This window comes from Lutibacter flavus, assembly GCF_900188355.1.
In the GTDB taxonomy this organism is placed as follows: Bacteria; Bacteroidota; Bacteroidia; order Flavobacteriales; family Flavobacteriaceae; genus Lutibacter; species Lutibacter flavus.
Genome location: NZ_FZNX01000007.1, coordinates 57,672 through 173,014, shown reverse-complemented (window position 1 = coordinate 173,014; position 115,343 = coordinate 57,672). Strand labels below are relative to the sequence as shown.

General features: G+C 29.8%; 109 protein-coding genes, 1 tRNA gene and 4 pseudogenes (2 of these 114 cut by a window edge). 83 read left to right on the top strand and 31 right to left on the bottom strand.

Going from position 1 to position 115,343, the window contains the following annotated elements; genetic code table 11:
• The 3 genes from CHB63_RS16970 to CHB63_RS16960 all read right to left on the bottom strand — a co-directional run.
• Positions 1 to 1,229, bottom strand: the 5' portion of a protein-coding gene (locus CHB63_RS16970; RefSeq protein ID WP_089379678.1) for an ABC-F family ATP-binding cassette domain-containing protein. The gene continues 406 nt to the left of window position 1, outside the view; 1,229 of the gene's 1,635 nt are visible here — the first part of the coding sequence; it begins with the start codon at positions 1,227 to 1,229; its stop codon lies off the left edge, out of view.
• Between the two features lie 130 nt (positions 1,230 to 1,359).
• Positions 1,360 to 2,436, bottom strand: coding sequence for a peptide chain release factor 1 (gene prfA, locus CHB63_RS16965; protein WP_089379677.1), 1,077 nt, complete (start codon positions 2,434 to 2,436; stop codon positions 1,360 to 1,362).
• Between the two features lie 122 nt (positions 2,437 to 2,558).
• On the bottom strand, positions 2,559 to 3,737 hold the full coding sequence (locus CHB63_RS16960) for an AIR synthase related protein (protein ID WP_089379676.1): 1,179 nt from the start codon (positions 3,735 to 3,737) through the stop codon (positions 2,559 to 2,561).
• A gap of 102 nt (positions 3,738 to 3,839) precedes the next feature.
• Between CHB63_RS16960 and CHB63_RS16955 the strand changes: the two genes are divergently transcribed.
• A complete protein-coding gene (locus CHB63_RS16955; RefSeq protein WP_089379675.1) occupies positions 3,840 to 4,706 on the top strand; it encodes a hypothetical protein in 867 nt (288 codons plus the stop codon).
• Positions 4,707 to 4,756: 50 nt separating this feature from the next.
• Here the strand turns inward: CHB63_RS16955 and CHB63_RS16950 are convergent, their stop codons facing one another.
• From CHB63_RS16950 to CHB63_RS16895, 12 genes are all read right to left on the bottom strand, one after another.
• A complete protein-coding gene (locus CHB63_RS16950; protein ID WP_089379674.1) occupies positions 4,757 to 6,274 on the bottom strand; it encodes a carboxypeptidase regulatory-like domain-containing protein in 1,518 nt (505 codons plus the stop codon).
• An 11-nt stretch (positions 6,275 to 6,285) separates the two neighbouring features.
• Positions 6,286 to 7,680: a CsgG/HfaB family protein gene (locus CHB63_RS16945; protein WP_089379673.1), complete on the bottom strand. Its 1,395-nt coding sequence runs from the start codon at positions 7,678 to 7,680 to the stop codon at positions 6,286 to 6,288.
• A 20-nt stretch (positions 7,681 to 7,700) separates the two neighbouring features.
• On the bottom strand, positions 7,701 to 8,111 hold the full coding sequence (locus tag CHB63_RS16940) for a curli production assembly/transport component CsgF (protein WP_089379672.1): 411 nt from the start codon (positions 8,109 to 8,111) through the stop codon (positions 7,701 to 7,703).
• A 21-nt stretch (positions 8,112 to 8,132) separates the two neighbouring features.
• A complete protein-coding gene (locus CHB63_RS16935; protein WP_089379671.1) occupies positions 8,133 to 8,855 on the bottom strand; it encodes a CsgE family curli-type amyloid fiber assembly protein in 723 nt (240 codons plus the stop codon).
• Positions 8,856 to 8,858: 3 nt separating this feature from the next.
• Positions 8,859 to 9,314: a hypothetical protein gene (locus tag CHB63_RS16930; protein ID WP_089379670.1), complete on the bottom strand. Its 456-nt coding sequence runs from the start codon at positions 9,312 to 9,314 to the stop codon at positions 8,859 to 8,861.
• 97 nt (positions 9,315 to 9,411) lie between these two features.
• Positions 9,412 to 10,380, bottom strand: a complete 969-nt coding sequence (locus tag CHB63_RS16925) for a hypothetical protein (protein ID WP_089379669.1) — start codon at positions 10,378 to 10,380, stop codon at positions 9,412 to 9,414.
• 406 nt (positions 10,381 to 10,786) lie between these two features.
• Positions 10,787 to 11,245, bottom strand: coding sequence for a hypothetical protein (locus tag CHB63_RS16920; protein WP_089379668.1), 459 nt, complete (start codon positions 11,243 to 11,245; stop codon positions 10,787 to 10,789).
• A gap of 64 nt (positions 11,246 to 11,309) precedes the next feature.
• Positions 11,310 to 12,173: a hypothetical protein gene (locus CHB63_RS16915; protein WP_089379667.1), complete on the bottom strand. Its 864-nt coding sequence runs from the start codon at positions 12,171 to 12,173 to the stop codon at positions 11,310 to 11,312.
• 748 nt (positions 12,174 to 12,921) lie between these two features.
• Positions 12,922 to 14,262, bottom strand: coding sequence for a hypothetical protein (locus CHB63_RS16910; protein WP_089379666.1), 1,341 nt, complete (start codon positions 14,260 to 14,262; stop codon positions 12,922 to 12,924).
• Positions 14,263 to 14,851: 589 nt separating this feature from the next.
• Positions 14,852 to 15,292 (bottom strand): hypothetical protein, encoded by a 441-nt coding sequence (locus CHB63_RS16905; RefSeq protein WP_089379665.1) that lies wholly within the window; start codon positions 15,290 to 15,292, stop codon positions 14,852 to 14,854.
• A 123-nt stretch (positions 15,293 to 15,415) separates the two neighbouring features.
• The gene (locus tag CHB63_RS16900) at positions 15,416 to 16,771 is read right to left on the bottom strand and encodes a hypothetical protein (RefSeq protein WP_089379664.1); all 1,356 of its coding nucleotides are present in this window, start codon (positions 16,769 to 16,771) and stop codon (positions 15,416 to 15,418) included.
• A gap of 390 nt (positions 16,772 to 17,161) precedes the next feature.
• Complete coding sequence (locus CHB63_RS16895; RefSeq protein WP_089379663.1) at positions 17,162 to 19,348, bottom strand: glutamine synthetase III family protein; 2,187 nt, start codon at positions 19,346 to 19,348, stop codon at positions 17,162 to 17,164.
• Positions 19,349 to 19,578: 230 nt separating this feature from the next.
• Between CHB63_RS16895 and CHB63_RS16890 the strand changes: the two genes are divergently transcribed.
• On the top strand, positions 19,579 to 20,589 hold the full coding sequence (locus tag CHB63_RS16890; protein ID WP_089379662.1) for a glutamine synthetase beta-grasp domain-containing protein: 1,011 nt from the start codon (positions 19,579 to 19,581) through the stop codon (positions 20,587 to 20,589).
• 80 nt (positions 20,590 to 20,669) lie between these two features.
• Here CHB63_RS16890 and CHB63_RS16885 read toward each other — a convergent pair whose 3' ends face one another.
• Positions 20,670 to 21,605, bottom strand: coding sequence for a calcium/sodium antiporter (locus CHB63_RS16885; protein ID WP_089379661.1), 936 nt, complete (start codon positions 21,603 to 21,605; stop codon positions 20,670 to 20,672).
• A gap of 145 nt (positions 21,606 to 21,750) precedes the next feature.
• Between CHB63_RS16885 and CHB63_RS16880 the strand changes: the two genes are divergently transcribed.
• From CHB63_RS16880 to CHB63_RS16575, 63 genes and pseudogenes are all read left to right on the top strand, one after another.
• The gene (locus CHB63_RS16880) at positions 21,751 to 22,116 is read left to right on the top strand and encodes a BlaI/MecI/CopY family transcriptional regulator (protein WP_089379660.1); all 366 of its coding nucleotides are present in this window, start codon (positions 21,751 to 21,753) and stop codon (positions 22,114 to 22,116) included.
• Positions 22,117 to 22,118: 2 nt separating this feature from the next.
• Positions 22,119 to 24,119, top strand: coding sequence for a M56 family metallopeptidase (locus CHB63_RS16875; protein WP_089379659.1), 2,001 nt, complete (start codon positions 22,119 to 22,121; stop codon positions 24,117 to 24,119).
• 518 nt (positions 24,120 to 24,637) lie between these two features.
• Positions 24,638 to 24,787, top strand: a complete 150-nt coding sequence (locus CHB63_RS16870; RefSeq protein ID WP_089379658.1) for an SsrA-binding protein — start codon at positions 24,638 to 24,640, stop codon at positions 24,785 to 24,787.
• Between the two features lie 35 nt (positions 24,788 to 24,822).
• A tRNA-Arg gene (locus CHB63_RS16865) sits at positions 24,823 to 24,896 on the top strand.
• 210 nt (positions 24,897 to 25,106) lie between these two features.
• A complete protein-coding gene (locus CHB63_RS17395) occupies positions 25,107 to 25,544 on the top strand; it encodes an Arm DNA-binding domain-containing protein (protein ID WP_317043625.1) in 438 nt (145 codons plus the stop codon).
• 18 nt (positions 25,545 to 25,562) lie between these two features.
• Entirely contained in the window at positions 25,563 to 26,339 is a 777-nt protein-coding gene (locus CHB63_RS17390; RefSeq protein WP_262494211.1) for a site-specific integrase, read from the top strand.
• A gap of 314 nt (positions 26,340 to 26,653) precedes the next feature.
• A pseudogene (locus tag CHB63_RS17385) lies at positions 26,654 to 27,277 on the top strand (RteC domain-containing protein).
• Between the two features lie 360 nt (positions 27,278 to 27,637).
• The gene (locus CHB63_RS16845) at positions 27,638 to 27,916 is read left to right on the top strand and encodes a helix-turn-helix domain-containing protein (RefSeq protein WP_089379655.1); all 279 of its coding nucleotides are present in this window, start codon (positions 27,638 to 27,640) and stop codon (positions 27,914 to 27,916) included.
• 47 nt (positions 27,917 to 27,963) lie between these two features.
• Positions 27,964 to 28,614, top strand: coding sequence for a hypothetical protein (locus CHB63_RS16840; RefSeq protein WP_245857067.1), 651 nt, complete (start codon positions 27,964 to 27,966; stop codon positions 28,612 to 28,614).
• Between the two features lie 251 nt (positions 28,615 to 28,865).
• Positions 28,866 to 29,558 carry a P-loop NTPase family protein gene (locus CHB63_RS16835; protein WP_089379653.1) on the top strand — a complete coding sequence of 231 codons (693 nt, stop codon included), beginning with the start codon at positions 28,866 to 28,868 and terminating at the stop codon, positions 29,556 to 29,558.
• A gap of 379 nt (positions 29,559 to 29,937) precedes the next feature.
• Positions 29,938 to 30,672, top strand: a complete 735-nt coding sequence (locus tag CHB63_RS16830; protein ID WP_176420434.1) for a cysteine hydrolase — start codon at positions 29,938 to 29,940, stop codon at positions 30,670 to 30,672.
• A 20-nt stretch (positions 30,673 to 30,692) separates the two neighbouring features.
• Entirely contained in the window at positions 30,693 to 31,256 is a 564-nt protein-coding gene (locus CHB63_RS16825) for a carboxymuconolactone decarboxylase family protein (protein ID WP_089379652.1), read from the top strand.
• Positions 31,257 to 31,282: 26 nt separating this feature from the next.
• Positions 31,283 to 31,708, top strand: coding sequence for a hypothetical protein (locus CHB63_RS16820; RefSeq protein WP_089379651.1), 426 nt, complete (start codon positions 31,283 to 31,285; stop codon positions 31,706 to 31,708).
• A 101-nt stretch (positions 31,709 to 31,809) separates the two neighbouring features.
• Entirely contained in the window at positions 31,810 to 32,007 is a 198-nt protein-coding gene (locus CHB63_RS16815) for a hypothetical protein (protein ID WP_089379650.1), read from the top strand.
• A gap of 155 nt (positions 32,008 to 32,162) precedes the next feature.
• Positions 32,163 to 32,303, top strand: coding sequence for a hypothetical protein (locus tag CHB63_RS16810; protein WP_217898430.1), 141 nt, complete (start codon positions 32,163 to 32,165; stop codon positions 32,301 to 32,303).
• A 119-nt stretch (positions 32,304 to 32,422) separates the two neighbouring features.
• Entirely contained in the window at positions 32,423 to 33,244 is an 822-nt protein-coding gene (locus tag CHB63_RS16805) for a helix-turn-helix domain-containing protein (protein WP_089379649.1), read from the top strand.
• 268 nt (positions 33,245 to 33,512) lie between these two features.
• Positions 33,513 to 33,833, top strand: a complete 321-nt coding sequence (trxA, locus tag CHB63_RS16800) for a thioredoxin (RefSeq protein ID WP_089379648.1) — start codon at positions 33,513 to 33,515, stop codon at positions 33,831 to 33,833.
• 477 nt (positions 33,834 to 34,310) lie between these two features.
• Positions 34,311 to 34,880 (top strand): helix-turn-helix domain-containing protein, encoded by a 570-nt coding sequence (locus CHB63_RS16795; protein WP_089379647.1) that lies wholly within the window; start codon positions 34,311 to 34,313, stop codon positions 34,878 to 34,880.
• Positions 34,881 to 34,971: 91 nt separating this feature from the next.
• Positions 34,972 to 37,209: a heavy metal translocating P-type ATPase gene (locus tag CHB63_RS16790; protein ID WP_089379646.1), complete on the top strand. Its 2,238-nt coding sequence runs from the start codon at positions 34,972 to 34,974 to the stop codon at positions 37,207 to 37,209.
• Between the two features lie 126 nt (positions 37,210 to 37,335).
• Positions 37,336 to 37,707 carry a hypothetical protein gene (locus CHB63_RS16785; RefSeq protein WP_141107332.1) on the top strand — a complete coding sequence of 124 codons (372 nt, stop codon included), beginning with the start codon at positions 37,336 to 37,338 and terminating at the stop codon, positions 37,705 to 37,707.
• 43 nt (positions 37,708 to 37,750) lie between these two features.
• Complete coding sequence (locus CHB63_RS16780; RefSeq protein WP_089379644.1) at positions 37,751 to 37,963, top strand: heavy-metal-associated domain-containing protein; 213 nt, start codon at positions 37,751 to 37,753, stop codon at positions 37,961 to 37,963.
• A 688-nt stretch (positions 37,964 to 38,651) separates the two neighbouring features.
• Positions 38,652 to 39,506, top strand: a complete 855-nt coding sequence (locus tag CHB63_RS16775; RefSeq protein ID WP_089379643.1) for a helix-turn-helix domain-containing protein — start codon at positions 38,652 to 38,654, stop codon at positions 39,504 to 39,506.
• A gap of 91 nt (positions 39,507 to 39,597) precedes the next feature.
• Entirely contained in the window at positions 39,598 to 39,999 is a 402-nt protein-coding gene (locus CHB63_RS16770; RefSeq protein WP_089379642.1) for a DUF5367 domain-containing protein, read from the top strand.
• 4 nt (positions 40,000 to 40,003) lie between these two features.
• Positions 40,004 to 40,495, top strand: a complete 492-nt coding sequence (locus CHB63_RS16765) for an anthrone oxygenase family protein (protein WP_089379641.1) — start codon at positions 40,004 to 40,006, stop codon at positions 40,493 to 40,495.
• Between the two features lie 132 nt (positions 40,496 to 40,627).
• Entirely contained in the window at positions 40,628 to 41,224 is a 597-nt protein-coding gene (locus CHB63_RS16760; RefSeq protein ID WP_089379640.1) for a carboxymuconolactone decarboxylase family protein, read from the top strand.
• A gap of 8 nt (positions 41,225 to 41,232) precedes the next feature.
• Positions 41,233 to 42,072 (top strand): SDR family oxidoreductase, encoded by an 840-nt coding sequence (locus tag CHB63_RS16755; protein ID WP_089379639.1) that lies wholly within the window; start codon positions 41,233 to 41,235, stop codon positions 42,070 to 42,072.
• A 17-nt stretch (positions 42,073 to 42,089) separates the two neighbouring features.
• Complete coding sequence (locus CHB63_RS16750) at positions 42,090 to 43,127, top strand: DUF4405 domain-containing protein (RefSeq protein WP_089379638.1); 1,038 nt, start codon at positions 42,090 to 42,092, stop codon at positions 43,125 to 43,127.
• Positions 43,128 to 43,165: 38 nt separating this feature from the next.
• Entirely contained in the window at positions 43,166 to 43,510 is a 345-nt protein-coding gene (locus CHB63_RS16745) for a 5-carboxymethyl-2-hydroxymuconate Delta-isomerase (protein ID WP_089379637.1), read from the top strand.
• Positions 43,511 to 43,520: 10 nt separating this feature from the next.
• Positions 43,521 to 43,988, top strand: a complete 468-nt coding sequence (locus tag CHB63_RS16740) for a hypothetical protein (RefSeq protein ID WP_089379689.1) — start codon at positions 43,521 to 43,523, stop codon at positions 43,986 to 43,988.
• Positions 43,989 to 44,121: 133 nt separating this feature from the next.
• Positions 44,122 to 44,283, top strand: coding sequence for a hypothetical protein (locus CHB63_RS17240; RefSeq protein ID WP_176420432.1), 162 nt, complete (start codon positions 44,122 to 44,124; stop codon positions 44,281 to 44,283).
• Positions 44,280 to 44,780, top strand: coding sequence for a flavodoxin family protein (locus tag CHB63_RS16735; protein WP_089379636.1), 501 nt, complete (start codon positions 44,280 to 44,282; stop codon positions 44,778 to 44,780). Before CHB63_RS17240 ends, CHB63_RS16735 begins: the two co-directional genes overlap by 4 nt.
• Before the next feature lie 23 nt (positions 44,781 to 44,803).
• The gene (locus CHB63_RS16730) at positions 44,804 to 46,057 is read left to right on the top strand and encodes an alpha/beta hydrolase-fold protein (RefSeq protein WP_089379635.1); all 1,254 of its coding nucleotides are present in this window, start codon (positions 44,804 to 44,806) and stop codon (positions 46,055 to 46,057) included.
• Between the two features lie 100 nt (positions 46,058 to 46,157).
• Entirely contained in the window at positions 46,158 to 47,960 is a 1,803-nt protein-coding gene (locus CHB63_RS16725; protein WP_089379634.1) for a serine hydrolase domain-containing protein, read from the top strand.
• 62 nt (positions 47,961 to 48,022) lie between these two features.
• Positions 48,023 to 48,925, top strand: a complete 903-nt coding sequence (locus CHB63_RS16720) for a PD40 domain-containing protein (protein WP_089379633.1) — start codon at positions 48,023 to 48,025, stop codon at positions 48,923 to 48,925.
• Positions 48,926 to 49,041: 116 nt separating this feature from the next.
• Positions 49,042 to 49,851 carry a nuclear transport factor 2 family protein gene (locus tag CHB63_RS17380; protein WP_245857063.1) on the top strand — a complete coding sequence of 270 codons (810 nt, stop codon included), beginning with the start codon at positions 49,042 to 49,044 and terminating at the stop codon, positions 49,849 to 49,851.
• A 227-nt stretch (positions 49,852 to 50,078) separates the two neighbouring features.
• Positions 50,079 to 51,443, top strand: a complete 1,365-nt coding sequence (locus CHB63_RS16705; protein ID WP_089379632.1) for a serine hydrolase domain-containing protein — start codon at positions 50,079 to 50,081, stop codon at positions 51,441 to 51,443.
• A gap of 6 nt (positions 51,444 to 51,449) precedes the next feature.
• Entirely contained in the window at positions 51,450 to 52,949 is a 1,500-nt protein-coding gene (locus CHB63_RS16700; protein WP_089379631.1) for a serine hydrolase, read from the top strand.
• Between the two features lie 2 nt (positions 52,950 to 52,951).
• Positions 52,952 to 53,296 (top strand): hypothetical protein, encoded by a 345-nt coding sequence (locus tag CHB63_RS16695; protein WP_141107331.1) that lies wholly within the window; start codon positions 52,952 to 52,954, stop codon positions 53,294 to 53,296.
• A complete protein-coding gene (locus CHB63_RS16690) occupies positions 53,293 to 53,601 on the top strand; it encodes a hypothetical protein (RefSeq protein ID WP_217898429.1) in 309 nt (102 codons plus the stop codon). Before CHB63_RS16695 ends, CHB63_RS16690 begins: the two co-directional genes overlap by 4 nt.
• A gap of 211 nt (positions 53,602 to 53,812) precedes the next feature.
• Positions 53,813 to 54,859: a serine hydrolase domain-containing protein gene (locus tag CHB63_RS16685; RefSeq protein WP_176420430.1), complete on the top strand. Its 1,047-nt coding sequence runs from the start codon at positions 53,813 to 53,815 to the stop codon at positions 54,857 to 54,859.
• 21 nt (positions 54,860 to 54,880) lie between these two features.
• Positions 54,881 to 55,282 (top strand): hypothetical protein, encoded by a 402-nt coding sequence (locus tag CHB63_RS16680; protein WP_089379628.1) that lies wholly within the window; start codon positions 54,881 to 54,883, stop codon positions 55,280 to 55,282.
• A gap of 128 nt (positions 55,283 to 55,410) precedes the next feature.
• On the top strand, positions 55,411 to 55,794 hold the full coding sequence (locus tag CHB63_RS16675; protein ID WP_141107330.1) for a nuclear transport factor 2-like protein: 384 nt from the start codon (positions 55,411 to 55,413) through the stop codon (positions 55,792 to 55,794).
• Between the two features lie 133 nt (positions 55,795 to 55,927).
• Positions 55,928 to 57,169, top strand: a complete 1,242-nt coding sequence (locus tag CHB63_RS16670; RefSeq protein ID WP_089379626.1) for a S41 family peptidase — start codon at positions 55,928 to 55,930, stop codon at positions 57,167 to 57,169.
• 244 nt (positions 57,170 to 57,413) lie between these two features.
• A complete protein-coding gene (locus CHB63_RS16665; protein ID WP_089379625.1) occupies positions 57,414 to 57,773 on the top strand; it encodes a DUF2200 domain-containing protein in 360 nt (119 codons plus the stop codon).
• Positions 57,774 to 57,893: 120 nt separating this feature from the next.
• Positions 57,894 to 59,003, top strand: a complete 1,110-nt coding sequence (locus CHB63_RS16660) for a DNA alkylation repair protein (RefSeq protein ID WP_089379624.1) — start codon at positions 57,894 to 57,896, stop codon at positions 59,001 to 59,003.
• Between the two features lie 179 nt (positions 59,004 to 59,182).
• Entirely contained in the window at positions 59,183 to 59,764 is a 582-nt protein-coding gene (locus CHB63_RS16655) for a Crp/Fnr family transcriptional regulator (RefSeq protein ID WP_089379623.1), read from the top strand.
• 63 nt (positions 59,765 to 59,827) lie between these two features.
• Positions 59,828 to 60,775: a ketopantoate reductase family protein gene (locus CHB63_RS16650; protein ID WP_089379622.1), complete on the top strand. Its 948-nt coding sequence runs from the start codon at positions 59,828 to 59,830 to the stop codon at positions 60,773 to 60,775.
• 121 nt (positions 60,776 to 60,896) lie between these two features.
• Positions 60,897 to 61,262 (top strand): cupin domain-containing protein, encoded by a 366-nt coding sequence (locus CHB63_RS16645; protein ID WP_089379621.1) that lies wholly within the window; start codon positions 60,897 to 60,899, stop codon positions 61,260 to 61,262.
• Between the two features lie 776 nt (positions 61,263 to 62,038).
• Entirely contained in the window at positions 62,039 to 63,139 is a 1,101-nt protein-coding gene (locus CHB63_RS16640; protein ID WP_089379620.1) for a serine hydrolase domain-containing protein, read from the top strand.
• Between the two features lie 234 nt (positions 63,140 to 63,373).
• Entirely contained in the window at positions 63,374 to 63,775 is a 402-nt protein-coding gene (locus CHB63_RS16635) for a hypothetical protein (protein ID WP_089379619.1), read from the top strand.
• A 34-nt stretch (positions 63,776 to 63,809) separates the two neighbouring features.
• The gene (locus CHB63_RS16630; protein ID WP_089379618.1) at positions 63,810 to 64,709 is read left to right on the top strand and encodes a TolB-like translocation protein; all 900 of its coding nucleotides are present in this window, start codon (positions 63,810 to 63,812) and stop codon (positions 64,707 to 64,709) included.
• A 441-nt stretch (positions 64,710 to 65,150) separates the two neighbouring features.
• On the top strand, positions 65,151 to 66,206 hold the full coding sequence (locus CHB63_RS16625) for a WD40/YVTN/BNR-like repeat-containing protein (protein ID WP_141107329.1): 1,056 nt from the start codon (positions 65,151 to 65,153) through the stop codon (positions 66,204 to 66,206).
• A 100-nt stretch (positions 66,207 to 66,306) separates the two neighbouring features.
• The gene (locus tag CHB63_RS16620; protein ID WP_089379616.1) at positions 66,307 to 66,768 is read left to right on the top strand and encodes a GNAT family N-acetyltransferase; all 462 of its coding nucleotides are present in this window, start codon (positions 66,307 to 66,309) and stop codon (positions 66,766 to 66,768) included.
• A 237-nt stretch (positions 66,769 to 67,005) separates the two neighbouring features.
• On the top strand, positions 67,006 to 68,226 hold the full coding sequence (locus tag CHB63_RS16615; protein ID WP_089379615.1) for an alpha/beta hydrolase-fold protein: 1,221 nt from the start codon (positions 67,006 to 67,008) through the stop codon (positions 68,224 to 68,226).
• A 295-nt stretch (positions 68,227 to 68,521) separates the two neighbouring features.
• On the top strand, positions 68,522 to 68,689 hold the full coding sequence (locus tag CHB63_RS17235) for a hypothetical protein (RefSeq protein ID WP_176420428.1): 168 nt from the start codon (positions 68,522 to 68,524) through the stop codon (positions 68,687 to 68,689).
• A gap of 33 nt (positions 68,690 to 68,722) precedes the next feature.
• Positions 68,723 to 69,166 carry a GNAT family N-acetyltransferase gene (locus CHB63_RS16610; protein WP_089379614.1) on the top strand — a complete coding sequence of 148 codons (444 nt, stop codon included), beginning with the start codon at positions 68,723 to 68,725 and terminating at the stop codon, positions 69,164 to 69,166.
• A gap of 188 nt (positions 69,167 to 69,354) precedes the next feature.
• Positions 69,355 to 69,861: a GNAT family N-acetyltransferase gene (locus CHB63_RS16605; protein WP_089379613.1), complete on the top strand. Its 507-nt coding sequence runs from the start codon at positions 69,355 to 69,357 to the stop codon at positions 69,859 to 69,861.
• Positions 69,862 to 69,902: 41 nt separating this feature from the next.
• On the top strand, positions 69,903 to 71,117 hold the full coding sequence (locus tag CHB63_RS16600; RefSeq protein WP_089379612.1) for an MFS transporter: 1,215 nt from the start codon (positions 69,903 to 69,905) through the stop codon (positions 71,115 to 71,117).
• Positions 71,118 to 71,246: 129 nt separating this feature from the next.
• A complete protein-coding gene (locus tag CHB63_RS16595; protein WP_141107328.1) occupies positions 71,247 to 73,466 on the top strand; it encodes a DUF5916 domain-containing protein in 2,220 nt (739 codons plus the stop codon).
• A gap of 159 nt (positions 73,467 to 73,625) precedes the next feature.
• Positions 73,626 to 74,048, top strand: a complete 423-nt coding sequence (locus tag CHB63_RS16590; protein WP_089379610.1) for a hypothetical protein — start codon at positions 73,626 to 73,628, stop codon at positions 74,046 to 74,048.
• A gap of 38 nt (positions 74,049 to 74,086) precedes the next feature.
• A complete protein-coding gene (locus tag CHB63_RS16585) occupies positions 74,087 to 74,641 on the top strand; it encodes a DUF7010 family protein (RefSeq protein WP_089379609.1) in 555 nt (184 codons plus the stop codon).
• 22 nt (positions 74,642 to 74,663) lie between these two features.
• The gene (locus CHB63_RS16580) at positions 74,664 to 76,511 is read left to right on the top strand and encodes a glycoside hydrolase family 13 protein (RefSeq protein WP_089379608.1); all 1,848 of its coding nucleotides are present in this window, start codon (positions 74,664 to 74,666) and stop codon (positions 76,509 to 76,511) included.
• Positions 76,511 to 77,404 carry a carbohydrate kinase family protein gene (locus CHB63_RS16575; protein ID WP_089379607.1) on the top strand — a complete coding sequence of 298 codons (894 nt, stop codon included), beginning with the start codon at positions 76,511 to 76,513 and terminating at the stop codon, positions 77,402 to 77,404. The genes CHB63_RS16580 and CHB63_RS16575 overlap by 1 nt, the downstream gene beginning before the upstream one ends.
• A gap of 946 nt (positions 77,405 to 78,350) precedes the next feature.
• Here CHB63_RS16575 and CHB63_RS16570 read toward each other — a convergent pair.
• Both CHB63_RS16570 and CHB63_RS16560 read right to left on the bottom strand, forming a co-directional pair.
• Positions 78,351 to 78,647, bottom strand: a pseudogene (locus tag CHB63_RS16570) (hypothetical protein); the annotation flags it as partial.
• 806 nt (positions 78,648 to 79,453) lie between these two features.
• Positions 79,454 to 79,765 (bottom strand): isoamylase early set domain-containing protein, encoded by a 312-nt coding sequence (locus CHB63_RS16560; RefSeq protein WP_089379605.1) that lies wholly within the window; start codon positions 79,763 to 79,765, stop codon positions 79,454 to 79,456.
• A gap of 337 nt (positions 79,766 to 80,102) precedes the next feature.
• Here CHB63_RS16560 and CHB63_RS16555 point away from each other — a divergent pair, with 337 nt between their 5' ends.
• Genes CHB63_RS16555 through CHB63_RS16545 form a run of 3 tightly spaced genes read left to right on the top strand, consistent with a single transcriptional unit; the run spans position 80,103 to position 83,619 of the window.
• Positions 80,103 to 80,588 (top strand): biotin/lipoyl-containing protein, encoded by a 486-nt coding sequence (locus tag CHB63_RS16555; RefSeq protein ID WP_089379604.1) that lies wholly within the window; start codon positions 80,103 to 80,105, stop codon positions 80,586 to 80,588.
• Between the two features lie 11 nt (positions 80,589 to 80,599).
• Positions 80,600 to 82,042, top strand: coding sequence for an acetyl-CoA carboxylase biotin carboxylase subunit (locus tag CHB63_RS16550; RefSeq protein WP_089379603.1), 1,443 nt, complete (start codon positions 80,600 to 80,602; stop codon positions 82,040 to 82,042).
• A gap of 35 nt (positions 82,043 to 82,077) precedes the next feature.
• On the top strand, positions 82,078 to 83,619 hold the full coding sequence (locus CHB63_RS16545; protein ID WP_089379686.1) for an acyl-CoA carboxylase subunit beta: 1,542 nt from the start codon (positions 82,078 to 82,080) through the stop codon (positions 83,617 to 83,619).
• Between the two features lie 168 nt (positions 83,620 to 83,787).
• On the opposite strand, the gene CHB63_RS16540 is transcribed toward CHB63_RS16545, so the two are convergent.
• From CHB63_RS16540 to CHB63_RS16525, 4 genes are all read right to left on the bottom strand, one after another.
• Positions 83,788 to 84,063 (bottom strand): ATP-dependent Clp protease adaptor ClpS, encoded by a 276-nt coding sequence (locus CHB63_RS16540; protein ID WP_089379602.1) that lies wholly within the window; start codon positions 84,061 to 84,063, stop codon positions 83,788 to 83,790.
• 16 nt (positions 84,064 to 84,079) lie between these two features.
• Entirely contained in the window at positions 84,080 to 84,910 is an 831-nt protein-coding gene (prmA, locus tag CHB63_RS16535; protein ID WP_089379601.1) for a 50S ribosomal protein L11 methyltransferase, read from the bottom strand.
• A gap of 91 nt (positions 84,911 to 85,001) precedes the next feature.
• Positions 85,002 to 85,760, bottom strand: coding sequence for a triose-phosphate isomerase (tpiA, locus tag CHB63_RS16530; RefSeq protein ID WP_089379600.1), 759 nt, complete (start codon positions 85,758 to 85,760; stop codon positions 85,002 to 85,004).
• A 125-nt stretch (positions 85,761 to 85,885) separates the two neighbouring features.
• On the bottom strand, positions 85,886 to 86,962 hold the full coding sequence (locus CHB63_RS16525) for an ABC transporter permease (RefSeq protein ID WP_089379599.1): 1,077 nt from the start codon (positions 86,960 to 86,962) through the stop codon (positions 85,886 to 85,888).
• Between the two features lie 74 nt (positions 86,963 to 87,036).
• Between CHB63_RS16525 and pyrF the strand changes: the two genes are divergently transcribed.
• Complete coding sequence (gene pyrF / locus CHB63_RS16520; protein ID WP_089379598.1) at positions 87,037 to 87,852, top strand: orotidine-5'-phosphate decarboxylase; 816 nt, start codon at positions 87,037 to 87,039, stop codon at positions 87,850 to 87,852.
• Between the two features lie 604 nt (positions 87,853 to 88,456).
• Here the strand turns inward: pyrF and CHB63_RS16515 are convergent.
• On the bottom strand, positions 88,457 to 89,944 hold the full coding sequence (locus CHB63_RS16515) for a RagB/SusD family nutrient uptake outer membrane protein (RefSeq protein ID WP_089379597.1): 1,488 nt from the start codon (positions 89,942 to 89,944) through the stop codon (positions 88,457 to 88,459).
• A 10-nt stretch (positions 89,945 to 89,954) separates the two neighbouring features.
• Positions 89,955 to 93,158 (bottom strand): SusC/RagA family TonB-linked outer membrane protein, encoded by a 3,204-nt coding sequence (locus CHB63_RS16510; protein WP_089379596.1) that lies wholly within the window; start codon positions 93,156 to 93,158, stop codon positions 89,955 to 89,957.
• A gap of 400 nt (positions 93,159 to 93,558) precedes the next feature.
• Here CHB63_RS16510 and CHB63_RS16505 point away from each other — a divergent pair, with 400 nt between their 5' ends.
• The 4 genes from CHB63_RS16505 to CHB63_RS16490 all read left to right on the top strand — a co-directional run bounded on the left by CHB63_RS16505 (position 93,559) and on the right by CHB63_RS16490 (position 96,869).
• The gene (locus CHB63_RS16505; RefSeq protein WP_245857059.1) at positions 93,559 to 94,326 is read left to right on the top strand and encodes a LytR/AlgR family response regulator transcription factor; all 768 of its coding nucleotides are present in this window, start codon (positions 93,559 to 93,561) and stop codon (positions 94,324 to 94,326) included.
• A 4-nt stretch (positions 94,327 to 94,330) separates the two neighbouring features.
• The gene (locus CHB63_RS16500) at positions 94,331 to 95,419 is read left to right on the top strand and encodes a sensor histidine kinase (protein WP_089379595.1); all 1,089 of its coding nucleotides are present in this window, start codon (positions 94,331 to 94,333) and stop codon (positions 95,417 to 95,419) included.
• A 128-nt stretch (positions 95,420 to 95,547) separates the two neighbouring features.
• The gene (locus CHB63_RS16495) at positions 95,548 to 96,006 is read left to right on the top strand and encodes an ankyrin repeat domain-containing protein (RefSeq protein WP_089379594.1); all 459 of its coding nucleotides are present in this window, start codon (positions 95,548 to 95,550) and stop codon (positions 96,004 to 96,006) included.
• Positions 96,007 to 96,062: 56 nt separating this feature from the next.
• A complete protein-coding gene (locus tag CHB63_RS16490; RefSeq protein ID WP_089379684.1) occupies positions 96,063 to 96,869 on the top strand; it encodes an ABC transporter substrate-binding protein in 807 nt (268 codons plus the stop codon).
• 166 nt (positions 96,870 to 97,035) lie between these two features.
• On the opposite strand, the gene CHB63_RS16485 is transcribed toward CHB63_RS16490, so the two are convergent.
• Positions 97,036 to 97,740: a DUF4197 domain-containing protein gene (locus CHB63_RS16485; RefSeq protein WP_089379593.1), complete on the bottom strand. Its 705-nt coding sequence runs from the start codon at positions 97,738 to 97,740 to the stop codon at positions 97,036 to 97,038.
• A 35-nt stretch (positions 97,741 to 97,775) separates the two neighbouring features.
• Positions 97,776 to 97,946, bottom strand: a complete 171-nt coding sequence (locus tag CHB63_RS17230) for a DUF5522 domain-containing protein (RefSeq protein WP_176420426.1) — start codon at positions 97,944 to 97,946, stop codon at positions 97,776 to 97,778.
• A 159-nt stretch (positions 97,947 to 98,105) separates the two neighbouring features.
• Here CHB63_RS17230 and CHB63_RS16480 point away from each other — a divergent pair.
• Both CHB63_RS16480 and CHB63_RS16475 read left to right on the top strand, forming a co-directional pair.
• Positions 98,106 to 98,276: pseudogene (locus CHB63_RS16480) on the top strand (catalase); the annotation flags it as partial.
• 72 nt (positions 98,277 to 98,348) lie between these two features.
• Positions 98,349 to 98,582, top strand: a pseudogene (locus CHB63_RS16475) (catalase-related domain-containing protein); the annotation flags it as partial.
• A 53-nt stretch (positions 98,583 to 98,635) separates the two neighbouring features.
• Here CHB63_RS16475 and CHB63_RS16470 read toward each other — a convergent pair.
• On the bottom strand, positions 98,636 to 99,163 hold the full coding sequence (locus CHB63_RS16470; protein ID WP_089379590.1) for a DUF4136 domain-containing protein: 528 nt from the start codon (positions 99,161 to 99,163) through the stop codon (positions 98,636 to 98,638).
• Between the two features lie 20 nt (positions 99,164 to 99,183).
• On the bottom strand, positions 99,184 to 101,232 hold the full coding sequence (locus CHB63_RS16465) for a urocanate hydratase (RefSeq protein ID WP_089379589.1): 2,049 nt from the start codon (positions 101,230 to 101,232) through the stop codon (positions 99,184 to 99,186).
• A 305-nt stretch (positions 101,233 to 101,537) separates the two neighbouring features.
• On the opposite strand from CHB63_RS16465, the gene CHB63_RS16460 reads away from it, so the two are divergent.
• Positions 101,538 to 101,762 (top strand): hypothetical protein, encoded by a 225-nt coding sequence (locus tag CHB63_RS16460; RefSeq protein ID WP_317043623.1) that lies wholly within the window; start codon positions 101,538 to 101,540, stop codon positions 101,760 to 101,762.
• A gap of 165 nt (positions 101,763 to 101,927) precedes the next feature.
• Here the strand turns inward: CHB63_RS16460 and purU are convergent, their stop codons facing one another.
• Positions 101,928 to 102,782 carry a formyltetrahydrofolate deformylase gene (gene purU, locus CHB63_RS16455; RefSeq protein ID WP_089379587.1) on the bottom strand — a complete coding sequence of 285 codons (855 nt, stop codon included), beginning with the start codon at positions 102,780 to 102,782 and terminating at the stop codon, positions 101,928 to 101,930.
• Between the two features lie 231 nt (positions 102,783 to 103,013).
• Here purU and CHB63_RS16450 point away from each other — a divergent pair, with 231 nt between their 5' ends.
• The 3 genes from CHB63_RS16450 (at position 103,014) to CHB63_RS16440 (ending at position 108,291) form a co-directional block, all read left to right on the top strand.
• Positions 103,014 to 106,454, top strand: coding sequence for a methylmalonyl-CoA mutase family protein (locus CHB63_RS16450; protein ID WP_089379586.1), 3,441 nt, complete (start codon positions 103,014 to 103,016; stop codon positions 106,452 to 106,454).
• A gap of 66 nt (positions 106,455 to 106,520) precedes the next feature.
• Positions 106,521 to 107,570, top strand: a complete 1,050-nt coding sequence (locus CHB63_RS16445) for a methyltransferase domain-containing protein (RefSeq protein ID WP_089379585.1) — start codon at positions 106,521 to 106,523, stop codon at positions 107,568 to 107,570.
• Between the two features lie 106 nt (positions 107,571 to 107,676).
• A complete protein-coding gene (locus tag CHB63_RS16440) occupies positions 107,677 to 108,291 on the top strand; it encodes a TonB-dependent receptor plug domain-containing protein (RefSeq protein WP_089379584.1) in 615 nt (204 codons plus the stop codon).
• A 52-nt stretch (positions 108,292 to 108,343) separates the two neighbouring features.
• On the opposite strand, the gene CHB63_RS16435 is transcribed toward CHB63_RS16440, so the two are convergent.
• Entirely contained in the window at positions 108,344 to 108,742 is a 399-nt protein-coding gene (locus CHB63_RS16435; RefSeq protein WP_089379583.1) for a hypothetical protein, read from the bottom strand.
• Between the two features lie 118 nt (positions 108,743 to 108,860).
• On the opposite strand from CHB63_RS16435, the gene CHB63_RS16430 reads away from it, so the two are divergent.
• On the top strand, positions 108,861 to 109,310 hold the full coding sequence (locus tag CHB63_RS16430) for an Lrp/AsnC family transcriptional regulator (protein WP_089379582.1): 450 nt from the start codon (positions 108,861 to 108,863) through the stop codon (positions 109,308 to 109,310).
• 6 nt (positions 109,311 to 109,316) lie between these two features.
• Here CHB63_RS16430 and recQ read toward each other — a convergent pair whose 3' ends face one another.
• Entirely contained in the window at positions 109,317 to 111,440 is a 2,124-nt protein-coding gene (recQ, locus tag CHB63_RS16425; protein WP_089379581.1) for a DNA helicase RecQ, read from the bottom strand.
• A 255-nt stretch (positions 111,441 to 111,695) separates the two neighbouring features.
• Between recQ and CHB63_RS16420 the strand changes: the two genes are divergently transcribed.
• The 3 genes in view from CHB63_RS16420 to gatB/aspS are tightly spaced (at most 1 nt apart) and all read left to right on the top strand, a layout consistent with a single transcriptional unit that may run on beyond the window.
• Positions 111,696 to 111,965 carry an Asp-tRNA(Asn)/Glu-tRNA(Gln) amidotransferase subunit GatC gene (locus CHB63_RS16420; protein ID WP_176420424.1) on the top strand — a complete coding sequence of 90 codons (270 nt, stop codon included), beginning with the start codon at positions 111,696 to 111,698 and terminating at the stop codon, positions 111,963 to 111,965.
• A 1-nt stretch (position 111,966) separates the two neighbouring features.
• Positions 111,967 to 113,367 (top strand): amidase family protein, encoded by a 1,401-nt coding sequence (locus CHB63_RS16415; protein WP_089379580.1) that lies wholly within the window; start codon positions 111,967 to 111,969, stop codon positions 113,365 to 113,367.
• A protein-coding gene (gene gatB/aspS, locus CHB63_RS16410) for a bifunctional amidotransferase subunit GatB/aspartate--tRNA ligase AspS (protein ID WP_089379579.1) crosses the window boundary here: on the top strand, positions 113,367 to 115,343 show its 5' portion. The gene runs 1,353 nt beyond the window's last position; only the first 1,977 of its 3,330 coding nucleotides appear in the window; it begins with the start codon at positions 113,367 to 113,369; its stop codon lies beyond the right edge, outside the window. The genes CHB63_RS16415 and gatB/aspS overlap by 1 nt, the downstream gene beginning before the upstream one ends.

The window sequence follows — 115,343 nt, the reverse complement described above, 5'->3', positions numbered from 1 at the left end:
TCAAAAACAGTTAGTTCTTCATCTAATAATGATGCTTGATTTTGTGCAAAATATCCAATTTTTACATTGTGACCTACTTCTAGTTTTCCATCAAAATCAATTTCACCCATGATAGCCTTTATCATAGTTGATTTCCCTTCTCCGTTTTTACCAACAAATGCAACTTTTTGTCCTCGTTCTATAACTAAGTTGGCATTATTAAATACAACATGTTCATTATATTTTTTTGATAATTCATTAACAACAATTGGATATTGTCCACTTCTTGGTGATGCTGGAAACTTTAATCTTAAAGCCGAGGTATCTACTTCATCAACTTCAACCTTTTGTAGCTTTTCCAACATTCTGACACGAGATTGCACTTGATTGGTTTTAGAATAGGTACCCTTAAATCGTTCAATAAAATCCATATTTTCGGAAATCATTTTTTGTTGTTCATCATATGCTTTTTGTTGATGTACTCTACGATCTTTTCTTAACTCTAAATATTGAGAATAATTAGCTTTATAATCATAAATTCTACCCATAGTAACTTCAATAGTTCTACTTGTAATATTATCTACAAATGCTCTATCATGCGAAATAACAATTACAGCTTTTGCTGAATTAATTAAAAAATCTTCTAACCATTGTACACTTTCAATATCTATATGATTTGTTGGCTCATCTAAAAGAATTAAGTCGGGCTTTTGTAATAATATTTTTGCCAATTCAATTCGCATTCTCCATCCTCCGGAGAATTCTGATGTTGGTCTATTAAAATCTTCTCGTTCAAAACCTAAACCTTTTAGTACTTTTTCAACTTCAGATTCATAGTTTATTTCTTCAATTGAATAAAATTTTTCACTTAACTCAGAAACTCGCTCAATCAACTTCATATATTCATTACTCTCATAATCTGTACGGATGGTAAGGGCTTCATTAATTTCTTCAATTTCATCTTTCATTTTAAAAATTTCAGAAAAAGCTTTCGAAGCTTCCTCAATTACAGTTGCATTATCTTTCGCTAACAAGTGTTGTGGTAAATAAGCAATAACTGCATCTTTTGGTGCAGAAACGTTTCCTAAAGATGGCTTACTAACTCCAGCAATAATTTTTAATAATGTGGATTTTCCGGCTCCATTTTTACCCATTAAAGCTATTTTATCATTTTCATTTATTGAAAATGAAACATTACTAAATAAGTTTGTACCACCAAATTGCACTGAAATATCGTTAACTGTAATCATTTTTATATTTTAATTTGATTTTTGAAAGTGGCAAATATACATTGATTTTTTATTTAAAAAATAAACTCTATAAAAACAAAAAAGCAAGAATAATATATTCTTGCTTTTTATAATTTTATGAATTATCTAATTAAAAAACTTCTCCAAGTTCTTTCAATTTCTCTGTATTTTCAGCTAGTTTTAATTCTTCAACAATTTTATGAATATCTCCATTAATTACATTTGATAAATCATATAATGTTAATCCAATTCTATGCTCAGTAACACGACCTTGAGGATAATTGTATGTTCTAATTTTTGCAGAACGGTCTCCACTAGCTACTAAAGAATTTCTTTTGGCAGAATCAGCAGCTAACTTTTTCTCTAATTCTTGTTCATATAAACGAGAACGTAAAACCTTCATCGCTTTTTCTTTGTTCTTATGCTGAGATTTTTGATCTTGACATTGTGCCACCAATCCAGATGGTACGTGCGTTAAACGAACTGCAGAATAGGTTGTATTTACAGATTGACCTCCAGGACCTGAAGAACAAAAATAATCAACGCGAATATCACTTGGTTTTAATTCAACATCAAACTCCTCGGCTTCCGGTAAAACCATTACAGTTGCCGCAGAAGTGTGCACACGACCTTGAGTTTCAGTTTGAGGAACACGTTGAACACGATGAACTCCAGACTCAAATTTCATATCTCCATAAACATCTTCTCCACTAACACTAAAAATAATTTCTTTAAAACCTCCAGAAGTTCCTTCACTAATATCTTCTATTTCCGTTTTCCAGCCTTTATCTGAGCAATATTTTGTATACATTCTATATAAATCTCCAGCAAAAATACTTGCTTCATCTCCACCCGTTCCAGCTCTAATTTCAACAATTACATTTTTGGCATCATCAGGATCTTTTGGAATTAACATAAACTTAATATCGTCTTCCAATTTTGGTAAACGAGCACTAGCTTCTTCCAACTCCATTTTTGCCATTTCGGTCATTTCAGGATCTGATCCATCAGAGATAATTTCTTTAGCTTCCTCAATATTTTTTATTAACTCTTTATATTCATCACCAATTTTCATTACAGCACTTAAATCTTTATACTCTTTATTAATTTGTATATAGCGCTTTTGGTCCGTCATAATATCCGGTTGGATTATTAAATCAGAAACCTCATCGAAACGTTGTTTTACTATTCTTAATTTATCTAACATTTACTATTTATTGGATTGCAAATTTACAATATTTTCTTGACAATATATTTTATATTAACCTATGCTTACTTAAATAAACGCATTCAATTCTATATTTTAATGAACCAAAATCTTTATCTAACTTAATATTCAAAAATACCAAACTCACTTTTAATTGTCAATTTTTTTGTTTCCGAAGCTTCTACTTTTCCAATAATTTTGGCATCAACATTAAAACTTTTTGAAATTTCTATAATATCTAAAGCAATTTCCTGAGGAACATAAATTTCCATTCTATGACCACAATTAAAAACTTGATACATTTCTTTCCAATCTGTATTACTTTGGTCTTGAATCAGTTTAAATAAAGGTGGAATATCGAACATATTATCCTTAACAATATGTAAATTATCTATAAAATGAAGTATTTTTGTTTGTGCCCCGCCACTACAATGCACCATTCCATGAATTTCATTTGGCGTATATTTTGACAGAATTTTCTTAATTATTGGAGCATACGTTCTAGTTGGAGAAAGCACTAATTTTCCAGCATCTATTGGAGAATTCTCCACTTTATCTGTTAATTTAATATTTCCTGAATACACCAATTCCTCAGGTACAGCTGCATCAAAACTTTCAGGATATTTCTTGGCTAAATATTTATGAAAAACATCATGACGGGCTGAAGTTAATCCATTAGACCCCATTCCTCCATTATACTCTTTCTCATATGTTGCTTGTCCAAAAGATTCTAAACCAACAATAACATCACCTGGTTTTATATTTGCATTGTTAATCACATCTGAACGTTTCATGCGAGCGGTAACCGTTGAATCAACAATAATAGTTCTAACTAAATCTCCAACATCAGCAGTTTCGCCACCTGTTGAATGAATTTCAACTCCAAAATCTTTTAAATCTTTTAACAATTCTTCAGAACCATTAATAATTGCTGAAATAACTTCACCTGGAATTACATTTTTATTTCTTCCAATTGTTGATGATAACATAATATTATCAGTTGCCCCAATGCATAATAAATCATCTATATTCATTATTAAAGCATCCTGAGCAATCCCTTTCCAAACAGAAATATCTCCGGTTTCTTTCCAATACATATAAGCTAAAGACGATTTTGTTCCTGCTCCATCTGCGTGCATTACTAAACAGTAGTCATCATCTCCTGTTAAATAATCTGGCACTATTTTACAAAATGCTTTTGGAAAAAGTCCTTTATCTACATTTTTAATTGCATTATGAACATCTTCTTTTGAAGCTGAAACTCCACGCATACTGTACCTTTTACTAATTTCAGAACTCATAGATTTATTTGAATGATTAATTTTTGCAAAAATAAGGTTTTTAAAATTCAATCCTATAAAATTTAATATTTTACACTATATTTCGGAGTAATTTATTTTCAAATGGAGAAAATCATATTAAATTTTTCAGAAAAAATATTTAACAAACTAAAATCTGGGTGGACAAATCCTAAAGCAAATAAAATTTCAAGCATATTTTTAGTTTCTATTTTTATTGTTTCCATAATTATTAGTTATCTGGATAGAAGCAATTTAATTTCTCTAGGAAAATGGGATGAGTATTTTGCCAACCCTTTTTTTGCAATTGAAATTTCTTTTACACTTTTATTAATTCTTGAATTGTTGAGCCTAATTTTTGTTTTGCCAAAATCGGTATCAAATTCTGTGGGTAAACAATTAGAATTACTGTCTTTAATTTTTATTAGAGCCGCTTTTAAGGAATTTAGCCATATTTCAGACTTTTCATGGGACTCAATGAGTACTTCCGTAATTAATATGCTATTTTATGCTTTTGGAGCCTTAATCATATTTGTAATTTTAGGATTCACTTACAAATTGCAATTACATACTCCTATTACAAATATTGAAGATGACAACAGGAATTTTATTCAATCTAAAAAATTATTAGCTTTATTTTTATTAATATCATTTTTTATAATTGGTATTTATGATTTAAAAGAATTGTTTAATTCAGGAAACTACCTTCATTCTTTTCACACTTTTTATACAATTCTAATTTTTAGTGATATTATTATTGTACTTATTGCATTGCGATATACTTTAAATTATTATAAGATTTTTAGGTATTCTGCCTATGTTGTTGCAACAATTTTTATTAGAATATCACTTTCAATAAAACCATATTACGATGTTATTATAGGTATTATAGCCGCCATTTTTGTATTATTTCTAACACTTTCTTACAATTATTTTTTGAGAGATATTCCTAAAAAGAAATTAGAGCAGTAAAATTTAAATATAAACTCTACTACTCTATTAATAATGACAAAATGATTTATTTATTCCCAATCTGGCATAAATGCATCAACGAATAATTCTGTTCTTTCTAACTGTGCATCTGAGGCGGTTTCACTATTCATTCTATAAATTGATTTTGTAGAAATTCCATCATTTGATGTATTTACAAATATAACTTGCGCCTCATTTGGTGAAAATCTAGGATCAATATCAATGGTTCCAGATACTTTATCCGAAGACAAATCGGTAGTTGTATTAGTAATTAAACTAGTTATAAAAATATGGGTATCTAATTGTCTATTATTTGGACTTTCAAATTCAGAAATATCATGAGAATACAACAATAATTTATTATCTACCGAAATATTAAGCCCTCCTGCTGCTCCATTAACATTAGATAATATTGTTTTTAAAATTGTTCCTGACATGTTAATTGTAAAAATTGAAGCATTATAACCCGTTACGTCATTTGTTTTTAGAGCAATCATACTTTCATCACTACTCCAGTCACATTCTGTAATATAGCTACCATCCAGAGTTTTATATATTTCATTAAGCCCACTTCCATCTTTATTAATTAAATATAATCTATCATAGTGAGGGTAAATAAATCTATCACCGTTAGAAGACCATGAATAATCAATTTCATTATAATTATACCCTGTAACCGAAACATCAGATGTAACCTGTTTTACATCTGAACCATCCTGATTCATAGTAAATAAATGAGTTTCATTGTTATATGTTCTTAAAAAAGCAATTAAGTTTGCTGCTTGGTTTTTTCTAGGTCTCCAACAATTTAAGTCTTCTGTTGTTAATTGAACTTCATTTTCTCCAACTGCATCTGTAGAATTAAAACTTGAAGAATAAATAATATTATTATTGTTTGATCCTTTTTTTACATATAAATATCTATTGTCAGGATTAGACTTCGTTTTAAATGTATTTACGGCACTTAATACATCGTCATTTATTTCGTCACTTGCAGCAATTTGCCAAAAATATTTTACACCGTATTTTAAATCTGATAGCACATAAGACATTTCCATAATACTATCCACTTTAATGATAGTATTATTAACATCATTTTTAACCTCTAATCTAAAAAATAATGAATCAACTTCCGGATCCACAGATTCCCAAGTTAATTCGACTGAAAGTTCTGTATTTTCAGTTCCATCCACTGGTAAAATTAAAATTGGTGTAGAAGGTGGTTTGTTTAATGAATTATCATCTTGCAATTCAAAAATAACATTTACTTCTAAATCTTTAGTTACAGTTGCTGCTTCAAAAGATGTTAAATAATCTTCTTTGGCTGCATTTACAGAGTAATCCCCTTCTTCAACGTTTTCTATTAAAAAATATCCGTCTACATCTGTAAAAACAGTATTACTTGTTGGACTTAAGGTGATTTTTGCATTTTCAATTGGATTAAAACTAATTGCCTCAACAACCCTTCCTGTAATTGTTCCTTTGCCTACAAAAATTGCAGTGTCTTCACTACAATTAATAAAAAAAGTTAGTGCAAGTATCAGTATTAAATTAATTGCTTTTTTCATATCTTAATTTTTTATTCAAACATTACTTGTTTAACACTCTTATATGGTTGCCCCAAATAGAAATTTAATCCTAAACCAAATCTCAAATAATAATCATTCCATTTTCCTGCAACTAACCCTTCAATTTTATCAGTAAACATCAGGTTTTGTTCTGCAAAAACTTTAATTCCTATATTTTTGACTGGTAAATATTCAATCCCACCACCATATTGAAACTTAAAATAATTATCTTTTAATTCTTTATCTGAAACAACTGCACCAACTCCTGCATACACAAATGGTGATAATTTATCATATGGTAGTAAATCATACCCTAAATTTAAATCGGCTGACAAAAATTTATTTTTAAATGCTTCTTTATTTTCAAGCTGAAAATATCCAGCCCCAATATTTAAATTAAGCCCTGGTTTTTTAAAATAGAATTTCATAGAAACATTACCTCCTAATTTTTTTTCAGAATTAGGGTAATCATCAGAAACTACAGTAGAAGCTCCTTCCATATTAAAAGCAAAAGTTCCTCGTTTATCTTCTAATTTTCTATCATAAAGAGCTGTTGTTCCAGCATCTTCCTTTTCATTTTCAAATTTTTCTTTTACCAAATTTACAATAGGTTCACCGCCTGCAGGAGCCCATAAACCATCAATTATTCCTTCAATTATTAATAATTCAACTGCCTTATCTATGGCTTCTTTAACTGCTAATTGAGTAGGTTCATTTTTGGTAACACCCGTTTCAACTTCTAATAATCTTTTTACATCAACATATCTAAATAAGTTTGCTGAAATCCCTTGAGATAAAATTGTTTTAGAAACGTATACATTTTTAAGTATTCTACCACTAGAAGTGGAAACTGCTCTTAAATATATAGTAATTCTATCTTGCCTATATTCAGTTGATCCTCCTACACCAAAATATCGTGCTCCTGAGCCACCAGTTATTATATTTGAATCGTAAGAAACTACACCACCTTCTAAAATAATACCCGCAAATAATAAAGGTGGAATTGATGTTGTTTGATCTTGGTTCGCATCTTTTGCATATTCTTGCCTAGTGGATCTTATTATTTGGCGTTCATTTAATAAATTTCCAATATTTTCTCGTTCAATAGGCTTAAACCATTTAGATTCTTCTAAGGATTTTAATAACATGGAAGTTCCTCCTTGGGTTACAGCTGTGCTAAAAGTAGAACCATTTTCCACCATTTTATATTGTCCAGTTTGGTCTCTAAATTTATAAACACCCACAATGGTTTCAGTTAAGGGCAATATTGTATCTAAAAAACTTTTTTTTGTAGTATTTTCACCTATTCTGGCTTTACTTGTTTTAAATGGTTGATTAAAAAAGGTTCCGCAACTTGTTAATACGACTAAAAACGAACAAATTATAAATTTGAAGTACTTTCTCATGGGAAAAGAATTTGTAGAAATTAATTTGGTATTATTATTTGTGTTTGCTCTCCTGTAGTAGTATCTAATATATTAACAGATAAACCGCCACTTGATGGAGTAATTTCAACAACTAAAGAACCAAAAACATACGTACCTACTGTTAATGAAGTATCACCAAATTCCTGTTGAAACAAATCTTGCGATAAAGAGTTTAATAACTGCCTATTTAAAGTTTCTGTAAAATTATCTAAATCGGACCCTTGATCAAAACTGAATCCTGAATCTTCTTCAAAAGTATTTTGAGCATTTGCCGAAGCTAATAACTGTTGATAATTAAATGTGTCTCCCCCAAAAAATGGATTAATTGGCTTGTATACAATGTTTTGCGAATAAAGAAAACAAGGAATACTTATAAGTATTATTGTAGAAATTATTTTAAGCTTTTTCATACTTAAAGATATGATTTTTTTTTAAATTCTGCTATTTTTAAATAACATTTTTCTTTGTTTTGAGTATTGATATATATTTTGTAATGAGCTATTTACAGCCGATTTTAAGTAATCTTCATCTGGTTTAGACATAAACTCTAATAATACTCTGTCCTCGGCCTCAATGGTAATTATACTACTTCTGCCAAAGTATGGTTTTTCTTTAATTGTTATAATAAAAGGATATTGATTACCGGAAGTACTATAGGCCTGGTAAAAATAATCGTGAAAATCTTTTCCCACTTTTGTAATTACTTCATCAATTACAATACCTTTTAACTCAAAGTCAACTTCTTTTACAACTTCTTGCTCCTTTTCTATTTGTGGTATTATTACTAAAGAATCTTTTGAGATTAATACATCATTTTGTTTAATAAATAAATAAATGCGTAAATCTTCACCCTTTTCCAGGTTAAGTCTAATCTCGGAAAGGTTTTTACTTTCATCAGGTTCTAGAGAGAATTCTCCTTCTTGTCTGTTGCTGGAATAATTACCAGAAGCAGTCTTTTTTAAGGCAAGTATATTAAAATATAAATTATTTTTAAAAATTGGCTCTTCATTATCTACATGGGCATTAATTAAAATTAAATTATCAGATTCTTGTATATTTATTTTTCCAATAACAGATTCATTTAATTGCGAATAAACAGTACTAAAACCTAAAAGCAAACAACTTAAAACAATATTGAAATAAAATTGTTTCATTGGCTAATAATTTTTAATTATAATAGTTTTAGAATTAGATTTTTGAACAATACTCATATTTTCTATTAATGAGTTTTGTCCATAAATTTGAAGATTATTAGAGTTTCCTTTTTGAAGAATATTTAAATTTAAAGGAGAATTATTATAATAATTAATAAAACTATAATAATTTTTATTTCCTAATTGATTTACAACTTCAGTATTATTACCATTTTGTTTAATATCAATTACATTGCTATTCCCTACTTGCTGTAAATTAACAAAATTGTTTGGTGAAATAGCTCTATTAGTTGTAGTTGGCAATTTATTTTCTAACTTTAAAGAAGCTTCTTTATTTAATTGAAAATATTGATTAATAATATACGTAGTATCATCCTCATTTTGTTGGGCAACCCCTTTATAAGAAATTAGGCTTACCAACACTAAGGCAATAATTATTATGTAGTTACACTTTTTCATCTTACTCAAATTTAAGAAAAAAAGAGGGTTTTCACCCTCTTTTTATTGATTATTTTTAGTTGTAATAATTGGAATATTTTATCATTTTGGATATTCATTAATTCACTTGCTCAATACATGCATTATTACCTCTTCCCATTTGGTCAATAAAACTATAATTACCGGTAGTAACAGCACTTTGATTAACAGTTGCTTTATTAAAACCTCCACTTTGAGAAACCCAGTTATAATTCCAACCTGTTCCACCTTCAGTTTGTGTTAAACAGTTACTATTTCCTCTGCCCATTTGGGACACATAAGATATATTTGTACTTGCAAATAATCCTGGTGCATATGAACCAGCGTTTTGAGTTTCAGAAGATTTATTCCCTCTACCATCTTGTTCAGTTACGGCATAATTAAGACTACCTATTTGTGTTTGATTTGCATTATTTCTAAACCCATTTTGATCTATACTCGCAAAACTCCCGTCAGCACCATCAGCTCCAGAATTTTGAGCTTGAATGGCATTATTATAACCTCTTCTACCTGTTTGAGAAACTCTTGCTTCGTTATTATCGTAATATTGCTCTTGATGAGAAGCATTTCCTCTACCTTTTTGATAAACATAAGCATCATTGTTTTCAGCAAAGCCAACACCAACAATTTGATCTGCATAATTTCCAGCCCCCATTTGAATTACCACTCCAGCATTATTATCTCCTAATTGTTTCACAAAAGATGTATTAGAACTACCTGATTGATATATATCCGCAATATTGTTATAACCTCCAAAAAATCCATTACTTCCGTCTTGTTCAACTTGAGAATAATTACCAGTCCCAGATTGCAAAACATTTGCATCATTCATATTACCCGTTTGATGGACATCAGAAACATTTCTACTGTCACTCCAGAACACTAAACGTGTTACTTGATCAACTCTACAGTCATCACAAGGTGCGCTATCTGGAGCTGGATTTTCATTCACAACATCTGGCATAGGATTGTGTCCATAGTAATGATTTTGTGCAAATAACATACTTGTTGCGCATAGCATAGCTATACCTAAAACTACTTTTTTCATAATAAAAAATTTTAAAGTTAGTAATAAAATTAAATTCTAAATTTTTTAAATTTATAAGGGTAAGTATTTACAATTAGCCAACAAAACAAAAATGCAGGTCAATTATAATTCTATAAATTTAATACGTTGGGATTAAAACAATTTTTTTTGGGGGGGTTTAAACTGTGGGTAAATAAATACTAAGTACTTTATCTTTATTTAAACAGGTCTAAATTAGAATTATATATTTAACTATGAAAGGAATACATTTGAAAATATGCAGAATGCAAACTTTCTTAAATAAAATACATATTTTGTAACATAAGTTACATAGCGCGTTGTTTTAATAAAAAAAAACCATAATTTTTTAATAAAATTATGGGTCAATTATCCAAATAATGTGGAATAAAGCTTTTAAAACAAATTGCTAAAAGTTGGTTATAGTAATAGTTTTGTTGTTTGAGAATTGTACTATTTTCATATTATTAATAATAGAATTCTGCCCAAAAACCTGTAGTTGGTTGTTATTTCCAATTTGCTGTGCTTCAAAATTTAATTTGTTGGAATTATAATACGTTATAAACTCATAATTATTAGAATTACCAATTTGGCTTATATCTAATTTCTTTGGGTTTGCTTTTACATTTACACTATTGTAATTACCTGTTTGTAAAATGGCAACTTCAGAATTATAATTTGATTTGCTATTAATATTCTGTTGGTTAAATAAATCGCCTTTTGCAATTTTACCATTATCTGTATTAATCTTTTGAAAATATTGATTAATTATATAGGTATTTTCATCTGTTTGTTGAGCATTGCTCGTATAAGAAATAACACTAACTAGTAGTGTAAAAACGAGAAATATTTTAAATGTCTTTTTCATGATATACTAAATTTAAGGGGAGAAAAGGGGGGATTAAATCCCCCTTTTAAAGTTAAAATAATTTTTAAAATGGCATTGGATACATCATTCCACCTGTTTGATGAACAGTTGCATAGTTAAAACTTCCTATTTGGTCTACAGTACTAAAATTACTAGCTGTTCCATTTGTGTTTTGATCTACACAAGAAAGATTAAAATCACCCATTTGATAAACTGTAGATATATTTTTCGCCCAACTGAATTGTGGGTTACTTTGTTCTTCAACTGAAGTATTCCATCTACCCCATTGTGTTGCTGTAGCTTCATTCAAACTTCCTCTTTGAACTTGTTTTGCAGCATTTTGTCTTCCTGTTTGAGTAATAATTGCATCACTACCAAATCCATGATTAAAACTACTTTGATCTTGTTCAGCATAGTTTCCTCCATAACCCATAAAACCATTATATTGGTTTATAGTAGCATTATTACCATCATAACGAACTTTTTGAAAAGCTTTATGATTTTGACCATATTGATTAATAGTAGCAACATTGTCTTCTGCCCAACCAACTCCTATGTCCTGGTAAGCAAAGTTCCAGGAACCAGATTGATTTATAACATCCCAGTTACGGTCTCCATCTTGTTCAACTTTTACTGTGTTTCCATAACCAGATTGATTTACACGTGCATAGTTCCAATTTCCTTCTTGAAGAACTTTTGAATAATTCATATTTCCAGTTTGGTCAACGTCACCCACATTATGAACTCCCATTTGGTCTATATCACTTACATTTCCCATTCTAAAAATTACTGGAACTTGTATTTGTACAATTCCACAATCAAAACAAGGTCCTCGTCTTTGTTCTTGTTGTCGCTCTTGAACTTGAACTTGAGCAAATAACATACTTGTAGCAAATAATAAGGCTACACTTAATAATAATTTTTTCATAATAAAAATTTTTAAATTAACAATTAAACAACTTTATTATAAAATTACAAGGTGATGAACAATTTTAAGGAGACATCTCATCCAAATTCAAATCTTAAAATGTTCTTTAAATTTATAATTTAAGTTAAAAACATTTTTTTTGAGGCTTATACTGTGGGGTATAACCATCAAATAGATTTGAGGAAATCTACTGAAGTAAAACTATAATATAAATTTAAGTACAATTCTTCATATTTCAAATTTTAAAACTCATAATTTATGTAATTTAGAATGATTCCACTCTGATATATTTGTTACATAAAACAAATTACTTAGTTTATAAAACCGAAAGCTGCTAATTGAAAAATTAATTTTTATTTATGATATTTTTCCTTTATTTTTTTAATTTATCCTTTTTCTTTTTTTTAGTAAAACAACAATTCCCACATTTGTTATATATTATTCATTTACATTGTAATAGTATTTATCCTCTACAAGTACCTTTATAAGGTTTTAATTTAATTTTGTTAAATTCCTTAACTTTCAAACATCAATCACCTTCTTATTTTAAACATAATTGTGTTAAGATGTTTTAATGAACTTTATTACTTTTATTAATTAAGGTTTCTTTTTTTATGAAATTTGATAAAACAAAAGGAAGTCTTTTAAAACTCCCTTTTGAATTTATTATTTAAATTAAATATTCCATTTGAATAACTAATCTAAATTCACTCTAATTGTTAATTTTAAATACAATTGAATACTCATTTTAATGATCTCCACCACCATTTCCACAGTTTCCACTTCCATTTCCTCCACCTCCGTGTTGGCTTACGGTTGAAGTTATTCCTGATCCATTCATGTAAACATTACTGGTATTTTCCATTCCTTTTTGAGTAACAAATGAATAATTATCCGATCCTTTTTGCATTGTGAAACTATAGTTAGATTTACCATGTTGCTCGGTATTAGCTTCATTATCGTCTCCACATTGCAAAGTAATGCTCAAACCAGCATGACCGTGTTGTTCTGTATTAGCAATATTTCCATCTCCAAATTGTGATTCCCAAGAAACATTAGAATTACCTGTTTGGAAGGTAGTTTGCCCATTATCATCTCCTATTTGTAAAACATAACTTTCGTTTGTTTTACTATCTTGAGTAGTTGAAGAACTATTGTCTTTTCCAAACTGTGAAGTTGTACTAAAACTAGCATTACCAGCTTGCTTTGTAAATGCAGTATTTCCGGCTCCAACTTGTAACGTATAACTTAAAACATTATGCCCTACTTGTTCTGTAGTAGATGTATTTTTCATTCCAAATTGAGCTGTATAAGCATCATTTCCATTTCCTTTTTGATCAGTAGTTTGGGTGTTCCCCCATCCATCTTGATATACATAACTTTGGTGAGCTTCAGTTACTGCACCTTCTTCATCTGACATTACTACTATATCATCTCCTCCATCTTCTCCTTCTTCTCCACCACCTTTTTGAGATGTTGTAGATTTGTTTACATACCCATCTTGATATTCATAAGCTTCATGATTTGTACCTCGTTGGTCTACATCAGACATGTTTCCACTTCCAAATTGATGTTGTAATGTGTAATTTGTTTTTCCGTGTTGTTCAGCGATAGCAACATTTTTTGTAATTCCAAATCTAGATGCTTTTTGTACTTGAACAGTTCTGTTTGAATTTCCTTTTTGAATAATAGTTGCACTATTACCTCCCCAGGAATACCATTTTGCACCTGATTGATTTTGAATTGCTTCATTTGCTTTACCATCTTGGTCTATGCTACCAATATTATAAAAATTACGTTGTGTTTGACGTGCATAATTTCTATTGGCAACTTGCTTAATTTCCGCTGTACTATAATGAGACCCTACTTGATCAACAATTGCTTCATTTAAATGTCCCTTTTGATCAACATTGGCAGTATTGTACCAACCATCTTGATCAATATCAGAATTATTTGTGTTTCCACGTTGTTCTACTGTTGAAGCATTATTTTCCCCTTGTGAATTAACATCACTCACGTTTGATTGTGAATAAATTAATGACGATGCCATTAAACATGCCACAAATCCTAAAATTAAATTTCTTTTCATGATTAAAATTTTTAAATTAATGTATTAAATAAAATTTCGTATAAATATATAGGGGTACTTGAACTTGTTTCAAAAGCATATTAAAAATGCTTAAAACAATTCTATAAATTTATTTAGAGGGTGAAGAAATAATGTAGGGATTAAAACACTGGGATTCGATTTTTGCGCAAATCAAATTTAAAAAACTATAACTATCTTAAATTCTTATACTAATTTACAAATTACATTTCCATATTCAAAACGTAACACAAACAAAAACAGTAATTTATATTCATTATTCTTAGATATTTTGGTTACATAAAATTTTTAAATACTTAATATTTAATATACTACTATACATATTTAATATAATATCTAACAAAAAAGGGAGATGCTCTTTCCCATTTTTTTGTTTATATAAATTATTGATTCACAACTGTGATGCCACCAGTTTGATTAGCACAAATTGAGTTCATGTTGCCTTATTGAATTCCTAAAAATAATATGGTTTAATACTTCTTTTACTGTATTATTTGAGTAATTAACAGATTCATTAAATTTAAAAAACAAACCCTATTGCAATAACTAAATAAAGTTTAAAAATTTTTATTTAAAAATTTTTAATGATCAAAGTTTTAAAATTTGTTTTTTGAACAACACTCATGTTTTTAATTATTGAGTTTTCTCCATAGATTTGAAGTCCATTGGAACTTCCCTGCTGAATTATATTGAAATTTGAAGGTGTATTATTATAATAATTTATAAAGCTATAATAATTCTTGTTCCCAACCTGGTTTACAGATTGCGAATCTTTCCCTTTTTGCTTAATATCAATTTCATTATTATTACCTATTTGGTTTAAACTTATAAAATTACTTTGTGCTTGTTTATTTGTTTTAGCATTTTTTTCAGACAAAGAAGACTCTTTATTCAATTGAAAATATTGATTTATAATATAAGTATCCTCATTATTTTGTTGAGCAATTACATTTATAAAAGTAAAAAGAAATAATACTATAAAAACAGTTATTTTAAATTGAGATTTTTTCATGGCGTTTCAATTAAAATTATTTACATTTATTAACAGGGAGGGATAAACCTCCCTGTTACTTTTCCCTTGATTATTTATAAGAAAAAAAATCATCTTTCCTTATATAAATATAATTTAAGGAGTTTATTGGTTAAGAACACTAGTATCCCCATTTTGTATAATACATGCAGTATTCAAATTACCATCTTGAGTTAAAATACTAGAGTTACTATTTAAACTAGCATTTTGGTGTACACCAGCAGCGTTTCCATTACCAATTTGGTCTATATCACTAAAGTTAGTTACACCAATTAATGATTGTGTTTGGCCTACACATGCAAAATTATCATTACCACTTTGATAAACATTAGACGTATTGTTGAAATTTGCACCTATATAACCTATTAAAGAAGTTTGGTCTTCTGTAGAGGTATTGTTACTTCCATATTGGCGTGCATTTGCAGAATTTTGATCACCAACTTGTTTTTGAAATAAAATATTATTATCCCCACTTAATTGGGTAGCAGAAGCAACATTCAAATTACCATCCTGAAATACATCAATGTAATTGTCACTTCCATGTTGATCTGCGTGAGAACGGTTCCGTTTCCCTTTTTGTATTTGATAGGAATCATTTCTATCTCCTGCTTGATGAATGCGAGCCCAATTCCATTCACCGTCTTGATCCTGAATCACATAGTTATCATCACCTTGTTGACCCCAATCATAAACTGTAGCTATATTATCATCTCCCACTTGAAATTGACCTACATAATTACGATCACCCGTTTGATCAAAATTAGCTTTATTACGATAACCATCTTGCTCTTGGAATGAACTATTATCATCACCTGTTTGAACAACACTAACTTCATTATGATCTACTTCTTGATATTGCTTTGCATAATTATTATCTCCAGTCTGAGTTATTCTAGCTTTGTTATAACCAAGAGTTGAATATTCCCCTCCTTGAAATTGAAATGCTTGATTTAAATCTCCTGTTTGAAAAATAGCCGCATCATTAAACCTAGCCCAATCTTGGTATATATCAGCTTGGTTTTCATCACCTCGTTGCTCTACTTTTGCTACGTTATCATCCCAATCCTGAGATATTTTAGAATAATTATGATCCCCATCCTGAAGTACAGAAGCGTCATTTCGCCATGTATAATACAATTGGTTAACTAAAGAATAGTTTTGCACTCCGTTTTGTATAACCTCGGCATTGTTCAGCCAGCTAAGATTATCTTGAAGAGCCCAAGAATAATTTCCTGCACCATTTTGATTAACTTCTATATTGTTCTCATTCCCCCATGATTTAGCAACACTCGTGTTAATATGTACAACAGGAAATACCACTCTATCAATTGGAGAAATTGGATCCCTTTGTTGAACATCAGGCACAGTACAATCAACACAGTCTTCATCTAATAATGCTGTTTGAGCAAATAACATACTTGTAGCAAATAAAAATGCTATACTTAAAAATAAATTTTTCATAATAAAAATTTTAAATGATTAGTAAAAATTAATTAATAAAATTTATTATAAAATATATAGATAGGATTAGCTTGTTCTAAAAGTATATATTATTAAAATATACTCTTAAAATAGTTCTACAAATTTATAAAGTGAGGTTTAAACAATTTTTTTTGATATATCAGAAATTACAAACAAAACATTTATAATTTCCGAACGAATGTAACATAATAATTATCAAAAACACAACTCAACTCCTTAATATTCAATAATTTATAATGAATATACTTAGTTACTTAAGTTACATATACAATTAACACTAGGTAATTAACAACAAACTACTTAATTAAATAAACAAATGGTATAAAACAAAAAAATCCTGCAAATTGCAGGATTTTTAGTTTTAACTTATTATCTAATAAAAAGTAACTCTCTATACTTTGTTAATGGCCATATTTCATCATCAACCATTAATTCTAACTTATCGCAATGGTACCTAATCGCATCTAAAAATGGCTTTACATTTTTACAATATTCTTTAGCCTTTGTTTCTATATTATCCAATTTATTGGCTTTCTTCCTGGCGTCAATCATAGCGTCAACTTTCTCATGAATAGCTTCAATATGAGCTGATATACCTTTTATAAGTTTAATTTGCTCTTTTGCATGTTTTTCAAAATCGCTTCCAAATATTTCCTTTAAACCTGTTACATTTTTGATTAACATATTTTGATAACGAACAGCTGTTGGCACTACATGATTTCCTGCAATATCACCCAAAACACGCGATTCTATTTGAATTCTCATGGTGTAATCTTCCATTTCAATTTCGTAACGAGCCTCTGTTTCTTTCTTGCTCATTACATTCATTTCTTCAAAAATCTCTATAGACTTTTTAGATACTTTAGCTTTTAGAGCTTCAGGTGTTGTTTTATTATTACTTAATCCTCTTTTTTTAGCTTCTTTCTCCCATTCAACTCCATAACCATTTCCTTCAAATAAAATATTACGTGAAGATTTAATATATTCTCTCAACACATTAAATATGGCTTCATCCTTTTTTAAATCTTTGTCTTCAATTAAAGCATCAACTTCTATTTTAAAATCTTTTAATTGTTTTGCTACTATTGTATTTAAAACGGTCATTGGATTTGCGCAATTTGCGGTTGATCCAACAGCTCTAAATTCAAATTTATTACCTGTAAATGCGAAGGGAGAAGTTCTATTTCTGTCTGTATTATCTAACAATACATCAGGAATTTTACCAACCACGTTCAATTTAAGATCTGTTTTTTCTTCAGGCGACAATTTTCCTTTTGTAACTCCTTCTAGCTCTTCTAATACATTAGTCAATTGTTCACCAATAAATATAGACATAATTGCAGGTGGAGCTTCATTTGCACCAAGTCTATGATCGTTACTTGCTGATGCTATTGCAGCTCTTAATAATTCTTCATTTTTATAAACTGCCTTAATTGTATTGATAAAAAAAGTTAAAAATTGAAGATTGCTCATTGGGGTTTTTCCTGGTCCCAATAAATTAATACCTGTATCTGTTGATAAAGACCAGTTGTTATGCTTTCCGGAACCGTTAACACCCGCAAAAGGTTTTTCATGCAATAAGACCTTAAAATCATGGCGCATTGCAACACGACCCATAATATCCATTAATAATGAATTATGGTCTACGGCTAAATTTGCCTCTTCATAAATAGGTGCCAATTCAAATTGATTTGGAGCTACTTCATTATGACGGGTTTTAACTGGAATACCCAAATACATACATTCCGTCTCCAAATCACGCATAAAACTAAATGCTCTACTTGGTATTGAACCAAAATAATGGTCATCTAATTGTTGTCCTTTAGCTGGTGAATGCCCTAATAAAGTTCTACCTGTTATTGTAATATCTGGTCTGCTTGCCGCTAAAGCTTTATCGATTAAAAAATATTCTTGCTCCCATCCCAATGAAGACGTCACTTTTTTAACATTTTTATCAAAATATTTACATACTGCTGTTGCTGCATCATCTATTGCATGCAAAGCCCTTAGTAAGGGTGTTTTATAATCTAATGCTTCTCCTGTATAAGAAACAAATATAGTTGGAATACAAAGTGTTGTACCATAAATATATGCCGGTGATGTAGGGTCCCAAGCCGTGTAACCACGTGCTTCAAAAGTATTTCTAATTCCACCATGTGGGAAACTTGAAGCATCTGGTTCTTGTTGCACTAGTTGACTACCTCCAAATTTTTCAATAGCCATTCCCCCTCCTATAGTCTCAAAAAAAGCATCGTGTTTTTCTGCAGTAGCTCCTGTTAATGGTTGGAACCAATGGGTGTAATGTGTTACTCCTTTTGATAAGGCCCATTCTTTCATTGATGCAGCTACTTGATCAGCAATTTTACGATCAATTTTTTTCCCATTTAAAATTGAGCTCATAACGCCATCAAAAGCGTTAGTCGTTAAATATTGGCGCATTGTGTTTTCATTAAACACATTTTTACCAAATATTTCTGAACGCTTTTTTGGTTCGAATATCTCTATTGGCTTTCTACTTTGAGCAAGTTGAATTGCACTAAACCTTAATGTTGCCATCTTATAATTTTTTATTTCTACCACGAAGGTAAATAATTTTTAAAATTTTTTTATAAATAATGAATAAAATTTAACTTATTTTTTATTATTTTTTATTTACCCCTAAAAAAAATAGGGTATTAATAAAAATGATTACTTATTAAATATTTTATACCCTAATTTTTTTACCGTAAGAAAGAAATCTTTATTTTTGCAATCATTATTGAATTTATTTTAAAATTACAACATATATGAGCAAATCAAAATTAGAGTACATTTGGTTAGATGGTCATCAACCAACTCAAGAATTAAGAAGTAAAACTAAAGTAGAAGATGATTTTAGTGGAAAATTAGAGGATTGTTCAATCTGGTCTTTTGACGGTTCTTCAACTGAACAAGCTGAAGGTGGTGCATCTGACTGTTTATTAAAACCAGTTGCCATTTATCCAGATCCTGCTAGAAAAAATGGATACTTAATAATGTGTGAAGTATTAAATGCTGATAAAACTCCTCACGTATCAAATCATCGTGCAACAATTGATGATGACGATAACGATTTTTGGTTTGGTTTTGAGCAAGAATATTTCTTAATGGATTCTAAAACTGATTTACCTTTAGGATTCCCACGTGGAGGTTTCCCTGGACCACAAGGAAAATATTACTGTTCAGTTGGTGGTAGATATACTTGGGGTAGAGATTTTGTTGAAGAACATGCGGACCTTTGTATTGATGCCGGACTTAACTTTGAAGGTATAAACCAAGAGGTTGCTCCAGGACAATGGGAATTTCAATGTTTTGCACAAAGTGCAAAAACTGCAGGAGACGAAATTTGGATTGCTCGTTACTTATTAAACAGATTGACTGAAAAATACAATTACTATATTGAATTACACCCAAAACCTGTTAAAGGTGATTGGAATGGTTCAGGTATGCACGCAAATTTTTCAAATACTGTATTAAGAACTTGTGGATCTCAAGATACTTATAACAAAATTTGTGAAGCATTTAGACCTGTAACTAAAGATCATATTGGTGTTTATGGAGCTTATAATGATGAAAGATTAACTGGTTTACACGAAACAGCTCACGTATCTGATTTCTCTTATGGAATATCTGATAGAGGTGCTTCAATTCGTATTCCAATTATCACAGTTGAAAAAGGATGGAAAGGTTGGTTAGAAGACCGTCGTCCAGCTTCAAATGCTGACCCATACAAAGTAGCTTCTATAATTATTAAAACTGTAAAATCAGCAAAAATATAATTATTCTTTATATTTATAAAACAAAAAAAACACTGCAATTGCAGTGTTTTTTTGTGCTATTTTTTAATAATTTTATTAAATTATAAAATCATTTTATAAATAAAACCTCCATATAATATAATTAGTATAAGCCCTTCCTTCCAACTCAATTTCATTTTTACTGGTCCAAATACTAATGGAAAAACCAACAAAGAAAAACCAAGCATCCAATAGATATCATTTGTTAGCAAACCTTGATCTGTCACTTTAATTGGGGTAATTATAGATGTTATTCCTAAAACAGCTAATAAATTAAACACATTGGATCCTATTAAATTTCCTAACGAAATTGCTTTTTCCTTTTTTAATACTGCAATAACAGAAGCTGCTAATTCTGGAATGCTTGTTCCTACAGAAATAATTGTTATTCCTATTATTCGCTCACTTATATTAAATTTAGTTGCCATACCAACCGCTCCATCTATTAACAATTCAGATCCTCCCCATAAAGCTACACCTCCAATAACTAAAAATAACACATTTTTATACAATGGTAATTCTTCATCATCCTCTGGCATTTCATCTACAACCGCTGGTTTTTGAAATCTTAATAAATAAATTAGAAATACAATCAACATTGATAAAAGAATAATCCCTTCATACCTCACTAATTCTCCATCAAAAGCAATAAAACCATAAAGCAATAACGATGAAATCATCATTACGGGCCAATCAGTTTTATAAAAACTTTTTTCTACACTTATGGTCGAAATTAAAATTGTAATTGCCAATACCATTCCTAAATTAGCAATATTAGAACCAATAACATTACCTAGTGCAATATCAGCGTGATTTTCCAGTGCAGACCTTATACTTACAATTAATTCTGGTGCTGAAGTAGCAAATGACACAACAGTCATACCAATAACAATTTTAGGAATTTGTAACCGCAAAGAAAAGCCTACGGCAGCCTTTAACAACCAGTTCCCTCCTAATATCAACAACACCAACCCAATAATAATAAATAACAAATCCATTTAAATTCTTTTTGCAAATATAATAGAATTAAAATCGTATTTGAATTTGTTTTTATAATTGAAAACTTAATTATTTGTTAATTAACTACTTTTATAGTTGTGTAACTAAATTGATAGTTTATATTTGTTTTAAACTTTTTTCAACATGGATAAATTAACTAATAAAGAAGAAGAAATAATGCAAGTATTATGGAAGCTAAAAAAAGCTTTTGTAAAGGAAGTTGTTGCCGAATTACCAAAACCTAGACCTCATTACAATACCGTTTCAACTGTTATTAGAAAAATGGAAGATAAAGGTTTTTTAAACCATGAAGCCTTTGGTAATACCCATAGATATTACCCAAATATTTCAAAAGAAGATTATAGAAAAAAATATTTTTCAACAGCAATTAATAATTATTTCGAAAACTCTTATAAAAATGTAGTTTCATTTTTTGCCAAAGAAGAAAAAATAAGTGTTGATGAATTAAAAGAAATAATTAAAATTATAGAAAATAAGAAAAATCAATAATTATGGACTATTTTTTAAAAGCCAGTGGTTTAGTAATAATACTGTTTTTGTTTTATTATATTTTTTTAAAAAATGAAACCTTTTTTAAATCTATAAGATGGTACTTTTTAATAGGTCTTATACTTGTTTTATCAATACCGTTAATAGAAATTCCAATTTATGTTGAACAATCGATAAACCAATTGAACACATTTAATTACTCAGATTTACAAATTACAAATGTTGAAGTTCAAGAAAATTCAATTAATTGGATACAAATTGCTACCTATTTATATTTGTTTGGTTTCTTATTTTTCTGTGTCAAATTTCTCATTCAATTATTCTCATTAGGATATTTGCTTTCCAAGCATCAATTTATAAAACAAGGAAATTATTATTTTGTAGAAACATCTAATAACATCTCCCCTTTTTCTTTTTTCAACGTAATTATTTATAACAAATCACAATTTACAATAGATGAATTGGAACAAATAATAAATCATGAAAAAGCACACGTATTACAATGGCATTCAGTTGATACAATTTTAGCTCATTTATTAGTAATTACACTTTGGTTTAACCCATTTGTTTGGTTATATAAAAAAGCAGTTCAACAAAATTTAGAGTTTTTAGCTGATGAACATGCACTGGAACTAGCAAATAACCAACAACTTTATCAACTTACTCTACTAAAAACCTGCAAACTAAACTATTGCACAGAAATAACAAATAATTTTTACAATTCATTAATTAAAAAAAGAATAATTATGTTACAAAAAAACCGATCAACAAATAAAAATCAATGGAAATATGCCTTGCTTTTACCAATATTAGTTGCATTTATTTTATCCTTTAACACTAAAATTATTGCTCAAGAAAAGAAACTTGTTGAAATTGAAGAAATAAGTAATTTAAAGGTTGACTTGCTTATAGACAAAACCTCTATAGATGAACACCTAAAGGAAGAAACTTCTTTTTTTAAAAATGAATTTGATATTAGTATAACATTTAAAGGAATAAAAAGAAATTCTGACAATGAAATAACTGCGATTAAAATAGATGCTAAAGGTGAAAACCTACGGTCAAAATTTTCAAATTCTGGAAGTAAACCAATAAATCCAATTAAAATATCTTATGACTCAGATACCAATTCAATAACAATTGGAAACGTAAGCGAAATACACGATAAACATTTTTCATATAAAATTCATAAATCTGGAGATGCGAAGCCTAAAGGGAAACCAAATAAAAACAGCAACCACATTTTTATTAGTTCTGATGGAAAAGAAAAAACCTGGACAATTAAAGATGTGGAAATTGATCAAGATTCGGATAAATCAGAAAGTATTATCTATTTAACTACAATTGACAATGATTCTATTATTTCTGAAAAAATCACTTTAAAAGGAAATGGAAAAAATGTTTGGATTCATAAAAATAATGAAAGTAAAAAGCTAAAATTAATTGAAGAGATAAGTGATTCACTTAATTTAAACAGGGAATACAACGTAAAAGTTAACAATTTAGAATATCATTTTGATGATGACACTACAATTGAAATTAAAAACGATGACAACAGTGAGAATGTATTTATTGTTAAAACAGATGGCAACAGTATAAATAAACACAAAATAAAAAACGATAATTTTGTATTTATAACTACTCCAAACGAAAAACCAAAATATTATTTGAACGGAAAAGAAATAAGCCAAGAAGAAATGGAAGCCATTAATCCAGACTCAATTGAAAGTGTAAATGTATTCAAAGGAGAAAAAGCAGTTGAGAAATATGGCAAAAAAGCAGAAAACGGAGTAGTAAAAATTACATTAAAAGACCATGTTAACTCTAAAAATTCAAAACCATTATTTATTGTTGATGATAAAGAAATGAATTCTAAAGAAGCCAAAGAAATAAATCCTGATAATATTAAAACCATGAATGTTATAAAAGGAAATAAGGCAATTGAAAAATATGGTAAAAAAGCAGAAAATGGCGTTATCGAAATAACAACTAAAAAGGAATAAATCAAAAAATAATATCTGCTTAAAAACACTCTTTTATAATAAAATAAAAGAGTGTTTTTATTTTATTAAAAGATAGAAAGCCATATTTAACCCAATCTCAAGAACTATTTCTTCATTACTTTTTAAAATCAACTCAAAAATACTCATTACTTACTTATATTTTTTAAGTTTTAGCTATTAAAAGATTTCAGTTTTAAACATTTATGTAGTATTTAATTTACATATCAAAATTAATATCATTTTTAAGTTAACAAATAGAAGTCAAACTTAATAATATCAATAAAAATAGTTGGAAGTACAATAACAATAGTCATATCTTAATTTAAGAATTAATTCTCAAACTAATTATTAACCTTAAAACTCAATGGTATGATTTCAATTTTCCTATTAGTGATAGAACTAGTATTAGCAATTATTAACTACTTATTTTAACTTAAAAATATCAGAATTTAAATTTAAACACCTTTGAAATTAGTCCCACTTTTTGTGGGATTTTTTTAATTATGTACTTTTACAATATGCAAAAACAACTATTTAAAATATTAGCAAAAATTAACAAACTTCTAATTCCTGGTTTTACAAAAAAAGGACTTGATATTAGCAAAGCAAAAAAATGGCAAATGGCAATTATTGGTTGGCGGTATTTTGTTACAAAAAATAGTTTGTAGATAATTAAATTATATTATATTTGCACCCTCAAAACGGCCTCGTGGCGCAACTGAATAGCGCACTTGATTACGGCTCAAGAGGTTACTGGTTTGAATCCAGTCGAGGTCACTAGAGCTTTAAGCATTTAAAACCAAATCCTTGTAAACATTATGTTTTGCAAGGATTTTTTATTTTTAGGCCACCGTATAAATTGATTTAATTTAATATATTTGGTCAACAAAAAAATACGCGGTCAACATTGTTGACCAGATGACCAAGAATCCATAGTTGATTTGACTTTCGTCTTGAACAAAGTTTAACTTAAAAAAGACGACAACTATAAAAACATCAACAACTTTTTCAATTCTAATTTGGATTAATCCTTCACGTGCTAAAAAGAATGAAGACGAATTATACGCAAGAGTTACTGTAAATCAGAAATGTGCCAACATAAGTCTAAAGCGTAAAATAAAGATTGATTCCTGGTATAAATCAAAATCTAGGTTAAAAGGAAACAGTTTAAATGCTAGAAATCAAAATCAATTCATTGAACAAGTTAAAGCAAAACTCTATAAAATTCATATTGATTTATACAACCAAGAAAAACTAATAACGACACAATTAATAAAAGCTGCATTTTTAGGTGAAGGAGAGAATAATAAAACGCTAAAAGAAATCATTGCCTATCATTCAAACAAAATTCAAAATACATTAGCTCCAGGAACTATAAGAAATTTTGAAATTACTGAAAATTACATTTCTAAATTTTTAGAATAAAAAAGAAAAACTTCTGATATATATTTAAATGAACTGAACTATAAATTTATATGTGATTTCGAAAGTTTTCTTTACGATTATTGGCCTAAAGGTCATCCAAAATCATTGAGGCAGAATATGATGATGAAACATATACAAAGGCTTAGGAAAATTGTAACCCTTTCCTATCATCTCGAATGGCTTCAAAAAGATCCTTTCATTAGATGGAAGCCAACTTTTGAAAAAACAAATAGAGAATTTCTTTCAGACAATGAATTATCAAATATTGAATCTCACGAATTCATTTCAGAACGCTTAGAACGAGTTAGAGATTTATTTATTTTTAGCTGCTACACTGGTATTAGTTATAGTGATATAATAAATCTTACAAAAGATCATATTCATTTAGGCATAGATGGTAATAATTGGATAATTACCAAGCGTCAAAAAACAAACATGACAGTTAAAGTTCCTATACTTGAAAAAGCACAATATCTTATTAATAAATATAGTACACATCTGATGACACAAGTAACAGGAACATTATTCCCAATAATCACCAATCAAAAACTAAACAGCTATTTAAAGGAAGTTGCAAACTTTTCAGGTATTAAAAAGAACCTTACTTTTCATATGGCACGACACACATTTGCCACTACAGTTACGCTAACTAATGGAGTACCTATTGAAACAGTTTCAAAAATGTTAGGACATACCAAAATTGCCACAACACAAATATATGCCAAAGTAATTGAACGAAAAGTAAGCGATGATATGAATGCTCTTAAGGTCTCATTAGCTAATAAATCCAATTAAAAAAACGACAAAAAGAATCAAAAATCAAGTAGTTAACTATAATTTAATGATTTTTAGTATTTTGGATTTTTAAACTAGCTAACCTAAAAATCTATGAAAGAAATTGAAACACTTATAGAAAACTATAAGTTCAGAATTACTTTTATAAACGATTCAAAGCAGGATGAATTAAAAAATTTAATGAAAGCATTAATTTTACAAGAGAATTTTTAAATCAACTAAGAGTTTATATAAGAAGAAATAATTTCACTTCAAAAGAAGATGAAATCATTTTTTTTAAATACCAAAAACCAAAATTCTCGGACAATTAATCTATTTATCTTCTAAAAAATACGTTTCTAATAGAAAAACCACAAGCGAGTACTTCTTATCAAAGAAATTTTATTAGGAAGTCTTTAAAAAAAATCGAAACTCGAAAAAAAAGAAATCTAGAATTCTTTAAATATTACACACAAAACGGTTGTAGTTTAGATGATAAATACTTTACAAGAGGTAACTGTCAATTAGATTTGTTTAGCAATGTGTTTCTATTAGATAAAGATCCGAAATTTTCAACAAGTCACGATATAAAAGCAGCTGAAGTTATAGCCTATGATTTAGTTACAAAATTTTACGCAACAGAACTTTTAATACTTAACCAAGAAGAAAAAAACAGAAGAGTAAAAGAAGTAAAACCTCCAATATTAGAAGATTTGCATTGGACTGGAACTAAAACAGAATTAACATAATTATTGTATGGTTTAAATGCTGTTGGAGCAATACGAAATGGTGAAGCAGAAATAAAAAAACTTGTTTTGGTTTGCAAGGATTTATTCAATCTAGATCTTGGCAATATTTACAAAACATATGGTGAAAGTAAGGCAAGGGAAAAAGACCCTACAAAATTTCTTTATTTAATGAAAATACGACTACTTCAAAAAATGCAATCTGAACAGTAAAAAAACATAAGTAATTGTCTGTCAATATAATATAAAAAATTAAATGTTAAAATTTTTCGGTAGTTACACCTGACTACCGAAAACTACATCTTAGGTGTTTTTTGATAAAAAAGAAGCCATTTTCAACCCGAATTTGGTCGTTTCTAGTCATTTTTTAAAATGAACAATCCTAAAATAGAGTATCTTCAAAATTATTTATTTTGATAAAGCGCTAAAAATCAATCAGTAAGTATTTTGTAAATGTTAAAATTTTTCGGTAGTTGGACCCGACTACCGAAGAATTCTCGATAAAACTTCACTGTTTTGTAGCACGAAAGTCAAATCGCTATAAAAATTATTAATTCAAAAAACATTTAAAAAATGCCAACACAGATTATTACAACAGATGATTTAAGAGAATTCAAAATTGAATTATTAGAAGAGTTTAAAAAATTGTTAGAAAATACAAATTCAACAAGAGTGAAGAAGTATTTAAAATCAAGTGAGTTGATGGAGCTGTTAAAAATCAGTCCGGGAACATGTCAAACTTTACGAATTAACGGAACACTCCCATATACCATAATTGGAGGTATCATTTTTTATGATGCTGAGGAAATTGAAAAAGTAATGAAAGAAAATAGCATTCATAACAAATTTTAAGCCTCAAGTCATTCCGCACTTGATTCGGAATCTCATTAATTAAAACTATGAATTACATCAAATGCCTAAACGGGGTGCTAAATCAATTCTCAAAAGACAACCGATTAAACCCAACACATATAAGTCTATACATTGCCTTATTTCAGTTCTGGAACTACAACCGTTTTCCAGAAGAATTTTTCATAAACCGAGAAAAAATAATGTCATTCTCAAAAATTGGTTCAAAATCCACATATCACAAATGTGTTAGGGAGTTAAGTCATTGGAAATATATTCGTTACAAGCCTTCGCACAATCCATTTAAAGGCAGTAGGGTAAAGATGTTCAATTTTGAGACAAGTTCTAAAACAACTTATAGTCAAGAAGTGGATTTAAACTATTCCATTTCAGGACAAGCTCTGGTATCTAATACAAACATTAATAAACATATTATAAACTTTATTAGACTTGAGGCAATCGCAAAAGAAAAATACCCAAAATTGGAAACCAAAAAATTTTTCAATCATTACCAGGGCATCGGATGGAAAGTTGGGGGAAAAGCAAAAATGGTCGATTGGCAAGCCACCGCCCGAAGTTGGATGTTAAAAGCTGAAGAAATGAAATTGACACTGGGAGAAAAATCAAACAATTTACAACCTGACCAATTTCAAGACAACCTCAACACCAACCGAAACAAAAATTACGATGAACGACTTTAACGAAATTTTAAACCGCCCTAGGATTTGGAAGCGAGTGTCAAATGTTTGAAGAGTCCGCAAAAAGAAATGGTGTTTGAGCTTTGCGAGTTCATTTCTTTTAGGATTCAAAAACCAATTTGACCGCTGAAAATCCAAGGCTTGATTTTTTGTTTCGTTTTGCATCAAGGCAAAATGAAAAGAACACTAAAGAAACCTAAAAACTAACTTGGTATACTTCAGAGAAATTTAAGAAATATAAAAATCCAACCACTATGAAACCACAACCTCACATAAAAATCGAAGGAACCTCAAAATTCCAAATCGGAGAAATTAAAGACAACAACACCGTTCATTACGATTTCGAAAAAATAAAAACCTACCTCAACATCAAAGGACATTTATTATTTGGTAAAAACTTTAAAATCTACAAAGAGGACGAAGAATTGATATTTAAACTATGCTCCTACTTTATTCAAGACCATTTCACCTGTGCTAAAATGGGAATAGACACCAACAAAGGATTATTATTAACTGGCCCCGTAGGTTGTGGAAAAACATCACTAATGAAGCTTTTACCCTATTTAGCGCCACACAAAACAAATTATGAAATCATTCCAACTCGTAACATATTATTCAGTTTCAATGCATCCGGATTTGAAGTACTCGAAAAATACAACGAAACCAAAAATTATTGTTTTGATGATTTAGGATTAGAGCCAACAGGCTGTCACTATATCAAAGAATGCAATGTTATGGGTGAGATACTTCTTTCACGCTATGACTTATTTACAAACATAAGTCAGCCTGCCCTGAGCTTGTCGAAGGGAAGGATTTTAACTCACATCACGACAAACCTCAACGCAGTAGAACTGGAAAAAAGATATGGAAGTCGTGTTAGAAGTCGCTTAAGATCAATGTTCAACCTAATTTGTTTTAATAGTTCATCAAAAGACAAAAGGATATAGAATTTTTTTTAGCTAAACTTTTTTACACTATTACTGTAGGCTTATTCATTGAATCTGAACTTATTTCTAACTTAAATTTAAGTAAAGATTATATTGAAAAAGAGTATCAAAACTACTATTAAATCATTTTAAAAGTATTTAATAAACTTATTAGATGAAAATGATTTTAAATTTTTTAGTTGTTGCTAAAATCAAAATCAGGTATTTTCTAAATGTCAAAATTGATAAATCTGTAAGAAAATTATAATTAGAATAACGAAAAAATTGATATATAGGAATAATTGCATACTCATAGGGAAAGATGACCAATTAAATACCTCTTTTCAAATCGCAACTTTGCTGAATAAAATTATAAATAACATAAAATCTAATTAAAATTATGAAAACACAAATTTTAAAATCAATACTCACATTATTTTTAATAGTAGGTATTAGTACAAACATTTTTGCGCAATTACCTGACCCAGGGTTTGAAATAGATGGAACAACAGCTATTGTAATCACTGATCCACAAAATGATTTTTTAAGCCCGAATGGCGTTACATGGGGTGTCGTTGGAGAAAGTGTGACAGCCAATAATACCGTTGAAAATTTAGAAACGCTTTTTAAGTTAGCTGAAGCTAATGGTATTAAAGTATTTATCTCACCTCACTATTATTATGAACATGATCATTCTTGGAAATTTGAAGGAGCTTTAGAAACTTTAATGCACAAAATAACAATGTTTGATCGTGAAGATCAACTTTCTCTTGAAGGATTCAAAGGTTCTGGAGCAGATTTTTTAGAACGATATAAAAAATATATTGAAAAAGATTTTGTGACAGTTGTTGGTCCTCATAAAGTTTTTGGTCCTGAACAAAATGATCTGAGCTTACAATTAAGAAAACAAAAAATAGACAAGGTAATCCTTGCAGGAATGTCAGGGAATCTATGTGTAGAATCACACATGAGAGAACTATTAGAAGACGGATTTGAAGTTTCAGTAGTTGGAGATGCAACAGCATCAGCAATACTCCCTGGATATGATGGGAATGCAGCTGCGCAAACAAATTTCAGATTCATTGCAAGCCATGTTTACACTACAGAAGAATTAAAAAAAGAACTTAAAAAATAATTAATACTTAATAAGCAATTATGAAAAAACTTAATTTAGAACATAAAACCTTTGAGACTGCTAATTCAATAGCAAGTTCAATATTAGATGACGCAAAAAAAGCAATGGGGTTTGTACCAAATATGTACGCTAAAATGGCTAATAATCCGGCATTATTAGATTCTTATATACATTCTTATAAAACCTTTCGTCAAAATTCAGGTTTCAATTCAGTAGAACAAGAAGTTATTTTCTTGTCTGTAGCCTACGAAAACGAATGCGATTATTGTATGGCAGCTCATAGTTTTGTCGCAGACAAAGCTTCAAAAGTTCCTACTGAAATTACAGATGCAATCCGGTCAAATGGAATCATTAATAATGAAAAACTGAAAGCTTTAAGTACGTTCGCAAGAATTGTGACTAGAAATAGAGGTCATGTTACGAATCAAGAAATAGCAGATTTTCTGAATGCTGGTTATAATGAGAATCAAGTATTAGGTGTTATTACAGGGGTAGGTGTAAAAACCTTTAGCAACTATTTTAATCACATAGCAGACACATCTCTCGATACTGTATTTAAATCTAGAGAGTGGTCAAAATCATGAGTAAGATCATTTAAAATAATCAAATTATGAAAACAATCAATTGGAAAAGTACAATAATTGCAGGAATTATAGGAACAATACTATTTGATATTGTAGGTTTACTTTTAACAGGGAAATGGTGGGATATTCCAGGGCTACTTGGAATGAAAACAGGGTTAGGATTGGCTTATGGTGTTGTAGGACACTATAGTAATGGTATTTTATTAGCAATCTTATTTGCAGGTATTGCACCATCACTTTGGGGGCCTAAATGGTTACGCCCTTTAATTTTTGTTGTGGGTGAAACTGTTGCTTTAGTGTGGCTCTTTATGTTGCCATTATTAGGTGCAGGAGTAGCTGGTTTAGATGCATCCCCAATGATGCCAATAATTACTTTAGCACGACACATGGCTTATGCTGTTCCATTAATCTTTTTAATCAATTATGATATAAAAGGAATAATTAAGGCATAGTAGTTTTTAACTAATGAGGAAGGTTATTTTGATCCTTCCTCTTATTATATAATCTTTAAAAAGAATCACTTTTCAATCTTAAAACACTAATAATTATAATTATGGGAAGACCATCAACAAAACCTAGAAATTTAAAAGATGGATTTTATATAGAAGTTCGAAATAAAAACTCAAAAGCTAGTGTAAAAATCAGAAGAGATAATAAAGAACAAATGCTAAGTGCAATTGAACAGTATAAAAAAGTGAAAGAAGTGATTGTTTTTGGGGAGTTTAAAAGTGGAAAATTAGTAACTAACTAACCATAATTTAATTTGTGCAATAAATAATTGTATTGTGATTAAACTAATAAAATCGAAAAAAGGAATAATTAATAGCTTGATACATATGAAAATCGTAAGATTTAAAACAAATATTAACTGTAATGGTTGTATAAAATCTGTAGTACCTTTTTTAAATGAAGTGGATACAATTGATTTTTTGGAAAGTAGACACTAAAAAAGCAAATAAAATTTTAGAAGTTAATTTGGACAATGACGATGTTAAAATAGTAATAGAAACTGTTAAAAAGGCAGGTTTTACTATTGATATAATCTAAAAAATTATATTTTTAGTGAATAAATCGAAAGCACAAATCTAATAGTTTTGTGCTTTTTACTTTTTAGAAACAAGGAAAGTTTCTGTATCTTAGAGCACTACTAATTATAATTATACAATATGAAATTCATAGGTAATACCCAAGAATATCTTCAGCTTCAAACACTTGAAAAGCAAAATTGTGATGTTTTAAACGAAATAATTGAAGGTAGTCTTACAGTTTTATGGTTTGAATCTGATTTTAATAAACTTATAATTGATGGACAAGAATATATATTTACCAAAAATCAAATAGTTTTTTTAACAGAGTTTCATAATGTTGAAGTAAATAACATTTCCAAAATTAGATTCCTAAAATTTAATAGATCTTTCTACTGCGTGTTAGACCATGACGCAGAGGTTGGCTGTAGAGGAATATTATTTTTTGGAGCTTCTCAACTACCAATTATTAAAATACCAAATGAGGAATTAGAACAATTTGAGACATTATGGAAAATGTTTACTATTGAAATGCAATCAAAAGATAGCTTGCAAATAGATATGTTACAAATGATGCTTAAGAGATATTTAATCCTCTGTACAAGACTCTTCAAATCTCAAGCTCATTACCCTAATGAAAAAGTTTCCTTAGATATTGTGAGAGAATTTAATTTTTTAGTGGAGCAACATTTTAAAAAAAAACATAGTGTCACTGAATATGCCGAATTATTAAATAAATCCCCTAAAACTTTATCAAATATTTTCTCAAAGATTAGTTCTAAGTCACCTTTACAATATATTCAAGATAGAAAAATGTTAGAAGCAAAAAGACTTTTACGCTATTCTGATCTGCAAATACAAGAGATAGCATATGAAATTGGTTATGAAGATTTACAATCCTTTAGTCGTTTTTTTAAGAGACAAGAGGGTATTTCCCCATCCATATTTAAAGAAAATGCTTAGATAGGTAATATTGTTAACTCTTCGGGAATCCCTACCTACTAGATCCCTTTATTCTCTTCGCATCTTTGCATTGTCAAACTTAATTATTAACAATTTAAACAATAGACAATGGAAAATTTAATTAGTAAATCTGGCACTAACCAAACTAAAAAAATAGTTTCCTTAAATTTTGAGGTGTTCAATACAACTAAACGTACAAACTGGAATAACAAAAGACGTTACTCTTTTTTGACACAATTTAAATTTATATAATTCTAAAAATAATGTAATGATGAAAACAATAGAAAACAATAAGGATTATGAAACTTTAATAGGACAAGAAAAACCAATTTTATTAGATTTTTACGCAGATTGGTGTGGTCCTTGCCAATCTCTTTTACCAATAGTGGAAAAACTAGCGACAGAGTATGAAGGCAAAATTGAAATTCAAAAGGTGAATGTAGATAAAAATAGTGGACTAGCTTCAAAATTTGGAGTAAGAAGTATTCCTTCTCTTTTTTTCTTAAAAAAAGGAAAAGTAGTTGATAAATTAAATGGAGCTGTTCCAGAATCAGTTATAAGAGAGAAATTAGAAGTATTGTTAAATTAACAATTTTCACTAATTCCATTTTTATTTTGCCAAACTTTAGGCACTGTGTTACTATCAGAAGGTAATTAGCGCTTAAAATGTTGAACTGTTTAGTATAAGAGCGGAATGATTTTAGCATAACTTCGGATTGATTAATTGAAATGGATAGAATTGTGCATAACAACGGATTTCAGCAATGAAACAAAGGATTTGAATATTGGAATAAAAAAAGAAAATAAGAAAAATTGAAACTATAAAAACAAATTACAGATGGACTCTTATTTTATCGGATTAAAAAGTTGTAGCAGATTAAATTTTAACAAAACTGAATAATTTGAACTCAAAATCACTTTACACAACACTGGTTATAAAAATTTGTTTAATTCAATAAAATAGAATGTTTCTAAAAAAAAACTTAATGACAAACACTGGGGAATTAAAATTTACCAATCGCAATTTTTCATGTTGTAAACCGTTGTATGTAATGTAAAAAAGGAAATGAAGAATAAAACAATTCACATAAAAAACATGGTTTGCCCCCGTTGTATAGAAACAGTGGAAGAAATTTTTGATCGTTTGGAACTAGAAACAAGTTCCATCACATTAGGTGAAGTAATCACGCAACAAGAGATTAGCAAAGACCAAAAAGAAAAACTGACTAAAAAATTATCGGAAAGAGGGTTCGAATTATTAGAAGACAACAAGTCAAAGTTGATTGGCAAAATAAAAACTCTAGTTATCAATTCCATTCATTACTCGAAGGAGCCCATATATATTAACTTTTCAAATTATTTAAGTGACCAATTACATCATGATTACAGTTACTTGAGTCGTTTATTCTCATCTGTAGAGGGAATTACTATTGAGAAATTTGTGTTGTCCCAAAAGATTGAAAAGGTAAAGGAATTAATATTTTATGACGAACTATCATTATTAGAAATAGCATTCCAAATGGATTATAGTAGTGTGGCGTATCTGTCGTCTCAATTCAAAAAAGAAACTGGGATGACCCCAACCCAATTTAAAAAACTGAAAAAGCCTGGCCACAATCATTTAGATAGTTTTTAATCAAAATCTTATAAAAGGAAAACAGAATACCATAATAAATAATTAATGTAACCTTCCGACTTTTGTATCGTAGTTTAAAAACTTTAAAAATATGGATACAATAGTTTCAGTGAATAAAAAAAGTAAAAAAGAATCCTTTCCAGTAACAGGTATGACTTGTGCGGCTTGTGCTTCCAGCGTAGAGTCCATTTTAACCAATACAGAAGGAGTTAGTCAGGCAAGTGTCAATTTTGCTTCCAATTCGGTATTAGTAGAATATGACGATGCAATAAAAGAAACTGATTTACAAAACTCCTTACGGAGTGTTGGTTATGATCTTATTATAAATGTAGAAGATCCAATCGAAGCACAAGCAGAGATGCAACGTGAGCATTATCAAGATGTAAAAAAGAGAACAATTTGGTCAGCAATTCTAACATTTCCAATATTCGTAATAGGCATGTTTTTTATGGATTGGGCGCCTGGGAGATGGATTTCATTAGGGCTCACAATACCAATTCTCTTCTATTTTGGACGTGTTTTTTACATTAATGCATGGAAACAAGCAAAATACCGAAAGGCTAATATGGATACCTTAGTGGCTTTAAGTACAGGTGTCGCTTTTTTATTTAGTTTATTCAATACGCTTTTTCCTGAATTCTGGATTGCAAGAGGTATTCAACCGCATGTATATTACGAAGCGGCAACCGTGATTATTACTTTCATCTCATTAGGTAAATTGATGGAGGAAAAAGCTAAGTCTAATACTTCTTCGGCCATTAAAAAATTAATGGGACTTCAACCTAAATCACTAATAGTTCTTATTGATGGTGTAGAGCAAGAAACACCAATAGCATCCGTAGAAAAAGGGAATATTATTGTGGTACGTCCTGGTGAAAAAATCCCTGTTGACGGAATAGTATCTTCTGGTCATTCGTATGTTGATGAAAGTATGATTACAGGTGAACCAATTGCTGTAGCAAAAAACAAAGGAGAAAAAGTATTTGCAGGAACGGTGAATCAAAAAGGAAGCTTTCAGTTTGAAGCAAAAAAAGTAGGTAGTGAAACATTACTTTCCCAAATTATCAAAATGGTGCAAGAAGCTCAAGGAAGTAAAGCACCTGTTCAGAAACTAGTAGATAAAATTGCAGGAATATTTGTCCCTGTTGTTATGAGTATTTCTATTTTGACCTTTATTGTATGGATGATATTTGGCGGCAATGATGCTTTTACTCATGCTTTACTAACATCGGTTGCAGTATTGGTTATTGCATGTCCATGTGCCCTTGGTCTTGCTACCCCTACAGCAATTATGGTTGGCGTTGGTATAGGGGCCGAAAACAACATTCTAATTAAAGACGCTGAAAGTTTAGAATTAGGACATAAGGTTAATGCCATAGTGCTAGATAAAACAGGCACTATTACTGAAGGTAAACCTACTGTTACAAATATGATTTGGGCAGAAAACACAAATCAGGATAAGTTGTCAAGTATATTAATGTCTATTGAAGCACAATCAGAACATCCTTTGGCAAGTGCTGTCGTAAAAAAGCTTAAGGAGACAGGAACTGCAGTTGTTGAACTGGCAAATTTTGAGAGCATTACAGGAAAAGGAGTAAAAGCCGTTACCAATGATGGATTAAAATTCTATGTCGGAAACCACAAGTTAATACAAGATAAAAATATTGCACTAAATGAGACTTTATTAGCCCAAGCAAACACATGGCAAGAGGAAGCAAAGACCGTCATATTTTTCGCTTCTGGAGAGCAAATAGTTGCAGTTATTGCTATTGCTGATAAAATTAAAGCCTCTTCAAAATCAGCCATTAGTAAGCTCATAAATAGAGGTATAAAAGTTTATATGCTAACGGGAGATAATAATCAAACAGCTAGAGCTGTTGCCAAGGAAGTAGGATTAACAGATTATAAAGGAGAAGTTTTACCTTCGGATAAGGCAGATTTTGTGAAAAATCTACAAGATCAAGGACAAATTGTAGCTATGGTTGGAGACGGTATTAATGATTCACATGCTTTAGCGCAAGCAGATGTGAGTATAGCTATGGGTCACGGATCGGATATTGCAATGGATGTGGCGAAAATGACATTGATCACATCGGATTTGGAGTCAATTCCTAAAGCCTTGCAACTCTCCACCAACACCGTTCAAGGAATTCGTCAGAATTTATTTTGGGCATTTATTTACAATGTGGTTGGTATTCCAATAGCAGCAGGTATTCTTTATCCAATTAATGGTTTCCTACTAGATCCTATGATCGCTGGTGCCGCAATGGCATTTAGTTCAGTCTCTGTTGTAGCAAACAGCTTGCGACTAAAATCCAGTAAACTTTAAACAAAATATCATAAAACAATTACAAAAAAGCATAAGGTATTCTCCTCAGTGGCAAATTATCTTTGTATTCAATAACAAATAAAATATTAAGTAATTATGAAAACAAAAATTAATAACATCATAAGAATGGTATTTGGTTTAGGACTATTACTATTTGGATTGGATAAATTCTTTGAATTTATTCCTCATAACCATGTAATGGATGAAGATCTTATAGCTGCTTTTACCGGCTTAATGGCAAATAAGTTTATACTTCCAACGGTGGGTGTGGTCGAAGCAATTTCAGGTCTATTATTATTGACTCGAAAGTATTCTATTGTAGGGTTATTATTAATGGTACCTGTTACGTATGGAATAATCGCATTTCATTTAGCTGTAGACTTAGAGGGAATCATATCTGGTTTGATGATAGCAGTAATGCATATTTACTTACTTTCATTAAAAAAATCAACACTTATAAGTTTAGTTGAATACCATAAAGTTGAAACTAAGTCTTAAATAATCGAAAATCATTTCAATAATTAATATAAAATTATATATCATGGAAAATTTAAAATTTAAAACAAATATTAATTGTACAGGTTGCTTGTCAAAAGTTAGCCCTCAACTTAATAACGAAAAGGGGATTGAAGAATGGGATGTAGATTTAAACAATTCTCAGAAGATCCTTACGGTTAAATCTAATTCTGCTTCCGAGGAAGATGTTGTTAGTGCGGTAAAGAAAGTTGGTTTCAATATTGAAAGAATAGGATAATCACTTCATACAACAATATAATAAGTAATAGCGGGTTGAGTACTAACTTGAATCGCTATTCTTTTATTTCAGTAAATTATAAACTAAATAATAAAAATTCGAAACTTTTCTTATATTAATATTAATACGTTGTACAGAATATACAAAATTCAACCTATTCTCGATAACTTAACGCAACGAATCTAAATTTATAGATTGTTGATATGATACGGAAAAAGAATTGTCGACTTTCTCATAATTAAAGAATACAAATTGAAACTCTTTAAAACTAAATATGACCTAAGCTTACATTCCCCGAATTCTAAATAGATCTCGCTCAACTAAAACTAAAAAAGTTAATAAATGGGTACAATCTGACTAGGATAAATATTCTGCTGATTTACCTCAATGAAATGCTAAAGATGACTATCTAAACAAGAAAATCTAGTTTGAATTTCTATGCTCAAAAAACTTGTAATTGTATTTTTTTAATGGTCCATCATCCAACTAGACTACATAATATATTGCTTTTAGAATCAAACAGAAATACCCCAACGACCAATTATATCTATTTCTCAAATCTATTTTGCAGTTACATTTTTGTTCAAACAAGCGCTTAGATATGAACTTCACAGCGGATTATTACATATTTCCAATGGTCACAAGAGAAATTTAGTATAAAAAAATTTTGTAATTTTGTTATTTATTTATGACTAGAGATATAATTGATATAAATGATTTCACAATTCTAGTAGAAACAGGTAGTTCGGATATTCCATCAGTTGATTCTTGTTTCTTTGATGAACCTATAATTGCAGTGGCATTTTATGGCTCTGGAAATGTTGATTTAACTGTCAAATATGGAGAAAAGGAAAAAGCCTTTCAATACACCAAAGGCCTAGCTCTTTCATTTTATGCGGATGAAAAAGTAGAATTCATCCATACGGTATCTACCTTAAAACCATTAGAATGTATAGTAATTGCAACATCTGCAAATATAATAGACAACCTTCCTAACCAAGAAGGAGAGTTATTTGGTGAAATGCTTAATCAATTAGTTAACCCTTCAGATCATTATGTGGAAGGGCCAAGTTTTATTATGACACCTGAAATGCAATTAATTGTAGACTCATTATTTAACATTCAGTATGAAGGTAAAACAAAAATGATGTTCTTTAGAAGTCAAATTACGGCGTTGCTTTCTCATTTTTTTGGTCAACTAGCAAACTTGAAAACTGAAAAGATTAAAACCTCAGAACGCGAAAAGCTAAATAAAGCCAAAGACATTTTATTGAATAACTTGGATAATCCACCTTCTCTTAATGAAATATCTCGACAAATTGGATTAAATACGTTTAAATTAAAAAAGGACTTTAAAGAGTTTTTTGGTGTACCTGTCTTTAAATACCTTCAAAACGAACGCCTTACTTTAGCTCACAAAATGATTAGAAATCAGGAATCAACAGTTCAAGAAGCAGCTTGGCACGTAGGATATGATAGTCTTAGTTCATTTTCAAATGCCTTTGAAAAAAAGTTTGGTTACAGACCTAGTCAAATTAAGTAAACTCCTTTTCGAACAAATCATAATTCTTTTCAGATAAGTCACTCTTTTAGAGTTGCGATAATTTTGTCTTATAATTTAAACTTGTAAAGACATGAAAACAAAACGAGCAATTTTAATAGGTATAATTATTTGGATTATCGCAGTATTCTTTTATTCAAGCTCATATTATGTACCAATTTTAAAAGATGCATATACACAAGCAAACATAGTTCTCTTTATTGTAGTTATTCCACTAGTTTGGATAGGGTGTTATTACTATTATAAAAAAGACAATCGTACACATGGAATGAAGGTTGGGCAAACAATGTTACTAACGAGTGTAACTTTAGACGCTCTGATTACAGTTCCTTTATTTGAGATTCCAAACGGAGGAAGTTATTACCAATTTTTTACGGCAGCAGAGTTTTGGATTATCGCATTTGAATTTTTAGCAGTTGCAGTACTTTACTGGTACGCCCGAGTGCACTCTGTTATCAACAAATCAAATAAGTAGAATCATGGAGGTAACAATTCAAAATTTATTATTGACAACCTTAATTGCATTAACAGGTTTATCCGCTGGATTATGCTTTACTTGGTCTAATGCTATTACACCTGGAATAGGTAGATTAGACAATATTGGGTTTTTACAAGCATTTCAAAAAATGAATAGGGCTATTATTAATCCGTTATTTTTAATAGTGTTTTTTGGACCTTTTCTATTAAACCTAATCAATTTGTGTTTTTTTAAAGGTGCTACAAACATTATGTGGTTATTAATAGCTGCTACAGCCGTTTACTTTTTTGGTGTACTACTCATCACAATTTTTGGTAACGTACCATTAAATGAAATACTAGATAAAACTGATTTAGGTGCTGCTAGTATAGAAGAATTAAAACAACTACGAGATAAGTTTGAAGATAAATGGAATCGCTTACATTTAATTAGAACTGTTGCTTCCACTATTTCATTTTTATTACTAATTATAACTGCATTAATAAAGAATTAATCTGTAAACAAATTAAACTTATGAAAATTACAATAGCAAAACATCAAAAACTAAAAAATAAATTATCAAAATTTTATAGATGTGAAGTAAAAAAATTCAATAAAATTTTAGGAATAAATAAAACAAAATAATATGCCTTTTTTTAAACATTTAGATGATTTATCTGACATTACAGATATCACTTTTAACGACCGAAAAAGACTTGGTCCAATGGATAAAGTTTCCCAACGAATAATGAGAGGGAAATCAACTTTTACTTCAGTAGAAAAGGAGATGATGGCAGCATATGTTTCAGGACTAAATGCTTGTAGTTTTTGCTTTGGTTCTCATAAGATTGTTGCACAGCAATTTGGTGCAAATCCAAAGATTATTGAAAAACTAATCGATAATATTGAAACAGCTCCCGTAGAAAATAAATTAAAACCAATTTTTAAATATTTAAAAAAACTCACTTTAAGTCCAAGTGAAATAGTACAGCGAGATGTAGATTTGGTTTTAATAGCTGGATGGTTTGAAGATGATCTTTATGATGCTATTTTGATTGGATGTCTCTTTAATTTTTACAATAGATTACTTGATGGTCATGGTGTAAGAGGAAATAAAGCTATCTATCAATTTGGAGGACAACATCTACATAAAAAAGGATATAGTGTTCCTTGGTTTATAGGATTAATTAAAAACCAAATAAAAAAGAGTAATCTAAAAAAAATAAAAACTTTTAATAAATAATTAAAATCATGAAAGAAAATATTTTAGTAATCGGCGGAACTGGAAAAACAGGCCGCAAAGTAGCAAGTAAATTAATAGAGGCTGGACACAACGTTAGAATTGGCTCTCGATCAGCATCGCCTTCATTTGATTGGGATAACTCTGAAACTTGGAATGAAGCTATGCAAGACATGGATAAAGTGTATATTACGTTTCAACCAGATTTAGCGGTTCCTGGGGCATTACAAGCAATAGAAGATTTAACAAAACAAGCAAAACGATGTAGAGTAAAAAAATTAGTGTTACTTTCAGGAAAAGGTGAAAGAGAAGCTGAGCTTTGTGAGCAAGTTGTTATTCATTCAGGATTAGACTATACCATTGTTAGAGCTAGTTGGTTTAATCAAAACTTTAGTGAAAGTTTTTTCTTAGAACCAATTTTAGAGGGTTTTATAGCTCTTCCACAAGCGGAAGCAAAAGTTCCTTATGTAGATACAGATGATATTGCAGATGTAGTAGTAACAACTTTATTGAATAAAGAACATAATGGTAAAATCTATCAACTTACAGGACCTAGATTGTTAACTTTTAGAGAAGTTATTCAAGAAATTTCGGAAGTAACAGAGAGAGAAATTGCTTTTACGCCAATTACTTTACCTGCCTATGTACGTGTAATGAAGCAACAAGGCGTGCCTGATAATTTTATTTGGTTAATAGAATATCTATTTTCTGAAGTTCTAGGTAATCCTGACAATTCTGAAATTACCAACGACATTGAAAAAGTGTTAGGTAGAAAACCTAAAGATTTCGCAGAGTATGTAAAAGAAAATGCTCGATTTGGTGTTTGGACCCCCAAAGTTGATGCTAACTAATATTTAAACTGTTTGAAATGAATAGACGTCTAATAGGTAATATTTTATTGATTTTATTATTGGTTTTAATAGGATCAGGTATCTTAATGTATTTTTTGCCTTTTAAAAAAAATATAGCATCATTACACACATTTTTTGCTTTGTTGTTTATGTTGGCAATGGTTTTTCATATTGTCAATAATAAATTACCTTTAAGAAACTACATTATTGGTAAGCGATTATCAAAGTTTAAAAAATTGCAAAGTCCACTAATAGTATTTGTAGCAATTATATTAACGCTAGGTGTTTATTTTGAACTTCCGCTATTAAATAGGTTATATGCTTTTGGTAATCAAATTCGTAATGAACAACTTGGTAAGAAAGAGGTAAATTTTGATTATCAGGTTATAGATTTAAAGAAATCCGCAGGAGGTAAACTTGTTAGTGTTGAATTGAAAAAAGGAAGTGCGTTTCAATATCCATTGTTTGCAATTTGGATAGAAGACATTAATGGAAACTATATTCAAACTTTATACATTTCAAGAGTCATTTCTTCCAGTACATTTGATTTTGGAAAGAAAAAAGAAGGCAAATGGGAATCAGCTACAGTAAGAAGACCTGAGGCTCTACCTTATTGGTCGCACAAGCGTGGCATTAAAGCCGAAGATGGACTTTATATGCCATTAGGAAACTCTAGCGATATAGATGCATATTCAGGGGCAACACCAACGGGTAATTTTATCATTAATTCAAAGAGTAAAATAGACAAAGGTAATTATAAAATAATAGTTGAATTAAATCAATCTTACGATTGGAATGAATATTACACAAAGGATAAATTCCCTCAGGATAAGATTTATTCTGGCTCTGGGCAAGTAGGACAACCATCATTAATTTATTCTGCAGAAATATCCCCTAACGATTTTGATGCAAAAACTTATAAGATCATGCAGCTTATTGGTCATGGTCACTATTCAGGGCAAAATGGAGAGTTATATGAAGACTTATCTAAGGTTACATCAGCAAAACAAATAGCAGACCGAATAATTTTATCAATTAACAATTTAATAAATTAGTAATACGTTTTTATCAACCAAATATTAAACAAATAGTTATGCCACATTTTGTAATAGACTGCTCAGAAAATATTATTTCACTAAAATCTCCAAACGAGATTATGCAAAAAGTATATGATACAGCAGAAGCAACAAATTTATTTGATAAAGGAGATATTAAAGTGAGGATTAATCCCTTTAAATTTTATAATATTGGAAACAGTAAAGACGATTTCATTCACATTTTTGCCAATATCATGGAAGGTAGAACTAGTGAACAAAAAAATAGGTTGTCAAGAAGTATTATTTCAGAACTAAAAAGAATTTTTCCAAAGGTTCCAATTATATCAATGAATATACGAGATTTTGAAAACGCAACGTATTGTAATAAATCAATGGTCTAAAATAGCAATGATGAAAAAAACAGTAACTAATCTACTCTCAATTTTATTTATTTTTTTCTTAATTGGAAAAATTAATGCCCAAGAAATTAAGATGACTCACAAAGACTCGTTAAATGTTGTACTAGAAAAATATTATGAATTGAATCTTAAAGTTTTTCAATCAGGGTCAAACATAGATGATATTGATAATATCTTTAGCTTATTTACAGAGGAGTTTATATATGTTCACCCAAAATATGGAGGAGTTTATACAAGAGAAAATCTATATACCGGATATAAACGAAATCAAGAAAAAGGATCCTATAATGGTAAAGTTATAGATATTCAAATAATTAACAAGATAGTTGGACTTAATGCAATTGCGGTTAATAAGCGATTTATTAAAAAGGTGAATGATAAAACTGTAGAAGGAGAAATTAATATGACTCTTATTGAGTTTAGAAAAGGTAGGATTTCTAAAATTTTCGAATATTGGTAGAATTTAAAAAGATGATTTCATAATAGAGAGTAAAATTCTTTTAGAACAAATTGTACTGCTTTTCGAACTAATAAAATCACGTTTTATACGTCATCTTTGTACAGGAATTTATTAATAATTAAAAGCATATAATATGAAAAATAAGCATATAACATTAGGTCTGTTTTTTGGAGCAGGAATTGGACTTTGCATTGGAATCGTGACAAATAATATTGAAATTGGATTGTCTTTAGGAGCTGGCGTTGGTTTAGTCCTTGGAGCTGCTCGCCAAAATATAATAAAAACAAGAAAATGAGAAGAATAATAGTTCAGGGGAGTTCTAGGAATAATGGCAATACTAATAAAATTGTTCAAATTTTACAAAACCATTTAGAATGTGATTTAATCAATTTAAGCGAATTGGATATTCATCAATATGATTATGAAAACGGAAATCAGAATGATGATTTTATGTCTACTATTAAAAAAATTGTAGAATATGATTTAATCATATTTGCGACGCCAGTGTACTGGTACGCCATGAGTGGCACCATGAAAACTTTTTTTGATAGAATAATAGAGTGTCTAAAAACAGAGAAGGAAATAGGTTATAGACTTCGCGGAAAAAACATGGCTGCAATTAGTTGTGGATCGGATAGCGCTGAACATGAAGGCTTCTTCATTCCTTTTGAAAAAAGCGCTGGATACCTTGGAATGAATTATTTTGGACATATTCATACTTGGATTGAGGAAAATGATCCATCAAATTCAGTATTGGAATTAATTAAAGATTTTTCAAAAAAAGTAAAATAATTTTAACACAATGCAAACACAAAATGAAAAAAATATTTTTCTTTTTAATCTTGTTGATAGCTATTCATGCCAGTACTTTTGAAATAAAGGCACAAAACAGAATTGATTCCTTTGATATTGAATCTAAATCACTAGATGAAACTAGAACAATAAAAGTAGCATTACCTAATGGGTATAACCACTCAACTAAATCTTATCCTGTAATTGTTGTTTTAGACAATCAGCTGCTATTTTCTACTACTACAGCTTTGGTAAATCAGTTAAGTGCAACCTCAAGAATGCCAGAATCTATTGTTGTAACAATTGTAGAAGGGAATAGACATAGAGCATACTATTCTCCTAATCTTTATGATAATATAAAGAACCGAAATTATGGTTATGGAGATCATCAAGATGAGTTAACACAATTTTTGAGCGATGAGTTACTACCTGAATTAGAGAATAGATATAGACTAGCAAATTTCAAAACATTAATTGGCTTCTCCCCTTCGTCTGTATTTACGCTACATACGTTTTCTAAAAATCAAGATCTTTTTCAAGCATATATTGCACTAGCTTCTGGTAATATTATTGGAGATGGTTATTTAAAAGGGAGATCTCTTATTGACGATATTGAAAAGACCTCTGCCAAAAACACTTCCAGCAGTATGTTTCTCTACATAGTTTCAGGAGAGAAAGATTTAGAAGATCAACCAGATATTGAAGACAATGTCAATAATTTCAATCAAAGGCTATCAAAGTTAAACTCTAATAAATTTAAAACAAAAGCTGAAATAATTCAAGGCGAAGGCCATACAGATGTTGCATTGCCTGGGCTTATTTCTGCCTTTGATTTTATTTTTCCAAAAAAGAAATGGATTGTTAATTACCAAGATTTAATTTCTCAATCAGGTAATGCAAAAGAAAACATTAATAAATTTTATAAAGAACTTTCAGATGAGTATAAATTTATAATCTATCCAACTATGGATAGATTATATAGCATGAGTTGTATTAAAAATATTGGAAGTAGTCTTTTAAGGCAGAAAAGAGTTGATGAAGCTATTGAATTATACCAATATTGGACAGAATTATATTCTAAATCACACTTAGCATATTCATATCTAGGTCGTGCACAAAAAGTGAATAATAAAATTAGAGCAGCTAAAAAATCTTACGAAAAAGCTATTAACTTGGTAGAGTTAGATGATATGCATGCTAATTTGAATGAATATCAAAAAGCTATAGAGGGGTTAGATAAAGAACTAAAAATGCTTAAAATTAAAAAACATAAGTAATAATCAATAAAATATTTCATAAGAATAGAATATGGGTAAAGGCATTCTAATACTTTACAAGAATTAAAAATTATAACTATCATAAAAGTAAATCGATCAAATGCATAAATATTTCTACATAGTTTTTGTTTTATTTTTATCTCTAAAATTATGTGCACAGCAAAACAAAATGCTGGACAAAGAATTACAAGAGGTACTTCAAAGTGAAAATCTAACAGGAGCTGTGTGGTCTATGTTTTCAGATAGTACAATTACTACAGGAGCTCTAGGGTTAAAAAATGCTAATTCAAAGGAATTAATGAATAGCAAAAATAGTGTGCAAGTTGGTTCTGTTGCAAAAGTGCTTATTGCTACAGGGATTCTTCGGTTGTCAAGTCAAGACAAGTTGGATATTTATTCACCAATTAATAAAATTTTACCCAATATTATTTTCGATAACCCTTGGGAGAAAACGAATCCTGTTACGGTAAGAGATTTATTAAATCATACTTCTGGCTTGGAAGACGCAAGACTTTGGCAAATATTTAGCACAAAACCTTTTTCAGACACGCCTCTTGAATCAGTCTTTTTAAAAGACCCTTCTGTATTGAGAATCCGAACTATTCCTAGTTCACGTTTTTCCTATTCCAATATGGGCTACGCTATGTTGGGTTTAATTATTGAAAAAGTTACTCATGAATCGTATGAAAAATATTTAGATGCCAATCTTTTAAATCCTTTAGGTATGAATAACAGTACTTTTCAATTTGTAACCCAAAAAGGTAAAAATGCAGACCAAAACTTGGCTATGGGACATTTTGATGCTGGAACTATTCAAGAAAACCTTCCAATGTATTTAAGACCTGCAGGACAGTTTACTACCACGGCAAATGATATGGCTTTTCTTGCAAAGTTTTTAATGAGTGATGGTATGATAAATGGAGAGCCGTTTATAAAAAAGGAATTGTTAAATCAAATGGGGAAGCCTGAATCAACAGAATCAAATATAAATGGACTAAATACAGGTTATCAATTTGGGCTTAGCTATAGAGACAGATATGGAGTCACAGGTTATTTTCACCGTGGTAATACCATTGGTTTTAGATCTACATTTTATCTATTTCCTGAAGAGAATAATGCGTTTTTTATCAGTTTCAATACCGATAGCGAAACTGCAAATTATCAAAAGTTTAACGAAGTGTTTATCGAACACTTAGGAATCGAAAAAATAGAAAAAACAAATGCAAATGACAGTTTACCTAGGAAGATAGAAAAGTATGAAGGCTTCTATAAATTAAACCCTATTCGATTTGAGAAGTTTGCTTATTTAGATTTACTTTTTAACTCAATTAAAGTAATTAAAATGGATAATAAGCTAATTGTTAAATCAATTCAAAGCGATAGTTATTCTCTTTTACCAGTTGGTGAAAACTTGTTTAGAAAAGAGGACAGGCTTAGAGACTCCCATGTTTTGTATCAAAAAAATAATACTCAGTTAATTAGTGATGGGTTAGCAACTTACGAAAAAGTAAATGTATTTTATCTTGGACTAATGTGGTTAAGCCTAACCCTAGGTCTTATGGGTATTATAACTATCGTTATCAGAGGTTTTTATTTGTTGGTTAAAAAGAAGTTATTTGCTGGTAATCAAGCTTTATTTGTTCCTTTTGTTTCCATTATTTTACTCTTTTTACCATTTCCTTTTCTTATAAATCAGTCTTTTCTAAACTTAGGAGACTTAACATTCGCAAATATATTATTGGCAGTCGTCACTGGAATATTTCCAATAGCAATGATTTTTGGGCTTATGAAAATTAGGAAAAATAAACCATCATTAATAGATGTTCTAGGAGTATTATTTGCCTTGCAATGGGCAATAGTTTTATTATTTTGGAATCTAATTCCTTTTAGGTTATGGTCTTAAAATTAATAATTGCAAAACATCAAAAAACACATTTAATTTAAAATCAACAAAAATTGAAGTACATGAAAACAACGAAATTATTAATATTGGCTTGTGCTATATCGCAAAACACTGTCTTTGCTCAAGAAATAATTAAAAACGATGCTAGCCATCCTACCTTAGAAGGATCTTATCTCGGTCAAAAGCCACCGGGCTTAACCCCAGAACCTTTTGCCCCTGGCATTGTTACAACAAAGGGTCTTGAGGATGGTGGCGTTTTTTCACCCGATATGGATGAGTTTTATTTTATTAGAATGCGACAGGATAATAAAAAAATTGAATCTGTCATTTATAAACAAAAAAATAATCGATGGCTTGAGACAGTCATTTTGGGAAGAGACGCCCAGACTTTCTACCCTTTCTTCTCACCAGATGGTAAGACTATGCATTTGGGCAAGCGATATAAAGAGCGTACAGACACTGGCTGGTCAGAGATAAAAAGCCTTGGCTCTTCTTTCGAAGAAATAGATATCATGAGCCTTTCTGCTTCATCGAAAGGAACCTATGCTTTTGACGAAAGGCGTCCAGACGACGATGGTATTCTTCGATATTCTCGGCTGGTAAATGGCAAGCGTGAAGCACCAAGACCATTCAGCAAAGAGATTAACAGCGGAACAAGGAATTCACACCCCTTCATCGCACCAGATGAATCCTATATTATTTGGGACGGCATAAAAGACAGCGGATTTGGTAATGTAGACCTCTATATAAGTTTTCGACAGCAAGATAGCTCATGGGGCACTGCTATTAACATGGGTGATAAGATAAATACAGATGCATATGAAGCGGGGGCAAAGGTCACGCCAGACGGAAAATACCTTTTCTTTGTTAGAGTTGTTGCGTCAACAATTGATGATCCATATTCTGATATAGATATATTTTGGGTGGATGCGCAGATTATTGAAACGCTCAGGTCTAAACAATAATCCATATAGCAAATGCATCAACACAGATAAAAGGATTAGCAAATCGTCTTAAGTGCAAATAGCTTAGCTATAAATAAATCAGACCATTACCAGTACAATGTCAAAAAGAAGAAAACATGAAAAAAGCATTAATAATATTTCTTACACTTAACTTTATTTTAGTATTAAAACTAAATGCACAAACAGAAGTAGAGCAAATTAACGCTACTGTGATGAAATACACAGAGGGCACAGCAAATGGTAATCCAGACAAAGTAAGAGAAGCATTTCATAAAGATTTTAATCTCTTCCTAATACAGGAAGATACGTTAAGAGTTATAGATGGCAAAGGTTATATTGAAAGAATTGAAAAGGGAAAAAAATATAACAGAATAGGACGAATCATATCTATTGATTGTGAAAACGATGCGGCCTCTGTAAAAGTTGAAGTTTACTTTCCAGACACAAAAAGAATAGCGACGGATTATCTTTTGCTTCTTAAAATAAAAGGGCAGTGGAAAATATTACATAAGATAATTAACCTAAAAAATTATCAAAAAATAGAAGATTTAGTTTCTAATGAAAAAAAGGGATTAAAAGAAATCAAAGAAACCTTGTCAAATTACATTGACGGAACAGCAAATGGAGAACCTATAAAATTAGAAAAGGCATTTCACCAAGATTTTAATCTATACTATATAAAAGATGACAGCCTGAGTATCATTCCAGGAAAGCAATACATTGGAAATTTTAAAGAAGGCAAAAAAAACAATCGAATAGGGAATATTTTATCATTAGATTATGAAAATAATGCAGGTCTTGCCAAAGTACAAGTTCTAATGCCTGACCGTAATAGGATAGCAATTGATTATTTATTGTTATTGAAAATTAAAAATGAATGGAAAATAATTCATAAATCCTTTACATCTAAAAACTATGACAAATAAAGCCAGTTGTTTACAATTCTCATAGATAAAATAAAATTATGAGTAGTTTTTTAATTACTTCTAGTGCATTTTTATAATCAATAAGACATATATCCTTATTTTTAACTTCAATCTGTCTTTAATTTGTCGTATAAATTCTTTTCGAACAAATCTAATTCCATTTAAGACAAATTATCTCAAGTATTTTAAGAGACATTTGTGACATACATTTATAAGTCAATCAAAAAATGAAAAAATCAACTTTAATAATAGTAGCATTCATAACACTACTATCTTCTTGTTCACAAAACAAAAAATCTACTCAATCAATAAAGCAAAAAGCTGATACTTATCAAGTTAAAATCGACAGCTTATTAGATGCTTATGATAAGAATGATGAATTTATGGGGAGTATTATACTATCTCAAAATGGAGAAACTGTATATGAAAATACTGTTGGATTTAGTGATGTTAAAACAAACAAGAAAGCGAGTACAGATACCAAATATCGTATAGGTTCTGTTACTAAATCATTTACAGCAACGTTAATTTTTAAGGCTATTGAAGAAAATAAGCTAGATTTAAACAAAACGATAGGGTACTATTTTACCAATGTAAAAAACGCGAATAAGATAACCATTGCTCAGTTATTGCAACACAGAAGCGGTATTCACAGTTTTACAAAAGATAAATGGTTTTTTGACAATCGCACTAAATATATATCATCTACAGAAATGTTATCTAAAATTTCTAAGTATGAAAGCGACTTTGAGCCAAATAGTAAAGGAGAATATAGTAATTCTAATTACTTTTTATTAGCACTAATTCTTGAGAAAACGTATAACACTTCTTATGAAAACCTTTTGCAAGAGAAAATTTGCAAGCCACTCAACTTAAACAATACATACTCAGGAAAAGGAATAAATATAAATGATAATGAATCATATTCATACAAATATGATAAGAAATGGAATGAATTTCCTGAAACAGATTTGTCTAGCGCTAAAGGAACTGGCTCAATTGTATCAACACCAAAAAATCTAAATAGTTTTTTTGAAGGCTTGCTTACAGGGAAAGTACTCTCAACAGAAAGCCTAACATTAATGAAAACTATAAAAGACAGATATGGAATGGGGCTTTTTCGATATACAACTAATGACAGACAGGGATTTGGGCATCGTGGACGCATTGATGAATTCAGAGCTACTTCAATTTATTTTTCTAAGGATAAATTATCTTTTACATTAATTTCAAACGGTTCTAAAATTGATATTAACGAAATATATACTGAAATACTAAAATTGTTTCTAGGAGATGCACCTGTAGCAATATCAGAAAATGAGTTGAAGAAATTTGTTGGTGTTTATATTTCTCAAAATGATCCAAACGATAAGTCTGTATTTATACAAGAAAATAATACTTTAATTAATTTTATAAAAAACGAATTTAAGGCTCCTTTAATTTATAAAGGAGAAAATCGGTTTGTTTTAGAGCAAATGTACGCAGAGTCTATATCATTCACTTTTTCTGCTGATGGCAAACAAATGGTTTTTGAGCAAGGTGGCAATACTTGGAATTATATTAAAATGAATAACTTGAATAAAAATAGTTAAATAATCATGAAAAAAAATCTTTTTCCCATTGCCCTTATTATTCTATTTGTATTTGGAACATATACTTTATATGGTCAAGAAAAACAAAGTGTTGAAGAACTTAAAGCTAAAATTGACACCTATTTAAATAATAGTGTAGCCAATGGCTATTCAGCATCCGTGCTAGTTGCCAAAAAAGGAGATGTTATTTTATCAAAAGGCTATGGTTGGTCTGATAGAAAGAAGAAAATTGTCAATACGTCGTCATCAATTTTCAATATTGGTTCAGTAACTAAACAATTTACAGCTGCAGCTATTTTAAAATTGGTTGAACAAGGAAAACTTAATACTTCAGATAAAATTGGTCTATTTTACAATGAAGCCCCTATTGATAAAAAAGATATTACTATTCATCAATTACTAACGCATACAACAGGTGTTTCACCGAGAACTGGCGGATTTAGATATGATGAAGCTAGTAAGGAACAGTTTCTAAAAGAATTCTTTGAGGCAGAATTGCAATCAACACTTGGAACAAATCATCAATATGCTAATGCAAATTATATCATGCTCGCGGCTATTATAGAGTTAGTCTCTAAACAAGATTATACTACTTTTTTAAAAGAAAATTTTTGGGATCCTCTATCAATGAATAAGACAGGTTATAAAAGTATCTCATTTAATAGTGAGCAACTTTCTCATGGGTATTATTTTAATTACACAGATGGCGTTTGGATGGATTGGGGAATAACACAGGAACATCTTCCTTATAATAATAACCATTGGTATAGTATTGGAAAGGGAGATATTTATTCAACTACAGAAGATCTTTATAAATGGCACCTCGCTTTGCAACATAACAAAGTTTTAAGTAATAAGTCATTAAAAATGATTGAAACACCACATGTTGTAGAAAATGATGAAGGATCATCTCATTATGGTTATGGATGGGCAATATTTAAAAGTAAAAATGGAACAAAAATAGTAACACATAATGGTAGTAACGGTATTTATTTTGCCAATTTCATCAGGTATGTTGAAGATGATCTGGTTGTTATTGTATTGTCAAACACCATTCTAAATAGAGATTCTGAAGATGTATCTTGGAATATTGGAAACATGGTTTTTGACTCTAATTTTACGCCAAAACCTGTAACAAAATTGTCATACGAATTAGTATATGATTTTATAAGTACTCATGACACTGATAAAGCAAGTAAATTAGTATCGTTTTTAGATGAAAATTTAGGTTCTAAATTCAATGACAAAGCAGTATTCAACCGAATTGGTTTCAAACGTATTGCAAAAGAGGGGAATCCAGCTTGGGGATTGGAACTATTGAAATTAAATGTAGAGTTGTTTCCAAATGATGGCAATCTTTATGATTCCCTTGGCGATGCTTATTTTGAATATAATCAGAAAGAAAATGCAATTAAGGCCTTTAGTAAAGCTTTAGAATTAAAATCTGAAAATAATTGTAATTGGTGCAAGAATTCTCAAGAAAGAATAGAATCACTTAAAAATTAATTATGAAGTTAAAATACGTCTACAGTTTTCCGCTTTCAAAAGATATGGTGCAAGAATGGTTAAAGTTTGTTGAAGAGGTTAATACAACTAGAAATTGTGAGTTTACAAAAATGCATGAAAGAATTGGAGTAACCAAAGAGAGTTGGTATCTCAAAGAAAATGAAAACGATTTCGAAGTTATGGTCTATACAGAAGCTAATAGCCAGGGTTTTTCTGAAAAATTTCAAAATGATAAAAGTGAATTTTCAGATTGGTTTAAAAGCGAAGTCACTAGAATTCAAAATTATAATCTCAATGAAGCTGTAAAGATGCCAAAGCTTGTATTAGATTGGGATGAATCACAATGATATATAAAACAATTACTAAAGAAGAACGACAAAAAATAATTGACACTAGCTGGGAATTACACAGTAAAGTTGAAACTAGTTACTTAAATCATCCAGCAAAACAAGAAGATGAAGCTTGGTTAGATAAACAACGCCTTCTTTTAGCTGATATGTCTATTCATTTATTGCAAACATCAATCAAACCAGGCGAAATTAAATTAAATCGGTTACGAGATAACTTACATGCAATCTTAACTATAACAGATCAATTTTTACCTTTGGCAGATCTTAAAAAGGCAACTGAAAAATTGTACAAATGCAATTAATGTAGGCTTAAAAGCATCATGATATAAATAAGACAACAAATTATAAAAATTAAAAAAGAAGCAGAATATCGATACAAAAAGATTAAACATTATGGAAAAATCACTAAATATATTCACTGATATCCTTGATACAAATCCAATTGATAAAATAAATAATAAAACGAATTTTAAAATTAAATTACTAATAGGAATTTATATGTTAAGCACTCTAATGTCGAACGTTTTGAATGCTCAAATAGCACAACGTATAGATAGTTTAGCAAAGGTTCATCAATCAAAAGGATTTAATGGTAATGTGTTATATTCTAAAAATGATTCCATCATTTTTACCGGGAGTTATGGATATATTGACTTTGAATCTAGGAAACCCCTTAACGAGGCAACAGTATTTGAATTAGCGTCTTGTTCTAAACAATTTACGGCACTAGCCATCACTCAGTTGGTCGAAAAACAATTGATTCGTTACAATACTAAAGTACAAGAGATAATTCCTGATTTTCCATATCAGCATATTACTGTAGAACATTTACTAAGACATCAATCAGGACTTCCAGACTATCAGAAGTTATTTTATAACAAGAAGCATTGGAACCGAAAAAAAATGGCTACCGCTCAAGATGTAGTTGATCTTTTAAATAAATTAAATTTGAAGTTAAGTTTTGAACCAGGAGGCCGTTATGAATATGATAACACAGGTTATGTTGTATTAGGTGTAATTATTGAAAAAGTAAGTCAACAATCCTACGCAGAGTATATAAAGGAATATATTTTTACTCCAGCAGGAATGCAATCTTCAAAAGTCAGCGCTGTTGACAATAATCTAGAGCAAGACGAGAATGTTGCCATTGGCCATACCTACAACAAACGTAAAAAAAGACATCAAAGAGCAAATGAAGATAAAAACCACAAGCACCTAAATTGGATGAAAGCCATTATAGGTGACACAGGTATTTATACTTCTATTCTGGATCTTGAAAAATGGAAACAAGCGTTAAGAAATAACATTTTAATCACTGAAGAAAGCAAACAATTGATGTTTTCTACAGATGAAGTTTCTAAAAAGTATGGATTTGGTGTGGCTATTTACGATACCGAAAGCAAAGGTAAATGGGTGTATCATAATGGTAGTTGGGGAGGTGCTAAAACAATGATATTATATTTACCGGAGACTAATGAATTTCTTGTGATCTTAAGTAATAACAGGTATGAAGAAACCTATAAAAAATTTGAAGAGGATTTATATAAACTTATACAATAAAAACTTAATACAAATTTAAAAATGAAAAAATCAATAATCACATTCAGTATCATTCTTTATGCTGTAACTGTTCCATTTCTAGAAATTAACAACACGCATGTTTTTAATCCAGATTGGACACCTCATGTTCGTATCCATGAAGTTTGGCAGCTCATTACCAATTCAGCTATAGGTATACTTTGTTTATGGTTGGTTTGGGTGAAAAATGAAACCAAAATCAGTACTGTTTTAAGTTTGATCATCATAGGTGGGTTTTTACTGGCTTATATACTGCAAGATTTTTATGGAGGCTCAATGAAATACCTGGATGGAAGTGAGAAAACATTGTTAGGAATTAATATTGGCGTGTTAGGCTTTGGAATAGCATTTATACTTCTATTACTTACCCTAATAGCCGCTAAGCAAAAGCCTAAAATCAGCTAGTTATAATTATTAAAGCACAGTTAATTTATTTTAAAAAATCATTATTATTTATGTTATCCAAAGCAATTATTCCCTTCATCATCTTATTTACACTGTCCATTTCGGCACAAGAGACAGATTCTCAAAAATTGCTCAAAAAGACAGAGTCATTTATAAACGCTTATAACTGCAAGCAGCAACCAAACAGTGATTCAAAAGATGTCGATCGATTTTTATCCTTTTTTGCTGATGATTTTGTTGACGAGCATATTAAGTACAATGTAATTATAAGTAGTAAAGAAGAATTCAGAAAGGGATTGATTGACAAACTTCAGAATAAGGTATATTATCATCAAGTATCTATAGATGACATTATGATAGGAAAAAATGCAGCCTTTGTAAAAATTACTATTAAAGCCAAAGTCAAACCATTTCATATGGATAAAATTGTTGAGCATACTTCAAGCCAAATAATGTCAATTGAGTACGACGAAAATGGATTGATAACACATTTAAGAAGACATCACAGTTGAGAATTCTTAAAAAGAATATTTGGTGAAAGTAAAAAAAACCTATTAGGAGTTAATATTGGTGTTTTAGGATTTGGTTTAGCATTTATACTATTGTTAGCCACAATTAAAAGAGATTATAATACAAAATAGAAATATGAGAAGATTTTTAATAGCAACATTAAGTTTTTTAATTAGTTCTAATACATTTTCACAATCAATAGATATAGAAAGTTGGACTAGAGACATTGATTTTTATAAGACCAATCTTGAACAAAATCATATTGACTTATACAATACGATTAGCAAAGTGGAATTTGAAAAGGAAATAAAGCAAATTAAATCAACTTTAAATAAAAAAAGTGATGTAGAGATTATTATAGACTTAATGCGATTAACTCGAAAAATTGGAGATGGTCATACAGCATTTTCATTAAGAGGTGTCGAAACATACTTATTTCCAATTGAAATTTATAAAGTAAGCGGACAATGGAGAGTTATCAGAACGACTAACAATCATAAGAATCTTTTGGGTAAAATATTGACAAAAATTGATGGAAAATCAATAAATAAAATAGCAAAGGAGGTGAGTAAAGTTGCACAGTACGTGGAAAATGAACAATCTGAAATCATTAGAACTGGTGAATATTTGATGATATCTGAATTGTTGTTTGGGTTACAATTAACAAATAATGAATTTAAAGCAGAATTTTCTTTTTTAGACGATAGTAATAAAGAATCAAAAGTATTGCTAAACGCTATCAACAATAAAAATTATTATGAGAATACCGACTTCCATACATTTAAAATTATAATTCCAGAAATTCAAAAACCAATTGATTTAAAACACGATTATCTTTGGTTTGGTTCTATAAAAGACACTAAAGGAATTTATATCAAATTTGAGAGTTATCCTTCATTTGAAGAAATGGAAAAGTTTGGAGAATCAGTTCTAAATTATGTCAATGAAAATCAAGTAAAACAAGTAGTAATTGATATGAGGAATAATGGAGGTGGAGATTTTTTTGTCGGAACTTTTTTGGCTTATTATCTGAATTTGGCTGATAGTATTGATTGGAAATCTGGAGTTTATGTTTTAACAGACAAAGTAACTTTTTCTGCTGGGACAAGTAATGCTTCACAATTTAGACAAATCCTCAATGCAAAGATTGTTGGAGAGCCAACGGGTTCAAATCCAACAGGTTATCAAGATATGGGACAGTTTACACTTCCAAATTCTGGAATGATTGTTACATATTCAAAAAGACTATTTAGATTTCAAGACAAAGGCACTCAAGGAGTTCAACCTGATGTTTTGATTGAATATGATTGGAAAAGTTACTCTAAAGGAATTGACAATATGATGGAATGGGTTATTAATGACATTCGAATCAAATAGCAGTGGCTAATATTGTATATGAAAAATAGCAGTTTAAGTGCTAAAACGAAAATGAATTTTATAATTTAAAGGTCAGTACCAAGCTGAAAAGTTTGCGCTTAAAATTCCGCTACTTTTCATATTCAAGACCGTTGTAGGAAATGTTAGAACACTGCTCAAAATGATAATGATTTATAAAGAAACAAGAAAAAATGAGGTTTATAAAGACAAATTAATTAAAATGAGTAGCATTAAAGTGTAAGATATGAAAACAACATCTGAACACGATGAACGGATAGCGAAAATGACATTCGCTTCGGTTTATCCACATTATATCACAAAAGTGGAAAAGAAAGGTAGAACAAAAGAGGAAGTGCATCAAGTAATTGAATGGTTGACCAGTTTTGATGATAATTTATTGCAAGAACTCATTAATGATAAAGTAACATTTGAAACATTTTTTCAGAAAGCAAAATTAAATCCAAATGCTCACCTAATTACAGGAGTAATATGTGGTTATAGGATAGAAGAAATAGAAACCCCTTTGACACAACAAGTAAGATACTTGGATAAAATAGTGGATGAATTAGCAAAAGGACGTAAGATGGAGAAAATTTTAAGGTAAAGCATTTTTCGCCAGTCAAAGGCTAAAAAAATGATTTAACTGAGTAAATAAAAATCGAATTAACCTGTAAAAAAGGTCAACCTATTTCAGTATAATATGTGAGTTAAAGAAAAGTAATGAATGGCTGAATTATTTAAGAATATTTATAATCAAAAATTCTTTGATTCTTTCATAGATGTAGTACAACAAGTAAAATCCGATTTTGATAAAAAGGCATTTTTGAACTGCATCTATGATAATGAATGGAAAAACAGAGAATTAAAACAACGAATGAGGCACATTTCAATTGTGCTGAAAAATCATTTGTCCGAAAATTTCGGTGAAAATGTAGAAACAATTCTAATATTAATTTCACAATTAAAAAAAAATGGAATTAGGGAAGAAGGTATTGAATTTATGTTTCTTCCTGATTTTATTGAACTATATGGTTTAGAAAATTACAATACATCAATAAAAGCATTTGAACGAATAACGCAATTCACAAGTTGTGAATTTGCTGTTAGACCATTTATCATTAAATATGAAATTGAAATGATAAAAAAAATGAACCTATGGTCAAAGCATAAACACCCAATGGTTAGACGACTTGCAACGGAAGGTTGTAGACCAAGATTGCCTTGGGCAATGGCAATACCTTCATTGAAAAATAATCCTACACCAATTATTCCTATTCTTGAACAGTTAAAAAATGATAAATCGGAAAGTGTTAGAAGAAGTGTTGCAAATAATCTAAATGACATTTCAAAAGACAACCCAAATACGGTCATTAAACTTGTGAAAAGTTGGCAAGGAAAAACAACAGAAACAGACTGGTTGATAAAACACGCTTGTAGAACACTTTTAAAACAAGGCAATTTAGAAGTATTGAAATTATTTGGATTTGGAGCAATAGATAAAATCAAAATTGACAACTTTGAAACTCTTACACCTAAAGTTAAAATAGGATCTTTTTTAGAATTTACATTTGAAATTAAAAACACAAACAATTTAGCATCAAGAATAAGGTTGGAATATGGACTTTATTACCAAAAATCAAACGGTACTTTGTCAAAGAAAGTGTTTAAAATAAGTGAAAAACAATATTCTGGAAATTCAACAACTCGAATTAAGCGAAAACAATCTTTTAAAATAATTACAACTCGAAAATTTCATATTGGACAACATCAATTGTCAATAATCATTAACGGAAAAGAATTCGATAAAATTGATTTTGAATTAATTAAAAAATAAAAAAGGGTATAACAAAGTATAAAAATAATAAGGGTTAAGTACCAAACCCAAAATTGGTAGATTTTAACAAAGTCCGCCAAATTTGTAAATTTGGCTAAGTGCTTAATCAAAAGGTCAGTTCCTTTTAATCACGCACTAACCATAGCGAGACGTTATGTGTAGCTAAAAAAAACTAACTAATGGACAAATCAAAACTTAATAATTATTTCCATTCTTTGTTTCCTATTCAAAAAGAAATTGTGGGGAAAATTACGGAAACATTTTGTGGTTTTACATTAGATAAGAATACAACGTTACTAAATAAAGATGCTATTAGTACAAAAACATATTTTTTAGAGAAAGGATATATGCGTTCATATATTCTAAATGAAGATAATCAAGAAATTACAACCAACATTTATTCAGCCCCTTGCTTTGTAAATGACTTTTTATCTTTTTTCAAAAAACAACCTACAAAAGTAATCTATCAAACTATAACTCACTGCTCATTCTGGGAAACAAGCCTAGAAAACGTACAGAAAAACTTTCATAATATTCCTGAATTCAGGGAGTTCAGTAGGCTTTTATTTGTTATAAATTATTCTAAATTAAACGATAGAGTAATTGAAATGGCAAGTAAAAAAGCAGAAACAAGGTATTTAAATCTTTTAAAGCAGCAATCTAATATTTTCCAAAACGTTCCTCTCAAAGTTATAGCTTCCTTTCTAGGTATTACTGACAGTTCATTAAGTAGAATTAGAAAAGAAATTAGTAAAATATAATTTCTTGTCATTTATCAAGTGCTTATCTAATCAAGAGTTTTAATATTTGTAAAAAAAATAAAAATGGATAAAAAACACATTGTTATTATAGGTTTTGGAGGTGTTGGTGGTTATTTTGGATTTAAGATATGCCAGAATAACGTAACAAATAAACAAAATCAAATCTCATTTATTGCCAGAGCTAAAACATATGAAACGGTTAAAGAAAGAGGTCTTACATTGCTCTCTTCTGAACACAAAAATAGCATAACAAATCCTGATGCTATTTATCAGAGCATTTCGAAAATTAAAAACCCAGATTTGGTCTTTATCTGTGTTAAAGAATATGATTTAGAGAATATTTGTAGCCAACTATACAAAGTAATTACAAAAAACACAGTTTTACTACCAATGATGAATGGAGCTGATATTTATGATCGAATTCGTAAAGTAATACCTAACAATATTATTTTGCCTTCTTGTGTTTATGTTGCTTCACATATAAAAGAAAAAGGAATCATTGAACATAAAGGAAAAGCAGGACAATTAATTTTCGGTAAAGACCCAGAACATACGTCTGAAAATATTGATTGGATTCTAAATTTAATAGAAGTAAGTAAGATAAATTTTGACTTTAAAGAGAATTCTCAAGCTGATATTTGGACGAAGTTTATTTTTATTGCAAGTTTTGGTTTAGTAACGGCTAAACATAATTCATCTATTGGAGACGTTTGCTCAATTGAATTACAGAAAGAAGAAGCAACTAAAATTATGATTGAAATAAAATCAATTGCAGATAAAAAAGGAATTCATCTACAAGATGATATTATTCAAAAAACATTTAAAAAAGCATCAACGTTTCCTCCGAAAACACCAACTTCTTTACAGCTTGATGTAAATTCAGGAAAAGAAAATAATGAACTAGAACTGTTCGCTGGTGCAATCATTAATTATGGAAAAGAAATAAATGTAAATACTCCTTTTTCTGAAAAAATATTTCTGGAAATAAAAGCTACACACAACAAGGTGTAAAAGTAATAGCGGTTTTAGGGCTTAAACTAAAGATAATTAATAAAATAAAGGTTAGTTATAAACCGAAAATTAGTGCATAAAAGCCCACTACTTTTCATATACAAGACAGCCAAAAATAAATATGGGAATAAAAACAGTAAACCTTAATAGCAAGTTTGACTCCTTTACTGATTATTGGAGTCCCAAAATTGTTGGAGAATTAAATGGACAACTTGTAAAAGCAGCAAAATTTAAAGATGAATTCGTTCTTCATAAGCACGATAATGAAGACGAAATGTTTCTCGTAATAGAAGGGAAATTGTTAATGGAATTAGACAATGAAACGTTAGAAATAAACTCGGGGGAATTTGTTGTTATTCCTAGAGGAACGAATCATAAGCCTATAGCAGTTGGTGAAGTTAAAGTACTTCTTTTTGAACCCAACACCACTATAAATACTGGAAATACTGAAAACGAATTCACTGTTAAGAAACTGGAGGAAATTTAATAAAAGCCAGCAGCTAACAATGGCTACTTTTAATGTGTGTTTAGGGTGCTTAATCGAAAAGTAATTTTTTTTATTCCTCATTATTTATTACATATATTATTAGTGTTTGTTTGTCTATCACCATTCTTTTCTTTAATTAAAGTAAAATCCTTTTTGAACAAATCTTATTGCTTTTTGAACTAATATAATCACGTTTACAATTCATCTTTGTAATAGAAATTAGTTATAAAAAAACTAAGACTTAGTATTTCAACCTATAGTAAGATAGTTGGACTTATTGCAATTGCGGTGTATAAGCGATATATTAAAAAGGAGAATGTTAAAACTGTAGAAGGAGATATTAATATGACTCTTATTGAGTTTAGAGAAGGTAGGATCTCTAAAATTTTCGAATATTGGTAGAATTGAAAAAGATGATTTCATAATAGAAAGTAAAATCCTTTTAGAACAAATTTTACTGCTTCTCGGACAAAAAAAATCGAGGATGACACCTCATCTTTGCATTAGAAACTTATAAAGTTTTAGGTTAAGTATTTTTGGTTCTAATTGGACTAAAATTAAAAATGTTAGATACTAGCCTGTAATTACATAGTCAAGTTGAAATTAGTTATCTAAATAATTCAGCAAAAAAAGGATGTGATGAATAGTTAGATAAGCAATGCTTTCTTTTAGTAGATATGGCTTTCATCTATTACAAAACTCTATAAATTAAGGAGAAATTAAGTTAGATAGATTACGAGTTACAAAAAATAAAGCACAAAATCAGAATTACAATTATGAAAAAAATTGTCCTAATAATATTTTTAGCAAACACTTTGTTTACAAGATTTTATTGTCAAGAAAAATCAATATCCGTAGATAAAGAAGTTTTTAATAAGACAGACGATTATTTGGAAAGTATGATTGATAGCTTAAAAATAGTTGGGCTTAACTATGCGATACTAATAGACAATGAAGTAGTCCATGAAAAATCATTTGGTTTAGCTAATACTCAACTTCAAGTACCAATGACATTGGAGAATTCATTTCCAGTAGCTTCAATTTCTAAATTATTTAGTTCCATCGCGCTCCATAATCTATTAAACATATACAATCGGAATGTAAATGAAACCGTTGAAGATTTTCTTCCGAAGAGAAAAGACTTACCTGAATCATGGCGTAAATTAACTTTGAAACAATTGTTATCCCATACTTCTGAAATTCCAGACCAGATAGACTATCAAATCTACCTAGCTCCAGAAAATGAAAAGTTTGTTATTGATGCATTAAAAGACAAGCCATTTAGTTCAAAGTCTGGAACTGAATCGAAATACAATGCCACTGGCTTTTTATTAATTCGCATAATCATAGAAAAACTTGCAAACCAAGATTTTGAATCATATATGCAAGAACAGTATTTCGATAAATTCGGATTGAATTCGGCCAAATATGGTGGATTTAAAAAAGTTATTCCTAACAGAGTAACTTGCTATCAGAATGTTAATAATAGCCTGGAAATGTTTCCATTAAATTATTCTTCACCAATGTATGCTGGAGCTGGATTGAATATTAAAATCAATGATTTGATAATATGGTTTCAATATTTGCAAAATGAGGAAATCTTAACCAAAGAACAACTTGATAAAATCTGGACTCCTGTAAAATTAACTGATGGAAAAGACGGTTACTTTGGATTAGGTTGGGAAGCATACAGGTTACAAGATAATTACAAAATGGTTGGTCATGGAGGTGCTGGAATTTCATCCTTTCGTCATTATTGGAACGAAAAAACGAATAAAAAAGTTACAGTTATTTTGTTAACCAATGGTGCTTTTAATTGGATAGTCAGACCAAATCAAATTAATTCACAAATCGCAAGTATGGTATTAGGAGATTAATAATATTATGTTTTGTAACAGTGTGTATAAGTAATAGCAGTTAAGGTGCTAGAACGAAAAGAATAAACATAAAACTAAGGTCTGGGTAAAACTAAAAAGTTAGTTAGTAGAAATCCGCTACTACTCATACACGAGGAATAGAAACTTTCAAATTCAAAAGGAAAATATAAATGTTTTAGAATTTAGATATAAAGACGGGTACTTTAGCAAAGTAAAAACAATAATCAAGAAGAAATGAAAAATTTTGCCATTACATTCAGCGTCATTCTTTATGCTGTCATAGTTCCCTATTTGGAGATTAATGCCACTCATGTTTTTAATCCAGATTGGACACCACATGTTCGCATCCATGAAGTATGGCAATTACTTACAAATTCAGGGATAGGTATTCTTTGCTTATGGCTTGTTTGGGTAAAAAAGGAGACCAAAATCAGTACTATTTTAAGTTTACTCATTACAGGAGGCTTCTTATTAGCATTTATTTTACAAGAATATTATGGTGGCTCCATGAAATATTTAGATGGGAGTGAAAAAACACTTTTCGGAATTAATATTGGTGTTTTAGGATTCGGTTTAGCATTTTTAATGTTGTTGAGCATAATGCTAAAAAGTGCAACAAAAAATAATGAAATCTAAATTACCACTCATAGCAATTAAAAACTTTTAAACAATGAAAAAAGCCTATTTTATTTTAACACTTGTATTGATACTATTTTTAAATGCATGCAATACTAAAAAACAGAATTTAAAAGATAGTGATTCACCAACTATAGAAAGCCCCTATCTTGGACAAAGGCCACCGGGTTTAATACCTGAATCTTTCGCTCCAGGTATTGTTTCTACAGAGCATTATGAATATAGCGGAACTTTCACGCCCGATATGAAAGAGTTCTATTTTATTAGAAGTGGTGGGAAATACGAGAAATCTACATTTGTTGTTTTTCAATATAAAAATAATCAATGGGTCGAGTCTTTTGTATCAAAACGGGTAGGTCAGCCCATGTTCTCTTCGGATGGCAAGACGATGCATTTGGGCGGACGATATATGGAACGAACCAAAACAGGATGGTCTGACTTAAAACATCTTGAAGCTCCATTTAAAGATAGCTCAGATATGTTCATCATGAGGCTTTCGTCTTCTGCTAATGGAACATATTATTTTGACACCTATAAAAAAAATAATCCAAACTTTCCAATTCGTTATTCACGAATCATAGATGAAAAATATGAAAAACCCAAAGCATTGAGCAAAGCAATTAATACGGGAACAAATCTGAGTCATCCATTCATTGCACCCGACGAATCCTATTTGATATGGGATGCTAAAAGAGAAGATGGATATGGTAGTTCTGATATTTATATTAGCTTTAAACAGCAAGATGGCTCGTGGGGTGATGCCATTAATTTGGCAGACAAAATAAATACGGAAGCATGGGAAGCATCTGCGAGTGTGACGCCGGATGGAAAATATCTTTTCTTCAGCAGGAATATGGGTACAAACAACTACGAAAATGTAGATATATTTTGGGTAGATGCTAAGATTATTGAAACATTCAGGCCCAAATATTAATTCATATAAAAATACTTATTACTGGCCATCAAAAATTTAGTTCCTGAAGATTAGGTCAAACCCTATGAGCGATCAAGTGAGATTTCAAAAGAATACCCATTAGATAACGTAAATAAAAAACCTTGCACACTCAATTGTTTCAAGTTTTCATATGAATGTTAAGGTTATTTACAGTCTTATAATTAGTCCGTTGATTAGAGTATAGTTTGTTGATTATAACATTTACTTGATTTGAATAAAAATCCTTTTTGAACAATTCTTACTGCTTTTCGAACAAAAAAATTCACGCTTTGCATCTTATTTTTGTATTAGAAATTAGTTCTCAAATAACTATGATGAAGTATTTAAATTTTTAATAAGAATTTAATGAAAATTAAAAAGTTTAAGTAGAATTAAAAAAAAACAAGCAATAATAATAATAATAATAATAAATTAAAAAAAATGAAAAAAATTATAGTCATCAGTCTCATATTAACTCTTTTTTCATGCTCTAAAGAAGTTGAGAACATGCCAGATAACCCACAAGACGAAATCATTTCTTTTGAATCCTTGGGATTAGAAGGAAAAATAGTACATCAAATAATTGCTACTGATTCAATATTAATTGCTGCTACAGACCAAGGTGTATACAAAAGTGATTTTTCTTCAAATTGGACTTTAATGGGATTACAAAAAAAGAATGTAATTGCAATTTCAATTATTGATTCAAATACAATTGTATGTTCAGTTACAGATGATGATCAATTTCAGAATCCTCAACTACTAAAATCATTAGATTTCGGACAGAGTTGGTCCGTGGTTGAAAGTAACTTTGGGGGAGAAACACCTGAAATTATTTTCGAGTTAAGGTATAATTCTAGTTCAAACGAGCTACTCGCATCTGGTAAAGGAGTAATTGCAAGTTCATTTGATGAAGGTAAAACTTGGGTAATTCAATTCGGTTTCTGGAATGCATTCACTAAGGGTTTGTGGGCACTTGAGATTAATCCTGCTAATAATCAAGTTTGGGCAGGAGGTCAAAATGCAATAGAAAGTCAAGTAATTGTTCAATTAGATTCTGATAGAGAGGAAATTAATCAATGGATAAATGTTCTTCCTTCACCGAGTACGGTAGAGAAATTCGCATTCAATAATGATTCTAATAGAATAATATTGGGTTGCGAAGATGGAATTTTACTAACAGAGGACAATGGTAATTCATGGAAAAATATATATTCTAATGATACAGTATCTGCCAGGTTTTATTATGGTTTGGTTTATGACAACTTAGATTCAGAAAAAATAATCGCGGCGAGCTGGGATAAAAACTTTGAGAGACCCCAACCTTTAATGTTACATATTTCAGAAGATAATGGCGAGACTTGGAGTATCATAACACCTAATATTCCATTGATTTTTGGCGGAACAAGAGATATGTTACAAAGACAAGAAAATGGAAAAACCGTATTATATCTTGGATTATGGAAGGGTGGCGTTTACAGAGCAGAAATTCAATAATCATTGTTGTAAAAAGTTGTATACTATTGAAAATGAAGAATAAGCCGCTAAGACATAATGTATTGATTATAGAGGGTCTATTTAATAAGTCAATAAAATAATGAATTTTAGAAAAGCAACAGAAAAGGATGTTATAGCAATTGTAGAAATGATTGCTGATGATGTGCTAGGTAAAGCAAGAGAAAATTTTCAAATTCCATTACCTAAAGAATACTATAGCGCATTTAAAAACATAAACAATGATGATAATCAGGAACTCATAGTTGTTGAAAATGATGAGTTAGAGATTGTTGGGACTATGCAGTTATCTTTTATCCAATATTTAACATACCAAGGAGGTATAAGAGCGCAAATTGAAGCAGTAAGAATTAGAAAAGAACAAAGAGGAACAGGTTTAGGAACTAAAATGTTTGAATGGGCAATTGAACAGGCTAAACACCGGAAGGCACATGTGTTACAATTAACAACAGACAAAAAAAGATCAGAGGCCTTGAATTTTTATAAAAAGCTAGGTTTTATAGACTCTCACGAAGGAATGAAGATGTATTTAATTAGTTCATAGAATTAACTATTTGCACAAATAATATCTTAAAATCCTCGTAGTATTCATCCTAAGTTTAAACACTAGTAAAATTATTTTTTAAAAATAAAACTTTTTTAAGCATTTGATTTTTTTAAAGCAGATTAGAAAAATATAGATAAAAATCTAAAATAAATTAAATTTTGTTTAATGGTAACATTTTTAATTGAAGAAAGTCATTAGTATACAACACACAAAACTATAATTAAATATATAAAAATGAACACAAAAATATTCAAAAATTCACTTTCAGTCCTTTTCATTATCTTCTTGCAATTTAATGTAAGTGCCCAAATATCAGAAAAAATTGAGTTAACTAAAGGCAATAAACTTTTAGGATTAGGAACTCAGTATATTTTAAAATCTAAAATATTACAAGAACAACGTCCCGTTATTATTTCATTACCTCTTGGATATGAAAATAGTAGTGCTAACTATCCTGTACTTTATCTTTTAGATGGTTTAGGAAACATAAAACATGAAATTGGTACCGTAGAATTATTAACAGACTCAGGAATTATTCCTCCAATGATTATTGTTGGTATAGAGAGTTTAGATAGGTCAAGAGATTTAACACCCTCAAATGCAGGGCAAGATGTTTATGGAGGAGTAGGTGATGCAGGAATAACGCAAAGTGGAGGTGCCCCTAAATTTCTTCAGTTTTTGGAAGAAGAATTAATTCCTTTCGTAGAATCACACTTTCGAACTCACCCATACCGTCTTTTAGAAGGACATTCGTTTGGAGGTTTATTTAGCACATACGCACTTATGGAAAAGCCAGATATTTTTGACGCATTCATTATTCAGGCTCCAGCGCTTTGGTGGAACAAAGAAGAAATGACGGAGAAAGCTAAAGGATTTTTCAAATCAAATTCCAACTTGAAAAAAGCTATATATTTTGGAATTGGTGGTGGTGATGGCTGGGGAATGCAGCAGGAACTCAAACGATACGTTCAAGTTATTGATAAGAATCCTCCCCAAAATCTACGATGGAAACTTGAAGAAGTTGGAGATGAAGACCATGACACTTCTAGATTATTGCTAAATTATTATGGCTTAAAGTTTGTGTTTTCAGATTTAATCGCTCCTGAAGAATTAATCAATGACTATAGCGATTTGGCATTTTTAAAAGGAGAGCGTGAGTTGATGAACAAATATGGAAAACATGCTAGAAGACCTGTAAGTAATTATGTAGACATTGCATTTAAATTGTTAAAAGAAGAAAATGATTTAGGAGCCATTGTTGTGCTTAATAGAGCTATAGAAGCATATCCTAAATATATTGGTCTCATGACTAATTTGGCTAAATTATACGAAAAAACAAAACAAGAAAAAAAAGCTATAGAGACCTATAAATTGGCAATTAAACTTTCAAAAAAATTAAAATTAGGACAAGAGGAAGATTTTAAAAATGAAATCAACAAACTCAAGAAAAACTAACCCATTTCATAAATAAATACATATAAATTATGCCACATTTTGTAATTGATTGTTCCGAAAATATACTGAATCTTAAATCTCCAAAGAAGATTATGTAAAAAGTATTTAATACAGTATAATCTACTAACCTATTTGATGAAGGTGATATTAAAGTAAGAATTAACCCTTTTGAACACTACAACATTGGAGGTTCAAAAGATGATTTCATTCACATTTTCGTAAATATAATGGAAGGAAGAACAGTTACTCAAAAGAGAGCTGGTATCTCAAAGAAGACAAAAAAGACTTTGAAATTATGGTCTACACAGAGGCTAATAATCAAAATTTTTCTGAGAAATTTCAAAATGATAAAAGTGATTTTTCAGATTGGTTTAAAAGTGAAGTTGGAAGAATTCAAAACTATAACCTTAATGAAGGTGTAATTATGCCAAAGCAGGTGCTGGATTGGGTTGCACCTGATTAAGATTATCATTAATGTTTATTTACAATTAAAAAAATGAAACACGAAATAGATAAAATAAACAAATCGGAGTATAAAGAAGTGGTAGATGTATGGGAGTCCTCAGTTAGGGCCACACATTACTTTTTACGAGAAAAAGATATTGAATATTTTAAATCACTTATTTTAAACACATATTTAGACGCTGTTGAATTACGATGCATCAGGAATAATGATAAAAAAATTATTGCTTTCCTTGGTGTTGCTGAACAGAATTTAGAAATGCTATTTATTCATTCAGGATATAGAGGAAAAAGTATTGGTAAAGCATTATTAAACTATTCTATTGACAAATTTAATGTAAGTAAAGTTGACGTGAATGAACAGAATGAACAAGCTGTTGGATTTTACAAGCACTGCGGATTTGAAACAATAGGGCGTTCTGAATTGGATTCTTCTGGAAAACCTTACCCTACTTTACATATGGAGTTAAAAAAGTAAAAACTTCAGCCAACACTATCTGAGAAAAATTACTGAATATACTGATTAGAGTAATCCGACAGACGTTTAAACGAAACGAAAATATCGGAAAATTATGGTTTTGCAACCGCAACTTTTCTCATACTAACCTATTATATCCAACCCATTGAGATAAAAGCTATTTCAATGATTAAAAACAAACACAAAAAATGATACATCAATCACCAATTTTAAAAGATATAAAAATTAAAACCAATCTAAAACCTGGAGATTTAGGTTACATTATTCATAAACATGGAGTAATTTATTCTGAAGAATATAACCATGGTGTTTCTTTTGAAGCTTATGTAGCTCAAGGAATCTTCGAATTTTACTCCAATTACAACCCCGTTAAAGATAGAATTTGGATATGTGAACATAACAACAAAATTATTGGTTCATTAGTACTTCAACATAGAGAAAAGAATACTGCTCAGTTACGATATTTTTATTTAGAAAAGGAATATCGCGGCATTGGACTAGGAAAATTATTGATGAATCTGTATATGGATTTTTATATGAAATGCGGCTATGATTCATCTTATTTATGGACAACTCATGAGCTTGGTACCGCTACGGCTTTATATACAAAACATGGATATAGACTTACCGAAGAGTTAAATACCAATTCTTTTGGTAAAAATTTAATTGAGAGAAAATTTGAATTGAAATCATGAATATTTTTAAAACTCACTTCATAATATTCATTTATTAAATAATGGAACCTAAAATTTCTAAAACAACTTTTAAAATTCTTTATTTTATTAGTTTTTCTCATCTCGTTAATGATTTTCTCCAAGGGATTATACCAGCAGTTTATCCTTTGTTAAAACAAAATTATGAACTTTCATTTTTACAAGTTGGGTTTATTACATTTGCATATCAATTTAGTGCTTCTGTTTTGCAACCTTTAATTGGTTATTATACTGATAAATCACCAAAAATTCATTCTCAAATATATGGGTTAGTGTTTTCAACGGTTGGTGTCGTATTGTTAGCTTATGCAAATGGATTTTCTTTAATAATAGCTTCTTGTATTTTAATTGGTATAGGTTCTGCTATTTTTCATCCAGAATCAAGCCGTATTGCCAATCTAGCTTCCGGTGGTAAAATTGGGGTAGCACAATCTATATTTCAAATTGGAGGTAATTTGGGTTCTGCTATTGCTCCATTAATGGTAGCATTAATTGTTTTACCTTATTCTCAAAAGTTAATTATTGTCTTAATTCTACCTTCGTTTATTGGTTTTATCTTTCTGAAAAAAATTTCACACTGGTATAAACAACATATTTTATCAAACCAATCTAAGAGGTTAATTTTAACGAATGCAGTCAATAACTTTCCGAAAAGAAAAATACAATTAGTATTGGGGGTTTTATTGACCATAATTTTTTCTAAATTTATATATGCTGCAAGTTTGTCTACATATTATAGCTTTTATTTAATTGAGAAGTTTAATCTAACAATACAACAAGCACAAATTCATATGTCGATTTATCTTTTTTCCTATGTTATTGGTACTTTAATAGGAGGTCCGTTAGGGGATAAATTTGGGCGTATATATATTATATGGTTTTCAGTTTTAGGAGCAGCACCATTTTGTCTAATGTTACCATATGCTAATCTTTTTTATACGGATGTTTTAATAATTATTATTGGTTTAATAATGTCATCGGCTTTTCCAGCTATCATATCTTATGCACAAGAATTGGTTCCACATAAACTCGGAATGATCTCAGGACTTTTTTACGGTTTTGCTTTTGGAATTGCAGCCATTGGATCAACATTATTAGGCGTTCTAGCTGATGAAACCTCAATATATTTTGTATATCAACTATGCTCATTTCTTCCTATCCTAGGCATAGGGTGCTTTTTCCTTCCGAATTTGAATGAAAATTATAAATTTAAAAAATTAACGTATAAACCTGTATAGTTATTTTAGGACTTGTTAAATAAATATATAAACAAACAATATTTATACAATAATCCTTTTTGAACAAATTACACTTCCTTTAAGACAAATCACCTGAGTTAATTATCATGAATTTTGTAGAAGATGATTATGATTTATAAAATAAACAAAATTTACAGGATGCATAGGCGACTTTTAGGTAATATATTAATTATTACATTACTTACAATTTTTAATACGTATTCTCAAGACGGGAATAAAAAAATTGAATTTGTAAAAGAAAAAATCAGTATAGATGGTAATTTAAATGAGCCTGTTTGGAAGTGTTTAATTTCTTTTGATCACTTTTTTAATCATTTTCCTAATGACACAGGTACAACTGAAAAGCCTGTAATTGTTAAGGCTTTTCACGATGGTGAAAACTTATATTTTGGAGTGGTAATCCACGAAAAAACTGATAAATATTTAGTCAATTCAATGAATAGAGATATGGCTGTTCAAGATTTTCTAAAGGAAGATAGCTTTGTAATAATTTTAGACACATTTGAAAATCAAAGTTCTGGAATTTTTTTCGTAGTTAATGTATTAGGGGCTCAAACCGATGGACTTATAGCAATTAATAGCGAAAATTATTCACCGGATATTGGATGGAATACAAAATGGAATTCTCAGGTAAAAATAGAAGGGAATTTACGATTTTTTGAAATTGCGATTCCTTTAAACGCAATAGCATATGATTTAAATAAAAGCAATTGGAACATTAATTTTGCTAGTGTTGATGCTAAAACATCTCAATATTCTACACTAACTTCATTTTCTAGAAATTATGATTTAATTGATTTACGTTTTACCCAAAAGGTAGAAATAGTAAATCTCCCAAAAAGGAAGAGTTCTAAATTATCTTTAATACCATCTACTTCATTTTCTTATACCAAGGATGTAATTAATTCACAAAGAAGAAATCAGCTAAATTTTGGATTAGATGCAAAGTATAACGTAACCTCGTCCTTAAAATTGGATGTTGCTATTAATCCGGATTTCTCTCAAATAGAACAAGATGATCAAATTGCCAATCTTACTAGGTTCGATATCAGTTTGCCTGAAAAAAGAAACTTCTTTTTAGAAAACGGAGATTTATTCAACAATCTAGGAGCTCGAGGTGTAAATCCATTTTATTCAAGAAAAATTGGTTTAGATTCAGAAATTATTTATGGTGTGAAATTATCTGGAGAGTTATCTAAAAATCTTCGAGTAGGATTGTTAAACACTCAAACAGAGTCGATTGATTCTTTGTCAGGTTATAACTTTAGCGCTTTAGTTGCAAAAAAATCAGTTACAAAAAGCATAACAACAACTGGGTATATTATAAATAAGCAAAATTTGAATACCAAAGAATCTGTTATTGATTATAATAGGGTATTAGGTTTAAACATGAATTATAAGTCTCAAAATAAAAAATGGCTTGGGCAATTAAATTACGGGAAAAGTTTCACCTCTTTGCTTGACAATAAAAACAACTTTTACAGTACAAACTTGTCATACTCAACCCGAAAATGGATAGGATCAACAAGTATGATGCGAACAGAAAAGAATTTCGTTACAAGTGTTGGGTTCACTCCTAGAATAAAAAATTATGATGCAGGTCTAGATCAATATATTAGAAAAGGTTATTGGGCAAATTATACCGAAATTATCTACAATAATTATTCCCCTAATGACGAAATCAAAGATAAAAACGAACATAAACTCAGAGTAAATACTTTTTTAAATTCAAATCTTGAGCTAGTTGAGGAAAATATAGAATTTGTTAATATTTGGAGAAAAAAGGATTTGAGTTATTTCTTTGCCAATGTTAATTACAACTATAATAATTTAAAGTTTGCTACAAATATTATTAACTCAAATAAACCTTTACCTCCTAACAATTACAATGATATGAACGTTAGAATAGGTTATATATCACCATTTGGGAATAAAATATTTTCACACCAAAATAGACTTTTATACGGTACATTTTATAACGGTACTAGATTTAACTGGGAAGTAGTAGGTAATGTTCGTTTGCAACCATGGGCAAGTATGGATTTTAATTATAATTTAAATTTAATAAATCTATATGAATATGGAAAAGAAACCATACATACATTCAATTTTTCTGGTAAAGTATTCTTCAATACTAAGTTAATGACTTCAGCAAATATGAGTTATAGTACAAGACAGAATGACATTAGTATGAATGCCCGACTCCAATGGGAATTTAAACCACTTTCTTATGTATATCTTGTATTTTCTAATAGTTATTATACAGATAATTTAAAAAAAAAGAGTTATGGAGTAGCGCTAAAAATAAATTACTGGCTAGACATTTAAAATTAGTTTAGAAAACAATAAACGGAAAAATTGTACTACGAAAGAGGACGTAGCTAATTTTTAGTTCCTAAAGAATTATTATCCATTTTAGAGATCCAATAATTATCGAAATAAAATTTATCATATTGTAATTAAAACTTTAAAAACCAAACAGCTTTCGTGAAAAGAATAATAAATTTTAATACTTCGGTCTTATTAAGCTTATTTCTACTTGGAATACTTATTCTATTTCATGTGAATATTTTAATTGGAATACTATTTTTTGATTATGCGCCAACAGATTTTTTATGGGGAGGTAAAATGAAGTCAGTAACACAATTACTGAATTTTGAAATAGTCTCATTACTAAGTTCGTGCATATTCTTTTTTCTTTTATTAATAAGAATAAAGTGGTTAAACCTATTAAAACTATTAGGTGTCGCAAGAACTGCTATGTGGGTAGTATTTGTCTTGTTTTTATTAAACACCATTGGAAACGTAATGGCTACAAACACTTTTGAGAGGTTGTTTGCAATTGCGACAGGCCTTTTATCCTTTCTTTTTCTAAGAATTGCAATTGAGAAAAACACAGATAGTATTTAATGAAAACCTATATATAATTATTAAAAATTACTACACGAATGGAATCACTAGAACAACAACGTATTGAATTTGCCAATAGAAAATTTCTTGCAACACCTTTGGCTGGATTAGTAGTATGGCTTATAATTGGAATTTCTGGGATTGTTTTGCCAGTTAAAGCTACTGTATGGGTGTTATTTATTGGAACAGGAAGCATTGTTTATTTAGGAATTTTTATTTCTAAATTCACGAGTGAAAATTTTCTTGATAAAAAGAAATCAAAAAATACATTTGATAGTTTATTCCTTTTTACAGTTGGACAATCAGTTTTAGTTTATTCAATTGCTATTCCTTTTTTTATGATAGATTATTCATCCTTACCAATGACTATTGGAATTTTAACTGGTACTATGTGGTTGCCCTTTTCTTGGATTATTAAACATTGGGTTGGCATTTTTCATTCAATATTTAGAACAATTATTATTCTTTTTCTTTGGTACATATTGCCTGAATATAGATTTGTATCCATACCATTTGCTATTGTTGTAATTTATATAGTAACAATAATAATTTTACAAAATAGAAAAAATCAACAAAAACTTGAAATATTGTAAATAGTAATAAAAATAAAATAAAATGAATAAATTAATTAAAAACGTTTTCCTTTTAGGTTTAATAGTCATTCCTAATTTAATTTGTAATGCTCAAAATATCTCTTTGAAAAAAGTAGAACCACCTTTCTGGTGGGTGGGTATGGAAAATACGGATTTGCAATTATTAGTATATGGTAAAAATATAAGTCTAACAAAACCCGTAATTAATTATCCTGGAGTTACTATTCAAAGCGTTTCAACTTTAACGAGTCCAAATTATCTTTTTATAGATTTAACAATAGAAAAAAAAGCAAAAAGCGGAACATTAAATATTCAATTTGAAAATGCAAATGGCAATGTTTTAAAGTATAATTATAAATTAAAAAACAAACGTATAAAAAATAACAAGAAGCAATTAATAGATCCGTCAGATGTAATTTATTTAATTACTCCAGATCGTTTTGCTAACGGAAACACTAAAAATGATTCAACTGATGATACCTTAGAAAAGGTAAACCGTAAAAATATTGATGGTAGACATGGTGGGGATCTACAAGGTGTTATAAATCATTTAGACTATATTCAAAACTTAGGTATTACTACATTATGGTTAAATCCTTTTTTAGAAAATAATCAACCTAAATATTCTTATCATGGTTACGGAATATCAGATTTTTATAAAACTGATTCAAGATTTGGAACCAATAAAGATTTTAGTGATTTAGTAGTTCTAAGCCACAATAAAGGGATGAAAGTTATTATGGATCAAGTTTTCAATCACTGTGGTACTGGACATTGGTGGATGAATGATTTACCTTCAAAAGATTGGTTAAATCAATGGGATAAATTTACTAGAAGTAATTTCACAAATATAGTAGCTTCTGATCCTCATGTTTCGCAAAGCGATTATGACTTACTAACAAGAGGTTGGTTTGATAGTAATTTACCGGATTTAAATTTAGATAATACGTTTTTAGCAACCTATTTAATTCAAAATTCAATCTGGTGGGTAGAGTTTGCTAATTTAGATGGTATCCGTATGGACACATATCCTTACCCAAATAAAAATGTAATGGCTCAATGGACACAGCGGCTAAAGTTAGAATATCCGAATCTTTTTGTTGTAGCTGAAACTTGGGTGTCTAAATCTTCATCCCTCTCCTATTGGAATAGAAACACACCTAATGCTGATGGGTATAACCCTCACTTAATGAGTGTGAGTGATTACCCGATATATTATGCAATGCTTGAAGCATTCGGGAACGAAGGAGATGTTTATAAACTTTACGAGACATTAGCTGATGATTTTATTTATGGAAACCCTTATAATAATAAAATTTTCAATGGTAACCATGACGTTGCAAGATTATTTACCTTATTAAATGAAGATATTTCAAAACTTAAATTAAGTATGGCTTTCATTTTAACTACTAGAGGCATTCCTCAATTGTATTATGGTGATGAAATACTTTTTAAAGGAGATAAACCAGACGGTATATTAAGAAAAGATTTTCCAGGTGGTTGGGATACCGATACAAAAAATGCCTTTTCAAAGAATGGAAGAACCAAATTAGAAAACGACGCATATAACTATGTAAATACAATATTAAATTGGAGAAAAAATGCTAAAGAAATTCATGAGGGTAAATTAAAACATTATCAACCATTGAAAAATATATATGTATATTTTAGATATACAAAAACAGAAAGCACTATGATAATTATTAATAATAACAATTTTAAAGTTGATGAATTTAGTTTAGAACGCTTCAATGAATCTTTAAGAGGTTATTCAAAGGGCAAGGATATTATTACAAACACTCATTTTTCTTCTTTGAAGAAAGTAAATCTAAAAGAAAACTCAGCATTAATTATAAAATTACAGAGATAATGAAAAATATATTTATAATGGGAGGTGCATCTTACAATTCGGTAATTACCTTAGATGAATTTCCACAACCAGTACCTACGACAATTCATAATTGTCATTTTAATGAGACTATTGGTAATACAGGTGCTGGCAAAGCACTTACATCAGCTAAACTCGGTTTTGACACTACATTTCACGCTTTAATAGGAAATGATTCTTTTGGAGAAAAGGTAAGTTCTTTTCTACAAGAACCAAACCTAAATTTTATAAATGATGCAGACCCGTTGGGAACTGAAAGACATTTAAATATAATGAATAGAAATGGTGAGAGAATTTCAATATTTACAAATCCAAGTTCTGATGTGCCTAATATTGATTATACAAAATTTAAAGACCAGCTTGTTGCTTCAGATTATATTATAATAAATATTGCTAATTATTGTAGATACATACTACCATTATGTAAACTACTTAAAAAAGAAATTTGGACTGATTTACACGATTATGATGGTAAAAATAAATACCATCAAGATTTTATAAATGAGTCAGATTATATTTTTTTAAGTTCAGATAATCTGAAAAATTATAGAGAATTTATGATTGCACAAATAAATAATGGGAAAAAAATAGTAGTTTGCACACACGGTAAAGGAGGTGCAACAGCTTTTACCAAGGAAAGAAAATGGATTGAAGTTCCAATAATAGATGCTTATAAAATGAAAAATACAAATGGTGCAGGTGATTCTTTCTTTTTAGGTTTTTTATATGGTTTTTCAAAAGGATACTCAATTAAGAAGTGTATGCAATTTGGTACAATTACTGCTGGATTATGTATTCAATCAGAATTTATTACAAATAAAAATTTAAGCGAATTTAAAGTTGAAAAAGAGCATCAAAAATATTTTACTGCATAAAAAGTAGTTGGTTAAAATAATAAGATATCTGAAAGCCTATAGAGTAAGAAAAAATTTAAATTTATTAAAACCTTTTGAAATCCGTTTCCATAAGAAACTATAGAACAAAGCACAAACATCCATGCAGGTAATAAGGTGTTCACAATATGCTCCATTTTGTTCCATAAAATATAATTACACTAATCGTCCACAGTCCTCATTTAGCACAATTTATTTATTTTACTACACACAATACACATATTGCTCACGCATAGCAGTCTTTTGCCCCTAAAATCCATTTAAGTATAAATTCATAATTATTAGGGGCAAACCGGCTATTACACAATTTTGGCTCGCCTGCTGCTCACTTCGGGCTAAAAAAAAGGGTGTCACAGTTTTTGATAGCAGCCATTTTGCATATAAAATAAACTGCCTTTCCTCATGAAAGAGGGGTTCTTATGAATGTTTATTTAATGTAAATTAATTCAGTATAATTAAAGTAAACAATAGCGGATTTATTACATATTGCAAACGCGAACAAGAGCAATATATTCCGTTTAAATTATACTTTCAAAACAACATTTTCTTTATAACCCAACTCACCAAAACGACCTATAAAATTGCTGTAGTAAAACAAGTTGTTGAAACGTCTGAGCGACCCAAAGAGCGTAGCGGTCTGGGTTTGAAAGTAAGATAACGAAGTATTCAAAGCTATTTTAATAAGTCTTGATTTTTATGTTCATTTTGCATCAAGGCAAAATGAACATAAAGTAAAGAATAACCACTACATAAATTGCCCTTGCCTTTCCAGCCGCCTCAAAAACTCCGCCAACCTTGCGTGTACCACGTAGTTGTTGCACGTACTTATGCCCCAACACCCTCGCTCAACTCGCTAGGCGGCTCAACTAAATGCTATCGCATTTTTATTCTCGATTACCTGCGAAAGAAGCATTCTTTTAGTAGATTAATTTGTGGTATCAGTTATTACAATTTTCAAAAGTTCAGTAGTTAATCTATTAACCACTCTTTTATCTTTTGCATTTTGCAAAAGAATACGAATTGCATTTCTAACTAATTTCCCACCTTTACCAGCAGTTCTAAATTCAACACCGTTTTCACGTGTTCTTTGAAACGCAGGATCGTTTGCAATTCTGGATTTATCCACACCGCCTTTTTCGCGAGCAAGATGTCCATCTGCAGTTTTGTAAAAAGAAATACCTCCAATAGTTCCTTTTAGTTTAATAATACCATTTTGTCTAGCCATAATTATTTATAATTTTTAATTCTCAACAAATGAAAGTATCTTTAAATAGAATTTAAAAAATCAACATCCAACCATTCCGAAACAAACTTTTTGTTCCGAATTATCGCATATAGATAAAGTATAGATACTGGTAGGATAAAGTATGGATAGTGTATCAAATGAAAATAATAAGAGCTTGTATATATCCAAAAGACATTCAGTGCATCACTGGCAGAAGTGAACGCTATGGACGTAAATTACTCAATGTAATAAAAGAACATTTTGGAAAAGAGCCACATCAATTTATTACTTCAGAAGAATGCGCAGAATATAGTCGAATCAACATTGAAATTGTAACAGATTATTTACAAAACGTATCATAATATTTGATGTTTTTTTGATACTGTTTATAGGGCTAAAAATTGTATATTTGAGTTAAGATTGAAACCTAAAATCGATTAATGGGTATTAATGCTTAAGTCAACAAATCGGTCAACATAAAAATACAAGGTATCGCCAAGCCCTTAAACTAATAGGAAAACTCTAAAGAGTTTGAATCCAGTCGAGGTCACAAAAAAAATGCAATTATCTTATTTTAGATAATTGCATTTTTAATTTTACTAAATAAAAATTTTATATTTTTTTTCAAAATCCTGATAAAAGTCATAATAATAACTAAAGATTAGCAATACATTTGACCTATATTTCATTACTTACCTGAAATAAGTAATGTTTTTGATTTTTTTAGTTAGTAGTAAAAAAAAAGAGAATTTAAACTTTAAATTCTCTTTTTTTATGTTTTACAGTTAACTATTTTAACAAAAATATTATAATAATACCACTGAATTTTCTTCTGTTCCTAATCCGCTTCCAACATATTTATCAGCACCCGCATCATTTACCCACTTTTCTCCATCTAATAAATATTTGAATTGGAATTCTTTTTCAGCTGGCAAATCAATTGTCACTTTAAAAGATCCATTTTTTAACTTTTTCATACTAATTGGCTCTGCAGTATTCCAATTATTGAATTCTCCCAACAAATCAACTCTTCCAGCTCCAAAAGAATCATCCTTTTTCATTAAAAATGTAACTTTACAAACTGGCTTGCTTTTCAAATATTGCTTTTTTAAACTCATAATAATCTATATATTTAAATTAATAGTACAAAATTAAATTAGTTTGGGTTAATATTATACAACTCTATTTCCATATATATAATCTATATTAACTCATATTAGTAAAGTTATCTAATTTAGGTTAATATTAAACAAATATGACTCTCTTTAAAATTTAAAGTATATTAACCTAATCAACTATCCTCTGCCTTTTTTAAATTATTCTTTATCTTAATAGAATATATTTCATTTTTAAAAATTTATTGAGAATAATGATTTATGTCATATATATTCTTCTAAAATATTTAAAACTTTACTATTCAGAACCTTTTGAACTACAAAAATAATTTTAACCATTATGGAAAAATATTTTAAAGTAAAAGTTAATGAATCATTCGAATACAACTTAAAAATTTCAGACCACGAAATTTTGAACCTAATTAAGTTATCTCCAACAAAATTTCACGTAATTAAAAACAACAAATCTTTTAATGTAGTACTCGAGCAAACTGATTTCAATAATAAAGAATATGAATTAAAAATTAATTCAAACCAATACATTGTAAAAATTGAAACTCAACTTGACCTTCTCATAAAAAAAATGGGATTCTCTGTGAGTACTTCAAAAAAAGAAAATGATATTAAAGCCCCTATGCCTGGATTAATTTTAAGCGTAAATGTAAAAGAGGGACAAGAAGTTGTTGAAGGTCAATCATTATTGATTTTAGAAGCAATGAAAATGGAAAATATAATTGCCGCTCCAAAAGATGGAAAAATAAAATCCATAAATATTAAACAAGGCGCTACTGTAGAAAAAGGTGAATTAATGGTTGAAATGGGCTAAAATAAGTGAATATGAAAAAAATATTGATAGCAAACAGAGGTGAAATTGCCATTAGAGTAATGAAAACTGCTCGTAAAATGGGAATTAAAACCGTTGCAGTATATTCGGAAGCGGATAGAAATTCACCACATGTTAGATTCGCAGACGAGTCAGTATGCATAGGTGAAGCTCCTTCAACTAAATCTTATTTGTTAGGTAGTAAAATAGTTAAAGTAGCTAAAGAATTAAATGCCGATGCAATTCATCCTGGCTATGGTTTCTTAAGTGAAAATGCAAGTTTTGCTGAATTATGCGAAAAAAACAATATAATTTTTATTGGACCAAGATCAAAGGCCATAAGTATGATGGGAAATAAATTAGCCGCTAAAGATGCTGTAAAAGATTACAACATTCCAATGGTTCCTGGAATAGATAGAGCGATTTCAAACCCTTTAGAAGCCTCAGAATTAGCTCATCAAATAGGTTTTCCCATTTTAATTAAAGCTGCGGCTGGTGGAGGTGGAAAAGGCATGAGAATTGTTGAAAAAGAATCTGCTATTGAAGAACAGATGTCTCGTGCTATAAGTGAGGCAACAGCAGCATTTGGAGATGGATCTGTTTTTATTGAAAAATATATAACATCACCTAGACATATTGAAATTCAGGTATTTGCTGACAGCCATGGTAATGTCGTACATTTTTTTGAAAGAGAATGTAGCATTCAACGTCGTCATCAAAAAGTTATAGAAGAGGCTCCATCTTGTATTTTAACTCCAGAATTAAGAGAAAAAATGGGCCAAGCTGCTATCATGGTTGCGAAATCCTGTGATTATTTAGGTGCTGGTACTGTAGAGTTTTTAGTTGATAGCAGCCTAAATTTCTACTTTTTAGAAATGAATACGCGCTTACAAGTTGAACATCCAGTTACTGAACTAATTACTGGATTAGATTTGGTTGAACTACAAATAAAAATTGCCCGAGGAGAAAAAATGGACATCAAACAAGAAGATTTAAAAATTAATGGACATGCTTTAGAACTTCGTGTTTATGCCGAAAATTCAATGGATGATTTTTTACCAAGTGTTGGCACTTTAAATACCTATAAAATTCCTGTTGGTGATGGAATAAGAGTTGATAATGGTTTTGAAGAAGGAATGGATATCCCAATATATTATGATCCAATGTTATCAAAGTTAATTACTTATGGAAAAACCCGTGAAGAAGCCATTCAATTAATGATTGAAGCTATTGATAACTATAAAATTGAAGGTGTATTTACAACATTACCTTTTGGAAAATTTGTTTGTGAACACGAAGCATTTAGGACTGGTAATTTTGATACGCACTTTGTGAAAAATTATTACTCACCTAAAAAACTTCAAACTAAATTAAATGAAGAAGCAAAGTTAGCAGCCCTAATTGCATTGAAAATTTATCTTGAAGATCAGAAACAACTTAGAATTCCCCTTAATTAATCGCCTATAATTATTTTAATCGAATGGAAAATAAAATGAATTCAAAAATTGCAAAATTGGATAAAAGAGTGGCATTAGCACTATTAGGTGGCGGAGAAAACCGTATTAAAAAACAACATGCCAAGAAAAAATTAACTGCTCGTGAACGCATAGAATATTTATTAGATGAAGGTTCATTTGAAGAAATGGGAGTTTTGGTAACACACCGTGCAACTGATTTTGGAATGGAAAACCAACTCTTTTTTGGTGATGGTGTTGTAACTGGTTATGGAACCATTAATGGAAGATTAATATATATTTTTGCTCAGGATTTTACCGTTTTTGGCGGTGCTTTATCTGAAACCCATGCTGAAAAAATTTGTAAAATAATGGATCAGGCTGTTAAGGTTGGTGCTCCAGTAATTGGATTGAATGATTCGGGTGGCGCTAGAATTCAGGAAGGAGTTAAATCTCTTGGAGGATATGCGGATATTTTCCATAGAAATGTGCAAGCGTCTGGAGTTATCCCACAACTTTCTGCAATTATGGGTCCTTGCGCTGGTGGAGCTGTTTACTCACCTGCAATGACCGACTTCACTTTAATGGTTGAAGACACTAGTTATATGTTTGTTACAGGTCCAAACGTAGTTAAAACAGTAACCAATGAAGAAGTAACCGCCGAAGAATTAGGAGGCGCTAATGCACATTCAACAAAATCTGGTGTAACACATATAACCTCTGCAAATGACATACAATGTTTAGAGGATCTTAAGAAATTATTGAGCTACATCCCTCAAAACAATAGAGAAACTACTAAAAAAATTCCATATGAATTAGGTGAAGAATTACGTCCACAATTAATTAATCTAATTCCAGAGGACACTCATAAACCATATGATATGCATACCATTATTGAGGGTATTATCGACGAAGAATCTTTCTTTGAAATTCATAAAAATTATGCTGAAAATATTATTGTTGGTTTTGGAAGGTTAGCCGGAAGAAGTATTGGTATCATTGCCAACCAACCTATGCAACTTGCCGGTTGTTTAGATTCAAATAGCTCTATTAAAGCGGCCCGTTTTACCCGCTTTTGTGATTGCTTTAATATCCCTTTACTTGTTTTAGTAGATGTTCCCGGTTTCTTGCCTGGAACTGATCAGGAATGGAATGGAATTATTAAAAATGGAGCAAAATTATTATACGCACTAAGTGAAGCTACAGTACCAAAAATAACCGTAATTACACGTAAAGCCTACGGTGGCGCCTATGATGTAATGAACTCAAAACACATTGGAGCAGATATGAATTTTGCTTGGCCAACTGCCGAAATAGCAGTTATGGGTCCTAAAGGTGCTGTAGAAATTATTTTTAAAAAAGAAATTGCCGAAGCTAAAAACCCAGAAGAAAAGTTAAAAGAAAAAGAAGCCGATTATGCGAGCAAATTTGCAGATCCGTATAGAGCTGCCAGACGTGGGTTTATAGATGAAGTTATTTACCCTAAAAACACCAGAAGAAAATTAATAAAAGCTTTTCAAATGCTTGAAGGAAAAGAAATTAACAGACCTAAAAGAAAACATGGAAACATTCCTTTATAGTTTTTTATATTCTGAAAAATCTAGATTAGATTTGGAATTTTTGTAATTATTCTAAGTTTATTACGTCAAACTATTAAAGAGTTATTTTCTTTTTTTATAAATAGTTATTAATGTTCTTTGATTAACGTAACTCTTTGGAAAAGTCAATATTTATGATATTGACTTTTTTTATACTATCTCAGCCGATAATCCTTTAGTTAACAGACTAGAACATCTTGGCTTTAAATCATTATACTCACCTGTTTTAACGGTACATTTCCCTTTATAATGCACAAGAATAGCACATTGCTCAGCCTGCTCCAAAGTATGGTCACAAATTTCAACCAAAGAATCAATTACATGGTCAAACGTATTTACATCATCATTAAATAAAACAATCTCATTTTGATTGGTTTCTTTTTCTAATGTATCAACTTCTTCTTGTATTTTCTTTTTTGTACTCATTTTGCTAATGTAAAAATTATTTTTTATATCGCAATGAAACCCAATTATTTCGTTCAAATATTTTATCAATTTTTAATCCATATTTAGATACTTCCGCATCAATAATTGGAATATCCTCTTGATAAAAACCGCTAAATAAAATAGTTCCTTCTTCATTTAAACAATTCATATAGGCTTGCATATCATTCAACAAAATATTTCTATTTATATTGGCTATAATTACATCATATTTTTTATTTAATAATAACGAAGCATCGCCTTCAAATACGGAAATATTACTGCAATTATTACGTTCTACATTTTCAACAGAATTTAAATAACACCAATTATCAATATCAATTGCATCAATTAGTTTTGCGCCTTTCATTTCAGCAAAAATTGCTAAAATTCCAGTTCCACAACCCATATCTAAAACTTTTTTATCCGTTAAATCAAGTTCTAATAATTGCTGAACCATCATATGGGTAGTTTCATGATGTCCCGTACCAAAACTCATTTTTGGCTCAATAACAATATCGTATTTTAAATTTGGATTTTCGTGAAATGGTGCTCTAATACTAACCAAATTATCCACTTGAATAGGATTGAAATTCTTTTCCCATTCGCTATTCCAGTTAGTCTGTTCTATAACTTCTTCTTTATAAGAAATTTCAAACTCATTTGAGTTTAAAATTTGAATATCGTCTAACATAGTTGAATTCCAATCGTCTTCTTGAATATATGCTGTAACTCCATCTTCATTTTCCACAAAGCTCTCAAAGCCTGCAAAGCCCAATTGTGCAATCAAAATTTCTGTTGCTGGTTCTTTAGGAGCTACTTTAAATGTATAACCAATATATTTTATCATGTGTACAATTATTTCCAAATGCAAAAATACGGTTTCCTTTCAAATTGAAAGAAAACCGTATCTTAAATTTTATAAGTAATTTAAATTTTACTTAGAATGATTTTACCAATGCTAAAAAATCATCAGCATTTAAAGCAGCCCCACCAATTAATCCTCCATCAACATCTTCTTTTGAAAAAATTTCTTTGGCATTTGAAGGTTTAACACTTCCTCCATATAAAATTGAAACATTTTCGGCAACTTCAGCATTGTATTTATCAGCAACTATTTTACGAATAAAAGCATGCATTTCTTGAGCTTGTTCTGGTGAAGCAGTTTCTCCAGTTCCAATTGCCCAAACTGGTTCGTAAGCTAATACAATATTTTTCCAAGCATTTGCTTCTAAATGAAACAATCCATTTTTAATTTGACTTTCAACAACTTTAAAATGATTCTCAGATTTTCTATCTTCTAAAACTTCTCCAAAACAGAAAATAACTTCCATTTTATTCGCCAAAGCAGTATCTACTTTTTTTGCTAATATTTCATCTGTTTCACCAAAATATTCTCTTCTTTCAGAGTGACCTAAAATAACAATTTCTACTCCAACTGACTTCAACATATCTGCTGAAATTTCACCTGTAAAAGCTCCACTTTTTTCAAAATGCATATTTTGAGCAGCTACCTCTACTTTTGTTCCTTTTGCTTTATCAGCAACTTTTGCCAAACTAACAAATGTTGGGGCAACAATTACTCTTGTTTTTTTAAGTTTCTCCTTCTTAATTCCTTTAGCAATTTTTTTTACTAAAGATTTAGACGCATCTAAATCATTATTCATTTTCCAGTTACCTGCAACTATTTGTTTTCTCATGGTATATTATTTTACTTTTAATCTATCTTTTTAACATCACAAAAATACATTATTATGCTTTAAAAACATCGTAAAAAATGGAATGTTTCCGCAATCGTTTTCGATGCATAAACAACTTAAAATCTTTATTTTAAACGTATTCTTGGATCTAAAAGACCATAAATAACATCAACTAAAATATTAATTAAAATAAACATAGAAGCAATTATTAAAACACTGCCCATAATTACTGGTAAATCTAAAGAGTTTAAAGCATTTACAATTTCTTTCCCTAAGCCATTCCAATTAAAAATGTATTCAACAAAAACTGCACCCGCCAACATAGATGCAAACCAGCCGGATATAGCTGTGACAACTGGATTTAAAGAGTTTTTTAAGGCATGCGTTTTAATTACCTTAAAGGTAGAAAGTCCTTTTGCTCTTGCCGTTCTTATATAGTCTTGATTTAGAACTTCTAACAATGAATTTCTTGTAAGTTGAATCACAACCGCTAAAGGTCTAATACCCAATACTATTGACGGTAATAATAAGTTTTTCCATTGAATGTAAATTTCCTCACCAAAATCATCAACTTCATATAGGCTACCAGTCATATTTAAATTCGTGTATTTATGTAGTACAAAACCAAATAACCACGCAAATAAAATAGCAGAGAAAAATGATGGAACACTCATTCCTAAAGTGCTAATTATGGAAATTATTCTATCGAAAAAAGTATCTTTATACAACGCTGAAATAACCCCAAAAAAAACACCAATAATAATAGCAATTGTAATAGCTGAAACAGCTAAAATAGCTGTATTGGGCATAGTTTCTGATATAATTTCAGATACATCTTTATCATTTTTTTGAAATGACTTTCTTAAATAAGGATATTTAAGAACCAACTCTTTATTATTAGTAGAAAACAAACTTGTGTATGCATATTTGTCCTTACTTAAATAAGTGTAATTATCTGGCCTTTTACTATGAATAGAAACTGGAGATAAATCGTTTAAATAATACAAATACTGAGTTGAAATTGACTGATCAAATCCATATTTTTTTCTAATATTCTCTAACTGCTCACTATCCTCTCGCTGATCTAACATCATTCTAGCGGGATCACCAGGTAATATATTAAATAAAAAGAAAATAACTGTTACCACGCCAAAAAGCGTTAATAACCCGTAAAATATTTTATTAATTATATAGCTAAACAATATTGATAATTTGAAAACAAATATAACTTAAACTATTAAAATTACTACTTTTGCGTAATTCTTTATTTGAAAACATGAACAAACAAGAACTAATTACTCAAATTCAACAAAAAAAATCATTTTTATGCATTGGTTTAGATGTAGATTTAGCAAAAATTCCAACGCATTTATTAACAGAAGAAGATCCGATTTTTGAGTTTAACAAACAAATTATTGACGCTACACATCATTTAGCAGTTGCATTTAAACCAAATACGGCTTTTTACGAAGCTTATGGCTTAAAAGGTTGGAAAGCCTTGGAAAAAACCATTAATTATATAAATGAAAATTATCCTGAAATCTTTACCATTGCCGATGCAAAACGTGGTGATATTGGAAATACTTCATCTATGTATGCAAAAGCTTTTTTTGAAGATTTAAATTTTGATTCTATAACTGTTGCTCCTTATATGGGAAGTGATTCCGTTGAACCATTTTTAGCATTTGAAAATAAAACAACCATTTTATTAGCTTTAACATCTAATAAAGGAGGTTTAGATTTTCAAGGATTAAAAACTGGAAATAATGAGTTATATAAGGAAGTTTTAAAAACTGCATTAACTTGGAAAAATTCAGAAAATTTAATGTTTGTTGTTGGTGCTACAAAAGCTGAATACTTTGCAGAAATTAGAAAAATTGTTCCAAATCACTTTTTATTAGTGCCTGGAGTTGGTGCACAAGGTGGTAATTTACAAGATGTTTGTAAATACGGTTTAACTAAAGAATGTGGCTTACTAATTAATTCTTCAAGAGGAATTATTTATGCTGGCAATGATGAAAACTTTGTTAAAGCAGCTCAAAAAGCAGCTTATATATTACAACAAGAAATGGCACAAATTCTTTCAAAATAAAAAGCCAAGGTTAATGACTCCTTGGCTTATATAATTCAAACAATTACATTGCTGTTTTTCAATTTTATAAATTAATTCAAATAATTATATAATCGAAAACAAAGTTTTGTAATTTGATATCTAAACTAGCTAGAAATATAAGTCCAACTTATAATTTTGATACGAACTACTTATTTTATGAAGTAAAAAAAAGAGGTCGTCTAAAAAGGTAATTTTTAGGCGATTTTTTTAAGTTTTGTTTTTAAAGTTAAACCCAAATTATGCATTAGAAAAATTGAAAGTAGGGTTTATTTTATTAATTTGGCTAATAGACCGGCCATCCAAAGCCTTTTATTTTAAGTGTAAGCTATCCTCAACACCTTTCTGTTGCTGTGATTTACTGTCCATATTCCAAATGCAAAGCAATAAAGGACTTGCAACAAAAATTCTGACAATAAATATTCAAAAAAGTTGACAACCCTCTTAGTAAATTGGTCTTTGACTCTTTAACAATTACACATTAAATTTTGGGATAGAATACAACTGAATTAAAACCAGAGAAAAAGATTTCTCTGGTTTTGTAAAAATTTTTAGTTTGAAAATAAACTAAATATTATTGTAATAATTAATTGTCAAAATTAGAATTAGCATCAACTTCTCTTTGAGGTATTTGATAAATCATCCTATCACCAAATGCTGGTATTTCAAGGTCGGCACCAGGCATTACAAGGTTTAATCTACCATCTTTTCTATTTAACCCTACTCCAGTTCTAGCCATATCAAAAGAAGCAACACCATCACCCCACAATTCAATTCTTCTATAGATTAGAATTTCATCAATTAAATCTTGACCTGTATTCGTTGATTTTACATAAGAAAGGTCTCTAACAGTATTTAAATCAAATAATACTTGTTGAGCCTCAGCGTCTTTGCCTTGTCTAGCTAAAGCTTCTGCTTTAGCTAAGTAAAACTCTGTATTCCTTAGGTATATATAATCTCCAATAAATTCACCAGGTCCAGGTTGTGCTATAAATTTTAGACTTGTATACTTTGGTGTTATATTATAATGCCCCCATGTACCCGGAACTAATATTGTTCCTGGAGGATACTCCTGATCAGCAAACCAAGCTAGTCTTTTGTCGGTTGCTGGTATCATATCATACAAATTAGAATTTACTGTCTTGAAATGATTCCAACCACTATACCCATCATTTATTTGGCTTATGTGCGAAAAGAATGAAGCGTATATTTCAGATGTTGCATCTGTAACCACAGCCCCCCATATAGCTTCTGATAACGAAAGCTCGTCAAAACCGTGAATAACATCATCACTTATGCTACCTGCATTCATTGCAATGTCTGCAAAATTTTCAGCTTCCAGCCAATTTTCATAAGTTAAATGATACCTGGCAAGGTATGCCGCTACTACACTAGCATCAATCTCTTCTTTTGAAGCTCTGGAATATGTTTCCAACCCATTATAAGCCAATGTTAAATCATCAAGAATTAGTTGTTTTACTTCACCCACAGTAGATTTCGGTTCTCCAACAAAATCTCCAAAATCTATAGGTATAGCATCTGTTGAATCATCAGCTCTAGTATGCTGATAAATTCTGATTAGATAGAAGTAAGCTATGGCTCTATAAGTATAAGATTTATATTTAAAAACTAATACTTCTTCAGGGGCATCATCAGGTATAGTATTTATTATTCCATTAGCATTATTAATAACTTTATAAAAGAACTCCCAAAGAAAATCATTATCATTATAGGTTAAACCTACATTATCATAATTATTGTAAGCACCAAACCAAGTATTTCTACTCATATCCATGTCATTACTTCTTAAATCCATACCAAGATCCACAGCTTTTAATCCGAATTCATCTTCAGAAGCTTCACCATCTCTAAGATAAGATAAAATGGCAGCATCTAACGCTTTAAGACCTTGAGTACCACCAGCAGCTGAAATTGCTGTAGCATGTGATGAGGTATGGTATCTTTCCTCTGCAAAATCTTGATCTAAATCAGCACAAGAAATAAAAAATGTTATTGAGAAGATAAAGACAAAATATTTGCTTAATTGCACATTTAAAAATTTATTTTGTTTCATAATTAGTTATTTAATTAAGATTTATATTTACTCCAAAAGCAATAGTTCTATTGGCACCATATTCAGCAGAAGACGATCCTACCGAATTCAAACGAGGGTCATAACCTTGTCTTGCACTATATAATAAAAATGCGTTACCTATAGTTCCATAAAATCGGATATTATCGATGTGGTATTTTTTAATATCTTCATTATTAATCGTGTAAGCCAAGTTAATATTACTCAAACTCAAGTAACTTAAGTCTACTAAATAAATATCCGAAATATTATATTGGTTTGAACTTAAAGGGTCAACTCTAGGTAAACTAGCTGTAGGGTTATCTACAGTCCACGTTTTATCATAATCTGCGAAATTGGTAACATTTTGAGTAGCACCCAGCAATCCAAAATACTCATTATCAATACCATAACCTCCTACTTGGTATGCAAACTGTAGCCCTAATGAAAAATCACCTACTTTTACATTAGCACCAAACCCTCCTGTTATATCTGGTATTGCTTGTTTACCAAGGAAATATCTATCAGCTTCAGAGAAGTCTTCTGTAATTATGTCTTCACCAGTTGCTTCATCTTCTGTGTACCATTGAGCATTACCATTTTCAGGATTTACACCAGCCGATTTTCTCATATAGTAATCAAAAATACTTTTACCTACTTCTCTACGATAATTACCTACTTGTATTGGTTCATTATCATCAGGCAGTGCAGTTATTTCATTATTAAGTGTAGAAAGGTTTGCATAAAAATTAACATTAATGTTTTCCTTTTTTATAGCATTCCATGAAATTTCGGTTTCAATTCCACTATTAACCATAGATCCTGAATTTTTTGGTCTAGAAGCTTGCCCTGTTGATATAGGTAATGGAGTATTAAATAAAAGGTCATTAGATTTTTTTCTGTAATAACCTAAAGAAAGGTTTACGTTATCAAATAAACTCATTTCATAAGCAATATCAAGACTGGCTGACTTTTCCCAAGTCAGATCTTCATTACCTAAAAACGATAATGTTTGTGTTAATGCACCATTATTTTCATCTATAATATATTGGTTTTCGTAAGCTACAAGATTTCGAACTACAGTACCTTCATAAAATATTCTATCGTTACCAGTAGTACCATAGTTTGCGACTAATTTTGCATAATCTATGATTTCAGAATCTTCCATGAAATCTTCATTACTCATAACCCATGAAGCACCGGCAGACCAAAATGCACCCCAACGTTCGTCTGGATGAAAAACAGAAGAAGCATCATATCTGCCAGTTAAATTTAAGTAATAAGTATTATCTAACCCGTAAATAAACCTAGAAAAATACCCCTCGGTTGTATAGTTAGTGTTGTAATTACTAGCTGATGCATATACAGCAGTATTATCTAATATTGGGCTTAAATCTCCAATTAGATTTCTTTTTGAAAGAGATAGAGTTGTAAATTTTTCTTCATAGGTTTCATGTCCTAAAAGTACATCGAAGCTATGCCTATCATTATCTTTTTTCCAAGTTAATAATTGTTGATTTGTGAAAGCAGAAAAATTATCTCTATTATTTTCTAAAAGTCCATTTTGGGCTGCAGCAAAAGCTCCAGCACCTGGCTTTGTGAAATCAGTTCCTTGATCTATTTGGGTTAAATAGTTCATAACATACTCAAACTTGAACCCAAAAAGCAAATCAAATTTAGCCCTTAAACCACCATTAAAATTATCTCTTACATTCTCATCTATAGTGTTTTCAATTACAGCAAGAGGGTGTTCTCCTACAGCATAATTTCTTGCTCCTCTACTGGTTCCATCAGGGAAAAATTGCGGAGCACCAAAGTCGTAAGCCAATCCACCAGGATTATTAGGATCTTCAATGGGATTCCAATTCTCATCATATTGATAAACAGGATAAATTGGAGCAATTCTTCTATTCCAAAAGAAAGCGTTAGCAAAATTTGTTGTAGGAACACCAGCCATAGTTAAAGTACCAGGAACTGCTTGACTTTTAGATTTTGCATATGAAACATCACCACTTAATGTTAGTACATTAAATATCTTAGCAGAACTAGCTTTTAAACGAGCTGTATGTCTTTTAAAACTACTTCGAACAGTATATCCATTATTAGTCTCTGTACCTAATGATAAATAGTAAGTTACATCATCTGAGCCTCCTGAAAGACTAAAATTATTAGAACTAAAAGTAGCTGCATCTCTAAATAGAGCATCTTCCCATTTATCATTTACTAAAAGATTTGCCGAGCTATTTAGTTTTCCAGTTGAAGGATCAACTAATTGATTATTTGGAACATCATATAAATTATAATTCCCTAATCGATCAATTAAATTATCAGATGCAAATTGTCTAGCTTGCTGGATAGTTATAGGAGTTCCGGCAACATTTTGCGCGTAAAATTCAGAATTAGCTAATACACTATGATAAGATTCATAAAATTCACCTGGTGTTTTGATAATGTTATATTCCTTAGCACCTCTCTGCGTTGTCCCAAACCTACTATCTATACTTATTTTTGTTGTGCCACTAGAACCTTTTTTTGTGGTAATTAATAAAACACCATTAGAAGCTTTATTACCATATAAAGAAGTTGAAGAAGCATCTTTTAAAATAGAAGTTGACTCAATATCTTTAGGATTTATACTGCTTAAACTTCCGGAATAAGGAACACCATCTAAAACAATAAGTGGAGAACTATCAGCATTTATAGAACCAAACCCTCTAATTCTAATTATAGGATCAGAACCAGGTTGACCACTAGCTTGAATTACTCTCAATCCGGAAACTAAACCTTCTAAACTTTTTACAGGATTAGAGAAAGTTGCATTTTCTACTTGCTCTTGGTCTATTACACTTACAGATCCAGTAAGTGAATTTCTAGATTGAGATCCATAAGCTACAATAACGACTTCTTCTAATAAATTACTATCCACTTTTAAAGCAACGTTAATTACATTAGAAGTTGTAACCGTTCGTTCGATAGGAATCATTCCAACGTAACTAAAAATTAAAATATCTCCTAAATTAGCTTTTACTGTATAGTTTCCGTCAAAATCTGTTAAGGTACCATTTGTTGTGCCTTTTATTATGACGTTAACTCCAGGTAAAGGACCCGTTTCATCAGACACTACAGTACCTGATATTGTTCTCTCTTGTGCATACATACTTATACAAGTACCCAACAGAAGCATCAGAGAAACTAAAATTTTGTAACCTCGATTCATGAATTTCATTTTAAATTAATATTAAGCTAATATATCACGGTAATTGAGGCTGTAACTTTCTAGTGAAGTGAGTTGACACTATTTTGATGTAAGTATATATGAGAGTCTGTATGAAAAACATTATTAATTATTAATCATTTTTCACGTCCCATTTGAAATGGTTTTTTTTAATGATTTTCAATATATGGGCTATTTTGGTTATAAAGTAACTAGATATAGTACTTTTCAAATTGCTAAAAAAAGATTTAAAAGATACCAATATTGATTTGAACAACGGTTTTTATGATTTTAAACCTGCTTTTTTAGGTTTAAATTAACATTAAACAGTCCATTAAATATAATTTAAGTCTTTATTTTGTAATTAATTCTATCAATTTAAACATCAATATTATCTTATTTTATGAAAATAAACACCCTAATAATTGATGATGAAGCTTTAGCAAGACAGCGCCTAATTAATCTGGTAAATGATGTACCTGAATTAGAATTAATTGGAGAGTGTTCGACTGGTAAAGAAGCAATTTCTGCCATAAATGAATATGAACCTGATGTGATTTTTTTAGATATTCAAATGAAAGATCTAAATGGATTTGATGTACTTCAAAAAATTACCGTAAACAAAAAGCCTCTGGTAGTTTTCGTAACAGCATATAATGAATACGCGCTTAAAGCATTCGACTTTTTTGCTTTTGATTACTTATTAAAACCATACAAAGATGAGCGTTTTTTTAAATCAATTGAAAATATAATAAACTTCACAAATAATAAAAATTACAATCCTTTTGATGAAAAAATTAATGATTTACTTAAGTATATAAAAATAACTGAAACAAGTAATTATTCTCAAAAACTACCTATAAAACTTGGAAATAAAGTTTATTTCATTGATTTAAATGACATCAAATATATTATAGCATCAGGCTATTACGCCGAAATAATTACAAATGACAAAAAACATTTATTAAGAGAATCGTTAAGTAATTTAATTGAATCTTTAGACCCAAATAAATTCATACGAATTCATAGATCTACAATAATTAATTTAAAAGAAATTGGGGAATTAATTCATTCCAATTATGGTGAAATTGATGTTAAAATGAATGACAAAAAATTATTTAGAGTAAGTAAAAGTTATAAAAAAATGTTTTTAACAAAAATGGGATTATAACATTATGAAAAAAAACATTGACATTAAATTACTTAAAATTTTAATTCTATTTTATACAATCACCTCAATAATTTCCCTCTTAAAAAAAGTTTATTTAAAGGTTAATGGTTACAGCTATCAGTATGCAGAATGGAAAGATATAATTCTGGAAGGTTTTCTATTAGATTGGGTGATTGTAATCCTTTTTATGAGTTTAATCGCAATTACTACCAAAATGATGATTAATCAAGAAATGAAATGGAAATTTATTATCTCTATTCATCTCTTTTTCTCTTTATTTTTAGGTGTTGCAATTTACTTTTTTTCTTCTATTGTTTATTTGATTACCGGACAAATCTCACTCGCAGAAATAGACATTAAAAGTCATTTTGCAGGTATCGTATCTGTGGTGGATTTAAACTTTCTTATTTACTTTTCAATGATTAGTATTGTATATTCTTTTTACTATTTTGAAAAAACCAAGAAAATAGAATTAGAAAAATCTCAATTGGCAAATCAACTTACAAATGCCAAAATGAATGTGTTAAAATACAAACTTCACCCTCACTTTTTATTTAATACACTTAACAGCATTTCTTCTCTTATTGAAACCGACACAAAACTTGCTCAAAATACGGTTGCTGATTTTGGTGATTTATTAAGAGATTTGTTAGACTTAAAAGATACCAACTTAATTCCTTTAAAAGAAGAAATTTCAATTTCAAAAAGGTATTTAGATATTATGACCTTACGTTTTTCAGACCATTTAACAATTAATATAAATTATGACGAGTCGTTAAATAATATTTTAATTCCTAGTTTAATTTTGCTTCCTATAGTAGAAAACTCTATTAAACATGGATATTCTTACGATATTACCAATTTAAAAATACAACTTTCAATTATTAAAAAAAATGATAAAATAATATTTACAATTGAAAATAACGGGGCTCCTATAAAAACTAAAAGAATAAAATATAGCAACGGATTACAAAATACTATTGATAGATTAAAAATACTTTATAATAATCACTTTTCATATTCTATGAAAAACCTTAAAAATAAAGAAGGGGTAGTCACAAAAATTGTAATTCCTTTAATGTCAACAAAGTAAATTGTATTTTTTTTCGAATAAAATCATTTATTTTTGTTAAAACACAGTTAATATTCTGTTAATTGTGTCACATAAATTTAGTAAAATCGTCTTTCTATTATACATTTAACTAACCGAAAAAGTTTATCATGAGAAATTATATTTATTTTTTTATTTTCCTATTGCTTAGTTCAACAGTTAATGCAAATAATGACAATGACACTTTAAATATAATTTCAAATACTCAACCAACAAAAAAGGTTAAATCCAGTTCTAAAAAAACAATTAAAAACAATTCATTCATTCATTTTAGTAATCCTTATAAGTTAAATACATTTTGCAGATTGATCCAAGCTGGAAATTATGATGCTGTTAAAAAATGTATTAAAAAAGGGTTTGACATTAATGAAGAGTCAATTAGATTAACACCTTTAATGTATGCTGCAAGACATAATAGAATAGAAATTGTTAAATTACTTATAGATAATGGTGCTAATCTTAAAATAAAAGACAATAAAGGACATACAGCTTTAAAATGGGCAAAACTTTCAAACGCTACGGAATCTTATAATATAATTTTTAATGCTTTAAAAAAGAATAAACACTAATTTTCTCTATTTGAAATAGTTTCGGTACTTTTATTTTTTATATGATAAAAGCAAGAATGAGTATCATAAAAGATCAATTAGGAAGAGAAATTACTTTAAAATCCGTACCAAAAAGAATCATCTCTTTGGTTCCATCTCAAACAGAATTATTATGTGAATTAGCATTAGAAAATGAATTGGTTGGCATCACTAAATTTTGTGTACATCCATATCATTTAAAATCTACGAAAACAATAGTTGGAGGCACCAAAAAAGTAGATATTGAAAAAATAAAAGCACTCAATCCAGATTTTATACTGTGCAATAAAGAAGAAAACACGTATGATTTTCTTCCTGAATTAGAGAAAATTGCCCCAACTTATTTTTCAGATGTAATTTCAATTCAAGATTCTATAGATTTAATATTAAGGTTGGGATCCATCTTAAACAGAAGAACAGAAAGCGATAATCTGGCTCATAAAATAGAATTTAAATTAGTAGATTTTAAACATTTTATAAAAGATAAACCTTCAAGAAAAACAGCTTATTTCATTTGGGCAAAACCTTGGATGGTTGCGGGAAACGACACTTATATAAATGAAATGTTAAAACTTAATAAGTTTGAAAATATTTATGCTAACATGAGTCGCTATCCAAAAGTTGAAATTGAAAAAATTAGATATGAAGGCGATCCGGATGTTATAATTTTATCGTCAGAACCTTTTCCCTTTAAAGATGAACATGCTATGGAAATTGGAACTTATACAAATCGCTCCATAACTGTTTTTGGAGATGGTGAAATGTTTAGTTGGCACGGATCCAGATTGCTTTTAGCTTTTGACTATTTTAAAGAATTACATAAAAAATTGGAAAGTCATTTTTAAAAAATAAGTTAGAACAAAAAAACCCGTCAACCTGAATTTATTTCAGGTTCACATAATATTGAACTCATAAAATATGGGTGAGATGCTGAAACAAGTTCAGCATAACGAGAAAAAAAAATTAAAAGCCTTTCAAAAATTTGAGAGGCTTTTAACTTATTAAGAAATTCTATTTGTCTTGTAATGCAAATACCTTCTTCAATAAATCTGAGGTTCTACTACTTACCTTTTCTCTTATTTCCTTTTCCTCAACTTCTACCATAGTAAAAACTCCTTTTAAAGCCTCTCCAGTTACATAATCCGTTAAATCAGGATTTACATTGTTTGTTAAAGGAATACTGTTGTATTTTGTAATTAAATCATTCCAAATTTTATCAGCACCAACTTTTTGAAATGAATTATTAATAATAGGATGAAATTTTTGATACAATACTTCTGAAGTTGCATTTTGTAAATATATGGTTGCTGCATTTTTATCACCTAATAAAATATTTTTTGCATCGGTAAAAGACATTTCTTTAATTGCATCAACAAAAATTGGAATTGCTTCTCCAACCGCATCTTCCGCTGCTCTATTTAATACTTTTAAACCTTCATCAGCCAATTTTGATAAACCGATAGAACGTAACGTGTTATCAACTTTTTGTAGTTCTTCCGGTAATAAAATTCTTGTCAATTCATTTTTGAAGAAACCATCTTCAACTGTAAGTTTAGTTACTTGATTTGTAATTCCGTTATTTAAAGCTTCTTTTAAACCACCAGCTATTTGGTCATTTGTAATCACTCCATTTGGTAACTGATTTAAAACTTGCTGCAATTCTGAACAAGAAGTTAATTGAAATACAACAACTAATAATAGGATTCTTTTTTTCATAGTTTAATTTTTGAATTTAGTTTAGATAATAGCTTTTATTTGGAAGTATTTCCAGTTTTTTTGTTAAATCCAAAGGGGCAATGCCTACAACCATTTTTACAACAATAACCTCTTTTTAAATGGTATTTTTCCGTAAAAACTCGATAACCTTCTTTGGACAAGTAGAATTCGTCTGACTCTAATTCTGAAAAATTTTTATTATTCATAGATTTTGCAATAATAATCAATTATTTCTAATGATTTCAACCAATATTAGTTAGAAATTTATTAAAATTAAAGATTAATTAGTATTTCATTACGATAAAATACAGCATTTAAGATTATCTAAAATTTATAAAACAAATTTATTATATAAAAATAAAAAAATAGTAACAACTGCTGCCGGAGCTCCAATTAAACATTATGAAGATTCTCAAAGTGTTGGAGCAAGAGGCCCGCTTTTATTGCAAGATTACTTCTTACAAGAAAAACTGGCACATTTTAATAGAAAAAGAATTCCAGAGAGAATTGTAAATGCGAAAGGATCTGGTGCTTATTGAAATTTTAACGAAACGCATGATATTTCAAAAAATTCACACGAGCTAAATTAAAATGAAAACGATGATGATTACTTTACTCAGCCAGGAAATCTTTTTAGAATTATGTCTCCCAAAGTTAAATTAAATATTATAAGCAATATTGTAGGAGCTATGAACGGAATTTCTGGTATTAAAAAGGATGAAATTGTAAACAGACAATTATGTCACTGGTTTAGAGATGACGCCCAATTAGGAATGAGGATTTCCAAAGGTTTAGGTGTTGAAATAGATCCAAGTTTATTAAAACAAGCTTATTGTCTTTAAACAAAAAAGAGCGACTTTTAAAAGTCGCTCTTTTTTATTTAATAATATCTTAATTATAAAGCAGGAGGGTAATTTTCCATAATTTGAGCAACAAATTCCTTTATTCTTTCTTCTTTTTTAGCAACATTACCAGTAGTTGTTAAACCACCACTTCCAATTCCTTGCCATGCCAATTCTTTCTTTTGTGCATCAATTAAATCAACAAACAAAGTTCCTTCTGTATATTTCGAAATTCGCATCCCAAAATTTGGCCCATAATACCAAGGATGCCAACCCATATAAAAATTATTGTTTTCGTAAATATCGACTTTCTGTCTTGACTTAGTGAAAATATTTACTAAAACATCTGGACTTTCAGATTTTGTAAATCCTTTAGCTAACATTTCGGACTCTATAGCTTTTAAGATTCTGCGCTTATCTAAATCTGAAATTTCAACTTTATCAATGCCTTTTTTATAAAATGCAAAAGTTTTGTACTTTGAAAAATCTGTTGTGGTATCATAATCAGATGTAACTCTAACTGAACTGCATGAAGCTACTAAAAAAAGTAAGACTAACGGAAGTAATTTTATGGCTTTCATTTTATTTAAATTTTTTATTATTAAAACAAATCTTTTAATAAGGTATCATCAACTAAGTTCGGTAACGTAACTTTCAATTTAGAATTAACTTCCATTGCTCTTTTAATTGCGAAAGTTGCACCTTCATTACGAGCCCAATTTCTTCTTGAAATACCATTATTCACATCCCAAAAAAGCATACTTTTCAATCGCTTTTCTGCTTCTATACTACCATCAAGAACCATACCAAAACCACCGTTTATTACTTCTCCCCATCCTACTCCACCTCCGTTGTGAATAGAAACCCAGGTTGCACCTCTAAAACTATCTCCAATTACATTTTGTATAGCCATATCTGCGGTAAACTGAGAGCCATCGTAAATATTCGATGTTTCTCTATAAGGAGAATCTGTTCCAGAAACATCATGGTGATCTCTTCCTAAAACAATTGGAGCTGAAATCTCATTATTTTTTATTGCGTTATTAAAAGCTTCAGCAATTTTCATTCTCCCTTCGGCATCAGCATACAAAATGCGTGCTTGAGATCCAACAACTAATTTATTTTCTTGTGCCCCTTTAATCCATTGAATATTATCAGACATTTGCTGTTGAATTTCTATTGGAGAGTGCTTTTTTATTTCTTCTAAAATGTCACAGGCAATTTTATCTGTTTTTTCTAAATCAATAGGATTTGCACTTGTACATACCCATCGAAAAGGACCAAAACCATAATCGAAACACATAGGTCCCATAATATCCTGAACATATGAAGGGTAAGCCCATCTCTCTGTCTCTTCCCCAAGGGAAGAGATTATTTCTTTATTACAAAAATTCCCTTTTGAGTTTAAATATATATCGGCTCCTGCTCTACTTGCTTCTAACAAAAATGCATTTCCATAATCAAAAAAGTAGGTTCCTTTAGAGGTGTGTTTATTTATTGCCGTTACTTGCCTTCGTAAACTTTCCTGAACTTTTTGTTTAAATAATTTTGGATTTGAAGACATCATATCATTTGCTTCTTCAAAAGAAATTCCAACTGGGTAATAACCTCCAGCCCAAGGATTATGTAACGACGTTTGATCGGAACCTAAATCTACATATAGTTCAACTTCTGCAAATTTTTCCCATACCTCAACAATGTTCCCTAAAAAGGCAATAGAAACAACCTCTTTGTTTTCTTTAGCTTTTTTAACTCTACTAACTAATTTCTCTAAATCCGTAAATTTTTCATCAATCCAACCTTGAGAAAGTCTTATTTCAGTAATTTTAGGATTTACTTCAGCACAAACAGTAATACAGCCAGCTATATTTCCAGCCTTTGGCTGTGCTCCACTCATACCGCCTAAACCAGATGTTAAAAATAATTTTCCAGCTAAATCTTCATTATTTTTCGCAATTTTTCTACCTGCATTTAAAACCGTAATAGTTGTACCATGTACAATTCCTTGGGGCCCAATATACATGTAACTCCCCGCTGTCATTTGTCCGTACTGGGTTACTCCTAAAGCATTATATTTCTCCCAATCGTCCTGTTTACTATAATTTGGAATCATCATACCATTTGTAACAACAACGCGCGGCGCATTTCTATGTGAAGGAAATAAACCCATTGGATGCCCAGAATAAATAGCCAAAGTTTGTTCTTCATCCATTTCGGACAAATACTTCATAGTTAATAAATACTGTGCCCAATTTTGAAAAACAGCACCATTTCCACCATAGGTAATTAACTCATGTGGATGTTGAGCAACAACATAGTCCAAGTTGTTTTGAATCATGTGCATAATCGCTTTTGCCTGTTCACATTTCCCTGGATATTCACTTATTGGCCGAGCATACATTTTATAATCTGGCCGAAAACGATACATATATATTCTACCGTATTCCATTAATTCTGAAGCAAATTCTTTAGCTAAAACAGCATGATGTTTAATATCAAAATAACGCAAGGCATTTCTAATCGCTAATTCCTTTTCGCTTTTAGAAAGGATATCTTTTCGTTTAGGTGCGTGATTTAATAAAGTATCGTATTTTTTTACTGAAGGTAATTCAGAAGGAATACCTTGTTTTATAATTTCTTTAAATGTCATTTGGTAGTATATTTTTAATTTGAAACAATTAACTTAATGCCAGAAATTAAAAACTATGGATATCTTATATCAACTCTAAAGTGAGTTAATGCAATGCATTTTTTATATTTGAAATGTAAAATATCCAAAATAGTTACTTTTAATTGGTATTTCACAAATATAAGTCAAATTGGTTTGATTTTTGAAATTGTTTAAGTGTAATGATTCTAATTTTTAAATATATAATTCCAAATAACTATTGTGGCTTAACCATTTATCCTTTTATTTTTTTAAAAAATAAAACTTTAAAAAAAGATGAAATTTTAATGAATCACGAAAAAATTCATTTAAAACAACAACTAGAATTACTTTGGATCTTCTTTTTTATATGGTATTTTACAGAATATCTTGTTAGAGTTATTCAATATAAAAACCACTATTTAGCCTATAAAAATATTAGTTTTGAAAAAGAAGCCTACCAAAGCGAAGGAAATTTAGCTTACCTAAATAACAGAAAAAGTTTTAATTTCATTTTTTATTTTAAGTTGTAGGGTACAATTAAATAATTGAATTCTTCAAATATTCGTTAGGTCAATTAAGTTTTAAATGTCAGTCTGAGCTTGTCGAAGACATTTTTCACTTACACTTCGACAAGCTCAGACTGACAAAATTATATCGTGTTATCATTCAGAATGAATTACATCCAACAAACTGTTTTAATTAAAAACAACCGTTTTATTATTGAATACTAACACTTTTCGTTTAGTATGTAATTTTAATGCTCTTGACAATACTATTTTTTCTAAATCTCTACCTTTTAAAATAAAATCTTTAATGGTATGTGTATGCGAAACACGTGTAATATCCTGCTCAATTATAGGACCTTCATCTAAATCTTCTGTCACATAATGACTGGTTGCACCAATAATTTTAACCCCTCTTTTATAAGCCGAATGATAAGGTTTTGCACCAGGAAATGCAGGTAAAAATGAGTGATGGATATTAATGATATGATTTGGATATTCTTCAATTAATTTTGAAGATACAATCTGCATATATCTAGCCAATACAATAAAATTCACTTTAAATTCTTTTAATAAATTTAATTGTATATCTTCCGCTGCTTCTTTTGTTTCTTTGGTTACTTTAATATAATAATATGGAATATTAAAGCTTTGAGCTATATGCTCTAAATCGGGGTGATTGCTTATAATTAACGGGATATCTACCTCTAATTCGTTAGCACTGTATCTGCTTAAAATATCATACAAACAGTGTTCATATTTGGAAACAAAGATTGCCATTTTTGGTTTTACATCAGAATCATACAAATGCCAATTCATTTCAAATTTATCACCAATAACTTCACTAAAAACGTCTTGAAATGCTTGTACCGCAAATGTACTTTTTGAAAATTCACATTCCAAACGCATAAAAAACATATTATCTACCCTATCAACGTGTTGATCTATATATACAATATTACCCCCTTGCTGAGCAATAAAATTTGTAACTGAAGCAATTATTCCTTTGCTATCATTACAATTTATTAGAATTGTTATTCCTTTCATGAGCCTACATTATTTGTTTTAAACGATAACTTGCAGTTCGCTATCAGTCATTCCCTTTGTAAAATAAACTTTTTAGCATGCTCGTTTTATTTCAAAAAATTTAAGTATCAAAATTAGATAAAAAACATAAGGCAACCGCTACTTTTAAAATTCTTATCCATTTAACAATTATTACTTAATATTTTTAAAAATTTCATAAATTGCAGTCTAAATATGAGCTAATTTTACGAAATGATAAAAATAACCACATACAAACCAATTAATAAAGTCCGAATTGTAACTGCTGCTTCTCTTTTTGATGGACATGATGCTGCAATAAACATAATGCGTAGAATTATTCAGGCAACCGGAGTTGAAGTAATTCATTTAGGACATGACAGAAGCGTTGAAGAAGTTGTTAATTGTGCTATTCAGGAAGATGCAAATGCAATTGCGATGACTTCTTACCAAGGTGGGCACAACGAGTATTTTAAATATATGTGCGATTTATTAAAAGAAAAAGGTGCTTCTCATATAAAAATATTTGGCGGTGGAGGTGGTGTAATTCTTCCTACTGAAATAAAGGAATTAATGGATTATGGTGTAACTCGCATCTATTCTCCAGACGATGGAAGAGAAATGGGTTTACAAGGAATGATAAATGACATGATTGAAAAAAGTGATTTTCCTAGCCCATCCTTAATCCTTCCCAAAGGGAAGGAAATTATTGACAGCCTAAAAAATAAAGACGTAAATACTATTGCTCGCCTAATTTCAATAGCTGAAAACAGAAATGAAGAATTTCAAAAACTTTTTTATCCTCTTATAGAATTAGGAAAAAACATACCTGTTTTAGGAATTACAGGTACCGGAGGTTCTGGAAAATCATCAACGGTTGATGAATTAGTTAGACGATTTTTAACTGATTTTCCTAAAAAAACTATTGCAATTGTATCTGTTGATCCTTCAAAACGAAAAACTGGCGGTGCATTATTAGGTGATCGAATTAGAATGAATTCTATAAAAAATGAACGTGTTTATATGCGATCATTGGCAACGCGTCAATCTAATTTGGCATTATCAAAACATGTTAGTGATGCTGTTTCTGTATTAAAAGTTGCTGGTTTTGATTTGGTGATTTTAGAAACTTCGGGTATTGGTCAAAGTGATACTGAAATTTTAGATCATTCTGATGTTTCTTTATATGTTATGACTCCTGAATACGGTGCTGCAACACAATTGGAAAAAATTGACATGATTGATTTTGCCGATGTAATTGCACTTAATAAATTCGACAAAAGAGGCTCTTTAGATGCCTTACGTGATGTTAAAAAACAATATCAACGCAATCATAATTTATGGGACAGTGCTATTGAAACAATGCCTGTTTATGGCACAATTGCATCTCAATTTAATGATCCAGGAACCAATGAATTGTATAAAGTTTTAATTGAAAAACTAAACAAAAAAACTCAGGCTAATTTTAAGAGCACTTTTAAAAGCACAGGAAAAACAAGTGAAAAACAATTTATAATTCCACCAAATAGAACCCGATATTTATCTGAAATAACCGAAAATAATAGAGCTTACAGCAAAACAAGTCTAGAGCAAAAAGAAATTGCTCAAAAATTATTTGGAATTTATAAAACAATTGAATCTGTTTGTTCAATTAAACCTGAATTAATTAAAATCGGATTAAATGAGGATGAGATTCTGAAACAAGTTCAGAATGACGATACCAAAATATTGGCATCACTACTCCTTAAAGAATTTTCACGAGTAAAAATGGATTTAAATCCATACAACTGGAATATCATTTTAAACTGGGAAACAAAAAAACAATCCTATAAAAACGAGGTTTATTCCTATAAAGTTCGTGATAAAGAAATCAATATTAAAACGCATAGCGAATCGCTTTCTCATATTCAAATTCCGAAAATTTCATTACCAAAATATGAAGCTTGGGGTGATATTTTATTGTGGTCTTTAGAAGAAAACGTTCCTGGCGAATTCCCATATACTTCTGGGCTTTTTCCTTTTAAAAGAACGGGTGAAGATCCAACAAGAATGTTTGCTGGCGAAGGTGGGCCAGAACGTACAAACAGACGTTTTCATTACGTAAGTTTAGGTTTGCCTGCAAAGCGTTTATCTACCGCTTTTGATTCAGTAACTTTATATGGAAATGATCCTCATATTAGACCCGATATTTATGGTAAAATTGGTAATGCGGGAGTTTCTATTTGTTGTTTAGACGACGCAAAAAAACTGTATTCCGGTTTTGATTTGACAAATGAAATGACTTCCGTTTCAATGACCATTAATGGTCCTGCTCCAATGATGTTGGCCTTTTTTATGAATGCCTCCATTGATCAGGAATGTGAAAAATACATCCTTAAAAATGGATTAAAAGCTGAAATTGAAGCGAAAATTTCTTCAATTTATAGAGAAAAAGGTGTTGAGCAGCCAAAATATCAAGGTGAACTTCCTGAAGGAAATAGCGGGTTAGGTTTATTGCTATTAGGCGTTACCGGAGATGAGGTTTTACCAAACGAAGTATATCAAAAAATTAAAACTGAAACAATTTCAAAAGTACGAGGAACTGTTCAAGCCGACATTTTAAAAGAAGATCAAGCTCAAAATACGTGTATTTTCTCAACTGAATTTGCGCTTCGCTTAATGGGTGATGTTCAAGAATATTTCATTGAAAAAAATGTGCGTAACTTTTATTCGGTTTCAATCTCTGGATATCATATTGCAGAAGCTGGCGCCAATCCAATTTCTCAATTAGCGTTTACTTTAGCAAATGGATTTACCTATGTTGAATATTATCTATCTAGGGGAATGGATATCAATAAATTTGGTCCAAATCTATCCTTCTTTTTCTCAAATGGTGTAGATCCTGAATATGCTGTAATTGGAAGAGTTGCCCGTAAAATTTGGGCAAAAGCAATGAAAAATAAATATGGAGCAAATGCCAGAGCACAAATGTTAAAATATCATATTCAAACATCTGGTAGAAGTTTGCATGCTCAAGAAATTGACTTTAACGATATAAGAACCACATTACAAGCACTGTATGCAATTTACGATAATTGCAACAGTTTACATACCAATGCTTATGATGAAGCAATTACAACACCTACTGAAGAAAGTGTTCGAAGAGCAATGGCAATTCAGTTAATTATAAATAAAGAACTTGGACTAGCTAAGAACGAAAATCCAATACAAGGTTCGTTTATTATTGAAGAATTAACCGATTTAGTTGAGGAGGCAATTTATAAAGAGTTTGATAGGATTACTGAACGAGGTGGAGTGCTTGGCGCTATGGAAACGATGTACCAACGCAGTAAAATCCAGGAAGAAAGTTTGTATTATGAAACTTTAAAACACAACGGAAAATTTCCTATTATTGGAGTAAATACATTTTTAAGCAGTAAAGGTTCACCAACTGTTTTACCTCAAGAAGTAATAAGAGCAACTGAGGAAGAAAAACAGTATCAAATTAAAGTAGTTGAAAATTTAAATCTTGGAAATGCTTCAAAAGCTGAAGAGCATATTAAATCGTTGAAAGAAAAATCTATTAATAATGAAAATATTTTTGAGCAATTAATGGAAGCCTGTAAAGTTTGTTCTATTGGTCAAATTACAGAAGCCTTGTTTGAAGTTGGCGGTCAATATAGAAGGAATATGTAAAATTATTTTCTTTAGGAAGGAAACTTAAAATCTTGAATTAACGTTTAGATTATAATAAAGTATTAAATGAATAAAAGCTTAAATAATTTAGTGAATGCAAGCATTGAAAATTTGGCTATCAAAATTAAAAGCATTGATTTAAATACTTTAAATATTTCAGAATACAATAAAAATTATTTACAAAAATATATTAATAATTATACATTTTATATGGCGCTTTATAAGCAGCTTTTAATAAAATCAATAAATAAACTTAAAAGACCTATATCTGAAAGTGTTTTTATTGATTATGGCGGTGGATGTGGAATGCTATCATATTTGGCTTCCGAAATAGGATTTAAAAAAATTGTTTACAACGATATTTACGATGTTTCTTTAAAAGATGTTCAAATAATTTCGAATGCATTAAAAACCAAGATAGATTATTTTATATTAGGTGATGTTGAAGTTTTTGTTAGTGAGATAAATAAACTAGAAATCCAACCTGATTTGATTTGCTCTTTTGATGTTTTAGAACATATATACGATTTAGAAAATTGGTTTAGAAATATATCCAAAATAACCACTAATTATTCATTACTATTTATGACTAGTGCCAATTCTAAAAATCCATTTGTAGTAAATAGATTAAAAAAACTACATATAAAAGCCGAATACAAAGGTTCATCTAAAACAGCAGGATGGAAAAACCGAGATTTAAATTCCTCCTTTTTAGCTGCTCGAAAAAAAATAATTAAAGACAACTTTCCTTTTTTAAAAAACTCAGAAATTGAATTACTATCTAATAAAACAAGAGGACTACAAATAAATGACATTATAAATGTTGCAAAACATTTCATTGAGTTTAAGGAAATTAAATATAAAATTAATCATCCTACAAATACTTGTGATCCTTACACTGGTAATTGGACCGAGAATTTGATTGATTTAGAATATTTAAAGAAAATGATAGAAACAATTGGTTTAAAAGTGACTTTTACAAACTCTTTATTTAGTTATTCAAATAATAAAGTGTTAAATATCCCTAAAAACATTTTAAACTTCATAATCAAAATATTAGGAACTAAAAATCTTATGTTTTCACCAACTTACACTCTTGAAGTAGAAAAAAATTAAATTACAGAAGCCTTCTTTGAAGTTGGTGGTCAGTATAGAAAGGAATATGTAAAAGAGATTATGTTTATCTAAAATTGATTATATTAGTAATATCTAATCAACAATTATGAAAAAGTATATAATAATTCTATTAGGAATATTATTTTTTAACAATAGTATTCATTCTCAAGAAAAAAAAATCACAATTAAAGTAAAAGATGTATTTAATAAACCTGTTGCTGGGGCCATCATTCTTTTTGATAATAAGAAACAAAAAATTTGGACAAATTCAAATGGAGAGTTTAAAACAAAAATAAAATCTGATCCAAAGGAAATAAGTGCTTTTCATCCAAATATTGGTATTAAAAAAATAAAATATAATGGAAAAAATAATGTAACCATTATTATAAAGGAAGGAAATGACTTAAATCTATCAGGTAATACTTCAAAACAAGTAATTTTAGATTCAGGTCAATTTAATACAATATATGATTATTTAAGAGGTCAAATTTCTGGAGTAAATGTTACTTCTGATAACATAATTAGGATTAGAGGTTATAATTCGATAAATCGCAACATGACTCCTCTTTTTATATTAAACGGAATAGAAATTACAAAAGAAACATTTGGAGGAATTAGACCTGATAACATTAAATCTTTATCTGTTTTAAAAGGACCGGAAACAAGTATATATGGCATTAGAGGTTCTAATGGTGTTATAATTGTTAAAACAAGGTCATAGAATCAATTCCCAAAATTAATCTCTTCAGGAATTTTGAAGTTTGCAGATAATTCTACAATAAAGATTTCACATAGCGTTTGTGCATTCTTCTTAAAAGAATTAATTCTTTACGAAGCATTCTAACAAAATCTTTTCCGTGGATTTTAGTACCCTCTAACTTCATGCAATTGTTATACAAATTATCGATAAAGTATTGAAGTGATTTTGCGTATTTAAGTTTTAAAATAGGATTTTGTTGAATTTCAATCTCAGCAATTTTTGGAACCAATCCCAAAGAATCCATTACCAAATTATTTGCATATCTATCCGATTCCCTTTTTGACAGATACATGGATTGAATACTTTTTTCATTTGTAACATACGCAGCAATGCTACGTGTTAAACGAAAAATATCAATTGACTTCTGATAAATCACAGACTGTTTTAAATTATATTCAGTAGAATCCAACATTTGTTAAAAATAATACTAACAAAATTACTTTGTAATTTAAATTTTCACATTTAATAATTAAAGTAAAACCCACTATTTAATTTAAATTTTAATATTTTTATACGATATATCTATAATAATGAAACTAGACACTATAAACTGGAAAATATTAAGTTGTTTACAGCAAAATGCCAGGCAATCTAATACTGAAATTGCCAGAATTGTTGGAGTTACTTCTCCTGCAGTTGCAGAACGAATTCGTAAAATGGAAGATGCTGGAGTGATTGAAGGTTACCATGCAAAAGTTTCACATATTGAAACCGACCATCAACTAAAGGCAATTATAACGTTAAGAGCATTTATGGGAAGATTAAAACCTTTTTTACAAACAGTTACTAGTTTTAATGAAGTTGTTAATTGCTATAGAATTACTGGTAATGAAAACATTGTAATGGAAGTTGTATTAAAAAATCAAAAACATTTAGAACAGTTTATAGACCAATTAATTACTTATGGAGAAACAAGAACACACATTGTTTTATCAAATGTAATTGAAAACAACCCAATTATAAAAAAAGTAAATTATTAACAATAATTATCCTTCTCTATCTATAATTGTTAAAGCCAATCTAATTTTAAAATACTCAATTTCAGCATTTAAATGCTCAAAATAAGGTTTTAAAGCTTGAGGACTTTCTAACTCTTCTTTAGCCAGTCTCACTTTTTCAACTTCTTGTTTTGATACAAAATCGTAGATATCAATATCCTTTCCCTCGGTGTATAATAATGCCAAATGAGAAAAAATAGTGGTCGATTTTAAATTACGTTTTTCAGCAATTTCATCAATTGAAAAACCTTCTTTGTATAAGTCGTAAGTTATTTTATGTGTGTCTTTCTTTTTTCTTGTTTTAATTTTTTCATTTGAAAAAGCAACAATTTCAGCAATAAAATCTTCTCCATAAACCTCCAATTTGCGTTGTCCTACTCCACTTATATCTAAAAAGTCAGATTCACTCATTGGGCGTGCTCGTTCCATTTCTTTTAAAGCAGCATCACTAAACACTAAATATGCAGGAATATTTTCGGCCAAAGCAATTTCTTGTCGTAATTTTCTTAAACGCTCAAATAAAGTATCCTTTTTAGCTTTTGTTGTTTTAGCTGTTTTACTTGATTTTTCAGAAGTAACTGGTTCTTTGTATTCAACAGGTTTCGTTAAATTAACTTGTTCTTTATCAAACAACACTTTTTTTGAAAAACTGGTTAATCGCAGCGCATTGTTTTTGTGAAATGCTATTTCGCAATACCCTTGATTCATTAATTGAATTAGGTACTGTTGCCAATCTCTCCAGGAAATATCGCTTCCCACTCCGTGCGATTTTAATTTATCATATCCTTTATCTAAAACAGTTGCATTATGTGCTCCTCTTAAAACATCTATTATTGTTCCTGTAGCTTCAGTTTCTTTTAATCTTGATATTACCGAAAGTGCCTTTTGAGCAATTATTGTTCCGTTAAAAAATTGCGGAGGATTTTTACAAACATCACAATTCCCACAGTTTTCAGCTAATAATTCTCCAAAGTAACTTAACAATATTTTTCTTCGGCAAGTGTTTGCTTCAGAAAACTGCTTCATTCTATCTAATTTTGCAGCCTGAACATCTTCATTAGTAGCACCACTCATAAATTTTCTGAGTTGTATTACATCAGAATAACTATGAAATAATAACGCATTTGCTTTTAATCCATCACGTCCACTACGCCCAATTTCCTGGTAATAACCTTCAATATTTTTAGGCATATTATAATGAATTACCCACCTAACATTGGATTTGTCAATTCCCATTCCAAAAGCAATAGTTGCACAAACTACTTTTATTTTATCATAAATAAAATCTTCCTGTGTTTTTGAGCGTTCAGCAAAATTTAAACCAGCATGGTACGATGCCGCATTTATGCCATTCTGCTTTAATTTACTAGCGGTTTGTTCCGTCCCTTTTCTACTCAAACAATAAATAATACCAGACTCGTTAGGTTGTTTTCTAATAAATTTAATTATTTGAGAAATCCGATCATTTGCCGGACGCACTTCCAACTCAATATTCTTTCTGTCAAACGATGAAATAAATTGTTTTGCTAAAGGAATATTTAGTTGCTCAACAATATCTGCTCTAGTTGCTTTATCGGCAGTAGCAGTTAATGCAATAATTGGAGTGTTTGGTAATGTTTGTTTTAAAAACCCTAATTGTTGATATGAAGGTCTAAAATCATGTCCCCAAGATGAAATACAATGCGCTTCATCAATCGCCACACAACTAATATATTCTTCTGTTATAATATTTTGTAAAAAGGATAGGCTTTCCGGAGCTACATATAATAACTTTAATTCTTTGCTATATATTTTTTCAAAAATTGCTGCTTGTTCAAAACTCTCCTGACTACTATTGTAAAAATCTGCGGCAATTCCATTTGCCTTTAAACCATCAACCTGATCTTTCATTAATGCGATCAAGGGAGAGATAACCAAAGTTAAACCTTCAAAAAGTAATGCTGGTAATTGAAAACAAATAGATTTTCCACCACCAGTTGGCATAATCACCAAATTATCATTTTTTGAAAGAACCGACTCAACAATTTCTTGTTGTTGGTCACGAAAACTATCGTATCCAAAATATTTTTTTAGTGTTGGAAGTAATTTTTCTTGAGTTTCTTTTAATAGCATTTATTCAATTTTTGACAAAAATACATTTTATTCACAAATTAGAAGAAAATGAAATTTAATACACAATTTTTGTCTTTATTTCAATAGACTATACAATGGAGCCATAACATTTGGTATTATCTTAATTTAAGAGCATTATACCAGCTTGCAATATGTAGCATCATATTGCTTACCTATAAAAAAGCGTGCTTCCCTCATAAAACTTTTGTAATTTTACCAGCTTAAAAGTTTGACTTTAAAACTAAATAAAAAGACATGAGTAAAATAATGACAGTCGACGTTTTGTCGAGTATTAAAGGAGCACAGTCCTCAGAGACCGTGAACAAATTATTTGATGTAATCAAAAATGCACAACCAAATAATAATAATTCCTCTAATAATGTCAATTATAATTGCGTGTCGTTAAATGATTTACGAGAAGATGTTGTGATGGAAAGCAGTGCTTTAGAGAAAAAAATCATTATAGAAAACTTTCCAAAAGAAAAAAATGGATATTTAGTTGTTGCTAAAGTTATTGAAGACTAGTATGGATTCTCAAATAAAAAAAATTCACCAACAATTGGTGACTAAACAGATATCTTGTACCGCGTTGGTTCAAGAAAAATTAGACTTATTAAAAGAAAATACACACAATACGGTAAACTCTTTATTAGATAAAATTGCTTTGGAATTAGCGGTAAAAGTTGACGCTAAAATAGCAAATGGTGAAGAAATAGGTTTGTTAGAAGGTATTCCTTTTGGAATAAAAGATGTGTATATGGTTCAAGGAACTTACACAACTGCAAGTTCAGATTTATTAAAAAATTACAAATCGGCTTATACAGCAACTGCCATTCAAAAATTATTAGATGCAGGTGCTATTCCTTTAGTTAAAGAAAACTGTGATAGTTTTGGACACGGTTCTTCAAGTGAAAATACCATTTTTGGAGCGGTTAAAAATGCATTAAATACAGAGTTGGTTGCAGGTGGTTCAAGTGGAGGTTCTGCTGTGAATGTGGCAAAAGATTACACTGTTTTTTCAATTGGTGGAGATACTGGAGGATCAATTCGTCAACCAGCTGGATACAATCATATTTATGGTTTAAAACCAACTTACGGACGTATTTCTAGATATGGATTAATGGCATACGCATCTTCTACAGATTGTGTTGGACCTTTAGCAAAATCTATTGAAGATATTAGAATTTTGTTGAATGTGATGAGTGGAAAAGATATAAAAGATCAAACTACTATTACTTCTACAGAAATTAAGGAAGATTCAATTTTAAATAACGGAAAGGTTAAAACTATTGGGTATTTTAAAAACTTTGTAAATAACACTTCTATTGACCCGAAAATAAAAGCTGATTTTTTAGCAACACTCGAAAAAATTAAAGAACAAGGAATTACAATAAAAGAATTGGATTTCTTTGATTCTGATACGTTAGTTTCTACATATTACACGTTGGCAATGGCTGAAACTGCCTCTAACCTATCCCGATTAGATGGTACAAATTATGGAAATCGAATTGAAGGTGACAATTTAAAAGACACGTATGCTATTACACGTTCCGAAAACTTTTCAGAAGAATCTAAACGAAGAATTGTTGGAGGAAACCAAGTATTATCACAAGGATTTTCAGATGAAATTTACTTAAAAGCATTAGCACTAAGAGATCAGATTTCAGATAACTTCGATAAAGATTTTAAAGAAGTTGATATCATACTTTCTCCGGTTACGCCAAACACTCCTCCAAAAATTGGAGATAGTTTAAAAGATCCATTGGCAATGTATTTGTCGGATGCTTATACTGTTGGATTTAGTTTGGGACAATTACCAACTTTAACGGTGCCACAAGGAACTTCAACAGGTCTACAAATTACTGCTGCAAAAAATCAAGAACAAACACTATTGAAGTTTGCTAACTTCTTAAAAGAAACGATATAATGGAATTGGAACAATTAACTGCCGCCTTAAAAGCGCACGATTTAGAATTGGTAATCGGACTGGAAACACACGTTCGATTAAATACCAAAACCAAGTTGTTTTGTTCTTGTCCAAATCAAGAAATTGAAACACCAAACGAAAATATATGTTCGGTTTGTACCGGACAAATGGGAGTTTTACCTTCCATAAATAAAGAAGCTATTTCAAAAGCTATTTATTTTGGTAAAGCCGTAAAATCTACTTTCTCAAATGAAATAATTTCTTGGGATAGAAAACATTACGAATATCCTGACAATCCTAAAAACATACAAATTACACAGTTTCATAATCCTGTAATTCCAGACGGACAAGTTTCTTGTTTTAGAAATGATGGTTCTCAATTTACAGTAAGTTTAACTCAAGTTCATATTGAAGAAGATGCTGCAAAATTAATGCACGAGAAAAATATTTCTTTGGTAGATTTTAATAAAGCTGGAGTTCCATTAATAGAAATTGTAACAGATCCTTGTATTCGAAATATTGATGATGCCTCAACCTATGCACAGTACATACAACGTATTGTTCAAAACTTAGGAATTTCTGAAGCAAACCTTGAAAAAGGGGAATTTAAATCGGATGTTTCAGTTTCTTTACGTAAAAAAAGAAGCTACGAGCTAAATCCAAGAACTGAAATCAAAAACCTAAACTCGTTTAAGTTTATGGTGGATGCCTTGAAAGAGGAAGTTGAAAAACAATTCAACTATTACATTGAACATAAAGAATTTAGACCAGACCAAACAACTGTTTTATGGGATGCTGATTTAAAGCAAACCAAAACAATGCGTAAAAAAGAATTTGAAGCAGATTATCGTTTTATTTCTGAACCAGATTTACCATTTGTTAGCATTAAAAATGAAATTGAAGCTATTAAAGTAGACACAAGTGTATTGCCTTATGCTGTTGAAGCTATTTTAATTGAAGGTAGCGTTTTGCCCCAAGATGCAAAATTCTTTACTGCAGATCCAATACGTTCTGAAGTATTTGTATCAATAAATAAAGTGCTAAAAGATCCTTCTTTTGTTGCAAAAACATTGGCAAATAATATAAAACCAGAAGAATATTCTAAAATCAATAATATTGAACATCTTATTGAAATTTTTAGTTTGTTTAAAGCTGAAAAAATCACTGCGGTTTTAGTTCAAAATGGGATCACTTCTTATTTAAAAGATAGAAGTTTTGATTACAACCAGTATTTTGAAGACAATACAATTTCAGAAGAAAAAATCAATGAAGTTATTGCTAAAGTAATTTCAGAAAATGAAATTGTTGCCAATGAAATTAAAACAGGAAACCAAGGAAAAGCAGGTATTCTTGTTGGAAAAGTGTTGGCAGTTATTGGAAAAGGTGCTTCAGGAAAAGTAATTCGCCAGAATATTTTAGATACTTTAGGAGCAGCTTCTGTTTCAGAAAAAAAGCAGTCATTTGAAAAAGCTGCGATAGAGGAAGCGGCAAAGGAATCCGAACAAGAAGATTCAATTCCTAATATCCCAATAATTATAAAAAATGAATACCGAACTCATAAAATCACTGATTTATCTGAAGCCAGTATTTCTGAAAAAGTAACATTATCTGGTTGGGTTTCTAGTGTTCGTGACCACGGAGAATTAATTTTTATTGATTTACGAGATTCTAGTTATGAGATTTTTCAGGTTCGTTTAAGTAGAGAATCTTTTCCAAACTTAGATGAGTTGGTAAAACTAAAACCAGAATCTGTAATTAGCGTAACCGGTGTAATTGTTGAAAGAAACGAGGATGATTTTAACGCTAGTTTGCGCACAGGTAAAATTGAATTAGAAACATCTGAATTAGAAATATTAAACTTGTCTAAAACGTTGCCTTTTGAAATTAAAAGAGCTACAAAAACAAGTGAAAATGTTCGTTTTCAATACAAGTTTTTAGATCACAGAAATGATGATGTAAGAAGAGCAATTGTAAAT

What these genes read in the sequence shown, in the direction of transcription:
- CHB63_RS16445 (WP_089379585.1), top strand. Translation starts at nt 106,521, where the DNA reads ATGAATAAAAGCTTAAATAATTTAGTGAATGCAAGCATTGAAAATTTG.
- CHB63_RS16920 (WP_089379668.1), bottom strand. Translation starts at nt 11,245, where the DNA reads ATGAAAAAGACATTTAAAATATTTCTCGTTTTTACACTACTAGTTAGT.
- CHB63_RS16730 (WP_089379635.1), top strand. Translation starts at nt 44,804, where the DNA reads ATGAAAAAAATATTTTTCTTTTTAATCTTGTTGATAGCTATTCATGCC.
- CHB63_RS16720 (WP_089379633.1), top strand. Translation starts at nt 48,023, where the DNA reads ATGAAAACAACGAAATTATTAATATTGGCTTGTGCTATATCGCAAAAC.
- CHB63_RS16435 (WP_089379583.1), bottom strand. Translation starts at nt 108,742, where the DNA reads ATGTTGGATTCTACTGAATATAATTTAAAACAGTCTGTGATTTATCAG.
- CHB63_RS16940 (WP_089379672.1), bottom strand. Translation starts at nt 8,111, where the DNA reads ATGAAAAAGCTTAAAATAATTTCTACAATAATACTTATAAGTATTCCT.
- CHB63_RS16815 (WP_089379650.1), top strand. Translation starts at nt 31,810, where the DNA reads ATGGGAAGACCATCAACAAAACCTAGAAATTTAAAAGATGGATTTTAT.
- CHB63_RS16745 (WP_089379637.1), top strand. Translation starts at nt 43,166, where the DNA reads ATGCCACATTTTGTAATAGACTGCTCAGAAAATATTATTTCACTAAAA.
- CHB63_RS16725 (WP_089379634.1), top strand. Translation starts at nt 46,158, where the DNA reads ATGCATAAATATTTCTACATAGTTTTTGTTTTATTTTTATCTCTAAAA.
- CHB63_RS16595 (WP_141107328.1), top strand. Translation starts at nt 71,247, where the DNA reads ATGATTTATAAAATAAACAAAATTTACAGGATGCATAGGCGACTTTTA.
- CHB63_RS16660 (WP_089379624.1), top strand. Translation starts at nt 57,894, where the DNA reads ATGGCTGAATTATTTAAGAATATTTATAATCAAAAATTCTTTGATTCT.
- CHB63_RS16665 (WP_089379625.1), top strand. Translation starts at nt 57,414, where the DNA reads ATGAAAACAACATCTGAACACGATGAACGGATAGCGAAAATGACATTC.
- CHB63_RS16760 (WP_089379640.1), top strand. Translation starts at nt 40,628, where the DNA reads ATGCCTTTTTTTAAACATTTAGATGATTTATCTGACATTACAGATATC.
- CHB63_RS16505 (WP_245857059.1), top strand. Translation starts at nt 93,559, where the DNA reads ATGAAAATAAACACCCTAATAATTGATGATGAAGCTTTAGCAAGACAG.
- CHB63_RS16785 (WP_141107332.1), top strand. Translation starts at nt 37,336, where the DNA reads ATGGTATTTGGTTTAGGACTATTACTATTTGGATTGGATAAATTCTTT.
- pyrF (WP_089379598.1), top strand. Translation starts at nt 87,037, where the DNA reads ATGAACAAACAAGAACTAATTACTCAAATTCAACAAAAAAAATCATTT.
- CHB63_RS16925 (WP_089379669.1), bottom strand. Translation starts at nt 10,380, where the DNA reads ATGAAAAAAGTAGTTTTAGGTATAGCTATGCTATGCGCAACAAGTATG.
- CHB63_RS16885 (WP_089379661.1), bottom strand. Translation starts at nt 21,605, where the DNA reads ATGGATTTGTTATTTATTATTATTGGGTTGGTGTTGTTGATATTAGGA.
- CHB63_RS16685 (WP_176420430.1), top strand. Translation starts at nt 53,813, where the DNA reads ATGTCGAACGTTTTGAATGCTCAAATAGCACAACGTATAGATAGTTTA.
- CHB63_RS16765 (WP_089379641.1), top strand. Translation starts at nt 40,004, where the DNA reads ATGGAGGTAACAATTCAAAATTTATTATTGACAACCTTAATTGCATTA.
- CHB63_RS16555 (WP_089379604.1), top strand. Translation starts at nt 80,103, where the DNA reads ATGGAAAAATATTTTAAAGTAAAAGTTAATGAATCATTCGAATACAAC.
- CHB63_RS16810 (WP_217898430.1), top strand. Translation starts at nt 32,163, where the DNA reads ATGAAGTGGATACAATTGATTTTTTGGAAAGTAGACACTAAAAAAGCA.
- CHB63_RS16515 (WP_089379597.1), bottom strand. Translation starts at nt 89,944, where the DNA reads ATGAAACAAAATAAATTTTTAAATGTGCAATTAAGCAAATATTTTGTC.
- CHB63_RS17240 (WP_176420432.1), top strand. Translation starts at nt 44,122, where the DNA reads ATGAAAAATAAGCATATAACATTAGGTCTGTTTTTTGGAGCAGGAATT.
- CHB63_RS16880 (WP_089379660.1), top strand. Translation starts at nt 21,751, where the DNA reads ATGGATAAATTAACTAATAAAGAAGAAGAAATAATGCAAGTATTATGG.
- recQ (WP_089379581.1), bottom strand. Translation starts at nt 111,440, where the DNA reads ATGCTATTAAAAGAAACTCAAGAAAAATTACTTCCAACACTAAAAAAA.
- CHB63_RS16870 (WP_089379658.1), top strand. Translation starts at nt 24,638, where the DNA reads ATGCAAAAACAACTATTTAAAATATTAGCAAAAATTAACAAACTTCTA.
- CHB63_RS16945 (WP_089379673.1), bottom strand. Translation starts at nt 7,680, where the DNA reads ATGAGAAAGTACTTCAAATTTATAATTTGTTCGTTTTTAGTCGTATTA.
- CHB63_RS16510 (WP_089379596.1), bottom strand. Translation starts at nt 93,158, where the DNA reads ATGAATCGAGGTTACAAAATTTTAGTTTCTCTGATGCTTCTGTTGGGT.
- CHB63_RS16700 (WP_089379631.1), top strand. Translation starts at nt 51,450, where the DNA reads ATGAAAAAAAATCTTTTTCCCATTGCCCTTATTATTCTATTTGTATTT.
- CHB63_RS16680 (WP_089379628.1), top strand. Translation starts at nt 54,881, where the DNA reads ATGAAAAAATCAATAATCACATTCAGTATCATTCTTTATGCTGTAACT.
- CHB63_RS16845 (WP_089379655.1), top strand. Translation starts at nt 27,638, where the DNA reads ATGCCAACACAGATTATTACAACAGATGATTTAAGAGAATTCAAAATT.
- CHB63_RS16735 (WP_089379636.1), top strand. Translation starts at nt 44,280, where the DNA reads ATGAGAAGAATAATAGTTCAGGGGAGTTCTAGGAATAATGGCAATACT.
- CHB63_RS16795 (WP_089379647.1), top strand. Translation starts at nt 34,311, where the DNA reads ATGAAGAATAAAACAATTCACATAAAAAACATGGTTTGCCCCCGTTGT.
- CHB63_RS16420 (WP_176420424.1), top strand. Translation starts at nt 111,696, where the DNA reads ATGAGTAAAATAATGACAGTCGACGTTTTGTCGAGTATTAAAGGAGCA.
- CHB63_RS16910 (WP_089379666.1), bottom strand. Translation starts at nt 14,262, where the DNA reads ATGAAAAGAAATTTAATTTTAGGATTTGTGGCATGTTTAATGGCATCG.
- CHB63_RS16500 (WP_089379595.1), top strand. Translation starts at nt 94,331, where the DNA reads ATGAAAAAAAACATTGACATTAAATTACTTAAAATTTTAATTCTATTT.
- CHB63_RS16630 (WP_089379618.1), top strand. Translation starts at nt 63,810, where the DNA reads ATGAAAAAAGCCTATTTTATTTTAACACTTGTATTGATACTATTTTTA.
- CHB63_RS16960 (WP_089379676.1), bottom strand. Translation starts at nt 3,737, where the DNA reads ATGAGTTCTGAAATTAGTAAAAGGTACAGTATGCGTGGAGTTTCAGCT.
- CHB63_RS16495 (WP_089379594.1), top strand. Translation starts at nt 95,548, where the DNA reads ATGAGAAATTATATTTATTTTTTTATTTTCCTATTGCTTAGTTCAACA.
- CHB63_RS16620 (WP_089379616.1), top strand. Translation starts at nt 66,307, where the DNA reads ATGAATTTTAGAAAAGCAACAGAAAAGGATGTTATAGCAATTGTAGAA.
- CHB63_RS16585 (WP_089379609.1), top strand. Translation starts at nt 74,087, where the DNA reads ATGGAATCACTAGAACAACAACGTATTGAATTTGCCAATAGAAAATTT.
- CHB63_RS16625 (WP_141107329.1), top strand. Translation starts at nt 65,151, where the DNA reads ATGAAAAAAATTATAGTCATCAGTCTCATATTAACTCTTTTTTCATGC.
- CHB63_RS17380 (WP_245857063.1), top strand. Translation starts at nt 49,042, where the DNA reads ATGAAAAAAGCATTAATAATATTTCTTACACTTAACTTTATTTTAGTA.
- CHB63_RS16930 (WP_089379670.1), bottom strand. Translation starts at nt 9,314, where the DNA reads ATGAAAAAGTGTAACTACATAATAATTATTGCCTTAGTGTTGGTAAGC.
- CHB63_RS16485 (WP_089379593.1), bottom strand. Translation starts at nt 97,740, where the DNA reads ATGAAAAAAAGAATCCTATTATTAGTTGTTGTATTTCAATTAACTTCT.
- CHB63_RS17235 (WP_176420428.1), top strand. Translation starts at nt 68,522, where the DNA reads ATGGTCTACACAGAGGCTAATAATCAAAATTTTTCTGAGAAATTTCAA.
- CHB63_RS16650 (WP_089379622.1), top strand. Translation starts at nt 59,828, where the DNA reads ATGGATAAAAAACACATTGTTATTATAGGTTTTGGAGGTGTTGGTGGT.
- CHB63_RS16640 (WP_089379620.1), top strand. Translation starts at nt 62,039, where the DNA reads ATGAAAAAAATTGTCCTAATAATATTTTTAGCAAACACTTTGTTTACA.
- CHB63_RS16440 (WP_089379584.1), top strand. Translation starts at nt 107,677, where the DNA reads ATGAAAAAGTATATAATAATTCTATTAGGAATATTATTTTTTAACAAT.
- CHB63_RS16900 (WP_089379664.1), bottom strand. Translation starts at nt 16,771, where the DNA reads ATGAAAAATTTATTTTTAAGTATAGCATTTTTATTTGCTACAAGTATG.
- CHB63_RS16470 (WP_089379590.1), bottom strand. Translation starts at nt 99,163, where the DNA reads ATGAAAGCCATAAAATTACTTCCGTTAGTCTTACTTTTTTTAGTAGCT.
- CHB63_RS16805 (WP_089379649.1), top strand. Translation starts at nt 32,423, where the DNA reads ATGAAATTCATAGGTAATACCCAAGAATATCTTCAGCTTCAAACACTT.
- CHB63_RS16750 (WP_089379638.1), top strand. Translation starts at nt 42,090, where the DNA reads ATGAATAGACGTCTAATAGGTAATATTTTATTGATTTTATTATTGGTT.
- CHB63_RS16460 (WP_317043623.1), top strand. Translation starts at nt 101,538, where the DNA reads ATGAATCACGAAAAAATTCATTTAAAACAACAACTAGAATTACTTTGG.
- CHB63_RS16935 (WP_089379671.1), bottom strand. Translation starts at nt 8,855, where the DNA reads ATGAAACAATTTTATTTCAATATTGTTTTAAGTTGTTTGCTTTTAGGT.
- CHB63_RS16835 (WP_089379653.1), top strand. Translation starts at nt 28,866, where the DNA reads ATGAAACCACAACCTCACATAAAAATCGAAGGAACCTCAAAATTCCAA.
- CHB63_RS16875 (WP_089379659.1), top strand. Translation starts at nt 22,119, where the DNA reads ATGGACTATTTTTTAAAAGCCAGTGGTTTAGTAATAATACTGTTTTTG.
- CHB63_RS16955 (WP_089379675.1), top strand. Translation starts at nt 3,840, where the DNA reads ATGGAGAAAATCATATTAAATTTTTCAGAAAAAATATTTAACAAACTA.
- CHB63_RS16490 (WP_089379684.1), top strand. Translation starts at nt 96,063, where the DNA reads ATGAGTATCATAAAAGATCAATTAGGAAGAGAAATTACTTTAAAATCC.
- CHB63_RS16905 (WP_089379665.1), bottom strand. Translation starts at nt 15,292, where the DNA reads ATGAAAAAATCTCAATTTAAAATAACTGTTTTTATAGTATTATTTCTT.
- CHB63_RS16605 (WP_089379613.1), top strand. Translation starts at nt 69,355, where the DNA reads ATGATACATCAATCACCAATTTTAAAAGATATAAAAATTAAAACCAAT.
- CHB63_RS16645 (WP_089379621.1), top strand. Translation starts at nt 60,897, where the DNA reads ATGGGAATAAAAACAGTAAACCTTAATAGCAAGTTTGACTCCTTTACT.
- CHB63_RS16830 (WP_176420434.1), top strand. Translation starts at nt 29,938, where the DNA reads ATGAAAACACAAATTTTAAAATCAATACTCACATTATTTTTAATAGTA.
- CHB63_RS16890 (WP_089379662.1), top strand. Translation starts at nt 19,579, where the DNA reads ATGAGCAAATCAAAATTAGAGTACATTTGGTTAGATGGTCATCAACCA.
- CHB63_RS16775 (WP_089379643.1), top strand. Translation starts at nt 38,652, where the DNA reads ATGACTAGAGATATAATTGATATAAATGATTTCACAATTCTAGTAGAA.
- CHB63_RS17230 (WP_176420426.1), bottom strand. Translation starts at nt 97,946, where the DNA reads ATGAATAATAAAAATTTTTCAGAATTAGAGTCAGACGAATTCTACTTG.
- CHB63_RS16635 (WP_089379619.1), top strand. Translation starts at nt 63,374, where the DNA reads ATGAAAAATTTTGCCATTACATTCAGCGTCATTCTTTATGCTGTCATA.
- CHB63_RS16615 (WP_089379615.1), top strand. Translation starts at nt 67,006, where the DNA reads ATGAACACAAAAATATTCAAAAATTCACTTTCAGTCCTTTTCATTATC.
- CHB63_RS16915 (WP_089379667.1), bottom strand. Translation starts at nt 12,173, where the DNA reads ATGAAAAAATTATTATTAAGTGTAGCCTTATTATTTGCTACAAGTATG.
- CHB63_RS16550 (WP_089379603.1), top strand. Translation starts at nt 80,600, where the DNA reads ATGAAAAAAATATTGATAGCAAACAGAGGTGAAATTGCCATTAGAGTA.
- CHB63_RS16740 (WP_089379689.1), top strand. Translation starts at nt 43,521, where the DNA reads ATGAAAAAAACAGTAACTAATCTACTCTCAATTTTATTTATTTTTTTC.
- CHB63_RS16600 (WP_089379612.1), top strand. Translation starts at nt 69,903, where the DNA reads ATGGAACCTAAAATTTCTAAAACAACTTTTAAAATTCTTTATTTTATT.
- CHB63_RS16430 (WP_089379582.1), top strand. Translation starts at nt 108,861, where the DNA reads ATGAAACTAGACACTATAAACTGGAAAATATTAAGTTGTTTACAGCAA.
- CHB63_RS16415 (WP_089379580.1), top strand. Translation starts at nt 111,967, where the DNA reads ATGGATTCTCAAATAAAAAAAATTCACCAACAATTGGTGACTAAACAG.
- CHB63_RS16790 (WP_089379646.1), top strand. Translation starts at nt 34,972, where the DNA reads ATGGATACAATAGTTTCAGTGAATAAAAAAAGTAAAAAAGAATCCTTT.
- prfA (WP_089379677.1), bottom strand. Translation starts at nt 2,436, where the DNA reads ATGTTAGATAAATTAAGAATAGTAAAACAACGTTTCGATGAGGTTTCT.
- CHB63_RS16825 (WP_089379652.1), top strand. Translation starts at nt 30,693, where the DNA reads ATGAAAAAACTTAATTTAGAACATAAAACCTTTGAGACTGCTAATTCA.
- CHB63_RS16755 (WP_089379639.1), top strand. Translation starts at nt 41,233, where the DNA reads ATGAAAGAAAATATTTTAGTAATCGGCGGAACTGGAAAAACAGGCCGC.
- trxA (WP_089379648.1), top strand. Translation starts at nt 33,513, where the DNA reads ATGATGAAAACAATAGAAAACAATAAGGATTATGAAACTTTAATAGGA.
- CHB63_RS16450 (WP_089379586.1), top strand. Translation starts at nt 103,014, where the DNA reads ATGATAAAAATAACCACATACAAACCAATTAATAAAGTCCGAATTGTA.
- CHB63_RS16705 (WP_089379632.1), top strand. Translation starts at nt 50,079, where the DNA reads ATGAAAAAATCAACTTTAATAATAGTAGCATTCATAACACTACTATCT.
- CHB63_RS16575 (WP_089379607.1), top strand. Translation starts at nt 76,511, where the DNA reads ATGAAAAATATATTTATAATGGGAGGTGCATCTTACAATTCGGTAATT.
- tpiA (WP_089379600.1), bottom strand. Translation starts at nt 85,760, where the DNA reads ATGAGAAAACAAATAGTTGCAGGTAACTGGAAAATGAATAATGATTTA.
- CHB63_RS16690 (WP_217898429.1), top strand. Translation starts at nt 53,293, where the DNA reads ATGATATATAAAACAATTACTAAAGAAGAACGACAAAAAATAATTGAC.
- prmA (WP_089379601.1), bottom strand. Translation starts at nt 84,910, where the DNA reads ATGATAAAATATATTGGTTATACATTTAAAGTAGCTCCTAAAGAACCA.
- CHB63_RS16540 (WP_089379602.1), bottom strand. Translation starts at nt 84,063, where the DNA reads ATGAGTACAAAAAAGAAAATACAAGAAGAAGTTGATACATTAGAAAAA.
- CHB63_RS16895 (WP_089379663.1), bottom strand. Translation starts at nt 19,348, where the DNA reads ATGGCAACATTAAGGTTTAGTGCAATTCAACTTGCTCAAAGTAGAAAG.
- CHB63_RS16770 (WP_089379642.1), top strand. Translation starts at nt 39,598, where the DNA reads ATGAAAACAAAACGAGCAATTTTAATAGGTATAATTATTTGGATTATC.
- CHB63_RS16545 (WP_089379686.1), top strand. Translation starts at nt 82,078, where the DNA reads ATGAATTCAAAAATTGCAAAATTGGATAAAAGAGTGGCATTAGCACTA.
- CHB63_RS16950 (WP_089379674.1), bottom strand. Translation starts at nt 6,274, where the DNA reads ATGAAAAAAGCAATTAATTTAATACTGATACTTGCACTAACTTTTTTT.
- CHB63_RS16820 (WP_089379651.1), top strand. Translation starts at nt 31,283, where the DNA reads ATGAAAACAATCAATTGGAAAAGTACAATAATTGCAGGAATTATAGGA.
- CHB63_RS16465 (WP_089379589.1), bottom strand. Translation starts at nt 101,232, where the DNA reads ATGACATTTAAAGAAATTATAAAACAAGGTATTCCTTCTGAATTACCT.
- CHB63_RS16840 (WP_245857067.1), top strand. Translation starts at nt 27,964, where the DNA reads ATGAATTACATCAAATGCCTAAACGGGGTGCTAAATCAATTCTCAAAA.
- purU (WP_089379587.1), bottom strand. Translation starts at nt 102,782, where the DNA reads ATGAAAGGAATAACAATTCTAATAAATTGTAATGATAGCAAAGGAATA.
- CHB63_RS16580 (WP_089379608.1), top strand. Translation starts at nt 74,664, where the DNA reads ATGAATAAATTAATTAAAAACGTTTTCCTTTTAGGTTTAATAGTCATT.
- CHB63_RS16670 (WP_089379626.1), top strand. Translation starts at nt 55,928, where the DNA reads ATGAGAAGATTTTTAATAGCAACATTAAGTTTTTTAATTAGTTCTAAT.
- CHB63_RS16780 (WP_089379644.1), top strand. Translation starts at nt 37,751, where the DNA reads ATGGAAAATTTAAAATTTAAAACAAATATTAATTGTACAGGTTGCTTG.
- CHB63_RS16560 (WP_089379605.1), bottom strand. Translation starts at nt 79,765, where the DNA reads ATGAGTTTAAAAAAGCAATATTTGAAAAGCAAGCCAGTTTGTAAAGTT.
- CHB63_RS16610 (WP_089379614.1), top strand. Translation starts at nt 68,723, where the DNA reads ATGAAACACGAAATAGATAAAATAAACAAATCGGAGTATAAAGAAGTG.
- CHB63_RS16655 (WP_089379623.1), top strand. Translation starts at nt 59,183, where the DNA reads ATGGACAAATCAAAACTTAATAATTATTTCCATTCTTTGTTTCCTATT.
- CHB63_RS16695 (WP_141107331.1), top strand. Translation starts at nt 52,952, where the DNA reads ATGAAGTTAAAATACGTCTACAGTTTTCCGCTTTCAAAAGATATGGTG.